107 protein-coding genes, 2 tRNA genes and 1 pseudogene (1 of these 110 only partly in view) are annotated in these 115,343 nt (G+C 44.2%); 93 read left to right on the top strand and 17 right to left on the bottom strand.

Annotation, left to right across the window (positions count from 1 at the left end; genetic code table 11):
* The 11 genes in view from C4K46_RS08415 to tagD are tightly spaced (at most 28 nt apart) and all read left to right on the top strand, a layout consistent with a single transcriptional unit that may run on beyond the window.
* Window positions 1-485, top strand: the end of a protein-coding gene (locus C4K46_RS08415) for a polysaccharide biosynthesis protein (protein WP_209628758.1). It extends 1,318 nt beyond the left edge of the window; 485 of the gene's 1,803 nt are visible here — the last part of the coding sequence; its start codon lies beyond the left edge, outside the window; it ends in the stop codon at window positions 483-485.
* Window positions 486-507: 22 nt separating this feature from the next.
* Window positions 508-1,110 carry a sugar transferase gene (locus tag C4K46_RS08420; RefSeq protein ID WP_209628479.1) on the top strand — a complete coding sequence of 201 codons (603 nt, stop codon included), beginning with the start codon at window positions 508-510 and terminating at the stop codon, window positions 1,108-1,110.
* Between the two features lie 12 nt (window positions 1,111-1,122).
* Entirely contained in the window at window positions 1,123-1,995 is an 873-nt protein-coding gene (locus tag C4K46_RS08425) for an NAD-dependent epimerase/dehydratase family protein (protein ID WP_209628481.1), read from the top strand.
* Window positions 1,992-3,131, top strand: a complete 1,140-nt coding sequence (locus C4K46_RS08430; RefSeq protein WP_209628483.1) for a glycosyltransferase family 4 protein — start codon at window positions 1,992-1,994, stop codon at window positions 3,129-3,131. Before C4K46_RS08425 ends, C4K46_RS08430 begins: the two co-directional genes overlap by 4 nt.
* A 28-nt stretch (window positions 3,132-3,159) precedes the next feature.
* Complete coding sequence (locus C4K46_RS08435; RefSeq protein ID WP_209628485.1) at window positions 3,160-4,203, top strand: glycosyltransferase; 1,044 nt, start codon at window positions 3,160-3,162, stop codon at window positions 4,201-4,203.
* Window positions 4,204-4,217: 14 nt separating this feature from the next.
* Window positions 4,218-5,099: a glycosyltransferase family A protein gene (locus C4K46_RS08440; protein ID WP_209628487.1), complete on the top strand. Its 882-nt coding sequence runs from the start codon at window positions 4,218-4,220 to the stop codon at window positions 5,097-5,099.
* A 17-nt stretch (window positions 5,100-5,116) separates the two neighbouring features.
* On the top strand, window positions 5,117-6,256 hold the full coding sequence (locus tag C4K46_RS08445; protein ID WP_275946381.1) for an EpsG family protein: 1,140 nt from the start codon (window positions 5,117-5,119) through the stop codon (window positions 6,254-6,256).
* Between the two features lie 16 nt (window positions 6,257-6,272).
* Complete coding sequence (locus tag C4K46_RS08450) at window positions 6,273-7,691, top strand: oligosaccharide flippase family protein (protein WP_209628491.1); 1,419 nt, start codon at window positions 6,273-6,275, stop codon at window positions 7,689-7,691.
* Window positions 7,684-8,631 carry a WaaS/CpsH family glycosyltransferase gene (locus C4K46_RS08455; protein WP_209628493.1) on the top strand — a complete coding sequence of 316 codons (948 nt, stop codon included), beginning with the start codon at window positions 7,684-7,686 and terminating at the stop codon, window positions 8,629-8,631. The genes C4K46_RS08450 and C4K46_RS08455 overlap by 8 nt, the downstream gene beginning before the upstream one ends.
* On the top strand, window positions 8,628-9,770 hold the full coding sequence (locus C4K46_RS08460) for a CDP-glycerol glycerophosphotransferase family protein (RefSeq protein WP_209628495.1): 1,143 nt from the start codon (window positions 8,628-8,630) through the stop codon (window positions 9,768-9,770). Before C4K46_RS08455 ends, C4K46_RS08460 begins: the two co-directional genes overlap by 4 nt.
* A 10-nt stretch (window positions 9,771-9,780) precedes the next feature.
* Window positions 9,781-10,179, top strand: a complete 399-nt coding sequence (gene tagD / locus C4K46_RS08465) for a glycerol-3-phosphate cytidylyltransferase (protein ID WP_209628497.1) — start codon at window positions 9,781-9,783, stop codon at window positions 10,177-10,179.
* A 270-nt stretch (window positions 10,180-10,449) separates the two neighbouring features.
* Here the strand turns inward: tagD and C4K46_RS08470 are convergent, their stop codons facing one another.
* Window positions 10,450-11,262 (bottom strand): acyltransferase family protein, encoded by an 813-nt coding sequence (locus C4K46_RS08470; protein ID WP_209628499.1) that lies wholly within the window; start codon window positions 11,260-11,262, stop codon window positions 10,450-10,452.
* Window positions 11,263-11,437: 175 nt separating this feature from the next.
* Entirely contained in the window at window positions 11,438-12,247 is an 810-nt protein-coding gene (locus C4K46_RS08475) for a PrsW family glutamic-type intramembrane protease (protein ID WP_209628501.1), read from the bottom strand.
* Window positions 12,248-12,395: 148 nt separating this feature from the next.
* Between C4K46_RS08475 and C4K46_RS08480 the strand changes: the two genes are divergently transcribed.
* The gene (locus C4K46_RS08480; protein ID WP_209628503.1) at window positions 12,396-15,455 is read left to right on the top strand and encodes an ATP-binding protein; all 3,060 of its coding nucleotides are present in this window, start codon (window positions 12,396-12,398) and stop codon (window positions 15,453-15,455) included.
* Between the two features lie 163 nt (window positions 15,456-15,618).
* Entirely contained in the window at window positions 15,619-16,002 is a 384-nt protein-coding gene (locus C4K46_RS08485) for a DUF1310 family protein (protein ID WP_209628505.1), read from the top strand.
* A gap of 154 nt (window positions 16,003-16,156) precedes the next feature.
* On the opposite strand, the gene hutG is transcribed toward C4K46_RS08485, so the two are convergent.
* From hutG to C4K46_RS08525, 8 genes are all read right to left on the bottom strand, one after another.
* Window positions 16,157-17,143: a formimidoylglutamase gene (gene hutG, locus C4K46_RS08490; RefSeq protein ID WP_209628507.1), complete on the bottom strand. Its 987-nt coding sequence runs from the start codon at window positions 17,141-17,143 to the stop codon at window positions 16,157-16,159.
* Window positions 17,144-17,322: 179 nt separating this feature from the next.
* The gene (gene hutH, locus C4K46_RS08495; RefSeq protein WP_209628509.1) at window positions 17,323-18,864 is read right to left on the bottom strand and encodes a histidine ammonia-lyase; all 1,542 of its coding nucleotides are present in this window, start codon (window positions 18,862-18,864) and stop codon (window positions 17,323-17,325) included.
* A gap of 15 nt (window positions 18,865-18,879) precedes the next feature.
* A complete protein-coding gene (locus C4K46_RS08500) occupies window positions 18,880-20,223 on the bottom strand; it encodes an APC family permease (RefSeq protein ID WP_209628511.1) in 1,344 nt (447 codons plus the stop codon).
* Between the two features lie 33 nt (window positions 20,224-20,256).
* Window positions 20,257-20,853: a HutD/Ves family protein gene (locus C4K46_RS08505; protein ID WP_209628512.1), complete on the bottom strand. Its 597-nt coding sequence runs from the start codon at window positions 20,851-20,853 to the stop codon at window positions 20,257-20,259.
* Window positions 20,854-20,867: 14 nt separating this feature from the next.
* A complete protein-coding gene (locus C4K46_RS08510) occupies window positions 20,868-22,541 on the bottom strand; it encodes a formate--tetrahydrofolate ligase (protein WP_209628514.1) in 1,674 nt (557 codons plus the stop codon).
* 8 nt (window positions 22,542-22,549) lie between these two features.
* Entirely contained in the window at window positions 22,550-23,176 is a 627-nt protein-coding gene (locus C4K46_RS08515; protein WP_209628516.1) for a cyclodeaminase/cyclohydrolase family protein, read from the bottom strand.
* Between the two features lie 9 nt (window positions 23,177-23,185).
* Window positions 23,186-24,085, bottom strand: a complete 900-nt coding sequence (ftcD, locus tag C4K46_RS08520) for a glutamate formimidoyltransferase (protein WP_209628518.1) — start codon at window positions 24,083-24,085, stop codon at window positions 23,186-23,188.
* A gap of 204 nt (window positions 24,086-24,289) precedes the next feature.
* Complete coding sequence (locus tag C4K46_RS08525; RefSeq protein WP_209628519.1) at window positions 24,290-26,320, bottom strand: urocanate hydratase; 2,031 nt, start codon at window positions 26,318-26,320, stop codon at window positions 24,290-24,292.
* A gap of 207 nt (window positions 26,321-26,527) precedes the next feature.
* Here C4K46_RS08525 and hutI point away from each other — a divergent pair, with 207 nt between their 5' ends.
* From hutI to C4K46_RS08570, 9 genes are all read left to right on the top strand, one after another.
* Window positions 26,528-27,796: an imidazolonepropionase gene (gene hutI, locus C4K46_RS08530; RefSeq protein ID WP_209628521.1), complete on the top strand. Its 1,269-nt coding sequence runs from the start codon at window positions 26,528-26,530 to the stop codon at window positions 27,794-27,796.
* A 214-nt stretch (window positions 27,797-28,010) separates the two neighbouring features.
* Window positions 28,011-28,301, top strand: a complete 291-nt coding sequence (rpsF, locus tag C4K46_RS08535) for a 30S ribosomal protein S6 (protein WP_209628523.1) — start codon at window positions 28,011-28,013, stop codon at window positions 28,299-28,301.
* An 11-nt stretch (window positions 28,302-28,312) separates the two neighbouring features.
* Window positions 28,313-28,804, top strand: a complete 492-nt coding sequence (locus tag C4K46_RS08540) for a single-stranded DNA-binding protein (protein ID WP_209628525.1) — start codon at window positions 28,313-28,315, stop codon at window positions 28,802-28,804.
* Window positions 28,805-28,834: 30 nt separating this feature from the next.
* On the top strand, window positions 28,835-29,074 hold the full coding sequence (rpsR, locus tag C4K46_RS08545; protein ID WP_002939250.1) for a 30S ribosomal protein S18: 240 nt from the start codon (window positions 28,835-28,837) through the stop codon (window positions 29,072-29,074).
* Between the two features lie 110 nt (window positions 29,075-29,184).
* Window positions 29,185-29,604: a hypothetical protein gene (locus C4K46_RS08550; RefSeq protein ID WP_209628527.1), complete on the top strand. Its 420-nt coding sequence runs from the start codon at window positions 29,185-29,187 to the stop codon at window positions 29,602-29,604.
* A complete protein-coding gene (locus C4K46_RS08555) occupies window positions 29,604-29,861 on the top strand; it encodes a hypothetical protein (RefSeq protein ID WP_209628529.1) in 258 nt (85 codons plus the stop codon). Before C4K46_RS08550 ends, C4K46_RS08555 begins: the two co-directional genes overlap by 1 nt.
* Before the next feature lie 51 nt (window positions 29,862-29,912).
* Window positions 29,913-30,344, top strand: a complete 432-nt coding sequence (locus tag C4K46_RS08560; RefSeq protein WP_209628531.1) for a hypothetical protein — start codon at window positions 29,913-29,915, stop codon at window positions 30,342-30,344.
* Window positions 30,344-31,633, top strand: coding sequence for a hypothetical protein (locus C4K46_RS08565; protein ID WP_209628533.1), 1,290 nt, complete (start codon window positions 30,344-30,346; stop codon window positions 31,631-31,633). The genes C4K46_RS08560 and C4K46_RS08565 overlap by 1 nt, the downstream gene beginning before the upstream one ends.
* Window positions 31,615-31,875: a hypothetical protein gene (locus C4K46_RS08570; RefSeq protein ID WP_209628535.1), complete on the top strand. Its 261-nt coding sequence runs from the start codon at window positions 31,615-31,617 to the stop codon at window positions 31,873-31,875. Before C4K46_RS08565 ends, C4K46_RS08570 begins: the two co-directional genes overlap by 19 nt.
* 173 nt (window positions 31,876-32,048) lie before the next feature.
* On the opposite strand, the gene C4K46_RS08575 is transcribed toward C4K46_RS08570, so the two are convergent.
* A complete protein-coding gene (locus C4K46_RS08575) occupies window positions 32,049-32,723 on the bottom strand; it encodes a DUF1129 domain-containing protein (protein WP_209628537.1) in 675 nt (224 codons plus the stop codon).
* Window positions 32,724-32,738: 15 nt separating this feature from the next.
* Window positions 32,739-33,683 (bottom strand): magnesium transporter CorA family protein, encoded by a 945-nt coding sequence (locus C4K46_RS08580; protein WP_209628539.1) that lies wholly within the window; start codon window positions 33,681-33,683, stop codon window positions 32,739-32,741.
* A gap of 180 nt (window positions 33,684-33,863) precedes the next feature.
* On the opposite strand from C4K46_RS08580, the gene uvrA reads away from it, so the two are divergent.
* The 9 genes from uvrA to C4K46_RS08625 all read left to right on the top strand — a co-directional run bounded on the left by uvrA (window position 33,864) and on the right by C4K46_RS08625 (window position 44,849).
* The gene (uvrA, locus tag C4K46_RS08585) at window positions 33,864-36,692 is read left to right on the top strand and encodes an excinuclease ABC subunit UvrA (RefSeq protein WP_209628541.1); all 2,829 of its coding nucleotides are present in this window, start codon (window positions 33,864-33,866) and stop codon (window positions 36,690-36,692) included.
* Window positions 36,685-37,752: a M24 family metallopeptidase gene (locus C4K46_RS08590; RefSeq protein ID WP_209628543.1), complete on the top strand. Its 1,068-nt coding sequence runs from the start codon at window positions 36,685-36,687 to the stop codon at window positions 37,750-37,752. The genes uvrA and C4K46_RS08590 overlap by 8 nt, the downstream gene beginning before the upstream one ends.
* A gap of 282 nt (window positions 37,753-38,034) precedes the next feature.
* Window positions 38,035-38,595, top strand: coding sequence for an elongation factor P (efp, locus tag C4K46_RS08595; RefSeq protein ID WP_209628545.1), 561 nt, complete (start codon window positions 38,035-38,037; stop codon window positions 38,593-38,595).
* A 16-nt stretch (window positions 38,596-38,611) separates the two neighbouring features.
* On the top strand, window positions 38,612-39,001 hold the full coding sequence (locus tag C4K46_RS08600; RefSeq protein ID WP_209628547.1) for an Asp23/Gls24 family envelope stress response protein: 390 nt from the start codon (window positions 38,612-38,614) through the stop codon (window positions 38,999-39,001).
* Window positions 38,994-39,419 carry a transcription antitermination factor NusB gene (gene nusB / locus C4K46_RS08605; RefSeq protein WP_209628549.1) on the top strand — a complete coding sequence of 142 codons (426 nt, stop codon included), beginning with the start codon at window positions 38,994-38,996 and terminating at the stop codon, window positions 39,417-39,419. Before C4K46_RS08600 ends, nusB begins: the two co-directional genes overlap by 8 nt.
* Window positions 39,420-39,732: 313 nt before the next feature.
* A complete protein-coding gene (locus C4K46_RS08610) occupies window positions 39,733-40,341 on the top strand; it encodes a DUF6287 domain-containing protein (RefSeq protein ID WP_209628551.1) in 609 nt (202 codons plus the stop codon).
* Window positions 40,342-40,865: 524 nt separating this feature from the next.
* Window positions 40,866-43,361 carry an SEC10/PgrA surface exclusion domain-containing protein gene (locus C4K46_RS08615; RefSeq protein WP_209628552.1) on the top strand — a complete coding sequence of 832 codons (2,496 nt, stop codon included), beginning with the start codon at window positions 40,866-40,868 and terminating at the stop codon, window positions 43,359-43,361.
* Between the two features lie 185 nt (window positions 43,362-43,546).
* On the top strand, window positions 43,547-43,873 hold the full coding sequence (locus C4K46_RS08620; protein WP_209628554.1) for a DUF2834 domain-containing protein: 327 nt from the start codon (window positions 43,547-43,549) through the stop codon (window positions 43,871-43,873).
* Between the two features lie 55 nt (window positions 43,874-43,928).
* The gene (locus C4K46_RS08625; protein WP_209628556.1) at window positions 43,929-44,849 is read left to right on the top strand and encodes an alpha/beta fold hydrolase; all 921 of its coding nucleotides are present in this window, start codon (window positions 43,929-43,931) and stop codon (window positions 44,847-44,849) included.
* Between the two features lie 122 nt (window positions 44,850-44,971).
* Here the strand turns inward: C4K46_RS08625 and C4K46_RS08630 are convergent, their stop codons facing one another.
* Window positions 44,972-45,955, bottom strand: coding sequence for an AraC family transcriptional regulator (locus tag C4K46_RS08630; protein WP_209628558.1), 984 nt, complete (start codon window positions 45,953-45,955; stop codon window positions 44,972-44,974).
* A 163-nt stretch (window positions 45,956-46,118) separates the two neighbouring features.
* Between C4K46_RS08630 and C4K46_RS08635 the strand changes: the two genes are divergently transcribed.
* The 5 genes from C4K46_RS08635 (at window position 46,119) to C4K46_RS08655 (ending at window position 52,466) form a co-directional block, all read left to right on the top strand.
* Entirely contained in the window at window positions 46,119-47,861 is a 1,743-nt protein-coding gene (locus C4K46_RS08635) for an ABC transporter ATP-binding protein (RefSeq protein WP_209628560.1), read from the top strand.
* Window positions 47,858-49,585, top strand: coding sequence for an ABC transporter ATP-binding protein (locus C4K46_RS08640; RefSeq protein ID WP_245335177.1), 1,728 nt, complete (start codon window positions 47,858-47,860; stop codon window positions 49,583-49,585). Before C4K46_RS08635 ends, C4K46_RS08640 begins: the two co-directional genes overlap by 4 nt.
* A gap of 114 nt (window positions 49,586-49,699) precedes the next feature.
* Window positions 49,700-50,281, top strand: a complete 582-nt coding sequence (locus C4K46_RS08645; RefSeq protein WP_209628564.1) for an MptD family putative ECF transporter S component — start codon at window positions 49,700-49,702, stop codon at window positions 50,279-50,281.
* 84 nt (window positions 50,282-50,365) lie between these two features.
* A complete protein-coding gene (locus C4K46_RS08650) occupies window positions 50,366-51,070 on the top strand; it encodes an energy-coupling factor transporter transmembrane component T (protein WP_209628566.1) in 705 nt (234 codons plus the stop codon).
* Window positions 51,057-52,466, top strand: coding sequence for an ABC transporter ATP-binding protein (locus tag C4K46_RS08655; protein WP_209628568.1), 1,410 nt, complete (start codon window positions 51,057-51,059; stop codon window positions 52,464-52,466). Before C4K46_RS08650 ends, C4K46_RS08655 begins: the two co-directional genes overlap by 14 nt.
* A 150-nt stretch (window positions 52,467-52,616) precedes the next feature.
* Here the strand turns inward: C4K46_RS08655 and C4K46_RS08660 are convergent, their stop codons facing one another.
* Window positions 52,617-53,582: a LacI family DNA-binding transcriptional regulator gene (locus tag C4K46_RS08660; protein ID WP_209628570.1), complete on the bottom strand. Its 966-nt coding sequence runs from the start codon at window positions 53,580-53,582 to the stop codon at window positions 52,617-52,619.
* Window positions 53,563-55,017, bottom strand: a complete 1,455-nt coding sequence (locus C4K46_RS08665; RefSeq protein ID WP_209628572.1) for a sucrose-6-phosphate hydrolase — start codon at window positions 55,015-55,017, stop codon at window positions 53,563-53,565. The genes C4K46_RS08660 and C4K46_RS08665 overlap by 20 nt, the downstream gene beginning before the upstream one ends.
* A gap of 195 nt (window positions 55,018-55,212) precedes the next feature.
* Here C4K46_RS08665 and C4K46_RS08670 point away from each other — a divergent pair, with 195 nt between their 5' ends.
* The 19 genes from C4K46_RS08670 (at window position 55,213) to C4K46_RS08760 (ending at window position 77,164) form a co-directional block, all read left to right on the top strand.
* Entirely contained in the window at window positions 55,213-57,141 is a 1,929-nt protein-coding gene (locus tag C4K46_RS08670; RefSeq protein WP_209628574.1) for a sucrose-specific PTS transporter subunit IIBC, read from the top strand.
* A 152-nt stretch (window positions 57,142-57,293) separates the two neighbouring features.
* On the top strand, window positions 57,294-58,193 hold the full coding sequence (gene scrK / locus C4K46_RS08675) for a fructokinase ScrK (RefSeq protein WP_209628576.1): 900 nt from the start codon (window positions 57,294-57,296) through the stop codon (window positions 58,191-58,193).
* Between the two features lie 313 nt (window positions 58,194-58,506).
* Complete coding sequence (locus C4K46_RS08680; RefSeq protein ID WP_209628578.1) at window positions 58,507-58,917, top strand: peptide deformylase; 411 nt, start codon at window positions 58,507-58,509, stop codon at window positions 58,915-58,917.
* 145 nt (window positions 58,918-59,062) lie between these two features.
* Complete coding sequence (locus C4K46_RS08685; RefSeq protein ID WP_209628580.1) at window positions 59,063-59,437, top strand: hypothetical protein; 375 nt, start codon at window positions 59,063-59,065, stop codon at window positions 59,435-59,437.
* A gap of 231 nt (window positions 59,438-59,668) precedes the next feature.
* On the top strand, window positions 59,669-60,166 hold the full coding sequence (locus tag C4K46_RS08690) for a MarR family winged helix-turn-helix transcriptional regulator (RefSeq protein ID WP_209628582.1): 498 nt from the start codon (window positions 59,669-59,671) through the stop codon (window positions 60,164-60,166).
* Window positions 60,135-61,898, top strand: coding sequence for an ABC transporter ATP-binding protein (locus C4K46_RS08695; RefSeq protein WP_209628584.1), 1,764 nt, complete (start codon window positions 60,135-60,137; stop codon window positions 61,896-61,898). Before C4K46_RS08690 ends, C4K46_RS08695 begins: the two co-directional genes overlap by 32 nt.
* Complete coding sequence (locus C4K46_RS08700; RefSeq protein ID WP_209628586.1) at window positions 61,891-63,645, top strand: ABC transporter ATP-binding protein; 1,755 nt, start codon at window positions 61,891-61,893, stop codon at window positions 63,643-63,645. The genes C4K46_RS08695 and C4K46_RS08700 overlap by 8 nt, the downstream gene beginning before the upstream one ends.
* Window positions 63,646-63,709: 64 nt before the next feature.
* The gene (locus C4K46_RS08705; protein WP_209628588.1) at window positions 63,710-64,054 is read left to right on the top strand and encodes an HIRAN domain-containing protein; all 345 of its coding nucleotides are present in this window, start codon (window positions 63,710-63,712) and stop codon (window positions 64,052-64,054) included.
* A 1-nt stretch (window position 64,055) separates the two neighbouring features.
* A complete protein-coding gene (gene manA / locus C4K46_RS08710; RefSeq protein WP_209628589.1) occupies window positions 64,056-65,000 on the top strand; it encodes a mannose-6-phosphate isomerase, class I in 945 nt (314 codons plus the stop codon).
* A gap of 380 nt (window positions 65,001-65,380) precedes the next feature.
* Window positions 65,381-65,665, top strand: coding sequence for a TIGR04197 family type VII secretion effector (locus tag C4K46_RS08715; protein WP_209628591.1), 285 nt, complete (start codon window positions 65,381-65,383; stop codon window positions 65,663-65,665).
* Window positions 65,666-65,678: 13 nt separating this feature from the next.
* Window positions 65,679-66,035, top strand: coding sequence for a DUF3958 family protein (locus tag C4K46_RS08720; protein ID WP_209628593.1), 357 nt, complete (start codon window positions 65,679-65,681; stop codon window positions 66,033-66,035).
* A gap of 28 nt (window positions 66,036-66,063) precedes the next feature.
* The gene (locus C4K46_RS08725; RefSeq protein WP_245335186.1) at window positions 66,064-67,719 is read left to right on the top strand and encodes a T7SS effector LXG polymorphic toxin; all 1,656 of its coding nucleotides are present in this window, start codon (window positions 66,064-66,066) and stop codon (window positions 67,717-67,719) included.
* A 33-nt stretch (window positions 67,720-67,752) separates the two neighbouring features.
* Window positions 67,753-68,112: a hypothetical protein gene (locus C4K46_RS08730; protein ID WP_209628597.1), complete on the top strand. Its 360-nt coding sequence runs from the start codon at window positions 67,753-67,755 to the stop codon at window positions 68,110-68,112.
* A 183-nt stretch (window positions 68,113-68,295) separates the two neighbouring features.
* Window positions 68,296-70,818, top strand: coding sequence for a preprotein translocase subunit SecA (gene secA, locus C4K46_RS08735; protein ID WP_209628599.1), 2,523 nt, complete (start codon window positions 68,296-68,298; stop codon window positions 70,816-70,818).
* A gap of 677 nt (window positions 70,819-71,495) precedes the next feature.
* Window positions 71,496-72,527: a 3-deoxy-7-phosphoheptulonate synthase gene (locus C4K46_RS08740; protein ID WP_209628601.1), complete on the top strand. Its 1,032-nt coding sequence runs from the start codon at window positions 71,496-71,498 to the stop codon at window positions 72,525-72,527.
* 53 nt (window positions 72,528-72,580) lie between these two features.
* Window positions 72,581-72,943 (top strand): holo-ACP synthase, encoded by a 363-nt coding sequence (gene acpS / locus C4K46_RS08745; RefSeq protein ID WP_209628603.1) that lies wholly within the window; start codon window positions 72,581-72,583, stop codon window positions 72,941-72,943.
* A complete protein-coding gene (gene alr, locus C4K46_RS08750; RefSeq protein WP_209628605.1) occupies window positions 72,933-74,051 on the top strand; it encodes an alanine racemase in 1,119 nt (372 codons plus the stop codon). Before acpS ends, alr begins: the two co-directional genes overlap by 11 nt.
* 100 nt (window positions 74,052-74,151) lie before the next feature.
* Window positions 74,152-76,167, top strand: coding sequence for an ATP-dependent DNA helicase RecG (gene recG / locus C4K46_RS08755; RefSeq protein ID WP_209628606.1), 2,016 nt, complete (start codon window positions 74,152-74,154; stop codon window positions 76,165-76,167).
* Window positions 76,168-76,564: 397 nt separating this feature from the next.
* Window positions 76,565-77,164: a class I SAM-dependent methyltransferase gene (locus tag C4K46_RS08760; protein WP_209628607.1), complete on the top strand. Its 600-nt coding sequence runs from the start codon at window positions 76,565-76,567 to the stop codon at window positions 77,162-77,164.
* A 144-nt stretch (window positions 77,165-77,308) separates the two neighbouring features.
* On the opposite strand, the gene C4K46_RS08765 is transcribed toward C4K46_RS08760, so the two are convergent.
* Entirely contained in the window at window positions 77,309-80,464 is a 3,156-nt protein-coding gene (locus C4K46_RS08765; protein ID WP_209628609.1) for a M14 family metallopeptidase, read from the bottom strand.
* A 301-nt stretch (window positions 80,465-80,765) separates the two neighbouring features.
* On the opposite strand from C4K46_RS08765, the gene C4K46_RS08770 reads away from it, so the two are divergent.
* From C4K46_RS08770 to C4K46_RS08940, 35 genes are all read left to right on the top strand, one after another.
* Window positions 80,766-81,032, top strand: a complete 267-nt coding sequence (locus C4K46_RS08770) for an ACT domain-containing protein (RefSeq protein ID WP_209628611.1) — start codon at window positions 80,766-80,768, stop codon at window positions 81,030-81,032.
* Window positions 81,033-81,041: 9 nt separating this feature from the next.
* Window positions 81,042-82,379 (top strand): PFL family protein, encoded by a 1,338-nt coding sequence (locus C4K46_RS08775; RefSeq protein ID WP_209628613.1) that lies wholly within the window; start codon window positions 81,042-81,044, stop codon window positions 82,377-82,379.
* A 361-nt stretch (window positions 82,380-82,740) separates the two neighbouring features.
* A complete protein-coding gene (gene lacD / locus C4K46_RS08780; RefSeq protein ID WP_245335178.1) occupies window positions 82,741-83,709 on the top strand; it encodes a tagatose-bisphosphate aldolase in 969 nt (322 codons plus the stop codon).
* 280 nt (window positions 83,710-83,989) lie between these two features.
* A complete protein-coding gene (locus C4K46_RS08785) occupies window positions 83,990-84,679 on the top strand; it encodes a histidine phosphatase family protein (RefSeq protein ID WP_209628617.1) in 690 nt (229 codons plus the stop codon).
* Window positions 84,663-85,418: a M15 family metallopeptidase gene (locus C4K46_RS08790; RefSeq protein WP_420853782.1), complete on the top strand. Its 756-nt coding sequence runs from the start codon at window positions 84,663-84,665 to the stop codon at window positions 85,416-85,418. Before C4K46_RS08785 ends, C4K46_RS08790 begins: the two co-directional genes overlap by 17 nt.
* A gap of 209 nt (window positions 85,419-85,627) precedes the next feature.
* Window positions 85,628-85,909: a PadR family transcriptional regulator gene (locus tag C4K46_RS08795; protein ID WP_209628760.1), complete on the top strand. Its 282-nt coding sequence runs from the start codon at window positions 85,628-85,630 to the stop codon at window positions 85,907-85,909.
* Entirely contained in the window at window positions 85,906-86,244 is a 339-nt protein-coding gene (locus C4K46_RS10585; RefSeq protein ID WP_245335179.1) for a DUF2812 domain-containing protein, read from the top strand. Before C4K46_RS08795 ends, C4K46_RS10585 begins: the two co-directional genes overlap by 4 nt.
* 215 nt (window positions 86,245-86,459) lie before the next feature.
* Window positions 86,460-87,011, top strand: a complete 552-nt coding sequence (locus C4K46_RS08805) for a DUF2812 domain-containing protein (protein WP_245335180.1) — start codon at window positions 86,460-86,462, stop codon at window positions 87,009-87,011.
* Window positions 87,012-87,216: 205 nt separating this feature from the next.
* Window positions 87,217-88,077, top strand: a complete 861-nt coding sequence (locus tag C4K46_RS08810; RefSeq protein WP_209628621.1) for a DNA adenine methylase — start codon at window positions 87,217-87,219, stop codon at window positions 88,075-88,077.
* Window positions 88,067-88,864: a DNA-methyltransferase gene (locus tag C4K46_RS08815; RefSeq protein ID WP_209628639.1), complete on the top strand. Its 798-nt coding sequence runs from the start codon at window positions 88,067-88,069 to the stop codon at window positions 88,862-88,864. Before C4K46_RS08810 ends, C4K46_RS08815 begins: the two co-directional genes overlap by 11 nt.
* Complete coding sequence (locus C4K46_RS08820; protein ID WP_209628641.1) at window positions 88,861-89,409, top strand: PD-(D/E)XK nuclease superfamily protein; 549 nt, start codon at window positions 88,861-88,863, stop codon at window positions 89,407-89,409. The genes C4K46_RS08815 and C4K46_RS08820 overlap by 4 nt, the downstream gene beginning before the upstream one ends.
* An 11-nt stretch (window positions 89,410-89,420) precedes the next feature.
* Window positions 89,421-90,326 (top strand): type II restriction endonuclease, encoded by a 906-nt coding sequence (locus C4K46_RS08825; protein WP_209628763.1) that lies wholly within the window; start codon window positions 89,421-89,423, stop codon window positions 90,324-90,326.
* A gap of 176 nt (window positions 90,327-90,502) precedes the next feature.
* Entirely contained in the window at window positions 90,503-91,537 is a 1,035-nt protein-coding gene (gene hrcA, locus C4K46_RS08830; RefSeq protein ID WP_209628643.1) for a heat-inducible transcriptional repressor HrcA, read from the top strand.
* Window positions 91,538-91,676: 139 nt separating this feature from the next.
* A complete protein-coding gene (gene grpE, locus C4K46_RS08835; RefSeq protein ID WP_209628645.1) occupies window positions 91,677-92,222 on the top strand; it encodes a nucleotide exchange factor GrpE in 546 nt (181 codons plus the stop codon).
* Between the two features lie 345 nt (window positions 92,223-92,567).
* Entirely contained in the window at window positions 92,568-94,394 is a 1,827-nt protein-coding gene (dnaK, locus tag C4K46_RS08840; protein WP_209628647.1) for a molecular chaperone DnaK, read from the top strand.
* A 275-nt stretch (window positions 94,395-94,669) separates the two neighbouring features.
* Window positions 94,670-95,128 (top strand): 8-oxo-dGTP diphosphatase, encoded by a 459-nt coding sequence (locus C4K46_RS08845; protein ID WP_209628649.1) that lies wholly within the window; start codon window positions 94,670-94,672, stop codon window positions 95,126-95,128.
* Window positions 95,129-95,619: 491 nt separating this feature from the next.
* Window positions 95,620-96,756 carry a molecular chaperone DnaJ gene (gene dnaJ / locus C4K46_RS08850; protein WP_209628651.1) on the top strand — a complete coding sequence of 379 codons (1,137 nt, stop codon included), beginning with the start codon at window positions 95,620-95,622 and terminating at the stop codon, window positions 96,754-96,756.
* A gap of 179 nt (window positions 96,757-96,935) precedes the next feature.
* Window positions 96,936-97,685, top strand: coding sequence for a tRNA pseudouridine(38-40) synthase TruA (gene truA, locus C4K46_RS08855; RefSeq protein WP_209628652.1), 750 nt, complete (start codon window positions 96,936-96,938; stop codon window positions 97,683-97,685).
* Window positions 97,675-98,448 carry a bifunctional hydroxymethylpyrimidine kinase/phosphomethylpyrimidine kinase gene (locus tag C4K46_RS08860; protein ID WP_209628655.1) on the top strand — a complete coding sequence of 258 codons (774 nt, stop codon included), beginning with the start codon at window positions 97,675-97,677 and terminating at the stop codon, window positions 98,446-98,448. The genes truA and C4K46_RS08860 overlap by 11 nt, the downstream gene beginning before the upstream one ends.
* A complete protein-coding gene (locus C4K46_RS08865; RefSeq protein WP_209628657.1) occupies window positions 98,426-98,899 on the top strand; it encodes an ECF transporter S component in 474 nt (157 codons plus the stop codon). Before C4K46_RS08860 ends, C4K46_RS08865 begins: the two co-directional genes overlap by 23 nt.
* A 20-nt stretch (window positions 98,900-98,919) precedes the next feature.
* Window positions 98,920-99,486 carry a TIGR01440 family protein gene (locus tag C4K46_RS08870; RefSeq protein WP_209628659.1) on the top strand — a complete coding sequence of 189 codons (567 nt, stop codon included), beginning with the start codon at window positions 98,920-98,922 and terminating at the stop codon, window positions 99,484-99,486.
* 219 nt (window positions 99,487-99,705) lie between these two features.
* A complete protein-coding gene (gene tig / locus C4K46_RS08875; RefSeq protein ID WP_209628661.1) occupies window positions 99,706-100,989 on the top strand; it encodes a trigger factor in 1,284 nt (427 codons plus the stop codon).
* A 182-nt stretch (window positions 100,990-101,171) separates the two neighbouring features.
* Complete coding sequence (rpoE, locus tag C4K46_RS08880) at window positions 101,172-101,759, top strand: DNA-directed RNA polymerase subunit delta (protein WP_209628663.1); 588 nt, start codon at window positions 101,172-101,174, stop codon at window positions 101,757-101,759.
* 163 nt (window positions 101,760-101,922) lie between these two features.
* Window positions 101,923-103,533, top strand: coding sequence for a CTP synthase (locus tag C4K46_RS08885; RefSeq protein WP_209628665.1), 1,611 nt, complete (start codon window positions 101,923-101,925; stop codon window positions 103,531-103,533).
* A gap of 211 nt (window positions 103,534-103,744) precedes the next feature.
* Window positions 103,745-104,029, top strand: a complete 285-nt coding sequence (locus C4K46_RS08890; RefSeq protein ID WP_209628667.1) for a TIGR04197 family type VII secretion effector — start codon at window positions 103,745-103,747, stop codon at window positions 104,027-104,029.
* A 12-nt stretch (window positions 104,030-104,041) separates the two neighbouring features.
* Window positions 104,042-104,413, top strand: a complete 372-nt coding sequence (locus C4K46_RS08895) for a hypothetical protein (RefSeq protein WP_209628669.1) — start codon at window positions 104,042-104,044, stop codon at window positions 104,411-104,413.
* Window positions 104,403-106,106, top strand: coding sequence for an LXG domain-containing protein (locus C4K46_RS08900; RefSeq protein ID WP_209628671.1), 1,704 nt, complete (start codon window positions 104,403-104,405; stop codon window positions 106,104-106,106). The genes C4K46_RS08895 and C4K46_RS08900 overlap by 11 nt, the downstream gene beginning before the upstream one ends.
* Before the next feature lie 50 nt (window positions 106,107-106,156).
* Window positions 106,157-107,110: a hypothetical protein gene (locus C4K46_RS08905; RefSeq protein WP_209628673.1), complete on the top strand. Its 954-nt coding sequence runs from the start codon at window positions 106,157-106,159 to the stop codon at window positions 107,108-107,110.
* Window positions 107,107-107,544, top strand: a complete 438-nt coding sequence (locus C4K46_RS08910; protein WP_209628675.1) for a hypothetical protein — start codon at window positions 107,107-107,109, stop codon at window positions 107,542-107,544. The genes C4K46_RS08905 and C4K46_RS08910 overlap by 4 nt, the downstream gene beginning before the upstream one ends.
* 2 nt (window positions 107,545-107,546) lie before the next feature.
* A complete protein-coding gene (locus C4K46_RS08915; protein WP_209628676.1) occupies window positions 107,547-107,990 on the top strand; it encodes a DUF5085 family protein in 444 nt (147 codons plus the stop codon).
* A gap of 149 nt (window positions 107,991-108,139) precedes the next feature.
* Window positions 108,140-108,225, top strand: a tRNA-Leu gene (locus tag C4K46_RS08920).
* Window positions 108,226-108,408: 183 nt separating this feature from the next.
* On the top strand, window positions 108,409-109,290 hold the full coding sequence (locus tag C4K46_RS08925) for a class II fructose-bisphosphate aldolase (RefSeq protein WP_209628678.1): 882 nt from the start codon (window positions 108,409-108,411) through the stop codon (window positions 109,288-109,290).
* A gap of 99 nt (window positions 109,291-109,389) precedes the next feature.
* The gene (locus C4K46_RS08930; protein ID WP_209628765.1) at window positions 109,390-109,848 is read left to right on the top strand and encodes a GNAT family N-acetyltransferase; all 459 of its coding nucleotides are present in this window, start codon (window positions 109,390-109,392) and stop codon (window positions 109,846-109,848) included.
* A gap of 55 nt (window positions 109,849-109,903) precedes the next feature.
* Window positions 109,904-109,976: transfer RNA gene (locus C4K46_RS08935), tRNA-Thr, on the top strand.
* 177 nt (window positions 109,977-110,153) lie between these two features.
* Window positions 110,154-111,911 carry a hypothetical protein gene (locus tag C4K46_RS08940; RefSeq protein ID WP_209628680.1) on the top strand — a complete coding sequence of 586 codons (1,758 nt, stop codon included), beginning with the start codon at window positions 110,154-110,156 and terminating at the stop codon, window positions 111,909-111,911.
* 103 nt (window positions 111,912-112,014) lie between these two features.
* Here the strand turns inward: C4K46_RS08940 and C4K46_RS08945 are convergent.
* Window positions 112,015-113,271 (bottom strand): annotated as a pseudogene (locus C4K46_RS08945) (ISL3 family transposase).
* A gap of 238 nt (window positions 113,272-113,509) precedes the next feature.
* Here C4K46_RS08945 and C4K46_RS08950 point away from each other — a divergent pair.
* The 3 genes from C4K46_RS08950 (at window position 113,510) to rpmB (ending at window position 114,945) form a co-directional block, all read left to right on the top strand.
* Window positions 113,510-113,956 carry a LytTR family DNA-binding domain-containing protein gene (locus tag C4K46_RS08950; RefSeq protein ID WP_209628682.1) on the top strand — a complete coding sequence of 149 codons (447 nt, stop codon included), beginning with the start codon at window positions 113,510-113,512 and terminating at the stop codon, window positions 113,954-113,956.
* A 4-nt stretch (window positions 113,957-113,960) separates the two neighbouring features.
* Window positions 113,961-114,626 carry a LiaF transmembrane domain-containing protein gene (locus tag C4K46_RS08955; protein ID WP_209628684.1) on the top strand — a complete coding sequence of 222 codons (666 nt, stop codon included), beginning with the start codon at window positions 113,961-113,963 and terminating at the stop codon, window positions 114,624-114,626.
* Between the two features lie 130 nt (window positions 114,627-114,756).
* A complete protein-coding gene (rpmB, locus tag C4K46_RS08960) occupies window positions 114,757-114,945 on the top strand; it encodes a 50S ribosomal protein L28 (protein ID WP_001140948.1) in 189 nt (62 codons plus the stop codon).
* The last annotated feature ends 398 nt before the right edge of the window (window positions 114,946-115,343 follow it).

Consider the following 115,343-nt stretch of genomic DNA (forward strand, 5'->3'; position numbering starts at 1 on the left):
CTGCGGTACGCTTCGGCAATGTCCTGGGTAGTCGGGGCAGTGTCGTTCCCCTCTTTAAGGAACAGATAGCTAAAGGCGGCCCCCTAACAGTGACCGACTTTCGGATGACCCGCTACTTTATGACCATACCAGAGGCCAGTCGCCTAGTGATTCAGGCAGGGGCCCTGATGCAGGGGGGAGAAGTCTTTGTCCTGGATATGGGGCAACCAGTCAAAATCCTTGATTTAGCCAAGAAAATGATTACCCTGAGCGGCTATACAGAAGAGGATATTGAGGTGGTAGAAAGTGGGATTAGACCAGGGGAGAAATTACATGAGGACTTGCTCTCAGCTACCGAGAAAATCGATGAGCAGGTTTATGAAAAAATCTTTGTAGGCCGGGTCAATCAGCTATCCAAGGCCAGGGTAGATCAATTCATCGCTAGCCTTTCAGCCTGCGATGATGAGAAGTTAAAGCAAAAATTGCTGCAATTTGCCCAACAATAGAAAAGATAAAGGGGAGAATCCTGTGTATAAAATTGTAAAGCGAGTGCTGGACATCATTTTCTCTTTTCTGGGAATGATTTTTTTATCACCGCTACTAATCATCCTAATCCTAGCTATCAAGCTAGACTCGCAAGGGCCCATTCTCTTTAAGCAAAAGCGGGTTGGCCTCCACAAGAAGCATTTTTATATCTTGAAATTTAGGACCATGCGGATAGACACTCCCAAGGATACACCGACCCATCTCCTGGAAAATCCCGATCAGTGGATTACCAGGGTTGGTAAGTTTCTCAGAAAGACTTCCTTGGACGAACTACCGCAAATTTGGAATATCTTTGTCGGTGATATGAGTATCATCGGTCCCAGACCAGCCCTTTGGAATCAATATGATCTGATAGAGGAGCGGGATAAGTATGGGGCCAATGACCTCCTGCCTGGCCTCACCGGCTGGGCCCAGATTAACGGACGTGACGAACTGCCCATTCCCAAAAAGGCAGCCCTAGACGGCTACTATGTCAGCCACATCTCACTGGCTTTGGATATCAAGTGTTTTTTTGGAACCCTAATCAGTGTAGTTAAAAGTGACGGAGTGGTCGAAGGTGGGACAGGCAAGCTAAAAGAAAAATAGGAACTAAAGCGCGTGACTAGAAAATGGAAAGTTTTAATAACAGGGGAAAATAGCTATATCGGTCGTTCTTTTAAGACCTACCTTGAAAATGACCCCGCCTTTGAAATGGAGGAACTGGATGTTAGGGGAACTGCCTGGCAAGACTTTGATTTTTCCCAGGCAGATACGGTCTTTCATGTGGCCGGAATTGCCCATGTGGACAGTCGTAAGGCAGACCAGGACCTCTACTATCAGGTCAATACCCAGCTCACCGAAAAAGTAGCCAAGAAGGCCAAGGAAGCTGGCGTTCAGCAATTTATCTTTATGAGTAGTGCCATCGTCTATGGAGATAGCATGCACCAACTCAAGCAAGGCCGGATTACCAAGAATACCCAGCCTCAGCCCAGCAATCACTATGGAAAAAGTAAACTGCTGGCTGAAGAAAAGCTAAATGCTTTAGCCGCTTCAGACTTCAAAGTGGTCAATCTTAGACCACCCATGATTTATGGACCAGCTTCCAAGGGCAACTATCCGAGACTAGCAAAATTGGCCCAGGAAATACCCGTCTTTCCCAAGGTCAACAATCAAAGAAGCATGCTCTTTATTGATAATTTATGCGAGTTCATTAGGCTGATGATTGTCAACCAGGAGAGTGGAACCTTCCACCCTCAAAATAAGGACTATGTCAATACCTCCCAGCTCGTCGAGGCAATCGCTAAGGCCCACCAGAAGAAAATCTGGCTAGTCGGTGGCTTTGCTGGCCTACTGGCCTATCTTTCCAAACACCAATTTACCCTTAATAAACTATTTGGTGATTTAGTCTATGACCAAGACTTGTCTAGCTATTCGACGGACTATAGTTTGGTGGGGTTTGAGACTTCGATAGAGAGAACAGAGCAAGAATGAAAAAAGCCTTGATACTAGCTTCAGTAGCTTCAATGATTGACCAGTTTAATAGGGAGAATATCAAAATTTTACAGTCATTGGGCTATGATGTTCACGTAATGACTAATTTTACAGATAGTGGAACAATAACAAGTGAAAAAAGCAATTTATTAAAGTCAGACTTAAAAGCCATGGGTGTCACCTACTTTAACATCCCTTTTAAGAGGAGTCCCTTTCAGTTGGAGAATTTGACAGCTTATAGAAAGGTCAAGGACCTGATGAAAAAAGAAGGTTATTCCTTGCTTCATTGCCACTCTCCCATCGGAGGGATTATTGGTCGACTGGCTGCTAGGGAAAATAAGATTCCGACAGTTATCTATACAGCTCATGGTTTTCATTTTTTCAAAGGAGCCAGTAAATTAAATTGGTTGATTTATTATCCGATAGAGAAACTTTTTTCTCGCTTGACTGACATCCTTCTTACCATAAATGAGGAGGATTACCAGTTAGCCTCTAAAAAAATGAAAGCTAAAAAAATCCTTCGCTTGAATGGTGTAGGGATTGATAAAGAACGAATAAGGAGTCGGCTAGCCAGTCGATCAGACTTGAGGGCCAGATGGAACCTATCAGCCCAAGACATCCTGCTTTTGTCTGTGGGTGAGCTTAATGATAATAAAAACCAGCTGACTATCATCAAGGCTCTTGAAAAACTTAATAACCCAAGACTTAAGTATTTTATTGTCGGTAAGGGAGAAGGGCAGACTCCGCTTGAGAGTTATATCAAAGAAAGACCGATAGCTGACCAAGTGAAGCTATTAGGTTACTGTCCAAATATTGAGGACATCTACCCTCTAGCAGACCTTTTTTGTTTTCCCTCAAAAAGAGAAGGAATGCCAGTCTCTTTAATAGAAGCTATGGCCCTGGGTCTACCCTGCCTAGTCTCTGCAATCAGAGGGAATAATGAATTGATTATTGACGGTGAGGGCGGTTACCTACATGCTTATGATGATGTAGAGGCTTTTGCCGCTTCAATCGATAAATTGACAAAAAATCCTGAATTAAGAAAGAAAATGGGGGCCTATAACAGAAAAAGGGCTGACTTGTATAGCCAGGAAGCTGTTAATAAGGAAATGTTAAAAATTTATTCGGAGATTTAGAAAAAAGATTAGTAGAAAGATTGTTAAAATGTCGAAAATAAAGGTTGTACACATTCTCAATACAGGAAAATTTTCAGGTGCAGAAAATGTGGTGCTCACCTTGATGGAAGAAATGCGCCAACAAGTAGATGCCACCTATGTTTCCCTCGATGGTGAAATTGAAGAGATATTGCGTAAGAACAATCTGCCTTACTATGGACTGGAAACACTGAATGTTAAAAAACTAAAAAAAGCGATTAGCAATCTTCAACCGGATATTATTCATGCTCATGATTTTACCGCCGGAGTTATCGCTTCGCTTTCTACTTTTACTATTCCTATTATCAATCATCTGCACAATAATGCCCCTTGGATTAAGTCCTTGGGTCCTCGCTCCCTCCTTTATGCTTTATCTTGCTTAAGGTATAAAAAGATTTTAACCGTATCTCCAGCAGTCCTGCAAGAGTTTATTTTTGGGAATTTTTTTTCTAGTAAGAGTTTAGTTGTGGGCAATCCAATGAACTTAGAAAAAATAAGAAAGTTAACTAGGGAAAAAGTTCTAGATGAGCAGTTTGACCTGGTATTTCTAGGGAGATTAACCCCCCAAAAAAAACCAATTTTGTTTTTGGAAATTGTTCGAGAATTAAAAATGCAATATCCTGACATAAAGGCAGTTATGGTGGGTGATGGTGAATTAAGAAAAGAAGTTGAAGAGAAGATTAAGGACTTACAGCTAGCAGAAAATGTTAGATTAGTAGGCTTTCAAGTAAACCCTTATATTTACTTATCAGCTTCAAAAATGATGTGTATGCCCTCTGCCTGGGAGGGCTTTGGCTTGGCGGCGGTAGAGGCCTTGACTTTAGGAGTGCCGGTTATTGCCAGTCCTGTGGGAGGACTTAAGGATATTGTGAGGCCTGATTGTGGAGCCTTGTGTGAGGATAAAGGAGAATTTGTCGCTGAAATTTCTAATCTACTCTCTTCTGGAGAGAAGCTCGCGCGAAAATCCTTGCAGGCTCACAAGAGAGCTAATGACTTTGATAATCTAGAGGCCTATACCGATAGCATGTTGGCTCTCTACTCCCAACTATTATAATTTAGAGAGAATCTATGAAAAAAGGAATTACTATCTTTACCCCTACTTATAATCGGGCTCATACCTTGGAAAGGTTGTACGACTCCCTTTGTCGGCAGACCTCAAAAGAGTTTGAATGGTTAATTGTGGATGATGGTTCTGATGATGAAACAGCCGTCCTGGTCCAAAAATGGCAGCAAGAAGGTCGGCTAACTATTCGCTATCTCTACCAGGCCAATGCAGGAAAATCCCAAGCTCATAATCTAGGAGTAGAAAATGCAGGTTTTGAATTATTTTCATGTGTAGATTCGGACGACTACTTAGTAGACCAGGCTGTTCAAAGAATTTTGGAAGTCTGGCGGTCTTTGCCAAATGCGATTGGTATCGTTTGTCTGCGAGGAAAAACTTCAACTTCTCCTCTAACACAATGGAGAATGGAACAGGCTTATTCAACTTTAAGAGAGGCCTACCAAAGTAATTTGATACAAGGCGATACAATGCTAGTTTATCAAACATCGATTATAGCTAACTATCAATTTCCTAGTTTTAAAAATGAAAAGTTCGTTCCTGAGACGTACCTATATGACCAACTAGACCAGGTGGGACAACTTTATTTCCTTAAGGAAATACTCTATATCGGAGAATACCAAGCAGACGGCTATACCGCCTCTATGAAAAAAATTATTGCAGAAAATCCCAGAGGCTACGAGGCCTATATCCAACAAAGACTGGATTTAGATACTAGGATAAGAGACCTTATTGCAGATACGATTCGCTACATTGCCATTAAATTGGTAGTGCGAGATAATAGTTTATTTAAGGAAGCCAAGTATCCCGGCTTAACTGGAATATTATACCCCTTGGGTTTCCTATTTTTTAAAAAGTCCTACGCTCCTTATATAAATAGAAAGAGCTAGCACAAGGAAAGTTAATAATGATACCACTTATAATTTTTAGTAGTCTAATTTGCTTATATTATTTTTTATTTGCTAGGATTCACAATGATAGACTACTTGTTTATCCCATCAATTTGGGGATTTTAAACACCCTATTTCTATCAGCAAGTGCAGTTATCTTGATGACTGCTAATAGAATAGGCTATGATGCAGTCAGCTTTACTCGCTTCTTTTACTTCAGTAGAGACCATCATGCCAATTTATTTGACTACACCTATGAAATATTATCCAATATTATCATAGCGGTTACTAAATTTTTCCCGCTGATGACCTATCCAGTATTTCATGCCCTAGTTCTGGTCTTAACAGGCCTTATTTTCATTAGACCCTTATTGAAAACCTATGCTGTTAGCTTGGCTAGTGTTCTGTCTCTCTATATTTTGAGTGGGGTCTATGCTTCGGATGGTATGCAGTTTAAAAACTTTATTTCTGTTTCTATCTTACTTTATGCTTGTTATCAATTATTTAAGGGCGGGAAGTCAAAGCTATTAGCCTATTATGCTTGGCTCCTGTTAGCAGTTCTCTTTCATTTTTCTTTTGCAATCTATGCTTTCTTACCTTTGATTTTATGGAAACGACTCCAGAAGGTCAGCAATCTTTTTCCGATTATCGGCTCCCTTCTCTACCTTTCCTTAATGCTTGGGATTGACGGTTTTAAGGCCCTTATCGTCCTATTTGCCCAAGTCCCCTTTCTGGCCAAACTATCTATCTATGCTAGTCAAACGGCTGGAATCAGAAGTATCGTGCCGGTGGGGATCTATTGTTTGCTTTTATTGCTCTTGGAATATTATCGGAGAAGCAATCATTTTCTGACTGAGGATAAGCAGAGCCTGCTAGTTTCTACCATCTACATCTGGCGTTTATTGGGTATCTTACTACCAGCTCTTTATTTTGCTAATGCTCCCTATCGTCTATTTAGGAATGTGTATCTTATCGTCTTTCTGGTGGCTACAAATATTGTTTTAGCCTCCCCTATCCATACGCTGACTAGGATAAAAAATGCTCTTTTCCTATTAGTAGTGATTTTTTTAATTTATATGTATCCCATTTTGCTCGGACAAAATATTGATATTTATTCTCCAGTCCTAGATAATGGTGTGTTTTTCTGGTTAGAGTAAAAGAAAAGGAAGAAAAATGTCAGAAAAAGCAAGTGTCAAAAGGGCAGGTCTAGGCTATGTCATTGGAAATTACTTTATAAGAGGGATTGGCTTTTTAACGCTTCCTATCTTTTCGAGATTGATGTCTACCGAAGACTTTGGAATCTATAATACCTATCTATCTTACGAAACTATTCTCTTTGTCTTTGTCGGTCTGGCCTTACATACCAGTTATAAAAATGCTTTTGTTAAATTTGAGAACTCTTTTAACGAATATGTATCCAATACAATCTTATTAAGCATCATTAACACCCTCTTTTTTCTAGTATTGGGCCTGCTTGTTTCCTGGATTTACCCCAAGTTAACTCTTATTTATATGGTCCTTTTAGTCATTCATGCCTTTGCAACAGCTATTATTACGGACTATAATTCTTATGTTAGCCTCTATTTTAAATCGGGAAGCTATGTCAAAATGAGTAGTGCCAATGCCATTGGTAATATTCTCCTTTCCCTTATTTTGATTTTGACTGTTTTTAAAGGGGACCGTTCAATGGGAAGAATTGTAGGAACAGTCCTTCCGACTTTGATTATAGCCCTTATCTTAATCTTCCATTTCTTTAAATCAAGAAGACCGACTCTAAAGCGTGAGCATACTAGATTTGCCTTAAATTACAGTATTCCCCTTATTCCCCATGGTATTTCCCAGGTTATCTTGAGTTCGGTAGATCGGATTATGATTGCCAATATGGTCGGAAATGCCGAGGCCGGGATTTACAGTTTTGCCTATACCATCTACTCTTTAGTAGCAGTTACTTTTTCCTCTCTGGACCAGGTCTGGGCCCCTTGGTTTTATAGACAGTATAAGAAGGGAGATAAGACCCTTATCCGCTTAAGAGCCAGCCAGTATGCCTGGGCTATGGGAATTTTTACAGCCCTTATTATTTTAGTTTCTCCTGAAATCATTCTGATAGTGGGCTCGGAGACCTATCGGGAGTCCAGTTATATTGTGATTCCTATTGTAATAGGAGGTTATTTTTCCTTCTTATACACTCTTCCAGCCATTATAGAGTACTATTTTGAAAAAACCAAGTACATTGCAGGTAGTACCTTGCTAGCAGCCCTTGTGAATATTGCTTTGAATTACTTTTGTATTATCAGTTTTGGTTATCAGGCAGCTGCTTATACAACCCTAGTGACCTATGCTTTATACTTTATTCTTCATTACTATATATCTTATAGAATTAGTCAGCGCCAATCCCTGTATGACACCAAGCAACTTCTGTTAATTATTGCTTTTCTAGTCTTGATAGGTCTTTTGGCTCAAATCTTCTTGGAAAATCTACTTGTCAGAATCCTATTATTAGCTGTTCTCACCCTTATCTCCTGCTTCTATCTCTGGAGAAAGTTTAAAGTTCCTATTATGGAAAAAATACATAGAAAGTCAAAGGATGACTAAAGATAAAAAGTTTCTTTTATTATTTTTTAATGACCCCAGAAATAAGAATATTTTTCTAGACCACTTGAATCAAGAGGAGAATGTTCAGGCAGTCTGCGTTTTAAAACCAGTCAATGTGATTTTACGAATCATTCGTAAAATCCATTTACTGAGCGGTTGGCCAGGAATTGAGATTTGGTTTTTGCCATGGAAAAAAGACTTGGCAGCTTACGACTATATTGTAAGTATAGCTAGCCCCTATTCTCCCCGCATTCTAGACTGGATTTCTAAAAAGTTAAATAAAAAAGTAGGACTGATTAACTATTACTGGGACAGCATGGAAGTATCGGCCTATCCTTTTGTAAATTCAGACAAGTTTCAAAACTGGACCTTCTTTAAAGAAGACAGCCTTAAGTACAAGATGCGCTATAATCCACAGTTTTATATCGAAAAGAATCTCCTATCTCAAGAAGAAATCAAATATGATGTGACTTATGTAGGAGCTGATCGACAAGGAAAGTTAAAGAAAAGGACTGCCCTTGTCTTAGAAACTTATGACTTGCTGGGCAAATATAAGATAAGTTCTTATTTTCACTACCTGAGCAAAAACCCTAGCCTCCCTAAAGAGATACAAAAGGATTTTTTACTTACAGAGGAAGAGTATTATCGGATAAGCGCACAAGGACGGGCAGTGCTTGAGTTAATAGAGCCAAATATCCCTTGGGTCACCCTGCGCCCCTTGTTTGCCTTATCTAATCAGAAAAAAGTCATCACCAACAATCCTCGTATTGCTGATGAAAAGTATTATTCCAAAGAAAATATCTTTATTTTAGGGCAAGATAAACCAGAAGATTTGGCAGCTTTTATCAGGAGTGATTTCAGTCCGATTTCAGCCGAAAAATTGTCCTATTACAATGCGACTGCTTGGCTGCAGAGATTTTTAGAGAAAGAAGAAAAATGATAGTAGCTACCTTAAAACTAGTATTTAATATTTGCTTGTCAACCCTATCCTTCTTGATTCCCAAGTCAAATAAGTATATTATTGTTGGTGGCTGGGAAGGCAAGCGCTATTCAGATAATTCAAGAGCTATTTTTGAGTATCTGACAGAGCACCAAGAGACCCTGGGCCTTAAGAGAGTATTTTGGTATACCAATTCCCTCGAAATCTATCAGTCTTTGTCCTCCAAGGGCTACCATGTGCTGATGGGCTTGAATCTTAAGAGCGCTTTTTGGCATCTTAGAAGTAAGGTCCATTTCATTGATCAGAATCCTAGAGACATCTTAGGTTATCTATCAGTTAGGGCTCATAGAATCAACCTATGGCATGGAGTTCCCCTGAAAAAGATAGGGATAGATATTGTTGAAAATTATAAGCCCCAACCTCGCTGGTGGAAAAAATGGACTTCGGCCGGTTTCTGGGTGGACCAGTATCTTGTTGCCACCTCTCCTTTAGCTGCGGAACTATTGACTCATGCTATGGATTTGCCAGCAGAGAAAGCCCTACTCGCTTCTTATCCGAGAAATGCAGTCTTGCTCAAAGAAAAAGGCAAGCAACTGGGCCAGAATAGGCGGGTCTATTACTTACCAACTTTCAGAAATGATGGCCAAAGAAATCCGATATTAAATGAGGATTTATCTAGCCTGAATGAACTCTTGACTGAAAATCGGATTGAATTGAGTATCAAACCGCATTTTGCCTCGCTTGCTGATTGGAAGCTTGCTGATGATTTATCCAATATCCATGTTCTAGAAGCCAAGGAAGATGTTTACGAGGGATTACAGACCACTGATATTTTAATTACTGACTATTCTTCTGTCTTTTTTGACTTTTTATTGACAGGCAGGCCTATCTTATTCTTTCCTTATGATTATGAAAATTATAAAAATGATGAGAGAGGCTTTACCATGCCCTACAATGAAAACACCCCAGGAAAGAAAGTTTATACCTACCAAGATCTACTAAAATCTTTGCTGGAAATTAGTCAAGATCCAGATTCTTACAGGACTAGCTACCAAAGCCAGTATGAGGAAGTTTGTAAAAAAGTCCATCAATTCGTAGAAGAACCTAACTATGACAGTATTTTAAAATTTATAAAATAGGGGATTAAAAATGAAAAGAGTCATCACATACGGAACCTTTGATTTATTGCATTACGGCCATATCAATTTGTTGAGGAGAGCCAAAGAACAAGGAGATTACCTCGTTGTTGTCCTTTCAACAGATGAGTTTAATTGGGAGCAAAAGCAAAAAAAATGTTATTTTTCTTATGAGCAGAGGAAGCATTTACTGGAAGCTATCAGATATGTTGATTTAGTGGTACCTGAGACTTCCTGGGAACAAAAAAGAAAAGATGTTCATATCTACAACATTGATAGCTTTGTTATGGGAGATGATTGGCGAGGCAAGTTTGATTTTCTCAAGGAAGAAGGAGTAGAAGTTATTTATCTACCCCGTACCCCTGAAATCAGCACAAGCCAAATCAAAAAAGATTTAGAAAGCAAAAATTAAGAGCTTATGCAAAAGGACCGTCAAGTTTGACGGCCCTTTGTTTTTACTTATTTTGAAATGGAGTTAGGATTTTAGCAAAAGTTTTACGATAAAAGAAGCTGAATAAAGTCGCAAGTGCTACTACAATAATAAAGTTTATGACTACAATAGGATAGAAGTAAAAATTCTGATAGAATGTATGATTTTTATTGATGAAAAGAGGGTAAATAGTGAAATCAACAATAAATGAAAGTAAGTAGGCTGAAAGTGTATTGTTGGAGATGAAGACAATCAGTCTTTTATATCTATCTGAAATAGTGGGTTTTGAATGAAGAAATAGTAAAAAATGAAAATTCCAGTGAGTATTGTAAAGATATTGGTTAAATGCTCTGTGTGTATATCAAAAATATAATAACAGATAGTGCTGAGAGTAATTACTAGAACTAGTGGCAATCCTATATTCCTAGCATATTTTCTGGAATGTTCTCGTAAATACAGCCCTAAACTGTAATAAAGAATGGGGAGAGTAAATTTCCACCAGCTAGGCAAGGAGTGCAGTAGGAGGGCATCGTTATGCTGGTAAAATATATCCAAAAAGCTAACAGGAAAGGATACAATAGCTAATAATAGAAGGATGAAGATGAGCTTGGCTTTGTGAGACTTTAGCTTTTTATAAATTGTATTAAATACAGGCGCTACTAGCATTAGTCCTAGGTACATTTGAACATACCAGCCATAATAGCCAAAACGAAAGATATTTTTTAGAACAAGGACAGCTGTTGCTATGGATAGGGAAAACTTTTCCGCAACAAGTGTGCAAAATAAGGTTGCCAAGCTATAAATCAAGAAGACATTTAATAAATTAAGAAAATACTTCTTGTTCCAGGTCTTATTGCCAGAGAGATAGCCTGTAATAATTAAAAACAGGGGAACACAGGTAAAACTGATGTTTCTAATAATAATAAAAGGGATAGCTAGTGGTTGAAACTGGACACGATAATATCCGGTATGTAAAAAGAAATGAACAGAAATAACAAAAAATAAGGCTAGAACCTTAAGAATATCAATACCGATATTTCTTTCTCTGTTTACAGATGTTTTCATAATAATCTCCTTAAAAATAACTATCATTATTCTACCATAAACTTCCTATTCAAAAAATAGAAGATAAAAAATAATTTTCTTCAACAGGCCTTTTATTACTGATAAAAAAGAGGCCGAGACAAAAGTCTCCAGCCTGTGGGAAATGAATCCTGCTTGCTTTTTGTTTTTCCTACGATTAAACCCCTTCTTTTTTGACCACTTGTTGGTAAAAGAGGTAAAAGACAAAGAGGTGTAGGGCTGCTGCAAATGGTGTTGTCAGAGGGAAAGGGGTATGAATGGCTGTAAAGGGGGAATTCCAGAGGAAGTGGAGCAGAAAGGCAGCTAGGAAGTAGAAGAGACCCAACTTGGCTTTCTTGGGTTCCTTTTTCTGGTAGAGCCAGTAGACGGCAAGGCCAGTTAGGGCCAGCCCTGTATAGAGCCAATGGGAGGAGATAGAGCCGGTAATGCGATAGAGGGTATCGGAAATGGTGAAGACAAAGCCCTCCTTTAGATCGCTATGGATGTAGGATAGGTCCTCACTGATTTGAAAGCCCAGTCCAGAGCTGATACCGACTAAGAGGATGCTCTTAAGGTTTTTGACTGGTAGGAGGCAAAGGGCCAGGCCTGCTGCTAGGAGCTTGGCTGGTTCCTCTACTAGAGGAGGCGAGATAGCTGGTTCCCAATGGTCCATAAAGGTCTTTCCTAGCCCCAGATGTTGGAAAAATTCTTGGGCAAATTGATTCCCATGGCTAGCCAACCAACCAGAGATAAACATACCCCCGATAAGGGCCAGCCCCATAGTGGCTAAGGGGGTCTGCCATTTCTTGGCCAGACGAGTCAGGATAAGGCCGGCTGGAATGATGTAGATGAGCATCAAGGCCAGGCAAAGCCCCACATGTCCATACTGGCTTCCGGTGATAGCACCCTGGGTATAGGGGCTGAGTTCGTACTCGATACCGATAGCCGCTAGGAAGAGAAAGATAAATAAAAGAATATGTTTTTTCATAAGCAACTTTCTAATTGTGATGATACTAGTAGTATAGCGGTAAATCAAGGATTTGTCTAGTCCCTAAAGGTCTTAAAAGGTAGATGAGACTTGCTATAATTGTTTTTTTCCTTTATATTAATATTAGAATACTTTGGGAGGCGATTTCATGAGGACTGTGCTGACACTGAAATTACTGGGTAATCCAGCCATTTACTTAAATCAAAAGGAAGTCTTTTTCTCCTTTGCCAAAATCAATGCTCTCCTTTATTACCTCTCTATCAATAAGACGGTGAGTCGGGAAGAGATTGCGGGCATTCTCTGGGAAAATAAGGATACCCAGACGGCCAAGAAAAATCTGAGAAACACTATCTATCAGGCCAATAAGGTACTGGGAGCTGACTACATTATTGCTCCTAATCGGACGGTCCTCTCGCTAAATCCGGAGTTAGAGATTGAAAGCGACCTTGATACTTTTAGTGGCCAGCCACTGGAGCATTTGTCGCTCTATCAGGGGGATTTTCTACAAGGTTTTTACCTGAGAGATGGGGAAGCCTTTGATTTGTGGGTAGCCAAGCTTCGGGCCCACTATGAGCAAGTCTACATCAAGGCCTGCTACCAAAAGATTGAGCAGCAGATGGGCCGGGAGGACTTTGCAGAGATTGAGGCCAGTCTTCACCGCTTGATTAGTTTAGACGAATTTGAGGAGAAGAACTATCAACTCCTCATGAAGCTCTATCGGGAGAACAATCGACCGGGTAAGGTTATCGAGACCTATTATAAATTGGTTAATATCCTGGATAGGGAGCTGGGGATTAGTCCTAATGAGGCCATCCAGCAGCTCTACCATGAGGTGGTAGCCAAGGACCGTAATGAGCGAAAAACCAAGCAGTTTCTGCGCAATACCGACCACTTTTTTGGCCGGGTGGAGGAAATTCGGCGCCTAGAGCGATATTTTTCTAAGATTTTAGAGGAGCAGGAGGCGAGAGTCTTGACTCTGGTCGGAGGGACTGGTCTGGGCAAGCGGACGGTTACCAGGCAAGTCCTGGCCAATCAGACCAAGTATTTCCAGATTGTCATGTCGGAGTGTTTCCGAGATGAGGCTGACTCTCCCTTGCAGGCCTGGCGCGGTATTCTAGATGGGCTGGGAGACTTGGTTATCCAGCACCAGATCTTGTCCATCAGTCAGTGGCAGACAATTCTCCAGTATTATTTTCCGGTCCTACCCCAAGAGCTGAATCAGCGTCAGGGAGAGATACTAGAGACGGGTAATTTGGCTCAGTTTATCGTGGATATTCTGCAAAAAATCTCTAAAAAGAAGGCCCTGGTCCTCTTGATTGAGGACTGTCATTGGATGGATCAGGAGAGTTTGCTGCTGCTGAAAAAGGTGCTCAACCACTTGGCTGACTATCCGATTGCCCTGGTCTTGACCAAGCACTTAAATACGACTGCTGGCTTGGAGCACCTGCTCAACCACTTACAGGCCCGGGATTTACTGGAATTTATCCACTTGCAGCCCTTAAGCGAGGAGGAGAGCCGCCTCTATATCCAGCAGGAGCTAGGAGATGAGACCCTGAGCCAGCGGGAGTTGGCAGAGATTTATCGGGTCAGTCAGGGCAATCCCTTCTTTTTATCGGAGTATGCGCGTGTGCTCAAGGAGCAGGGCAAGTTTAGTCCCCTAACTCCAGCCATTGAGGCCCGCCTGGCCTTAAGGTTTGAGGCCCTCAATAGTCGCGAAGAGGAGCTGTTAAACTACCTGGCCTGCTTTCGAGGGGCAGCTCCCTTGGCGATTTTGGCCCAAATCATGGTCCTGCCCTTTGATGAAATGGTCGACTTGGTCGAAGGCCTCTGCCACAAGCAGCTCTTGCAGGAGGACTATCAAAAGGAGGAGTTGGTGACTAGCTTTGCCCAGCGAGTCCTACAAATCTATTGCTATGAAAGCCTGTCTCTAGCTAAGAGGCGAATTTTGCATAATCAGATTGCCCAGGAGATGGAGGTCATGCTGGAGGAGCTCCCCTATAATGCCAATCTCCTTAATGAGATTGCCTACCATTATCGGGAATCCAAGCAGTTACTCAAGGCCCTGGATTATAGCCTGGACTATCTCAATTCGACCTTGCAATTTCACCATGAGCTCTTTCCGATTTACTCTAAAAAATTTGGTTTTATTGAAAAGACCGATGCTGATAATCATTCCTTAGTCAAGGCCCAGCTCAATCGGATTGAAAAGACCATTGGTGACTTGGAGGGCCAGTATGAGAGCCACAAGGACTTCCAGATTTTAAACCTACGTTTCCTCTATTTAAAGGGACGTTTTGCCATTCGTTCTGGTCAATACCAGGAAGGACTAGGCCAGATTAGGCGGGTCATTGCCCTGGCTAGGGAGTTGCACAGCATGGACTATGTCCTAGAGGGCTATCGACAACTGATTCATTATTGCATCCAGTCCGAGAATATCCCGGAAATGCGCTACTATACCGATTTGGCCCTGGATGCTGCTGTCCAGGATAATAATCATGAGGCTATCGGGATCAATCTCAGGCTCAAGGGTCTCTATCATCTGATGATTGGGGACATCAAGGAGGCCGCCCGCTTGATTCGGGAGTCCATTGCCTGCTTTAGCCTGACCCAGTCCCTCAAGTCCAAGTACTCTATTCAGATAGCGGCCGCCCTGGACTATTTGGCTGAAATCGAGCAAATCACTGGTCGTTTTGACCAGGCCATTGCCTACCAGAAAGAGGCCATCGAATTAACAGAAAATAAGACGGCCGAGCCCTCGCTTTTGGTTTTCTACATTGGCCTGGGGCTATCCTACTATTTTACAAATCAAATGGAGAAAGCCGAGCAGATTTTCCGCAAGGCCAAGGAAGACTTACAGACCCTGCGCTTTCCTTGGAAGGAAGCCCAACTAGAGGTTTATCTGGCCTTGATTGATTCTAGCAAGGGAAATTACCAGACCGTTCTAGACTTTCTGTTAAAGAGAGAGAGCCTAATAGAGCGCTACTCCAATCCGCGGGACAAGGGTATGATTTACTACCTCATGGCTGTGCTCAAGTATCGCTTGTTAAGGGGCAGTATCTCCTATCAAGGTTTTGAGGAGCTTCTGGATCAGCCCTTTGAGCGCTACTATGAGATTGCCAAGGGCCACCTCAATCCCTACCGGGATAGCCAAGCCTTGACCGAGCTAGAACAGTTACGGGTCGAGCTCAACCTAGCCAAGCTAGATTAGTTTGGAGAGCAAACTTAAGATGATAGAAACCCCCAGCCTGGCTAGTGACTAGGTTGGGGGTTTAGTTTTAAAGGGCTCTTTAGCCCAGGAAATTTATGCTATACTATAAGTGAATAAGATGTTTATTGATTGATAATGTAACATAAATGAGGAGGTTAGAAAGATGAATAAACCCCTAGTCATTACACTTGGAGTGCTACTTGCTCTCTTCTTACTAGTATTTGGAGGATTAAAATTGAAAGAAATGAATGAACACAATGAAATGGTCAAAATAGTCCGAAGCAAGGAAGCAAAGGACGCGATTGAAGAAGCGCTACATAATTTAGACCCTAATGCTTTGACAGATAAGGGAGTTATCAAGACTTATGAAATTGATGAAAAATCAATTTCTCATAATCCAATGGGTGGGATTGGCTTTCGGATGATTGTAAATAACGATAAACGTTTATACATAAATACAAGTTTAATAAAAAATCATGAGGGTAAAATAGAGGTAGGCGGCTCAATCATTGCTTCTGAATTAGACGATATATTACCTCAAAAGTAGGGGAGAAAGAGTAGTCAAATGATTTCTAATCAATAAAGAGACAGTAGGCACTAGGTCAGTTCCAAGACAAGCCTACTTTATTCAGAGGTTGGAAAGGCCACTCCCAGCCCCCAAAAACAAGACAGACCAGCAGGAGCTAGTCTGTCTTGTTTCTTTATCCAACCTGGGCCAGGACCTGGGTTAGGTAAAAGATGAGGGTGGCAGCCAGATTGGCTGTGTGGTTGTCAATATCGTGGGGCGGTGATACTTCTACGACATCAAAGCCTCGGAGCTTGCCGCTGGCTGCGATGTGTTGTAGGACCAACAAGGCTAGGTTGGGGTCTACTCCCAGAGACTGAATAGCACTGACCCCAGGAGCATTGGCTGCTGAGAAGCAGTCCATATCAATGGTTAGATAGACATGCTCTTGTCCCTCTAGGAACTGGTCAATGACTTGACAAATCTCCTGGTAGCCCATTTTATACATGTCTGTCCCAGTCAAGAACTGAATGGCCTTGGACCTAGCAACAAAGTCAAAAAGAAAGAGATTGTTGTTGTGCTCTTGGATACCTAAAATCAGATAGGGAAAGACCTGCTGGCGCTGGAGACTTTCATCAAACATCTGCCGAAAGCCAGTCCCTGAATTGGGGCCAGTTTGGTCGTAGGGGCGCAGGTCGAAGTGGGCATCAAAGTTGATAACTGCTAGTTGTTGATTGGGCTCCAAAGAGGCCTGGAGCCCCTGATAGTGGCCGTAGGCCGTTCCATGGCCACCGCCTAGGACAATGGGCTGCAAGTTGAGGTCCCGCAAGCGTTTGACCACCTTGGCTAGACTGGCCTGGAGCTGCTCGAGTGAGCGGTTGGGGCCGTCAATGTCTCCTACATCATAGACCTTGACCTGCTCTCCCAGGTGCCAGGGAAGCTTGGCTAGCTGGGCTCGAATGGCGCCGGGTCCTTCCACGGCTCCTACCCGGCCATTATTGATATAGACCCCCTTGTCACTCTTAAAGCCAACCAAGGCAAAATTAGTTCCTTCAAAGGGCTGGAGACTGGGATCGTTTAAATCCAGAAATTGGATCAGCATTCCCCACTTGGCGGTATAGAGGTTGTCATCTATTCCCCGATGGTAGTAACTGCGATCCAGTTGATAATAATCTTCTAACATGCTAACTCCCTTTTATCATCTAGATATGTAATTAGAAAATCTGCCCCTATCCCTAATTTACTGGGCTTGGGGCATTTCAATTCTTCGTTTCTCATTATAAGAGATTGACCTTGGCCTGTCAATCTCTGCTGGAAAAAAAGAAGTCCAAGATAAGATCCTTGGACTTCTTTGTTCAAGCCTTAAAATTGGATAGTCAAGTCCACAGCTTGCTCTACAGCAGCGAGAAACTCTGGGCTTTCAACCACTTGAGAAGCCTTGTTTAGTTCATCGTAGATTTCGATATCCTTATCAAAGTCGATAAAGTTGACATGCTTGCGGAAGAGCTCATAGGCTGGCTTGGTTCCCTTTCCAAGCTCATGATTTTCTGGTTTCAAATCGAGGGCCTGGCAGGCTGCCATGATTTCTGTTGCAACGATTCGGCGAGAGTTCTTGAGGATTTCTCCGGCCTTGCGGGCAGCAGTTGTTCCCATGCTGACAAAGTCCTCTTGGTTTTCACAAGATGGGATAGAGTCTACGCTGGCTGGGTGAGCCAAGATTTTATTTTCTGATGCTAGAGAAGCACAGGCGTATTGGGTAATCATAAAGCCAGAGTTGAGACCTGGATACTTAACCAGGAAGGATGGGAGCTTGCTTAGTTGGCTATTAACCAAGCGTTCTACCCGGCGTTCTGAGACATTTCCGATTTCAGAGATGGCGATTCCCAGGAAATCGAATGGTTGAGCCATAGGTTCACCATGGAAGTTTCCACCAGAGATAACCTTGCCGTCCTTGGTAATGATTGGATTATCAGTTACTGAGTTGATTTCAATTTCCACTTTTTCCTTGACGTAGGCGATGGAGTCCTTGCTAGCTCCATGGATTTGTGGGATACAACGTAGGGTATAAGGATCTTGCACCCTTTGTTGGGTAGCCACAGTGGTATTTTTGCTGCCTTCTAGGAGGTTGCGGATATTGCGGGCAGTTGCTAACTGGCCACTTTGTGGGCGAATGGTGTGAAGGTCTTCATCGAATGGACTGGTGATACCATTGTGAACTTCGAGAGATAGAGCCCCAGCGATGTCGGATAGTTTCAAAAGGTTAATGGCATCGTAGGTAGCAAGAGCACAGATACCAGTTAAGACAGTTGTTCCGTTGATTAGGGCTAGTCCTTCCTTGGCTGCCAGAGCAATCGGCTCAATGCCTGCTTGGGCTAGGGCTTCCTTACCAGCTAGGAGTTGGCCTTGATAGTAGGCCTTACCTAGTCCCAGCATTGGTAGAACCATGTGGGCCAAAGGTGCTAGGTCTCCAGAAGCTCCTAGAGAGCCTTTTTCTGGGATATAAGGAACCACATCCTTATTAAGGAGCTCCAAGAGTTTTTCAACAGTAGAAAGGCGGATACCAGAATAGCCCTTGAGCAGGGAGTTGATCCGGATGAGCATGATGGCCCGAACAGCGTCGGAAGCTAGTGGGTCACCGTAGCCAGATGAGTGGGTCCGAATCAGGTTTTCCTGTAATTGGACCGTATCTTCGGGTGAGATACTTACATTACAGAGGGAACCAAAACCAGTTGTTACCCCATAGACCACCCGTTTTTCGCGGACGATGTCATCGACAATCTTACGGGAGGCTTCGACAGCCTCTTTAGCTTCTTCTTTGATTTGGCATTGATAGCCATGGCGTGCAACGGCAACGACATCTTCAAGTGTCAAACCGTTACCGTCTAGATAAATGACCTTAGACATAGGTTTTTTACCCCCTTAAATACTTGAGCTTTCTTGTTTATGATTATTTTTGCGACCATGCAAGATGAAGTAAACACTACTTGCAATCAGGATTCCAGCCAGTCCATAGACCACGTTCATTGCATTATCCATCCAAATCATCAAGGCACTGATAATAATGGCAATAACTGGAATAACTGGTCCAAATGGAACGCGGAAGACCACTTTTCTGTCTGGGTATTTCTTGCGCAGGGCAATAACGGCTAGAGCGGTTGGGATATATTGGAAGAAACGGAAGACCACACTAAAGGTTGCCAGAGTTTCAAAAGATCCACTTAGAAGTAGGGCAATAGCCAAGACACCAGAGATGATGATAGCTAGGACAGGCGCATTTTTATCATTAGTTTCGGCAATTTTCTTAGGTAGGAGTCCTTCATCAGCGATAGCGGCTCCAAAACGAGGGACCATGATTGATTCACCGATATTGAGACCCAAGATAGAAATCAACATACCGATTGAGATGACCCAGCTCCCTGCAGGTCCGACCATTTCCACAAAGGCGTCTTGCACAGAGCGATCTGTTTGCATGATTCGGCTACCTAGCATGGCAATGGTTCCACCGATAATTAGCATATAAAAGATAGAAACGATAGAGATAGAGCCAAGGAGGGCCCGAGGAACGTTTTTCTTAGGGTTGCGCATTTCCCCAGCGACGATTGACATGGTTTCAAAGCCGATAAAGCCGTAGAAGATATAAACAGCTGTATTAGCAATGGATTTGAACAGGTTTCCTCCAGGTTCTAGTTGGAGGAAGGGTGTAAAGTTGCCCTTGTCAATCCCGCCCTTGATAAAGAAGAGGGCACAGGCAGAAAAGGCGATAATAGGGACCAATTTAGCTACGGTGGCTGTCAGAGTGAAGAATTTTGAGGTCTTAAGACCAGCGATATTCATCAAGCTCAAGAGGACTACCAGCGTGATACTGATTGGTAAATTGTAGCCTTCAAAGCTTGGGAAGGTGATGATAAAGATTTTAGCAAAACCAGCTGCCATGGCAGACCAGGCAATGATAGTTACGGCCCAACCCAGGAAGCCGACATTAAAGCCGACGAAGTCACCAAAGGCTGCTTTAGAGTATTGGAGGGCTCCTCCATTTTTGTCGAAATAACCAGCTGTTTCAGCCAGACAGACAGCTAAGAGGATAACCAGAATAGCTGTTCCTAGCATGACAGCCAGAGAGGCAGGTCCCAGGCCCTTGTAGATGTTTTGTGGTAGCAGGAAGATTCCTGAACCGATAACGGCATTGATACCATAGAGGGTTGCGCCCGACAAGCTGAATTTGGCTTTTTCTTGTTCTTGCGCAGTCATTTTATGTGCTTCCATAAACACGTCTCCTTTATAGCTGCAAGTGCAGCCCTAGCAATTCCTTTTATCCAAACCGATCCAGATAGCCTTAAAGGCTGACGGGCTCTTGGTTTGGATAAAGTGAATGACAAGCTCAGATTGCTGAGCGCCAATATCCACTAGAAGGCTTTCTTCTTTTTTGATTTCAAGGATTTGACCGTCAAGCTCCAAGCGGCAGTCTACCAAAAAGTAGAGCAACTGAACGGAGCACGATGAGGTCAAGCTTGCTTGCTCGCTAGAAATAGCTTGCATGTGACCCTCATAGCGGGGAGAATGGATAAGGTTGAAATCTGTACAGGTTCCCCGACTTTCAATGGGACTGGCCCCAGAAAAAGCATAGGGAGTATAAGGAGTGAGGGAGATGACCTCTTGGCTATCGCTATGGATGAGGTCAATGTTTCCGTCTAGGGTCATGAGAATCCGCTCATAATTTTCTAGAGGGGTGAAGTTTGACCTCTCCAGCTCAACTGTCGCAGTTGAAATGCGATAGTCAAAGTCTCGGTCTCCATAGTGACTGGTTTGGGGGAAAAGATAGACTTGCCTAGTCTTTCCGCCCGACCAGCTTGATTCTTGATAATCTTTGGGGCTGAGATGTCTCATCTTAAGCATCTGGCTCCCCTTTCTTAAAATAGGCCGCTAATATTTCCTTCTGCATCTACATCGATATGCTCACTAGCAGGCGTCTTAGGTAGACCAGGCATGGTCATAATTGCTCCTGTCAGAGCGACGATAAAGCCAGCTCCGGCTGAAACCTTGAGATTACTGATTTTAACGGTAAAGTCTTTAGGTGCTCCCAGTTTTTTAGGATCGTCAGAGAAGGAGTATTGGGTCTTGGCCATACAGATAGGATAGTTGGAGAAGCCCAATTCTTCTAATTCCTTGATTTGACGTTTGGCAGCAGGAGTCAGGCTAATGCCAGAACCACCATAGACCTTGGTGACAATCTTATTCAGCTTTTCTTCAATGCTGTCTTGGTCATCATAGACAAAGGAGAAGTGGTTGTCTTCTTCGGCCAGTTGAATGACCTTTTCAGCTAACTCAACGCCACCTTGACCACCATTGGCCCAAACATCAGAGATAACCACATCGACATTGCGTTTCTTACAAGCCTCGTAGACAGCTGCTAATTCAGCCTCAGTATCTAGAGGGAATTTATTGATAGCAACGACTGCTGGTAGGCCATAGACCTCTTGGATATTTTCCAGGTGCTTATCAAGGTTAGGAAGCCCATCAACCACTGCCTGGACATTTTCAGTCGCTAGGTCAGCCTTGGCTACTCCACCATGCATTTTAAGGGCCCGAATGGTCGCTACTAGGACAACAGCGCTAGGCCGTAGGCCAGACATCCGGCATTTGATGTCGATGAATTTTTCAGCCCCCAGGTCTGCTCCAAATCCAGCCTCGGTCACCACATAGTCTCCGTATTTCAGGGCCAGTTTGGTTGCTAGTACACTGTTACAGCCGTGAGCGATGTTGGCAAAAGGTCCTCCATGAATCAGGGCAGGTGTATGTTCCAGAGTTTGGACCAGGTTGGGATGGATAGCGTCCTTCAAGACAGCAGCCATGGCTCCACCAGCCTTGAGGTCACGCGCTGTTACAGGTTGACCTTGGAAGTTGTAACCGATGATAATCTTGTTCAGTCTTTCCTTCAGGTCTGTTATATTTTCGGACAAGCAGAGAATGGCCATGATTTCAGAGGCCACAGTGATGTCAAAGCCGTCTTCTCTCGGCACCCCATTGGTCTTGCCTTGCAGGCCATTTACGATGTGGCGCAGCTGCCGGTCGTTCATATCCACCGCCCGTTTCCAGGTGATGCGACGAGAGTCGATACCTAGGGCGTTTCCATGGTGAATATGATTGTCAATCAGGGCAGCTAGGAGGTTGTTGGCAACTCCAATAGCGTGGAAGTCTCCAGTAAAGTGGAGGTTGATATCCTCCATGGGAACCACCTGCGCGTGGCCTCCACCAGCAGCCCCTCCCTTGATTCCAAAGACTGGACCTAGAGAAGGCTCCCGCAGGGCGATGACTGCCTTCTTACCCAGAGTGGCTAAGGCATCTACCAGACCAACAGAGGTGGTTGTTTTCCCTTCGCCGGCAGGAGTTGGAGAAATGGCAGTTACCAGAATTAGTTTCCCGTCTTGCTTGTCTTTTAAGACTTCTAGTTGACGGGCGTCAATTTTTGCCTTGTATTTTCCGTAGAGAGAGAGGGCTTCAGGATCGATTTCAAGCCTGTCAGCAACCTTGCTAATCGGCTCCATCTCAACGGAATTGGCAATTTCAATATCAGATAAGACCATGTTTCACCTCACAAACTTTTTTCAATATCTTGGTAAATTTCGTCAGCTAGCTTGCTACCTTGGGCTAGTAGGACTTGCCCATTTTTGTGATAGTCCGCTACAAAGGCCTCATCCTTGATACCAGCTAGGTTAATCAGGACATTGAGCCAGGCTCCTTGGAGGCCAGCCTTGAGATTGAGGGCAGCCACTCCCAAGTCGCTGGCCGCATTGGTATTGGACCGGCCGACTGCACGTTTGGTTACCTCTAGGGCTTCATAGATGTCTTCCATCATAGCGAATGGAGACTTGGTTGCCGCCTTAAGGGCTTCCTGCATGGCTTCACGCCGCGCAGCCTTGTCCTCATCGGTCTCCTTAGGCATATCAAAGACTGCTGAAACCAGATTGAAGGCCTCGGTATCCTTGTCAATAGCCTCAAGGAGACTGGCTTGCAAGCGACTACTATCAGCGTGAACACCCTTTATTTCTTCTTCTACATCGGCATATTTTTTCTTGCCCAAGGTTAATTCACAAACCATCTTGGTTAGGGAAATCCCGTTAGCTGCCGATAGGGCTGCTGCAGAGCCTCCGCCAGGTGCTGGAGCATCAGACCCTAGGACCCGCGCAAATTCTTTTAAGTTTAAATCAACTAATTTCATCTCGCCCCCCTAGCCTAATAAGTGGTTTTCCAAGACTTGCTTACCGTAGTCAAAGTCTTCGATTTGGAGGTAGTATTCAGCGGTATCAATCAAGGCCTTGGCTGGTGCTAGCCCGATCAATTCAGAGCCAGTAATCCGCACTCCCCAGCGTTGAGCTTCAAATCTAACGGTTTCAAAGACACGATAGAGAGGGAATTTTTCCAGGTTGACCATATTGATAGAAACTTGAGCGATATTGCGGTCTTCAAGCATGACCCCGATTGCCTTACAATAGGTGTAACCACCTGATGATCCACGAATCACCTTGGCAATAGCATTGGCAATATCCAGATTATCGGTGTCCAAGTTGATATTGTAAGCCACCAGAGGCATCCGAGCTCCGACAGCAGTGACCCCAGCAGTTGGGTGAATTTTTCTTTCACCATAATCAGGTGCCCAGTCTTCTTCCAAGAGCTTTTCAGGCATGCCTTCAAATTGTCCCTTGCGGACCCGCGCTAGGTTCTTGCGCTCAGGACGGCTAGCCGCATCTTCATAGAGGAAGATTGGAATATTGAGTTCACGATTGATACGTTCAGCAACGGTTTTAGCGATTTCCACACATTCCTCTGCTGTAATATCCTTGATTGGAACGAAAGGAAGAACGTCGGTTGCTCCCATACGAGGGTGCTCACCCTGGTGTTTGGTCAAATCGATATGTTCAGAAGCGTATTTAACCAAGCGAAAGGCTGCTTCTTGAATATTCACTTCATCACCGACCAAGGTAAAGACACTGCGGTTGTGGCTGGCGTCTGACGAATGGTCTAGTAGGGTAACGCCAGGGACACTGCGGGCAGTTTCAACCAAGCCATTGATGACTTCTTGATTTTGCCCCTCTGAAAAGTTAGGGATACACTCAACAATTTTTGCCATTGTAAATTTCCTCCTGGAAAATAATTTTTAGATTTAAGAATAGTTGCCAAATCAGGAGTCTAGCCTGATTTGTTCTTATTAAAAGGCGGGGCCAATCACACTTAGCCCCACCCACTGACAGGCTAAGTAGTTTTTTTACTTGTCGATTCCTAGCATCAGCTTTTAAGCTCATTTGACAGAAGAGCCGGCAAGTTTTTTATCAATTTAGTCAAAGAGTTTAGCGACAGCTTCCTTGATTTGATCTTCATCGGTCAGGTAAGGAATGGTGATGTGGTCGCTGCCTTGGTTCATGCGGTTGTACTCGATAGCTGTTTCGATAGCATGTTCGTTGCGGGCCCAGTTTCTCCGAGCTACACCGCCCATGGTGTCCCAAGCGATAGCAGACTTGATAATTTCATCCACCCGCTTGCTACCGTCAAGGACCAGACCAAAGCCACCATTGATAGACTTACCGATACCAGTACCACCACCATTATGGAGGGCTACTAAGCTCATCCCCCTTGCGGCATTACCAGCATAACATTGGACCGCCATATCGCAGGTTACATTTGAGCCGTCCTTGATATTGGAAGTTTCCCGGAATGGAGAGTCGGTACCAGATACATCATGGTGGTCACGTCCCAGCATGACTGGTCCAATCTTACCTTGACGAATCATCTCGTTGAACTTGAGGGCGATGTTTACCCGACCCATGCAGTCTTGGTAGAGAATCCGACATTCGGTTCCCACGACCAGCTTGTTCTTTTCAGCGTCGCGAATCCAGTTGTAGTTGTCCCGGTCTTGGTAACGACGATTAGGGTCAATCACGTCCATGGCTGCCTTGTCGGTTGCAACCAAGTCCTCATGCTTACCGCTCAAGCAGCACCAGCGGAATGGTCCATAACCGTAGTCAAAGAGCATAGGTCCCATGATGTCCTCGACATAAGAAGGCCAGATAAAGCCGTCCTTGTCATCGACCCCATTCTTAGAAATTTCCTTGACCCCAGTATCATAGATGGCCTTCATAAAGGCATTACCATAGTCGAAGAAGTAGGTGCCTTTTTCAGTGAGGGCCTTGACTACGCGGAAGTGTCTTTGCAAGGTTTCATCAACCAGCTTGACAAAGGTTGCCTTGTCTTCAGCCAAGAGGCGGGTCCGCTCAGCAAAGCTGATACCGACTGGGCAGTAGCCTCCATCGTAGACATTGTGGCAGGAAGTTTGGTCAGACAAGAGGTCCACATGGATATTGTGAGCATCTACATATTCCAGCAAATCAACGATATTACCATGGAAGGCAATAGAGGTTGACTCATTTTTGCTAAGGGCATCTTGGGCCAGTTGCAGGGCTTCTTCAGGACTTTGAGCCACTTGCTTAATCCAGCCTTGAGAATGGCGGGTTTCGATACGGGACTCATCCACTTCGGCGATGATAGAGACCGCCTTGGCAATGTCTGCCGCCTTACCTTGAGCTCCACTCATTCCTCCCAGACCAGAAGAAATGAAGAATTTACCCCGCAAATCGCCGTCATCGGCCACACCTAGTTTGAGCCGGCCAGCATTTAAGAGGGTATTGAAGGTACCATGGACAATCCCTTGAGGACCGATATACATCCAGCCACCAGCAGTCATTTGACCATAGTTGGTAACCCCCATTTCCTCAGCGATTTCCCAGTCTTCCATATTGTCGTATTCACCGATTAAGAGACCATTGGTGATGATAACCCGAGGAGCTTCTGGTTTAGATTTGAAGAGACCTAGAGGGTGGCCAGACTCAACGACCAAGGTTTGGTCTTCGGTCATCACTTCCAAGTATTTCTTGATGAGTTGGTACTGCATCCAGTTGGAGCAGACTTGACCAGTTTCCCCATAGGTGACCAATTCATAAGGGTAAAGGGCGATTTCAAAGGATAGGTTATTGTCAATCATGACCTGCATAGCCTTGGCCGCTGTACATTTTCCTTTATACTCATCAATTGGTTTTCCGTAGATTCTTTCTTTTGGCCGCCAACGATAGCCATAAATCCGACCACGAGTTTTTAATTCTTCCAAAAATTCAGGAATCACTTCTTGGTGGAATTGCTTAGGAACATAGCGCAGAGCATTTTTTAGGGCAATTTCAGTCTGGGCTTGACTCAGACGAAAACCCCGGTCAGGAGCTCGGCGAATACCTTCTTGAAAGACCGTTTTTTCTGGTAGCACATCGTCTAACTTAACGGTCATTGCAGCTGCAATTTCATTTTCGCTATAATATGACATATAAGGTTCCTCCTATCTGAAATGAAATAAAGCTTCAAAATTGTTTCCGTTCTCATTTTATGAAATGGCCGTCCATAAAGAGTCAAGAAAAGGGAAAAATGCTAAAAAAAGAAGGAGGCATTTTTTAGAAGGGACTTTTGACCATAATTTGACGGTTTTTGACTAAGATAAGGGAAGAAAATAAAATGATTGTGAGGATATGCTTCTATGGTCGCTGATTTATTATTGGTTCATTTTAATCAAGTCTTTTGTCCCAAGGACCCAGGCCATCCCTTGTTTGGTCAAGAAATGAAGGAAGCTCAAGTCCTGGAGGACGGCTACATCGCTGTCAAAGACGGCAAGATTTTGACGGTCGGAAGTGGCGAGCCTGATCCAAGCCTGATTGGACCAGAGACCCAAGTCCGCTCCTATGAGGGCAAGATTGCTAGCCCTGGCTTTGTCGACTGTCACACCCACCTGGTTTATGGTGGTAGCCGGGAGCATGAGTTTGCTAAAAAGCTGGCTGGTGTTTCTTATCTGGATATTCTGGCCCAAGGAGGAGGAATACTCAGTACCGTTAGGGCAACCAGGGAGGCCTCCTTTGAAAACCTCTATAGCAAGTCTAAAAAACTCCTGGACTATATGCTCCTACATGGGGTGACGACCGTCGAGGCCAAGAGTGGTTACGGTCTGGACTGGGAGACAGAAAAACGGCAATTAGATGTTGTGGCTGCTCTCGATAAAGATCACCAGCTAGACCTAGTTTCCACCTTTATGGCTGCCCATGCCACCCCACCAGAGTACAAGGGTCGCAATCAGGACTATCTAGATTTGATTGTCGAGGAAATGTTGCCTAAGGTTAAGGAAGAAAAGCTAGCAGAATTCTGTGACATCTTCTGCGAACAGGGAGTCTTTAGCCCAGAGGAATCTCGCTACCTACTCAGCAAGGCCAAGGAACTAGGCTTTAAACTGCGGATTCATGCTGATGAGATTGTCTCCCTAGGTGGGGTAGATGTAGCGGCTGAGCTGGGAGCAACCAGTGCCGAGCACCTGATGATGGCGACCGATTCAGGGATTGCCAAGATGGCTCAAGCCCAGGTGATTGGAAATCTCCTACCTGCTACTACCTTTAGCCTGATGGAGGATACCTATGCTCCAGCCCGCAAGATGATTGAGTCTGGTATGGCCATTACCCTGGCCACCGACAGCAATCCAGGGAGCTGTCCGACAGCCAATCTCCAATTTGTCATGCAGTTGGGCTGCTTTATGATGGGTCTGACCCCGGTAGAGGTCCTCAATGCAGTCACCATCAATGCAGCCTATTCAGTCGATCGTGCCGATAAAATCGGTAGCTTTGACCCAGGCAAGGTCGCTGACATCACCATTTTAGACGCTAAAAATATCGACTATCCCCTCTACTTCTTTGCAACCAACCTGACCCACCAGGTCTATAAGGCAGGAAAATTGGTCGTAGACCAAGGAAGAATCCTGGCTTAGTCTCAGCGAATAACCAGCCCCTGAAAGATGGAGCTGGTTTTTAGTAGGTCTAGTCCCCAGGCTTGCCTTCCATGATTCCAACTTTGCAAGAGAAAGTTTTTCTGCTTTTTCTTGCTATTTTTCTTGGAATCTTGTATAATATATGTTTGTGAGCAAACCTCACTTACTCGTGGCAAGAGACCACGAGTCATTAGACCAAAAGGAGGAAAAATCAATGGCTAAATACGAAATTCTTTATATTATTCGTCCAAACATTGAGGAAGAAACAAAAACTGCTTTGGTAACACGTTTTGACTCTATCTTGACTGACAACGGTGCAACTATCGTTGAATCAAAAGACTGGGAAAAACGCCGTCTTGCCTACGAAATCCAAGATTTCCGTGAAGGACTTTACCGTATCGTTACCCTTGAAGCAGCTGACGATGCAGCTCTTAAAGAGTTTGACCGTCTTTCTAAAATCAATGCTGACATTCTTCGTCACATGATCGTCAAAATTGACGCATAAGAAGGTATACTATGATTAATAATGTTGTACTTGTAGGTCGGATGACCCGGGATGCCGAATTGCGCTATACCCCGCAAAATCAAGCGGTAGCAACCTTTACTCTGGCTGTTAACCGCAATTTCAAAAATCAGAATGGCGAACGCGAGGCTGATTTTATCAACGTGGTTATGTGGCGCCAGCAGGCAGAAAACCTAGCCAACTGGGCTAAAAAAGGTGCCTTGATTGGGATTACAGGCCGGATTCAAACCCGTAACTACGAGAATCAGCAAGGTCAGCGAGTCTATGTGACCGAAGTGGTGGCGGACAATTTCCAAATGTTGGAAAGTCGCTCCAGCCGTGAGGGTCAGTCTGGCGCTTACAATCCAGGTGGATTTTCAGGCAACGGCAACTCAGGCTTTGGTCAGTCAGAATCGTCTAATCAAGTACCAAACTTTTCTCGTGATGAGAGTCCTTTTGGTAATACCAATCCCATGGACATCTCAGATGACGACCTACCATTCTAATGGACCAATAAAAATATAAGGAGAATAAACATGGCTCAACAACGTCGTGGCGGATTTAAACGCCGTAAAAAAGTTGATTATATCGCAGCAAATAAGATTGAATACGTTGATTACAAAGATACAGAATTGCTTAGCCGTTTTATTTCAGAACGTGGGAAAATCCTTCCTCGTCGTGTAACTGGAACTTCAGCTAAGAACCAACGTAAAGTAACAACAGCTATCAAACGCGCTCGCGTAATGGCTTTGCTGCCTTTCGTAAACGAAGACTAAAAAAGAGACCGCGAGGTCTCTTTTTGGTGTTATAAATTGTCAGAAAAATCAGACTTTTATGTCGTTTATCCCCGCAAAAATGATATAATGATAGAAAAGGAGTTGGTCAGATGAAATCTAAAAAAATTTGGTTGATTATAGTTCCCCTTGTTTTAATAGCCCTTATCATAGGAGGATTGCTTATGTGGCAGAATAAAGTCAAAGAAGATAAAGAGCAAGCTTTAAAGCGCAATCGTAAGTATGAGGTCAGCCTTGTCAAAGCGCTGAAAAATTCCTATGCAGGGATTGAGGAAATAAGAATAACAAAACCGAACTATACTTATCCGCCGGGTTCATGGTCTTGTGATGTGGAGATGTTATTTACAGACAACAAAAAAATAAAATATAGAATAGGACATAGTCTAGATGAAAAACAAAACTATAATGGTTCAAAAACATATGAACAAGATGATTTTTTAAGTAGTCGAAAGGGTAAGACTACTAATAGTATAGCTATTCATTATTCAGATAAGAAAAAAGGAGCACAGTGATGACTTATATCTATACAGATAAACAATTAAATCATCTTAATCGCTACAAGAATGTTTACAGTGTTGATCCAGATTATGCGAAACGAAACGGTTATGAAATAGTAACAGAAAATCCAAATAGAAACCACTCATCTCAAGACATGAAAGAAACAAATATTGTTACTTCTGGAAATCAAAAATTTGAGGTTATAGCAACGAAAAATGACAAAAACACAGGTTTTCAAGGCTTAGCAGTCGCGCCCTTGTTGCTCTTCTAGTGTGATTTTGGTTCAAAATCATAGTATAATAGCAAAAAAGGAGTTAGTCAGATGAAATCTAAGAAAATTTGGTTGATTATCGTTCCCCTTGTTTTAATAGCCCTTATCATAGGAGGGTTTGTTATGTGGCAGAATAAAGTCAAAGAAGATGAAAAACAAGCTTTAAAGCGTAATCGTAAATACGAAGTCAGCCTTGTCAAAGCGCTGAAAAATTCCTATTCGGGGATTGAGGAGATAAGAATAAGTTACCCAGTATATTCTTCAAAACCATCAGATAGTTGGGGAGCAGACGTAAAAATTATATTTTCTAATAATGAAAGTGTACAACATGAAATGGCTTATGATTTAAAAAGCAAGGAAATTAGAATAGGTGTTTATAATGAACAAGATGAAAAAGTTGAAGCTTTCCTGAATGCCAGAAAAGGAGTTACTACAAAATATGTGGTAGTTATTTATTCAAGCGGTAAAAAAGGAGAACAATAATGACTTATGTTTACACAGACAAGCAACTAAACGAGCTAAATCAAAAAGAAAATGTATATAGTGTGAACCCTAATTTTGCAACAAGAAAAGAAAATAGAACAAGTATTGTTGTAGCGAAGCCTGACAGTAAATTAAAGAAAGGCGAAACCAACACCTTAACGATTGACGGCCAAGATTTTCGTGTCGTCGCTACCAAAACAGACAAGGCAACAGGTTTTGATGGACTAGCAGTCGCGCCCATTGTTAATGGTAAGCCTGACTATAAGAGTGTGGCAGTCATTGCTGCGGGGACAGACCCCGATAGCAAAGAAAATGCTGCTCTCTCAACTCCTTGGGGGACAGTATCGCGAGACTTTTGGACGGCTATGACATCAGGGATGACCAATGGCTCTGTTCAATACGCACCAGCCGATGCCTTTGTCCAGGAGCTTATGGAGAATAAAAAGTATAGGGTTGTCCAGCTGAGTGGCTATTCCCAAGGAGCTTTCATGCTGAAAGTGGGAGCAAAGTACCATATTCCAACAACTACCTTTAACTCTTGGTTTGCTTATAATAGTTTAAATGCGGAGGAGAGAGCCTTTGTTAAAAAGCACCCAGAACTCTTTATTGATTACCGTAAGACAAATGATGATGTGGTGCTCTATAATGATTTGAATCGCCCAGAGCTAACAATGGGAGTGACAGGTATTCCTAGTCTTGGTTATGGGACGATTTATTGGGTTGAAGGCAAGAGTCACAAGGTAGAAGATTGGAAATTTGATAAAAAAACCGGTCAGGTCCTTGATAAAAAAGGCGGTCAGGTCTTAGCGACAGGCGTCTTTAAGCCTTATGCTTATACACTCAAGGAAATGGAAGCCTATAAGGACTTAAAAAAGAAGTGGGCGTCAAAAGGTATCAGTCAATCGGAACAAATCTTTCTAGATGCGGCGCAAGGTGGTATTTTAAGTTCAAATATGGTCAGTACAGCACGGCTTGGAGCAACTGAGATGGCCAGTCTAGCTGATAAGTATAATCAGGAAGTTGAGGCGATTTGGTCGAAGATTGATTTTAGCTCCTATCAGGAGTTCTCAGCTGAGGAGGTTGAGGCGCTATTTGCAGCCCAAGGAGTGACTTACGATAAGATTGTTTCAGATTTTCAGACTTATAGCAAGACTGCTACCACTAAGATGGAAGATTTAGCAAGCTCTTTTGAGACCCTAGATGGTCAGGTTCAGGCAGGAATTGAAGAGCTAATGTCAACCGATAAGAAATTAGCAGGAGAATTTAAAGAATGGAAAAAAGACTTGTAACGAAAGAAGCCATCAAAGCCAAGGAGAGAGGCTTATTTGAATTTGAAGAGGATTGTCGTTGGCAAGAGAAGGATTTTTTAAACCAAGCTGAAGAATTGCAGGCTCGTCGAAGTCTATTAAAAAGAGTGCTAGCAGACGAAAGAGATAAAATTATTGATTTAATCAGTCACTTCTCAACAGACTACTATTCCGCTTCTTATGATGAACTAGTAGAACCACTCGATCAACAGTTTGTTAAATAGAGCAAGCCTTATTAGGAGAGAAAGAGGAATTGCCCGACCTCTCTTTAACAGCTAGTCTCTGGCTAGTAGGCTTCTGTCTGCTTGTGGTTTTGGTCTTTATCTATCGACAATTTTCAAAAATTCGCTTTTTAGAATAATAAAAAGAAGCTCCGAGGCTTCTTTTTTGCTTATTCTTACCGTCTTGGTGCGGACTGCATGGTGCTCTTGATATTGTACTTTTTCTTGAGATAGAAATGCAGGGCCAGCGCGATTAGACCGATGATAAGTACGACTAGGTTTGGTAGGCGGAGGTTGAGGACTGGTGGTAGGAACATGGTCAGGCTAAAGGAGGCCGCCCAAAGGAGGGTTGCTGCTCCGATAACCAGGAAGGACTTAAGCAGGGGCGGACGCTTGCTGCTTTTTTGGTCTGCTCCATAGAAGCGATAGACATAGTGGTACATGGCATAGAAGGCCAGGCCCCCGGTCAGGCTGGCAACAATGAGAGTAGTCAAACCATAGACCGCAGGAGCATTGGAGGAAAAGCCAGTCGCCCCGTTGATAGCCGCAAAAAATCCTAGGACGAAGAGAGAGGCATCTGCCCACATAACCAGGGGCTTGTCATTTTCCTTGGGGTGTTTGGCTGCTTCTTCCTGGCTCTTGGTCAGATTGCTGGCCCAGCTGCTAGGTGCTCCATAAAGGCTACGGGCGGTGATTCCCTTGGGTTGGTTTTCCAAGATTTCGGGAATGATGTCTTCCAAAAGGGCCTTGACCTCCTCGTCGGTCTTACCGTCCTTGATGAGTTGGTGGGTGGCGATGCGGATAAATTCTTGATTTTTCTTACTTAATTGATCTAAAGAAAGGTGTGACATAGCTGCTCCTTGGGTTTAAAACCATTTTTTGTGAATGAGATAGATGATGAGCGATAGGCTCATGGCAAAGGCGATAAAGATAATCAACCAGAAGGCATGAGGCTCGCCATTGAGGGGCAAGTCATTATTTTTAAAGTTCATACCATAGGCCGAGAAAATCATGGTCGGAATGGACATGACAATAGTTACCAGGGCCAGGGTTTTCATGATGTTGTTCTGGTTGTTGGAAATGATTGAGGCGAAGGTATCGGTCATGCCCCGCAGGACGTTGCCGTAAATGTCGGCCATCTCGATAGCCTGCTGGGTTTCAATTAGGGTATCTTCTAGCAGGTCCTCATCTTCCAAGTATTTCTTGATATTACTGGTTGAGCTGGTTAGTTTTTTAATCACACGCTCATTAGTCTTGAGCGAAGCCTTGAAGTAGACAATGGTCTTTTCCAACTCCATGAGTTCAATCAATTCTTCGTTACGGGTCGCTTGGTGCAGGCGGATTTCAATCTGCTCACTCTTGCGGTCAATCGAGCGAAGCGCGGTCAGATAGAGCTCGGCATTGCGATAGAGGATTTGAAAGATAAAGCGTGATTTCATAAAGGTATAGAAATTACGTAGCCGCCGGTTGATGAAGGTATCTAGCAGAGGCAGCTTTTCCAGACAGGTGGTAATAATGGCGTCCTCAGTCAGGATAATCCCCAAGGGAATGGTGACATAGTAAATCTTGTTATTTCTCTCCTCGGTGATGGGCACGTCCACGATGATGAGGGTGTATTCGTCCTCAATGGTCACCCGCGACATCTCCTCGGCATCGAGCGGGGCCCGCAAATCGCTGATGTCGATATTGTAGGCATTGGCGATTTCTAAGGATTCACTCTGGGAGGGGTTGACGAGATTGATCCAGGTACCCGACTCGAGATTCTCAATTTCTTTAAATTCTGTCGTAGTAGATAGAAATACCTGCTTCATGCTTTCCTCCTTCTGAGTAGTAATTTTGCTTAAACTAGGGCGGGTCTGGCTACTGCCAAGACTCGGCTTCTAGCTTTTTAGGCACTTACCCATTATACTATAAAATTCTAAGTTTTTGGGCAAAAGAATGCAGAAATTTTTGTTATAATGGAAAGAAGTATATAGATAAAGTGTGGTAGTATGCAAGATAAAATCGTTATTCATGGGGCTAGAGCCCATAATTTAAAAAATATTGATGTCACTATTCCCCGCGACAAGCTGGTAGTAGTGACGGGCCTATCTGGCTCGGGCAAGTCCAGCCTAGCCTTTGACACCCTCTATGCCGAAGGGCAACGGCGCTATGTGGAGAGCCTATCCGCCTATGCTCGGCAATTTTTAGGAAATATGGAAAAGCCGGATGTGGACTCTATTGACGGGCTCAGTCCAGCCATTTCCATTGACCAAAAGACGACCAGTAAAAATCCCCGCTCAACAGTGGGGACGGCCACAGAAATCAATGACTACCTGAGGCTCCTCTATGCTCGAGTCGGGACGCCCTACTGTATCAATGGCCACGGGGCGATTACGGCCTCTTCTGTCGAGCAAATCGTGGACAAGGTCTTAGAGTTGCCAGAGCGCCAACGTTTGCAGATACTCGCCCCCATTGTGCGCAAGAAAAAAGGCCAGCACAAGACCATTTTTGAGAAGATTCAAAAGGACGGTTATGTCCGAGTCCGAGTGGATGGGGACATCCATGATGTCAGCGAGGTGCCGGAGCTCTCCAAGAGCAAGAAGCATGATATTGAGGTGGTTGTGGACCGAATCATTATCAAGGAGGGGGTCAGGAGCCGGCTCTTTGACTCTATTGAGGCTGCCCTAAGGCTGGCTGAAGGTTATGTGGTCATTGATACCATGGACGACAAGGAACTGCTCTTTTCAGAACACTATGCCTGCCCGGTCTGTGGTTTCACAGTGCCTGAACTAGAGCCCCGCCTCTTCTCCTTCAATGCTCCCTTTGGTTCTTGTCCAGACTGTGACGGCCTGGGAATCAAGCTGGAGGTGGACCTGGACCTAGTGGTGCCAGATGCCAGCAAGACCTTAAGAGAAGGAGCCCTAGCTCCCTGGAATCCTATCTCTTCCAACTACTATCCGCAGATGCTAGAGCAGGCCATGCAGGAGTTTGGCCTGGATATGGACCAGCCTTTTGAGGATTTGAGCCCAGAAGAAAAAGATTTGATTTTCTTTGGCTCGCAAGGGCGAGAGTTCCATTTTCACTATGAAAATGAATTTGGCGGGGTCAGAGATATTGATATTCCCTTTGAGGGGGTCGCAAGCAACATCAACCGTCGCTTCCATGAGACCAATAGTGACTTTACGCGGACGCAAATGCGCTCTTATATGAATGAGCTGACCTGTGCTTCCTGTCATGGCTACCGTCTCAATCCCCAAGCCTTGTCTGTTCGAGTAGGGGGAGAAGGCGGCCTACATATCGGCCAGCTATCTGATCTGTCTATTGCTGATCACTTGAGTCAGATTGACCAGCTCAGTCTGTCTGCCAATGAAAGTCAAATTGCCCGTCCCATCATCAAGGAAATCAGAGACCGCTTGACCTTTCTCAATAATGTCGGCCTCAACTACCTGACCCTGTCACGTTCAGCCGGGACCTTGTCAGGCGGGGAGAGCCAGCGGATTCGCCTAGCGACCCAGATTGGATCCAACCTTTCCGGGGTCCTCTATATTCTGGATGAGCCCTCGATTGGGCTCCACCAGCGGGACAATGACCGCCTGATTGCCAGCCTTAAGAAGATGCGAGATTTGGGTAATACCTTGATAGTGGTGGAGCACGATGAGGACACCATGCGCGAGGCTGACTGGCTGATTGATGTCGGGCCCGGCGCTGGGGTCTTTGGCGGCGAAATTGTCGCTAGTGGCACCCCCAAGCAGGTTGCTAAAAATAGAAAGTCCATCACCGGCCAGTATCTAGCTGGTAAGCGCAAGATTGAAGTTCCCCTAGAACGCCGCTTGGGTAATGGGCGTTTTATCGAGATTAAGGGGGCCAGTGAGCACAATCTAAAAGATCTGACCGTCCGCTTTCCCCTAGGCAAGTTCCTTGCTGTGACCGGGGTTTCCGGCTCGGGCAAGTCTACTTTGGTCAACTCCATTTTGAAAAAAGCCCTGGCCCAAAAACTCAATCGCAACAGTGACAAGCCAGGTAAGTACAAGAGCATTTCAGGGATTGAGCATGTGGACCGTCTGATTGATATTGACCAGAGTCCGATTGGTCGGACCCCTCGCTCCAATCCTGCCACCTATACCGGGGTCTTTGATGATATAAGAGACCTCTTTGCCAAGACCAATGAGGCCAAGATTCGCGGTTACAAAAAAGGGCGCTTTAGCTTTAATGTCAAGGGAGGCCGTTGTGAGGCCTGCTCGGGTGACGGAATTATCAAGATTGAGATGCACTTCCTACCCGATGTTTATGTGGCCTGCGAGGTCTGTCATGGCACCCGCTATAATAGCGAAACCCTAGAGGTCCACTATAAGGAAAAAAATATTTCTCAGGTCCTGGATATGACGGTCAATGATGCAGTGGACTTCTTCCAGCATATTCCCAAAATCCAGCGCAAACTCCAAACCATCAAGGATGTTGGTCTGGGCTATGTGACCCTAGGCCAGCCAGCCACGACCCTCTCAGGAGGAGAGGCCCAGCGGATGAAGCTAGCTAGTGAGCTCCATAAGCGCTCGACTGGTAAAAGTTTCTATATTTTAGATGAACCAACGACGGGCCTTCATAGCGAGGATATTGCCAAGCTCCTCAAGGTTTTGGAACGTTTTGTTGATGATGGTAATACTGTCCTAGTCATCGAGCACAATCTCGATGTTATCAAGACTGCCGACCATATCATTGACTTGGGGCCAGAAGGGGGAGTTGGCGGAGGAACCATTATCGCCACTGGGAGCCCAGAAGAAGTAGCCGCCAATCCAGCCAGCTATACTGGCCACTATTTGAAAGGAAAATTAGATGAATAAACGCCTAGAAAAATTTTTAAGTAAGCTAACCGCAGCCCAGTTAGACGGAGTTTTGATTAACAATCTAAAAAATGTCTATTATTTGACCGGTTTTTGGGGTTCAAATGCTACCGTCTTTATCAGCCACAAGCGCCTCATCCTCTTTACCGATGCCCGCTATCAGGTCCACGCCCATGAGACGGTCAAGGACTTTGAAATTATTATCACCCGAGATGAGCTAGGCGAAGCAGCCAAAATCATCAAGGAAGAACAGCTCCAAAAAATTGGTTTTGAAAGTGAGATTTCCTTTGCCTACTATAAACGCCTCAGCCAGGCCTTTGCTGGGGCAGAGTTGACTCCTTTGACCAACTTTGTCGAGGAACTTCGCTGGATTAAGGATGAAGAAGAAGTAGCGACCATTAAGCAGGCTTGCCAGATTTCCGACCAGGCCTTCCTGGATGTTCTAGACTTTATCAAGCCAGGTAAGACAGAGCTTGAGATTGCGACTTTCCTGGACTTTCGGATGCGGGAGCTAGGAGCTTCTGGAGTCTCCTTTGACATCATTGCAGCCAGTGGAGATAGGACCTCCATGCCCCATGCTGTCCCTAGTCAAAAGCAGCTTGAGCTTGGAGATACCCTGACCCTCGATTTTGGCTGTCTTTACCAGCACTATGTCAGCGATATGACTCGGACGGTCTATATCGGTAGTGTCAATGACCAGCAAGAGGAAATTTACCAGACAGTCCTTAAGGCCAATCAGGCCTTGATTGAGGCGGCGCGTGCAGGTCTTTCCTTCCGTGACTTTGACAAAATTCCGCGCGACATCATCGAGGCAGCAGGCTATGGTCCCTACTTTAGTCATGGAATTGGTCATGGAATCGGTCTTGACATTCATGAGGAGCCTTACTTTAGCCAGACTTCTAAGGAAGTTATCCAGGCTGGTATGGTCCTGACGGATGAGCCAGGTATCTATATTGAGGGACAAAATTCAGGCGTCCGCATTGAGGACGACCTCCTCATCACAGAGACCGGCTGCCAAGTCCTGACCCTGGCCCCCAAAGAATTGATTGTTGTTAAATAAAATAGGGGGGGACAATCACTCCCAGACGAAAAAAAGCTTGAAATCAACCTTGATTTCAAGCCTTTTCTTATGCTCGCAGACGAGAGAAAGGAGCTAAAGCTGACGGTTTTCGAGCCTCTATTTTATTTTATCTACTTTTTCATTATAGTGTTTGAAGATATCATTGTTTTGGTAGACTGATTTCAGGCTTTTCCTCCTGCTTTTTCCCCTGAAAAATTTGAGAAAATCCTTGATTTGTGATACAATTAAACGAAAACTATTTTTAAAAGAGGTAAGAAAAGCATGGTAGATGCAAGTAAATTAAAAGCTGGTATGACTTTTGAAACACCAGATGGAAAACTGCTCCGCGTATTGGAGGCCAACCACCACAAGCCAGGAAAGGGAAATACAGTCATGCGGATGAAATTGCGTGACGTACGGACTGGTTCAACCTTTGATACAACCTATCGTCCAGAAGAAAAGTTTGACCAAGCTATTATCGAGAGTCGGGTGGCTACTTATCTTTACCAAATGGATGACACAGCCTACTTTATGGATACAGAATCCTTTGACCAGTATGAGATTCCAACTGCAAATGTAGCAGAAGAGTTGAAGTTTATCCTGGAAAATTCGGAAGTAAAAATCCAATTCTACGGAGACGAAGTGATTGGGGTAACTGTTCCAACTACGGTTGAACTGACTGTTACAGATACCCAACCATCTATCAAGGGAGCGACTGTTACCGGCTCTGGTAAGCCAGCTACCTTGGAAACTGGCCTGGTAGTGAACGTTCCAGACTTTATCGAAATCGGCCAAAAATTAGTTATCAATACACAAGAGGGAACTTACGTTTCTCGCGCTTAGTCAGAAAGGAAAATCTATGGCAACTGAACAATTAGGTGAAATCGTCATTGCACCGCGCGTTTTAGAAAAAATTATTGCGATTGCGACTGCAAAGGTTGACGGTGTCCATTCTTTAGCTAATAAAAGTGTATCAGATAGTCTGGCCAAGCGTTCGCTAAGCCGAGGTGTCTACCTTCATAGTGATAATGATAGCGACCTTTTAGTGGACATCTATCTCTACTTGGAGTATGGCGTGGCCGTGCCAAGCGTAGCGGTAGCCATTCAAAAGGCGGTCAAGAGCGCTGTTAATGATATGGCAGACGTCCTCCTATCAGCAGTCAATGTCCATGTTGTCGGCATTGTCCCTGAAAAAACACCAAAACCAGATTTGAAGGACCTATTTGACGAGGATTTCCTCAATGAGTAAGGTATTTGTAGATTCCAGACGTGACCTGCGCGAGCGGGCCTTTCAGGCCTTGATGAGCCTGGAATATGACGGGGATTTAGTAGAAGCTTGTCGTTTTGCCTATCTCCACGACCGAGAAGAGCAGGAACTAGAGGAACTCCCTCTCTTTCTCCTGGAGCTCGTTCAGGGGGTCCGCCAATCCAAGGCTGAACTGGACCAAAAGATAGGCCAGCACCTCAAGACTGGCTGGACCTTGGAGCGTTTGACCCTGGTGGAAAAAAACATCCTTCGTCTGGGCCTCTATGAACTCCTGGACTACGAGGGAACCCCTCAGATTGTCGCAGTCAATGAAGCGATTGAGCTGACTAAAAAGTTCTCTGATGACAAGTCTGCCAGATTTGTCAACGGGATTTTAAGCCAGTTCGTAACAGAAGAATAAAAGAAAAAAAAGTCGGTTCTTGTTGCCGACTTTTTTGTTTTTTATCCGATATTTTTGCATATTCTAAATCAGAATTTCTTGTTATCGTTTTGTAACCTTTTCTTGTTTTTTTGAAATAAATATTAAGTAAAAAATGGAATATTAGGTAAAGCAAATATAAAAAAATTGATAAAGTTTGAATTATAAAGCTATTAGACCTTTTGATTGTAAAAATAAAAAAGTTACAAAAATATTACAAATGTTACAGAAATGTGTTGACAAAGTTTCAACGATAGGCTATAATAACCATAAAATAAATAAAAATGAGGTAATCATGATGAAATTATACAAACTTCTTTCTTTGACCGTCCTCTGTTCCTGCTTGTTTTTAGGAGCATGCGGTAAAAAGGAAAAGACTGAAACAAGCTCTAGTTCTTCCAAGACTAGTCAGACCAGTCAGTCCACTAGCCAAGCTAGCAGTCAGAAGAATAATGCTAGTGCCAGCAGTCAGGCTGGGTCAAGTCAGCCTGAGGCCAGCTCATCAGCCTCAACAGCGCCAACTGAAAGCAAGGGGACAGAGACTAGCCAACAGGCCGGTAGCGCTCAAGGAAAGATGAATCTTACAGCCATCATCAATGGGGACTTCTCTAGTGTAGCTGGGACTTGGCGGAATGACCGAGGTGAAACACTTGTTTTTGATTCTAGTGGTTTTGTATCAAATGGGACGACTTCTAATTACGAGCTTCGCGATATTGCATTATATGAGGGAGATAAGTTGTCTGCAGGTCTGGTTCCGACAGAAGCCACTATTGGAGGGGCGCCGATATATATGATTCCTGCAGGAACTATTTATTATTCTGAGCAGAGTACAGAAAAAGATAGAATTTATGTAGGTTCGAGTTTGGCAGATAATGTTGCCCACCCTTATTATAAGGTAGACTAACAGTTCGTTATTAAAACAGCCGAGGTAATCACGATGAAATTATACAAGCTTCTTTCTTTGACCGCCCTCTGTTCCAGCTAATGTTAAATTCCTATCAGATGAGGATAGGGGACAAGACCGTATCTATATCGGGGAGGATACCAATAGTGCGGTTCAGCACCCTCTTTATAGGGTAAGTTAAAGTTTACTGTTCTGCTCTTATCTTGCAAAAGTCACTTGGACTCTGTCCAAGTGACTTTTGCTTACTTCTCCATGTTTCATAAATGTTAGCTAACTGCAACAGTTGCAAACTATCCTTTTGAAAATATGTTTAATCCAGCTCTACCGCTCTTTCTGGCCCCTCCAATGTAACAAATGGATAACAAATGCAGATTTTTTTAGACAGGAGGAGCCATTCTGTCAATTCAGATATTTTCTAATTAGTAAAAAAATGGTAAGGTATAATAGTCAGCTTTTTTGCGGTGGCAACATAAAAAAACAGGATTTAAGAACAATTTTTGTTTCTTAAAAAGGAGAAAGAAATTATGTATAAGAAAAAATTGATTAGTGCTCTGACTTTTGGGGCGCTTACTTTGTCGCTCTTTGCTGGGAAAGTCAGCCAGGCCGATGAGCTTGTAGAGGAAGTGGCTGGAGACCAGGCCAGCCAACAAGAGGCGACGACTCAAGCGAGTCCAGTGAGTCAAGAGCAAGTAGCCCAGGCTAAGAGCCAGCTGGATCAGGCCAATGCAACAGTCGCTCAAGACCAGGCAGCTGTTCAAGCAGCCCAATCCCAAGCTGAAACAGCTAAGGGACAATTAGATCAAGCCCAGGCCAAGCAAGCAGAAGCCCAAGCGGCAGTTCAAGAGGCCAATCCAGCTAGCATTCAAGCAGCCAAGGATGAAGTCAAGGCCCAAGAAGCGGCTCAAAATGACAAGAAGGCCCAAGTAGAGCAAAAAGACAAGGAAGTGGCTCAGGTCCAAGAAAAGGTTACCGCCCAGGAAGAGCTTGTTAAGCAAGAAAAAGAAAAAGTAGCAAGCGAAGATAAGAAAGTAGCAGATGCTAAGGCAGTAGTTCAGACTGCCCAAGACAATCTGACTGCCAATGGTCAAGCTAAGGCAGCTCAAGAAGTAAGCAAGGCCCAAGACAAGGTAACAGCAGATCGTGCGGCAGTCAAAGAAGCTGAGAGCAATCTGGCTGATGCCCAAAAATCAGCTGCAGAACGTCAAGCCAAGGCCCAAGAAACTCAAAAGGCCAAGACTGAGGCTGAAACTGAAGCAAATGCCAAAAAGACTGAACTAGACCAGGCTAGCCAAGCGGCTAATGACAAGCAAGCCTTGCTCAATCAAGCCCAAGCAGCCCTGACAGCAGCTCAAAAAGGCAGCAACAATGCGGCGGATATTTTGGCCGGCAACAGCATTACCCTATCAGGTGAGTATATCGCAGCCCTCAAACAAATTGCGACCAATAAGGCAGCGGCTGAAGCTACTCTTAAACAAATCAACAACCATGACAAGGCCCTCAATGTTTATAAGGCCAATCCTCAAGACGGCACAACCCTGATGGATACCAACAGCCTGTCTGAAGAAGTCCGGACAGAACTTTCGCTCTTTGCGGCAGGTTTGATTAACCAAATCAGACAGCAAGTGGGAACATCTGGCGTGGAAGTAGTCAAGTCTGGTCTTGACTTTGCGGACAAGATGGCCCAAGGCTATAATGCCGATAACTGGACCTGGAATCAGATTAAAACTCAAGGCCACGATGCGCGAGCAGTCAATGCAGCAGCCCGCACTTACAATCTGCCAACAACAGATGCCGCAGCAGAAGCGCGTGGTCAACAGTACTATGAAAATGCCATGATTTGGACACCTAAAGAGCAAAATCTCAGCATGGCCAGTCTCAAGGCCAAGGTTTACGAGTCTATCATTGCCTTTATGTTCAATGGCGAGGAGTGGGACCATGCGGTTTCTATCTCTGGTGTCAATGACGGTGGTGGCAAGGACTACTTTGGTTTGGACTTCTCTTCTGAATCAGACATTACTATGGCCCACTTTGCCTTGATTGGGGAAAACTTGGCTAAGAATGCTAGCAACTTTAGCACCAGTCCAGCAACCCTGGCTAGCTATGATCCGCAACTGGTAGCTCAGGCTCAAGCAACTTATAATCAGGCTAAGGCAGAAAATGATCAGGCTCAAGCAACCAAGCAAGCGGCCCAAGCTCAATACGACCAGGCCCAAACCAAGCTCAATCAAGCAACCAATGCTTATAATCAAGCTCAAGCAGCCTTGACCAATGATGTGGCAGCTCAAGCTCAACTCAAGGAAGCCAATGACCGCTTGAATGCAGACTTGGTAGCTCTAGCCCAAGCTCAGGCAGCCTATGAGCAAAGCAAGGCTGATGAAGCTAGCAAGCAGGCTAGTCTGACTGCGGCTCAAAAGGCTCTTGAAGCAGCAGAGGCTAGTCAAAAGGCAGCCCAAACAAGCTTGAATGAGGCGGAAACCAGGCTCCAAAACCTCAACCAAGATTTGAGTAGTCAAAAGCAAGCCCTGGCTCAATTACAGGCTGAATTGACTAAGTTAGGCCAAGCCCTGGCTCAAGCTCAAGACCGTCTATCTAAGCTAGAAAACGCTGATGCCAACCTAGCTAGTGCCCAAGCAGCCCTGGCTCAAGCTCAAGCGGACTACGACGCCAAGCAAGCAGTCTTGAACGCTAGTCTCTTGAAATTAGAAGCTTCTCAAGCAGTCCAAGCAGCTCGTCAGGCAGACTATGATCGCTTGGCGGCCCAATACCAGGCTCAAAATAGCCTTGAAGAAGCTCAACAAGTCTTTGATCGGGCGGCTCAAGCCCGGCAAGGGGGTCGTCCGACCTTCACTGCTAATCAAGATCCAGCAGCTCGTCAGAAGAAGGCTCTCGAGCAAGGCCGCCTACCTCAAACAGGTAGCCAAGAGGCCCAAGCAACTTCAGCAACTGGTCTTTTAGCCCTCTTCCTTGGCCTCGGTTTTCTCCTTGGCAAACGGAAAAAAGAAGAGCAAGACTTAAACTAGTTAAAAAATAAAATCACCCCAGATTGAGGGTGATTTTTTGCCTTCTTTCCGGCTTTTATATTTTATCCAACTGATTTTCCTTGAAAAGAGTTAGTAAAAAAATACAAAAAACACTCTTTATGTTATACTGTAATCAGAAGTTTTTAGTGTTAGAACTGTTGACAAGTCTTTGAAGTGGAGGAGAAATGATTAAGGTATACCTTCTGTTGAGTTTTATTGGTGCTGTGCTTCCTTTAGCCCCCTTTAGCCTTTTTCTTTTGGAAAATGGGCTTAATCTGGGCTTGTTTTTCCATGAATTATTTGCTAGCTACATCAGCTCCTTTTTTGCCCTTGATGTGATAATATCCGCCCTGGTTTTTATTGCCTTTGTGGTGTCAGAATCCTTAAGAAAGGATAAAAAATGGATGATGTGGTCTATTTTAGGCTTGGTAATTGGTGTCTCTTTTTCTCTCCCGCTGTTTTTACTTTTTCGTGAGATAGCAGCCAAGAATAGCGACAGGACCTCATGCTGAGACCTAAAGAGCCACAAGTAGCCTGAAAATTTGAAAGCGTTAAAAAGGAAAAAACATGCATAGCCAAGGTACTCCCGAATATATCCTCCTACCTGATAATCGTCGCCTATATACGCAAGTCTTGCAGCCTGTGACAAAGAGCGATGTAACCGTCGTATTTGAAAGCGGTAGCGCAAGCACCCGTTCCATTTGGGCAAGGGTACAGCCGAAAATTGCTACTTTTGCTCCTGCCATCGTGTATGATCGTGCCGGGCTGGGCCTATCTGACCCCGACCCGCAGGGGCGCAGTCTCACCCGTATGGCTGCCGACCTCAACTGCCTACTTGACTATTTTGCTGCGCCCCGCTACATCCTCGTAGGTCACAGCGCGGGCGGTGCGATAGTGCGCCTTGCTGCCGCACAATGTCCCGAGCGCATCGTTGGGCTGGTTTTGGCAGACCCTGCTGACGAAGCCGATGACACGCTATTTTCTCCCGCCTACCGTCACGCCGAACGTATTGTCCTAGCCGTCCATCGTATCCTGGCGCAACTGCACCTTCTCCCCTTGTTCTACCGCAACCTACTTGCGGCTTTGCCCTCTGATGCCGCTGCTGACTTACGCCACGACGGTATGAGCGCAGCGGTATTTAGTACCTGCATTGAGCAGTCGCGCACTTTTTTGGACCAACTCTATACCTGGCGCAATACCCCGCCTGATACCGGGAATATTCCCATCAGCATTATTTCTGGGGCCCTACCCGGTAACGGTATCAGCCGCAATGCTCGCACCCGCTTAAATGTGCTGCATAGACAACGCGCCATCCAATCGCCGTATGGACGGCATGTTGTCGCTCCTCGGTCGGGGCATTATGTACCGCTTGACGGCGCGGAAGAGCTTACCGATGAAATTATAGGGATGATTCAGCGCAAAACCGCAAAGATTGAATCCAGAGGCCTCGCTAGCTCTAGGCAAAAAGAAGAGCATGACTTAAACTAGTTAAAAACCATAAAATCACCCTCAATCCAGGGTGATTTTTTGCTTGTTCAGAACAGATATTTAGTCCGGGTCCAGGAGGTGATAGAGCCGAGGCGGGGTGGAACTTTGGCGGTTAAGAGGACTTACTTGGCCTTTCTCTGACTCTTGCTTCGGGTCTCCTCGGCTTGCTTGCGGACCTGTCGAGGGTAGAGGCCGGTGTATTTTTTAAAGAGGCTGGAAAAGCGGCTATGGGACTGGTAGCCGACAGACAAGGCTACTTCCTTGATATTGAGGGGGGTGGTGATTAGGAGCTGCTTGGCCATGCTGATTCGCCGCCTTTGGATAAACTCGGTCAGGGTCATGTGGTACTTGCTTTTGAAGGCGGTTTTGAGCTTGGTCTTACTCATCATGGCAATCTGGGCCAGCAGGTCCTGGGAGATGTCCTTGGCAAAATGCTCCTTGATGTAGGTGCTAACACTACTTAAGGCCAAGTCGTCCGCCTCGGTCAGGGGAGGCTGGCTCTTTTGCTGGTAGTAGTCATTGATAAGGAGGCTTAGCCATTCCCTAGCCTTAATCTCGTAGAAGAGCTCGCTCCCCAGGGAGGTCAACTTATAGTGGCTGATTTCTTCGGCGATTTTCTCCAGTTTACTAATGGTCAGCTGCTGGGAGTTTTGAAAGATTTTCTGGATTTCCTGCTGGCTCAAGTGGAGGTTGTCGGTCAGATATTCGTCAATCATACTTTCTTTAAAGGCCAGGCTGATGGCTTGAAAGTTGGAGTGGGCGTGCAGGAGCAAACGCAGGTCCTGCTGGTCCTTGAAACTGCTCAGGCTACTCTGGCTGTTGAGGCTTTGGTAGGGCAGGAGGTTTTCGCCACTGACCGCCTTGAGGTAGCTGGATAGGGCTAGGCAGTTTGAATCTTCTTCAAAGTTGAGACTGGCCAAGAAATCTTCCTTAACCTGCAAGTCGTGGATATGAATGGAGAAGTAGAGGGTTTCATAAATCCAGTGAAAACCAGCTAGCTTGTCCTGGTCGATAAAGTAGGTTTGACCATGGCTAGAAAAATGGAGGCAGTCTTGGAGGAGGCTACTTTGGTCGGCTAGGGTCAAAAGGTTGAGGCTGGCTTTCATAAAAACTCCTTTAAATACTATGATTAGCCAAATACTACAATTCGTCAGAAAATCTAATCTTTCTTGTAGGGGTTGGGATGGAGTGTTAAAATAATCTTAGAACTATTATACCAATTTAGGCTTATTTTACAAGTTAACCCCCAAGCTGACAAGGAGTTTCTCAATGTTTACGCTTTATAAGAGACTATTTTCCTATATTCCCAACTACCAATATCTGGCTTATCTTGCTATTTTACTCTCAAGCCTCTCCTCGGCCTTGATGGTCATGAGCCTTTACTTTATCTATGTTTTCTTGACGGACTTAATCAGTTTAGGCCAGCAGGGGCAGGCTTTTTCCCAGGCCCTACTTATTGTCTTTTTGATGATTATGGCCTCCTTTCTTTATGTCGGTTCGGGCCTCATTTCTCATCTGGTGGCCTTTCGGCTTGAAACCAACTTGCGCAAGAAGGGGATTGACGGGCTCTTACAGTCTAATTTTTCCTTTTTTAGTCAGTCTTCCTCAGGGAAGATTAGAAAGATTATTGATGACAATGCAGCTGAAACCCATGGTCTGGTGGCCCATCTGATTCCAGATATTGCTGGGGTTATCACCACTCCGCTCTTGATTTTGCTGCTAAGTCTATTCATCAACCCCTACCTGACTCTCTTGCTCTTTTTACTAGTTTTTATCGGTTCTTGGCTGGTCAAGGATATGACCGGTCAGGTGGAGCTGATGGAGCGCTATAGCCAGGCCCTGGAAAATTTGAATAGTGCAACGGTTGAGTATGTCAGGGGTATCCAGGTTATCAAGATTTTCAAGACCTCGGTGGACTCTTTTCGGGCCCTGTCCAAGGCTATCGACTCTTACTCCAGAGATGCCCTTAACTATAGTTTTAGTTGTCGCAGGGCCTATGTTCTCTTTCAGGTGCTTTTTGTAGTCTATATTCTTTTTGTCTTGACGGGGCTTCTTCTATTTGTCCCACTGGCAGGCCAGCTAGTCCTTCTGCCTCAAATCCTCTTTCTTTTCTCGGTATTGGGTCTGCTCTTTACCTGTTTTATGAAGGTTATGTATGTCAGCATGTACCAGTATAAGAGTGCCCAGGTTCTGGATAAGATTGAGAACCTCTATGCAGATATGACCAAGGACCGGGTCTATCAGGGAGAGGAAGAGGATTTGGCGGAAGCTAGTATCGAATTTCGGAAGGTCTCTTTTGCCTATCCAGATAGTCCGGCGGTCATCAAAGACCTGTCCTTTTCCCTGGCGGCTAAGAAGGTCTACGCCCTAGTAGGCTCTAGCGGTAGTGGGAAATCCACCCTGGCTCGTTTGCTAGCAGGCTTTTATCAGCCTAGTTCAGGGCAAATCCTGCTGGGAGGCAAGCCTCTTGAGTCTTACCGGCAAGAGGCCTTGATGGAGCAGGTTTCCTTTGTCTTTCAGGAGGCCAGACTTTTTAAAATGTCAATTTTTGATAATGTCCAAATTGGCAAGCCCAGTGCCAGTCGAGACCAGGTTTTGAAGGCCTTGGAAGAGGCTGGTTGCCAGGATATTCTGGCTAAGTTTCCCCAAAGGGAGGAGACCCTTATTGGCTCTAAGGGAGTTCATCTATCGGGTGGGGAAAAGCAGCGGATTGCCCTGGCTCGGGCTATCTTGAAGGATCCCAAACTGCTTATCTTAGATGAGGCCTCAGCTTCGACGGACCTAAATAATGAATACAAGATTCAGCAGGCCTTTGCCCGCCTTATCAAGGATAAGACGGTCTTGATTATTGCCCACCGCCTACCTTCTATCAAGGGGGTTGATGAAATCTTGCTGATGGAACAGGGGCAGATTGTCGAGCGGGGTAGCCATGACTTCTTGATGGAAAAGGCTGGTCGCTACTGTATCTTGCAAGAGCTCTATGCCCAAGCTAGTGAATGGAGGGTCTTATGATAAATCGTATTCAAGTTATATTTGGCCTGACCAGGGTCGGAGCTAAAAACCTTTGTCGCTCTTGCTTGGTTTCCTTTTTGGCTTTTTGTGGTCAGCTTTTGCCCATGTTTGTGTTTATGTTTTACTTACAGGGGCTCTTAAGTGCCAAGTTACCTGCTTTTTGGCTCTTTCTTCTCTTGGTCTTGGGGGCTGTTCTTCTCCTTTATGGGGTCATCTACTGGGACTACAACTCGACCTATACCCTGACCTACCAGGAGAGCGGTAACATCAGAAGGGATATTGCCCAGACCTTGCAGGACCTCCCCCTGTCTTATTTTTCAAATCATGACTTATCGGATCTCTCCCAGACTCTGATGAGCGATGTGGAGCGTTTGGAGCATGCCATGAGCCATGCCCTGGCAAAAACTTTGGGTTTTCTCCTCTTCTTTGTCTTGATGGCAATTTTTCTGCTCCTGGGCCAACCCCTTTTGGGTCTAGCGATTCTGCTTCCTATCCTGCTAAGTGCTGGTCTGCTCTTGCTGTCCAAGGGCTTACAAAAGCGGGAGACAGCCCGTTATTGGCGTCAACTGAGGGAAAATTCCGAGAGTTTTCAAGAGGCCATTGACCTGCAGGAGGAGATTAAGGCCTACAATCTCAGCCAGCATCTAGCCCAGTCTCTCTATCAGCAGATGGATAAAAGTGAGAAGATTCATCTGCGCTCGGAAATCATGCAGGGACTGCCGGTCATGTTATCGGGTATTATCCTGCGCTTCTCCCTGGCTCTCTTGGTAATGGTGGGCTCCCTCCTTTTGGCTAGGGGGCAGGTCAGTCTGCTCTATTTTATCGGCTACCTGCTGGCTAATATCAAAATCATTGATGGGGTTGAGGGGATTTATCTCAATATTGCTGAAATCCTCTACACAGACTCTGCCATTAAGCGGATTCGGGACTTGCGTGCCCAGGTTGCACCCAAGGGGCGGGACTTTGACTTGACCAGCTTTGATATTGAGGTCCGCGACCTGCATTTTTCCTATAAGAAGGACCAGGAAGTTATCAAGGGTCTTAGCTTTGTGGCTAGGCAAAATGAGGTAACAGCCCTGGTCGGCCCATCTGGCTGTGGTAAGACCACCCTGCTCCGTCTCATCTCTCGTCTCTATGATTATCAAAAGGGTCAGATTTTGATCGGAGGGCAGGAGCTAGGGGATTTGAATCCTGGGAGACTCTTTGATTATATCTCGATTGTCTTTCAAGAGGTCAGTCTCTTCAATAGCTCGGTTCTGGAAAATATCCGTCTGGGTCGGCCGACCGCCTCTGACCAAGAGGTTATGGAGGCGGCAAAAAAGGCCAATTGTCAGGACTTTATCGAGCGTCTGCCCCAGGGCTATCATACCTTGATTGGTGAGAATGGTGCCAAGTTATCGGGTGGGGAGCGCCAGCGAATTTCCATAGCGCGGGCAATCCTTAAACAGGCCCCGATTGTCATTTTGGATGAGATTACCTCTTCCCTCGATATTGAAAATGAAAAGGCCATTCAAGACAGCCTCAGTCACCTCTTGCGGGATAGGACGGTTTTGATTATTTCCCACCGTCTCAAGTCTATCGAAAACGCTGACCAGATTGTCGTCTTGGCTGACGGCCAATTAGATGGCGCCGGCAAACACCAAGAGCTCTTAGCAAGCTCGCCGGTCTATCAAGAATTAGTTGAAACAGCCCAGCTGATTGAAGATTTCAAATACCATTCCTAAAAGCTACTTGAGTTGGCTGGCTGAGAAGAAGGACTAGCCCACTCGTCTAGCCTAGTCGCTCAACTAATAGTCAGGACCAAGGGCCCAAGCCCAAGGCCTAGAAAAGGAGAAAAAATGAAAACAAAATTTACAGTCAAAGATCTAATCAATGCCGGTCTTTACACCCTCTTGATTTTTGTAGCTACCTTTGTCGGGGGAATGATTGGCTTTATCCCCTATACCATGCCCCTGGTCCCCTTTATCGGGGGTCTAGTCGGTGGGCCAATCTTTATGCTTTATAGCACTAAAATTCACCATTTCGGTCTGGTCCTGATTATGGGAACCTTGATTGGTCTCTTTTTCATGGCGACTGGTCATGGAGTTTATATCCTACCAGAAACCATGTTTTTATCCTTGCTGGCTGAATGGGTCCTCCATCAAGGAAACTACCAGAGTATCAAGCATGCTCGTTGGGCCTTTACGGTCTATTCTCTAGCCTCTATCTTTAACTTTATCCCCATCTTCTTGAACCGGGATGCCTATATCGCCAAGGTTGTTGAGCAGGGTTATGGGCAAGAATTTGCGGACAAGATGATGAGTGTCCTGCCCAATTGGTCCTTGCTTCCCATTGTATTATTGGGAGCAGTTGGTGGCTATCTAGGTGCGACCATCGGGATTAAGATGCTCCACAAGCATTTCAACAAGGTCAGTCTCTAGTTTACTCCTCCCTTTAGATGACTAGGAACTAGGAAGGTTCTAGTCGCCATCTTTATTTAGAAGAAAGGTTCTTGAAAGAAGGCTATGAAATTAGATTTTAGGACCAAACTTTTGATGACCATTGTCATCTCCTTTATCCTCTTGCTGGGCAATCTCCACAAGCACTATTTTTTCCTAATCCTTCTCCTCTCCAGTCTGCCCTATCTCTTGCTCTTGCTGGATAGGAAATATCTGGCTGTTTTCAAGGGGCTCTTATTTATCGGTCTAGCCAGTCTCTTGCAGGACTGGCTCTTGACCCATTCTAAGGCCTCGATTTTTGAGTCGGTTTTGGTTCTTATCACCATGACCAGCCTCAAAATGGCGCCAGGTCTGGTGATGGGGCGTTACAGCATTCTCACCACTAGCATGAGCGACTTGGTGGCCTCCCTGCAGAAAATGAAGTTGCCGGATTTGCTGATTGTCCCGATTTCGGTTATGTTTCGCTTTTTCTATACGGTCAAGGAGGACTACCAGCAGATTAAGGAGGCCATGTATTTACGGGGGCTGACCGGCCGCCAGTTCTTTCGCCAGCCCCTGCGAATGCTCGAGTACCGCTATGTCCCCCTCTTGATGTGCCTCTCAAGGACGGCCGACGATGTGGCCATTTCGGCCATGACTAGGGGCCTGATTGTGGGTGGACCAAGGACGACCATTTCTACCACTAGGCTGGGTTTTTGGGACTATCTTCTAATTAGTCTGATGATTTTGGTCCTCCTTTTAGATGTTTGGAGTCGCTATGTTAGAGTTTAAGAATTTCACGATTGCCTATGAGCAAGAGATTTTAACAAATCTCAACCTTAGTTTTGAGCCTGGGCAAATAACGGTTGTAACCGGAGCTTCGGGTACGGGCAAGAGCAGTTTTCTCAAGGTAATCAATGGCATCATCCCGCACTTTCAAGCGGCTAGGCTAGCAGGGGACTTGACCTATCAGGGTCAGAATCTCTTGGAGCTGGATATGGCCCAGCGCAGTCGTTTTATTTCGACGGTTTTTCAAAATCCCAAGACCCAGTTTTATGCTGTCAATTCTACCGATGAAATGGCCTTTGCTCTAGAAAATCGTAACCTGCCCAGGGAGGAAATCTTAGAGCGGATTCGCAGCTATACCCAGCTTTTGGGCATGGAGGACCTGCTGGACCGTCCTATTTTTACCCTGTCTGGTGGAGAAAAGCAGCTCCTGGCCATCACCAGCGTGGCCTGTATGGACAATGATATCTATATGTTTGATGAACCTTCCTCTTCACTAGATAGGCAAGCGATTGCCCGTTTTAAGGAGGTTCTGGTCAAGCTCAAGGCTATGGGCAAGACCATTATTATTGCCGAACACCGCCTCTACTATTTCAGGGATTTGCTGGATAAGTTGGTTCTTTTTGAAGAGGGGGAGGCTAAGGTCTATCCAGCAGCTAAGGTCAATCAGAGTCTAGCAGACCAGCATGGTCTCCGCAGTCTGACAGAGATTAAGAAGACTGATTTGATAGTGGAAAACTTTAGTCGCAAGAGTCTCTTTGACCAAGGTCCTCAAGAGTCGGGCAGGCTCCTTTGTCAAAACTACTCTTATAGTTATGGAGCTAAGCCGGTTTTGGCTAGCCATTTTTCCTTTGACCAGGGACTTTACTTTATTATCGGCTCCAATGGAGTGGGTAAAAGTACCTTTCTTCGTTGTCTCTTGGGCCTCAATAAGAAATTTAAAGGCCAAACCTTCTATCAGGGCCAGCCTTTAAAGCCAAGTTACCAGTGGCTAACTGCCGTCATGCAGGATGTCAACTATCAACTCTTTACCGAGTCGGTCTGGTCGGAGATTTCCATTGTGAGCCAGGATGATGAGGCTAAAAAGGCCGCCCTAGCCCAGCTCAATCTTCTGGATAAGGTGGACCGGCATCCCCAGAGCCTATCGGGCGGGGAAAAACAGCGCCTGCTTTTGGCCATGGCCCGGGTAGCTGACAAGCCCCTTTTGGTCTTTGATGAGCCAACCAGTGGCCTTTGTCGGGGCCAGATGGAGCAGTTGATTGACAACCTGCACCAATTTGTGGACCAGGGTAAGACTATTATCCTAGTTACTCACGACTATGAGCTGATTCAAAAGGCTGGCGGCCAGATTATCGAGTTTATAGGCCACACTCAGCCTGACCAAGATTCCCAGAGAGATTAACTTGTCTTTGCTCATTAGACGAAAGTCTATCTTGCAAGCCCACAAAAACACTACCCTTATACTTATGGGCAGTGTTTTTTCTAGTTTATTTTAGTTAAAATTCCCGTCTTTTTAAACTCAAGTGAAGTCTTATGGAGTCTTGAAAGGATTTTACAGGCTTTTTCCTGGAAGGAGACTGACGGGGAGGAAGTAACCTCCGCTAGTCACCTCTTGACCGTCAATTTTCTTTAAAAGTAAATCAACCAAGAGGCTAGCGATTTCCTTAATCGGCTGCTTAATAGTAGCGAGTTGCGGATAGTAATTCTCGACAAAGTAGGTCCCGTCATAGCCGACAATTTTCAGGTCTGCCGGAATGTTGAAGCCCAAATCTTCGGCCACCTTCATGGCTAAAATAGCAGTCAAATCGTCTGAGGCAAAGATACCGTCAGGCTTATTTTTTTGTAAAATTTGCTTGATTTCCATTTCCTTGCGCAGAGGTGAAAAATCGCTAGAGACATTGATGATGGGGGCCTGGGGCAGGACCGAGGCAAAGCCTGCATGGCGGAGGCCCGTTGGCGAGTTGGAGTTGTCATTTCCAGTCAACATAATAATCTTTTTAGCCCCAGTCTTGAGCAGGCTCTCGGCTGCCAAGACACCGCCAGCATAGTTATCGGAGGAAACGACTGGAATGCTGGGCGAGAGGTTGCGGTCAAAGGAAATAATCGGGGCGGTCACCCGGTCATAATCAGAAATTCCCAGATTGTGGCTGCCCGAGATGATGCCGTCCACCTGGTTGGCATCTAGCATCTCCAAGTATTCCCGCTCCTTGGTTGAGTCGTGCTCGCTATTACAGATGATGGTCTTATAGCCTTGTTTAAAGAGCTCATGCTCTAGTTTGTCAATCAATTCGGCATAAAAAACATTACTGATATTGGGAAAGATTAGGCCGACCAAGTGGGCAGACTTGCCCTGGAGACTTCTGGCCAGATTATTGGGCTTGTAGCCTAATTCCCTCATGGCCTCGCTTACTTTTTTGATTGTTTTTTTGGATAGGTAGCCCTTTTTATTGATAACCCGCGAGACCGTTGTCGGGCTGACTCCGGCTAGTTTTGCGACATCAGTTAGCTTTGCGACCATAGTCTAGTTCATAGTATTTTCCTTGGACAGCTCCTTGTTTAATCAAGATACCAGTTTGGTCTTCTCTAGGAAAGACGCGACCAGAAAATACTTTTTCTCCTTTATTGATGAAAATTTCAAAGACGGACTTGTCGATAAAGATGGAAAGGTTAGTAGCCTCATTGGCCAGCTGGGCCGTCCGAATAGTGCCATGCTCGAGGTCGAAGGCCTGGCCTGCTTGACTGCGGTCTAGCTGGATGTTTCCTGCCTTGAGGTCCACAGTCAGTTTGAGACCGGCCCCTGCTTGATCAGCAAATAAAACTAGCTCTAGCTGGGAGTCGGCTGCTAGGTCAAGCTCCAGCTCATAACTATTGTTGGTCTGCGGGCGGTCAGTCAAGTCAAATTCCTGGCTCCTTAGATTTTTAATAGCTGGTACAGGGTACTGGTAGAGCTTGCCATCCTTGATGCTGAGTTCCTTGACTAGGGAGAAGACCCCTTGGTGATCAAAGGCATCAGAAGGATAGGCGACATCAGGCAGGCCCAGCCAGCTCACAGCTAGCGCTCTGCCGTCAGGGGCATTAAAGGCCTGGGTGGCGTAGCATTCAAACCCATAGTCCAGATTTTGGATCGGACTAGGGTTGACCATGCGCCCAGTCTTTGTGTCAAACGATTGACCTATTTTATAGGTGTTTGGATAGATATTGTCATAGGCCAAAACTTCCTTGTCCAAGCCCTGTGGGCAATAGAGAAGGACAGGCTGTTCATTGATAAAGACCAGGTTGGGACATTCCATCATATAGGCTGTTTGATCGTTGGCGAAGTCCAAATCACCGACAGCCTGCCAGTTGGTATAGTCGTTATCAAGGGCTCGATAGAGCTTGACATAGCCCTTTTTATCCAGGTTTTGTCCGCCAACAATGGCGTAAAATTGTCCTTGATAGTTGAAAATTTGGGGATCCCGGAAGTGGTCAGTTGCTTCCTGGGGCTGGTCAATCAAGACCTTGTCTAGCTTTTTGACTTCCCCTGCTTGATTGATTAGGGCTCCGATTTGATAAGGGTGGCGCTGCCAATTTTCATCGCGATGGTTTCCAGTATAAAAGAGGAAAAGCTCATCTCCGAATTGCATGGCCGAGCCTGAATAGGCTCCATGACTGTCCAGCTGGGTATCTGGTAGGAGGCGGAGGCCTGTTTCTTCAAAATGGACCAGGTCATCACTTTCTAGTTGGACCCAGGACTTGAGACCATGGGCTGCACCGAAGGGAAAGTTCTGGTAAAAGACAACCCATTTCCCATTAAAGTAGGAAAAACCATTGGGGTCATTGAGTAAGCCAGTTTTTGGCTCCACATGATAGCTAGCCCGCCATGGGGATTGGGCGATATTTTCCTTGATTTGCTTTAGTTCTTCTTGAGTCCAGTCCTCATAGCGACGGTAACGTTTTTCAGTAGTCCAAGTCAAATTTCTTTCCTCCAATATAGAATAGTCTTCTTCTATAGTAAACGTTTTCGAGATAAAAATCAACATAAAACTGACAAAAAAATAAAATTTCTGCAAAACGCTTGACATATTTTGAAATCGTGTTAAAATAATATTCGTAGAAGCGCTTAAATCGCTTTCATAAAAATTTCAATTTTATTTATAAGGAGATTTTCCATGGAAAATAAGGACATCGCAAAAGCGGTCATCGAAGCCATCGGTGGTCGTGAGAATGTCAATAGCGTTGCCCACTGTGCGACCCGCCTGCGAGTGATGGTTAAGGACGAGGGCAAGATTGATAAGGACAAGGTTGAAAACCTTGAAAAGGTACAGGGTGCCTTCTTCAACTCTGGCCAATACCAAATCATCTTTGGTACCGGAACGGTCAACAAGATTTATGACGAAGTAGTCAGCCTAGGTCTTCCAACTTCTTCAAAAGAGGATATGAAGGCTGCCGCTGCCCAACAAGGGAACTGGTTCCAACGGTCTATCCGGACCTTCGGTGACGTCTTTGTCCCAATTATCCCTGCCATTGTAGCGACCGGTCTCTTTATGGGTCTGCGTGGTCTACTAGGAGCCCTAGGAATTACCCTGCCAGAAGACTTGAATGTCTACTCACAAATTTTGACAGATACAGCCTTTATCGCCCTGCCAGCCTTGGTTGTTTGGTCCACCTTCCGTGTCTTTGGTGGAAATCCAGTAATCGGGATTGTGCTAGGTCTGATGTTGATTTCAGGCTCTTTGCCAAATGCTTGGGAAGTGGCTTCAGGTGGAGATGTCACTCCTAAGATTTTCTTTGGCTTTATTCCAGTTGTTGGTTTGCAAGGTTCAGTCCTTCCTGCCTTTATTATCGGTATTTTAGGAGCTAAGTTTGAAAAGGCCCTTCGCAAGGTCGTGCCTGATGTTTTGGATCTTTTGCTCACTCCTTTCGTAACCCTTTTTGTCATGTCTATTTTGGGCCTCTTTGTTATCGGTCCAGTCTTCCACGTAGTTGAAAACTACATTTTGGCAGCGACTAAAGCGCTCCTAGCTCTTCCGTTTGGTCTGCCAGGTTTCTTGATTGGTGGAGTTCATCAAATCATCGTGGTTTCAGGTGTTCATCATATCTTTAACCTACTAGAATCTCAGTTGATTTCTCAAACTCATGCAAACCCATTTAATGCCATCATCACAGCAGCGATGACTGCCCAAGGTGCAGCGACTGTTGCGGTTGCGGTTAAAACAAAGAACCCTAAATTAAAAGCCCTAGCCTTTCCAGCAGCCCTCTCTGCCTTCTTGGGGATTACTGAGCCTGCTATCTTCGGGGTCAACCTTCGTTTCCGTAAGCCTTTCTTCCTTTCTCTGATTGCTGGAGCAATTGGTGGTGGTTTGGCATCTATCCTTGGCCTAGCTGGTACAGGTTTCGGTATCACCATTATCCCAGGTAGTCTCCTCTACCTCAATGGCCAACTCTTACAATACTTCTTAATGGTTGCTGTTTCCTTTGCTCTTGGTTTCGGTTTGACCTATGCCTTTGGTTACGAAGATGAACCAGACGAGTGGCAAGAAGAGATGACAGATACATTATTAAAAACAACTGTTGTAGGAGCAACTGCAAAACATGTTATCGAGAAAAACGAACAAAAGTCTGAAGAAGCTCCTCTTGTTCGTCAAGATGAGGTGATTAAGACTCCTGTTGCTGGTGAGGTTGTAGCTCTTTCAGAAGTTCATGATCCTGTTTTCTCTAGTGGTGCTATGGGTCAAGGTTTGGCTATTAAACCAAGCCAAGGAGTGGTCTATGCTCCGGCAGATGCTGAGGTCACTATTGCCTTTGAAACCGGTCATGCTTACGGTCTGAAAACAGCTAACGGTGCAGAACTTCTAATCCACGTGGGTATTGATACAGTGTCCATGCAGGGTGATGGTTTTGAACTGGCAGTTGCCCAAGGCGATAAGGTCAAGGCTGGTGACAAGCTAGGAAGCTTTGATTCAGAAAAAATTGCCCAAGCAGGTTTAGACGACACTACTATGGTCATTGTGACCAATACTGCTGACTATGCAGAAGTTGAAGTTCTAGCTCAAGGAGCTGTAGCTCAAAGCGATGCTGTCCTTGCAGTAAAAGCCTAAGTTAAGGCTGATAAGACGGACAAATGAGGATTTGTTCGTCTTCTTTTTAGGATAAATCTAAGATTCCCTTCCCAATCCTTTTTATAAGAATAGGAAGTCGTCCAGAGATATGCTATAATAAATAGAAGAACAAAATAAAAAGAGGTTCAGATATGACAAAATTATATGGTAGCTTAGAGGCTGGTGGGACAAAGTTTGTCTGTGCAGTAGGAGATGAAAATTTAACTCTAGTAGAAAAGACACAATTTCCTACCACCACCCCCTATGAAACCTTGGACAAGGTGATTGAATTTTTCTCTCGTTTTGACCAGCTGGCTGGTCTGGCAGTAGGTTCTTTCGGACCGATCGATATTGACAAAAATTCACCAACCTATGGCTATATTACTAATACTCCCAAGGAACATTGGTCCAATGTAGATGTGGTGGGGATTTTACGCAAGGCCCTCAATCTACCTATCTACTTTACAACGGATGTCAATAGTTCCGCCTATGGTGAGGTCGTGGCTCGCAAGCAAAGAGGAGACCGCTTGGAAAATCTAGTCTACTATACAATCGGGACTGGGATTGGAGCCGGGGTCATCCAGAGAGACCAATTTATTGGTGGAGTGGGGCACCCTGAAATGGGTCATTACTATGTGGCCAAGCACCCTATGGATGTTGAAAAAGAATTTAATGGGGTCTGCCCCTTCCACAATGGCTGTTTAGAGGGTCTAGCAGCCGGTCCAAGTCTTGAGGCTCGTACAGGGACAAGAGGAGAGCTGATTGAGCACCATAGCAATGTCTGGGACATCCAGGCCTACTATATCGCCCAGGCAGCCGTTCAGGCGACTGTTACCTTCCGACCAGATGTGATTGTCTTTGGTGGAGGGGTTATGGCCCAGGAACACATGCTCAAGCGGGTCCGAGAAAAGTTTGCCTCCCTGCTCAAGGGCTATCTACCTGTGCCTGATTTGGAGGACTACATTGTCACCCCAGCCGTTGCAGGCAATGGTTCTGCGACTTTGGGAAATTTTGTTTTGGCAAAAAATGTTAGCCAACCTGCTACAAGATAAAAAAGAGCGAATTTTGCTGGTTTGCTTTGAGCAGCAGAGCTATAATAATCAAGTTCTGATAAAGTAAAAGAGACTGGGGTAACCCAGTCTCTTTTTGCTAGAAAAATTTCCGAGTTTCAGAGTTGACTAGGAAAAGCAATCTGTTATATCGATTGTTGAAACTAAAATAGCTAGGAGGAAAAGAAAAAGGATAAATTGAAAATTCTAAAATGAAGTTAGTCAACTCTGAGACTAGCAAATAAGATCTCAGACGCTCTTGTTTGAGATGTTTTTTCGTGGTAAAATAAGGCAGTTTATCAAATAAGGAGTAAATATGATTAAACCGATTGTGAAAGATGTCTTATTTTTGCAGCAAAAATCTCAGGAAGCGAGCCCGGCGGACTTGTCTGTGGGCCAGGATTTGCTGGATACCTTGCGGGCTCATCAGGATGACTGTGTGGGCTTAGCTGCTAATATGATTGGGGTCAAAAAGCGGATTATCATTATCAGCTTAGGCGGTTTACCTCTGGTCATGTACAATCCGCGCCTGAAAAAGAAAGCCCAGCCTTATCAGGCTGAGGAGAGTTGCCTATCGCTGACAGGAAGTCGTAAGACCACTCGCTACACGGAAATCGAAGTAGACTATCTCGATGCTAGTTGGCAAAAGCGGACGCTGACTCTCAAGGATTTTCCAGCCCAGATTTGCCAACACGAATTGGACCATTTGGAAGGGATACTGATTTAAGAAAATTGAACAGAAATAAAAAAACTGTCTAAAAATAGAATGATAAGTAAATTTTCAGGCCTTGAGCAAGCAATTTTTCAGAAAAAGTTGACAAAACAGCAAAAAGTGTCTAAAATAATAATGTTAGTAAAATTTCTAAGGAGGAATGAAAGTGAACGTTCAAGCAAGAAAATTGGTACTTGCAAGTGGTTGGGTTGGTCTCATTGGTGGACTTTTTCTTCTACTCTTTGTCCCTTTGACAGTAATAGTTACTGTTCTCACTCTGGGAATAGGCGCTGTCTTGTCTGTCTTTATCGCTTTTGCAATCAAGATTGCAAGCATTGTTCTGGGGATTGTCAGCCTAACCTATTACAAGTCTGATGCGCGGATTAGTTTTGCTGGGGGAGTCCTCTTGATTGTTGGTGGGGGCATTGCCCTTATTGATTTTCTAGGTTGGTTTGGGGGTATTATCCTAATTGTTGCTGGGATTATGTTTCTTAATAGTCTTAGCAAGTTTAATCCAAATCAAGTGAATTATTAAAAAGAAGCATTAGGTAAGAAAAGATTGGAATTTGATTTCCAGTCTTTTCTTGTTTTTATCGGCTCGATTTTTGACACCGATCATTTTTACTCTCCGAAGAGCTAGAATTTAAAATAGTTCTCTAGAGAACCTTTTTCTTGCTTTTCTCTTTTCTTCCTGCTAGAATAGATTTCATGCTTTAATAGTTCTCTAGAGAACTATTAGCCAAGAGACTAAAGAAGGAGGAGCCCAATGACAAGGCAAGAGATAACCGCTAGGCCCTTGTATGAGCTCAAACGCCTGGGAAACCGGGTGCGTCTGGCTGTCGAGGACCTCTGTCAAAGGAGAGGTATCGAATTTATGGGGGGCCCCCAGGGCCAGGTGGTCCATTACCTGGATGAGCATGCGGGTGAGGAGTGTACCATCAAGGATATTGAGCAGGAATTAGATATTTCTAAATCGGTAGCCAGCAACCTAGTCCGGCGGATGGAGAAAAATGGCTTTGTGGAGGTTGAGCCCTCCAAGAAGGATAAAAGAAGTAAGCTGGTCCGCTTGAGCGAACATTCGCTGGATAAGATGACCATTATTCACGACTTTTTTAGGGAATTGGATGACCGGCTAGTGGCTGGGATTTCTAGCCAGGAGCTTGCTGTCTTTGGTAAGGTCCTCAAGCAGTTTGAGAAAAACATTGAAGAAATGAAAGAAGGAGAAGGATCAAATGAAGAAATTGATCAAAAGACTGACCGCTAAGGAGCTGGGTTTAATCTTGCTAAGTGTCCTCTTGACCTGTCTGACGGTCGGGTTGGAATTACAGGTGCCCAACTATATTTCCGAAATCACTAACCTCTTGCAGACCAAGGGGGTGGAGACATCGGCCCTTATGGGGCCAGGTCTCAAGATGTTGGGCCTGTCCTTTGCCAGTCTTCTGGCTTCCGTAGGTGTCGGCTTTGTGGCAGCTCGGATAGCAGCTAGCTTTACTAGTAGCCTGCGGGCAGACATCTACAACCGGGTTCTGGACTTTTCGGAGGCAGAAATCAAGAGTTTTTCTATCCCTTCGCTTTTGACCCGGACCACCAATGATATTACCCAGGTTCAGATGCTGATTACCATGGGCTTACAGGTGGTGACTCGTGGACCGATTATGGCTTTTTGGGCCATTTCCAAAATCATCGGAAAATCAGACCAATGGCTTATGGCTGTGGTAGTGGCGGTTATCGTTAATGTCTTGATGACTCTGGTCCTGATGACCCTGGCCTTTCCTAAGCAGTCTTTGGTTCAAAAATTAACCGACAAGCTAAATAGCGTAACCCGCGAGAGTCTGATTGGGATTCGGGTTGTAAGAGCTTATAATGCCGAGGACTATCAGGATGAGAAGTTTAATGTAGCCAACGATGAGCTGACCCGTCTCAATCTCTATGTCACCCGGCTGATGGCCATGATGAACCCGATTATGACAGCTATTTCCAGCGGTCTTAGTCTGGCCATTTACTGGATTGGGGCCTATTTGATTAATGATGCAGCTGTGACTGCTCGCCAACCTATCTTTTCTGATATGGTGGTCTTTATGTCCTATGCCATGCAGGTTGTTATGGGCTTCTTGCTCATGGGGGCCCTCTTTATCGTTTTGCCTAGGACCCTAGTTTCTGCTGGTCGGATTAACCAGGTTTTGGACTTGACTTCTACTATTTCAGACCCTAGTTCGCCCCGTTCTAGTCAAGCACTTAAAGGGGCGGTTGAGTACGATCATGTCACCTTTCGTTATGCTCCAACCTCTGAAGCGGTTGTTGAAGATGTCTCCTTTAAGGCAGAGCCTGGCCAAACGGTTGCCTTTATCGGCTCAACCGGGTCTGGAAAGTCTACCCTGGTCAATCTGCTTCCGCGTTTCTACGATGTGACCCAAGGAAGTATCAAGCTAGATGGTATTGACATTCGTGAACTGGCCCAGGAGGACTTGCATAAGAAGGTGGGCTATATTCCGCAAAAGGCTGTTCTCTTTTCAGGAGATATCGCTTCTAACTTAAATCTGGGTGAGTCCGGTCAATCACCCTTATCTGAAGAGGATATGTGGCAGGCTTTGGACTTGGCCCAGGCGCGTGACTTTGTTGAGGCCAAGGAAGGAGGGCTCAAGGAGCCTGTAGCTCAGGGAGGAACCAACTTCTCTGGAGGGCAACGCCAACGTTTGGCTATCGCCCGTGCCCTAGCTCGTAAACCAGAAATCCTGATTTTTGACGACTCCTTCTCAGCCCTGGACTATAAGACGGATCGCATCCTGCGTGATGAGCTTAAGAAAAGGACTGAGCACATGACCAAGCTCATTGTGGCCCAAAGGATTTCAACCATCATGGACGCGGATCTAATCTTGGTTCTTGACAAGGGGAAGGTCGTTGGTCAAGGGACTCACCAGGAACTTTTGGCCAGCAATGCCGTTTATCAGGAAATTGCCTACTCACAACTTTCAAAGGAGGAACTAGCTAATGCCTAAAGAAAAACAATCTTTATTAAAGCAAGCGCGCCCGTATATTAAAGGCTTTCGACTTCCCTTCCTCTTGGCAGTTGCGGGCTCAGTTCTTGCAGGCTATATTACCGTTTGGGGACCAAGACAGCTCAAGCGAATCACCGATATTATTACAGAAGGAATTTTAAGCCAGGTTGATTTGGATGCGGTCAATCAAATTGCCCTCTTTCTGGCCCTTCTCTACGGAGCAGGATCCTTGATTAACTACTTGCAAGCCTATACCATGACCACCATCATTCAGCGTTTTTCAGAGCGTCTGCGGACAGCCATCGCTGAAAAGATAAACCGTCTCCCCTTGCGCTACTTTGACAGTCATTCGCAGGGAGACACCCTCTCAAGGGTAACCAATGACGTAGATACCGGGGCGCAAGCCCTTAGCCAGAGCCTGCAAACGGTGATTTCATCTGCCATTCTCTTGCTTTTGACCCTCTTTTCTATGTTTATGATGAATGTGACCCTGTCAATTGTGTCTATTTTATCGGTCCTAGTTGGTTTCATTTTCCTACCCCTCATTATGGGCAAGGCCCAAACCTTCTTTGGAGAACAACAAAAGAACCTAGCCGCAATCAATGGTTATATTGAGGAATCTTACTCTGGTCACAATGTGGTTACTAGCTACAATGCGACGACCCAGGCCAAGGAAGAGTTCACCCGTCTCAATAAGGAGCTTCATGGTTCTATCTGGAAATCCCAATTTATCTCTGGGATTATGATGCCCCTGATGATTTTTACTGGGAACTTTGGCTATGTGGTGGTTATCATTGCCGGGGCCATGCTGGCTATCAATGGCCATGCGACTATCGGGACCATCGTTGCCTTTATGATATTTGTTCGTACCTTCTCCCAGCCCCTGTCACAGATGGCCCAAGGTTTGACAACTCTCCAATCAGCCCAAGCTGCTATGGGGCGGGTCTTTGAGTTTTTAGCAGAGCCAGAAATGGAAGATGACAGTCATAAGGAGCAGGCCTTTAGCACCATCAAGGGTCAGGTCGACTTCCAAGATGTCTTCTTTGGCTACTCAAAGGATCGGACCATTATCCATGACTTTTCAGCCCAGGCCCAAGCGGGTCAAAAGATTGCCATTGTTGGACCGACCGGAGCAGGTAAGACAACCATTGTCAACCTTTTGATGAAGTTCTATGAAATTGATAGGGGAGCTATCAAGATTGATGGTGTCAATATCAAGGATATGAAGCGCTCAGAAGTGCATGATGCCTTCTCCATGGTCCTGCAAGATACCTGGCTCTTTGAGGGAAGCATTCGTGACAACCTCATCTACAACCAAAAAAATATCAGCGATGAAGAAGTAGTCGCTGCTGCCAAGGCTGTCGGGGTCCACCATTTCATCATGACCCTGCCTCAAGCTTATGATACCGTCTTAGATGATCGGGTCAGCCTATCAGTCGGACAAAAGCAACTCTTGACCATTGCCCGAGCCCTGCTCAAGGATGCCCCTCTTCTTATCTTAGATGAGGCTACCTCTTCGGTAGATACACGGACAGAGGAGCTCATTCAAAAGGCCATGGATCGCCTGATGCAAGGTCGGACCTCCTTTGTCATTGCCCATAGACTTTCAACCATTAAGAATGCCGACTTGATTCTGGTTATGCGTGATGGAAATATTATCGAGCAGGGCAATCATGAAGAGCTGATGGCGAGAGATGGCTTCTATGCCGACCTTTACAATAGCCAGTTTGTTGAAGAGGCCGAATAAAAAAACAAGAAGAGTTTCACTAGGAAACTCTTTTTTGGTATAATGAGGGGAGGAGGACTTTATTATGAAACATACATTTATACCAAGCCGTCATTTTCTTGATTTTCACATCAGTGGTTTTGCTTATCATGACGGTTTAGAGGTTATTGAGGAATTAAAATTAGGGCAGCCTGTTCAACTAGTTGTTGAGCCAGATAATCCTTATGATCCGAAAGCGGTAGCTATTTATTATAGTGAGCACAAAATTGGCTATGTGCCTAACTATAAAAACCAAGATTTGTTTACCCTGCTGTATTTCGGACATGATGACATTTTTGATGCCCGGATACAATCGGTACAAATTGATAATCATCCAGAAAGGCAATTTCGAGTAGTTGTCAAGGTGAGGGACAAGAGAAAAGAGGTTTAATATGGCAGAACCATTATTTTTACAAGCGGTCATGCAGGAGAAAATCTGGGGTGGAACCAGACTAAAAGAGGAGTTTGCCTATGAATTGCCAAGCGACAAAGTCGGCGAGTGCTGGGCCATTTCAGCCCACCCCAACGGCGTTTCCAAGATTAAAAATGGCCGCTTTAAGGGTTGGGGATTAGATGAGCTTTATGCCCAAAAGCGGGAGCTTTTCGGCAATCGTCCAGAGCCGGTCTTTCCCCTCTTGACCAAGATTTTAGATGCCAACGATTGGCTAAGTGTCCAGGTCCATCCCGATGACAGCTATGCCTTGGAACATGAGGGAGAATTAGGTAAGACCGAGTGCTGGTATGTGCTAGCAGCCGAAGAGGGGGCTGAGATTATTTACGGCCACACGGCCCAGTCCAAGGAGGAGTTGAGCCAGCTGATTGACCAGCAGAATTGGGACCAACTGCTAACAAAGGTACCTGTCCAAGCAGGCGATTTCTTCTATGTTCCTAGTGGCACCATTCACGCTATTGGAGCAGGGATTTTAATCTTGGAGACCCAGCAATCGAGCGACACCACCTATCGGGTCTACGATTTCGATCGCAAGGATCAGGCGGGTCAAGAGCGGGAGCTCCACTTGCAGCAGTCCATTGACGTAACCAAGCTCGGTCAGGTAGCCAATAGCCGGCCAGTTAGTCTGGAGCTAGATGACCTACGCTCGACCCTCTTGGTCGCCAGTGACTTTTTTGCCGTCTACCGCTGGGAATTGACGGGGCAGGCCCAGTTCACTAGGACAGCCGACTACTTGTTGGTCAGTGTTTTAGGCGGTCAAGGGAACTTAAAAGTCCAGGACCAAGACTACCCATTGAGTAAGGGACAGCATTTCATCCTACCTAGAGATGTTGAAAAATGGACCCTACTAGGCTCAAACCTAGAGCTACTAGTTAGTCACCCTTAAAGAGGCCGTAGTCTTTTAATCTTAGGTATATAGACTTGTAGGTAAGACAGGCCTGAAATCAAAAGGTTAACCTATCTTTAAACTCTTTCCACTCCCCTTTAGGGACTGAAGACTCTGGTCTCAGTCCTTTTTGCTTGCGGTCAGTCAATTTCTAGTCTGACTGAAAAGGAAATAGAATCCTTTAGTTAGCTAAGAGAGACTAGCAATTACTGAATTTAGTTATTTCTATAAGTGTCAAAGCTTGTTAAAAAATGGACAAAGGTTAATAAACAATTTTAAACAAAATGTAAAAAAGATGACAGAGCTTTAACCTTTTTGTCATCTTTTTTACACATTAAAAATGATAATATAAGGCTAGATAAAATATCTAGGAGGAAAATATGGCTGAACAATTTAAGTTAAATTCAGAGATAACCCAAAATGAGTCGCAACAGTTAAATGCTGTGTCGGAGGATTTTGATACAGGTAGTGGTTTTGTACGAGATCATATCAGTCGTTTTGATGGGAATGATAAGGCCCACGAAAGTCTGACTTTATTTACAGAAAATTCCGAATCCTCAGCAAGACTCCTTCGCAAGGTGGCTAGAAATATGGATAGCATGACCAAAAGCTTTACAGAAATGGACCGAGAGATAGCTAAGGCTAAGGCTGCTAACAATCAATAAGGAGATAGAAGAGATGAAAGAATGGGAGCGGTTGGATAGGGAAGAAAAAGGATTGCGCCAGGAGGCGGAAAAAGTAGAAGATAGTCGCAAATCCTTAGAAAACCTACTAGAGCTCTATCGGGAACAAGAGCTGACTCATCAAAGAGGCAACCATGAATTTTTAGAGCTTTTTTTAGGCAGTCAGCAGTTTCACACAGCCCAAGGCTTGGTAGCAGAGGGTGAGTCTGCCTTTCGTGACCTCACTTTTTCTTTGGAAGAAGAGATTGAGAAACTGAGAAAATGCCAAGGACAATTTGAAGATAGGGCAGATAAGCTCTATCAGCAAAAGAAAAAAGCCTTATTAGAAGAGGAGAAACAGACAAATGGGTAATATAAAAATGGATTTGCACTATTCGGATATGCAAACGAACTATGCCAAACAAGTTTGTAAGGAACAAACCAAGGATTTTCAAAGCTTTCAAAAAAGAATCGATGACTTCAAATCAAAGACAGATAAGTTAAAAGGTCAATCTTTTGATAATAGCCGCCTTTATTATGAGCGGGTTTTATCTCCTATTGCCAGTGGAGGAAAGGAAGTTTTAGCGGAGGTCACAAAGGCCTTTGAAAAGATTGGGATAGAGTATCGCTCGCAGGTATCCGAACAAAGTCTGGAAGAAACAAAGTTAGAAGAGCAGATAGCAAGTGAACAAGCAAATATAGATAGGCTGTCCGGTCTGCTAGATGAGTTGAAAAAGAAGGAAAAAGACCTCTCCAAAGAGAGCTATAGCAATCAACAGCAAAGCTTAACCAATTCTTTGAATAGCTATAAGGGACGCAAGGAAGAACTGGAAAAACTGTTGGAAAAGTTGAGGAACTTCAATCGTGACTCTGGTAAATATTTTGATACAGCACTTGAAATGCAAAAGGCTCTTAAAGGAAGTATTCAAGAAGCGGTCGAATCTTGGAGCAATGTCAATAGGCCTCCTACTGTACCTAGAAGTAGTTTAACTGATAAGTTAGAATTGATAAAGAAAAAGGAGTCCTTAAGTGATGGCGATAAACAATTGATGCAAAATTTTCGGGACCAATATGGTTTTGATGAAAAAACTGCTTACCAGATGTTGAAAGTTAAACAAAAAATTGATCAAAGATATCCCGATAAATCACAGCAGGAAAGAGACTATATGTTTTTACGCCTTGTAGGAGGGGTTGTTTATGGTCAGGTAGATGGGTACGATGGAACTAAAGGGAAGAAGATGTGGGAGGAGACAGCTGGGAAATTAAAAGAATCTTTCGGTACAGATAATGTCTTGGAAATTTTTAAGAATTCGGGTTTATCAGAAACAGAAGCTAAATCTCTTTTTTATGAAATAAAGCGACAGAATGCTTTTTCGGGGACTAGTGAGATAATGAAACCCTATGAGAAAGGAAATAAGCAAGGAGAGGATATTTACCAAGAAAGGTTGAAAGAATATAAGGAATACCATAATACTAGTGGAATGTCTGAAAATCAAATACAAGCTCAATTTGACAAGGAATGGGAAAGACAAAACAAAGACTATAATGGAAAAGCTGATTTTGCCCATCAATCAATTACAGTGGCAACACATTTGAGTTCTAAACGAGGCGTCACTCACTGGGGGCTTTATGGGGACAAGAAAGTTAAAGACCTATCTGGCTGGGAGGGGGATGCTACCACAGAAGCATTTACTGATCCTAGTATGAAAAATGATGATTATAAGGCAGATTTGGATGCTGCTAATATTAGTAGACGAATAGAGACAACTGGTCAAAGCTATCAAGAGGCTAGCAATGCCTACTATCAGGAATTAAAAGAAGGTAAGACAAATCGGGCTAGAGAGTTTAAAAGTCATAAAAATTATGATGAGGTTGAACGTATAGTTCTTGACGATCTGACACCACAAAATTATGCGCGGGGACCTATACCACAAGTTAGGAGAGTATCAACAGAGGAAAGAAAAGAAGAGATTAAGAAGAAACACCCCGACTCTTACAACTTTATCAAGAGTTTAGAGGAGGAGAAGAATGAAATGGAGGATTACAGCAATCGCTAATAATCTCTCAATACTAGTAAGGAGAAGAGTTGAATGACAGTAAGCAGTAAACAAGCAGAACTAGCGGAAATTGAGGAAAAGGAAACCTTTATTGTCTTTGAGTTAAAGCGGGTCGATGCCTATGAAAAGATGTTAGACGACACTAGGGACATCTATGCTAAATACCAAAAATTGCAAAAGGTCTTTGAACGCTTCCAAGAGGCCTTTCCAGAAGATGAAAAATTCCGCCAGAATGCCGAGCAAAACTTGGTTGCGATGAAAAAAATGGCTGAGACCATTGATTATGGGACCCAGACTGCCCAGAAGCATCGCTATCACCTAGAAGAGTTTAGGGGCTATCTGCAACATCGTAAGGCAGAGCTTTTAGGGGGAGATGAGGCAGATTTATCCTAAGTATTCTGCCAGATTTAGAAAGAAAAAGTAGCAGGAAAAGAGCCAAAGACAAGGGGGTAAGGACTTCTTGTCTTTCTTTTGTCCCTAGTGATTTCTCCTTGTTTGTTTCTTGAAAACAGGGATAAATCGTGTTATAATGAAAAGAACACTTTAAACAAGTAGAAAGTATTGAAAAAGGAAAAAATGGCAAATATTTTAAGAACAGTAATTGAAAATGATAAAGGTGAGTTAAGACGTTTAGAAAAAATGGCTGACAAGGTCATTGCCTATGCGGACCAAATGGCAGCCCTGTCTGATGAGGACTTGCAGGCCAAAACAGAAGAATTTAAGGAGCGTTACCAAAAGGGGGAAACGCTTGATGATTTGTTATACGAGGCTTTCGCTGTTGTGCGTGAAGGAGCCAAGCGGGTCCTGGGGCTCTACCCTTATCCTGTTCAGATTATGGGAGGAATTGTCCTCCATCATGGGGATGTCCCAGAGATGCGGACTGGGGAAGGAAAGACCCTGACTGCGACCATGCCGGTCTACCTCAATGCTCTTTCAGGCAAGGGAGTTCATGTAGTTACAGTTAATGAATACCTGACAGAGCGTGATGCGACTGAGATGGGAGAGCTCTACTCTTGGTTGGGGCTTTCTGTGGGGATTAACTTGGCTGCCAAGTCACCTGCCGAGAAGAAGGAGGCCTATGCTTGCGATATTACCTACTCAACCAATGCCGAAATTGGTTTTGACTATCTGCGGGACAATATGGTTGTCCGGGCTGAAAACATGGTTCAACGCCCGCTTAATTATGCCTTGGTCGATGAGGTAGACTCTATCTTAATCGATGAGGCCAGAACACCTCTGATTGTTTCTGGTCCGACCTCCTCTGACACTAGCCAGCTCTATCACATGTCTGATAATTTTGTAAAATCCCTGAAAAAGGATGACTATATTATCGATGTTCAGTCCAAGACTATCGGTCTATCAGATTCTGGTATTGATAAGGCTGAAAGCTACTTTAAACTAGACAATCTCTACGATATTGAGAATGTTGCCCTCACTCACTTTATCGACAATGCCTTGAGAGCTAACTACATTATGCTCCTGGACATTGATTATGTGGTGAGTGAAGATCAGGAAATCTTGATTGTCGACCAATTTACCGGTCGGACCATGGAAGGACGCCGTTATTCAGATGGACTCCATCAGGCCATTGAGGCCAAGGAAGGCGTGCCAATTCAAGATGAAACCAAGACTTCTGCCTCTATCACCTACCAAAACCTCTTCCGCATGTATAAGAAATTAGCCGGAATGACAGGGACAGGTAAGACTGAGGAAGAGGAATTTCGGGAAATTTACAATATCCGTGTCATTCCTATTCCGACCAACCGGCCAGTGGCGCGGATTGACCACTCCGACCTACTCTATCCAAGTCTGGCTTCTAAGTTCAAGGCTGTGGTTGAGGATGTCAAGGAACGCTATGAAAAGGGTCAGCCAGTTCTTGTTGGTACGGTTGCAGTTGAAACCAGTGACTTTATCTCTAAGAAACTAGTGGAAGCGGGAGTGCCTCACGAGGTCCTCAATGCCAAGAACCACTATAAAGAAGCGCAAATCATTATGAATGCCGGCCAGCGTGGAGCGGTGACAATCGCAACCAATATGGCGGGACGTGGTACCGATATTAAGTTGGGTGAAGGCGTGCGCGAGTTGGGTGGTCTCTGTGTTATCGGAACCGAACGTCATGAAAGCCGCCGGATTGATAATCAGCTCCGCGGTCGTTCAGGACGGCAAGGGGACCCAGGTGAGTCGCAATTTTACCTATCGCTAGAAGATGAGCTCATGCGCCGCTTTGGTTCTGAGCGGATTAAGGCCCTACTTGACCGAATGAATCTGAGCGATGAAGACTCTGTTATCAAGTCCAGAATGTTTACCCGTCAGGTTGAAGGAGCTCAAAAGCGGGTTGAAGGAAATAACTACGATATGCGTAAGCAAGTCCTGCAATATGACGATGTCATGCGGGAACAGCGGGAAATCATCTATGCTGAACGCTACGATGTCATCACTGCAGATCGTGACCTTGGCCCAGAAATTAGGGCTATGATTAAGCGGACTATTTCTCGCTTTGTGGATGGCAATAGTCGGGCAGAGGAAAATGAGAAGTTAGAGGCTATCCTCAACTTTGCCAAGTATAATCTGGTTGATGAAGACTCTATTCGACTGAAAGATCTTAAGGGACTATCAGATAGTCAAATTAAGGAAGAACTTTATGAGCGGGCCTTGGCTGTCTATGACCGTCAAATTGCTAAGCTTCGTGATGAGGAGTCCGTTCGTGAATTCCAAAAAGTCTTGATTTTACGGGTTGTAGATAGCAAGTGGACTGACCATATCGATGCCTTGGACCAACTCCGTAATGCGGTTGGCTTGCGGGGTTACGCTCAAAACAATCCAGTCGTTGAATACCAGTCTGAAAGCTTCCGGATGTTTAACGATATGATTGGCTCTATTGAGTTTGATGTGACCCGCCTGATGATGAAGGCGCAGATTCATGAGCAAGAGCGGCCAAGGGCAGAGCACAATATTAGCACGACCGCTACACGCAATATCTCTGCTCAAAAATCAGACTTACCAAGAAATATTGACTTATCAACAGTCAGTCGCAATGCTCCTTGTCCATGTGGATCAGGCAAGAAGTTTAAGAACTGCCACGGTCGGAACAAAAAGTAAAAAATTTTTAGAAAGAAAAGGGTGAGACAAGGATAGTAGATGGCTATAAAAGAATGTTAATATCTATCCGTCTTGCCCTTTTTCTTACCTAAACAGCCTATTTAAAGAAGCATAAAAATAAGGAATAGAGAACTAGAACAAGGGTCCCTTTTATAGCCTTGCGTTCAGGAATAGCGATGAAGCAGTCTGCGAACGGGCTTTGTATCTTGTAATTGAACACGCCCTAAAAACTTTGAAAAAAAGATAAATATTCCTAGGAGCTGGGGCTCCGTCGTCGTATTTCCTATTTTTTCTTCGTTTTCTTAACGGGCTTTGTATCTTATGTAATTGAACTCGGGCTAAAATCCTAGTAAAAAAGACTCGCTTGCCTTGCTTCATCGAAGCGGCGTCGCGCTCCCTATTTTTATACGGATTTCTTAACGCCCTCTGTATCTTGTGTAATTGAACTCGGGCTAAAAGCTCGGAAAATAGATAACTCTTCCTAGAAGCTGGGGCTTCTTCGTCAGATTTCCTAATTTTCGGTCGCTTTTTTAACGCCCTCTGTATCTTGTGTAATTGAACACGCCCTAAAATCTCGGAATTTAGATGAAATTTCCTAGGTTCATGGAACCTTCGTCAATTTCCCTAAAATTCTTTCGATTTTTTAACGGGCTTTGTATCTTGTTTAAGGAGAGAGAATGACATTTAAAGCAGCTAGTCAAGCAATTGATGTGGAAGAAATGCGCCAGCTATACAAGTTGGAAGGTGATATTTTGGCGCGTAAGAATAAGCGTGACCGGGCCTTGGAGGCGATTATTCGTGGTGAGGATGAACGAATTTTACTAGTCATCGGTCCTTGTTCTTCCGATAATGAAGAGGCAGTTTTGGAGTACGCTAAGCGCCTAGCCCAGCTGCAAGAAGAGGTTAAGGACCGGATTTTCATGGTCATGCGGGTTTATACGGCCAAACCTAGGACCAATGGTGATGGTTATAAGGGCTTGATTCACCAGCCCAATGCTAGTGCAGCTCCTAGTCTCATCAATGGAATTAAGGCGGTCCGTAACTTGCACTATCGGGTCATTACCGAGACTGGCTTGACGACAGCTGATGAAATGCTCTATCCAGAAAATCTCCCCCTAGTGGATGACTTGGTTAGCTACATTGCTGTTGGAGCTCGTTCGGTTGAAAACCAACAACACCGCTTTGTGGCCTCAGGGATTGATGTACCAGTAGGGCTGAAAAATCCAACCTCTGGTAATTTGCAGGTTATGTTTAATGGGATGTATGCGGCCCAAAACAAGCAAAGTTTCCTTTTCAGCAATAAGGAAGTGGAAACCTCGGGCAATCCTTATGCCCATGCTATTTTGCGTGGGGCGCTTAATGAGTATGGGAAAAATATTCCCAACTACTACTATGACAATCTGATAGATACGATTGAGCTCTACGAAAAAATGGGCTTGGAAAATCCTTTTATCGTCATTGATACCAACCATGACAATTCTGGTAAGCAGCATCTGGATCAGGTGCGGATTGTACGCCAAACCCTGATTAACCGGGATTGGAATGCTAAGATTAAAAAGGTAGTGCGCGGTTTCATGATTGAGTCCTATCTAGAAGATGGTCGCCAAAATGAACCAGAGGTCTTTGGTAAGTCTATTACGGACCCTTGTCTAGGTTGGGACAATACCGAGCAGTTAGTGCGTGAAATTTATCAAACGCTAGGACAATAAGAGATGGGCTGGGACGGAAGTTTCAGCCTCTTACTAATAATTAAAGGGAAAAGATGATTAAAGGACATGGAATCGATATAGAAGAATTATCTTCTATCCAAAGGGCTTATGAAAAGAATCCCCGCTTTGCGGCTAAGGTTCTAACCTCAGCGGAGTTAGAGCGCTTTGAGAGTCTCAAGGGGCAGAGGAAAATCGAGTATCTGGCTGGTCGTTGGTCGGCCAAGGAGGCCTTTGCCAAGGCCTGGGGAACTGGAATTGGGAAGTTACGATTTCAGGATTTGGAAATTTTGACCAATCAGGCTGGAGCTCCTGTTTTTACTCGTTCGCCCCACGAGGGGCCCTTACATGTTTCCTTGAGCCATACGGGAGATCTAGTTATGGCCAGTGTTATTTTGGAGGAAAAGTATGAAAGCTAGTCCACATAGACCGACTAGGGCAGTCGTTGATTTGACGGCAATTGCCTTTAATATCAAACAAATCGCAGCTCACTTGCCCCAGGAAACCAAAAAATGGGCCGTAGTCAAGGCCGATGCCTATGGCCATGGAGCAGTAGCTGTTTCTAGCTACTTGGAAACAGAGGAAGTGGTCGATGGTTTTTGTGTTTCTAATATCGACGAGGCCTTGGAATTAAGAGCAGCTGGTTTAAAAAAGAAAATTTTGGTCTTGGGTGTTTCGGATTTGACAGCGTTAGATTTAGCTCGGACCCATCAGGTTTGCTTGACGGTGGCTAGCTTGGACTGGTTGGATTTACTAGAAGAAGCCGGTCTTGATGTGACTGGTCTGGTCTGTCACATCAAGGTGGATTCGGGCATGGGGAGGATTGGTTTTCGCGATAGCAAGAGTGTCCAAAGGGCCATAGAACGCCTAGAAGCGGCGGGAGCCCAAGTGGAAGGAATTTTTACCCATTTTGCGACTGCTGATGAGCCAGACCAAGAAAAATTTGAGGAGCAACTTGCCAACTTCCAGGCTCTTTTGGCAGCCCTCCCTCAAAAGCCAGCCCTGATTCATGCTAGCAATTCAGCAACCAGTCTCTGGCATGCAGAAACAGTCATGCAGGCTGTTCGTTTGGGCGATATTATCTACGGGCTCAATCCGAGCGGGGATGTCTTGGACTTGCCTTATGAAATCAAGCCAGCCTTGTCGCTTGAGAGTCAACTAGTTCATGTGAAAAAATTGCCTGAAAATTCTAGCGTAGGCTACGGGGCTAGTTATGTGACTAGTCAGGAAGAGTATATCGGAACCCTACCAATCGGCTATGCGGACGGTTGGACGCGGGACATGCAAGGCTTTTCAGTCTTGGTAGATGGCCAATTTTGTCCCATTGTCGGCCGAGTTTCCATGGATCAAACGACCATTCGTTTGCCCAAGGCCTATCCCTTGGGAACGCCGGTTATCTTGATTGGTTCTAGTGGCCAGGCTGAGATTACAGCAAGCCAGGTGGCCCAACAAAGGGCAACCATCAACTATGAAGTGGTCTGCCTACTTAGTGATCGAGTACCGCGAGTTTACCGGTCGGATGACTAGTTTTGCCCTTACATTTAGCCTAATCTGAATTTGGGTTAGATGAGCTATCTGGCTGTCGCCCCTACTCGGTCTTACTAGCTAGAACTGGAAAGAGGAATTTATGAATTTACACCAAGCCTTGACGGTTCTGCCGGGTGTGGGACCCAAGTCAGCTGAAAAATTTAGGAAATTAGGAATTGAGACCTTGGAAGATTTGCTCCTTTATTTTCCTTTTCGCTATGAGGACTTTAAAGTCAAGAATGTCCTCGACTTAGAGGATGGAGAAAAGGCTGTTATTTCTGGCCAGGTAGTCAGTCCAGCCAATGTCCAATACTATGGCTATAAGCGCAATCGTCTGCGCTTCACCATCAAGCAGGGTGAGGTCGCCCTTGCTGTTAATTTTTTTAATCAACCCTATCTGGCTGATAAGGTGGAGCTAGGTGGGACCCTGGCTATTTTTGGCAAGTGGGATAAGACCAAGGCTAGCTTGACCGGTATGAAAATACTAGCCCAGGTGGAGGAAGATTTACAACCAATCTATCACTTGACGCAGGGTGTTAGCCAGGCTAGCCTAGTCAAGCTGATTAAGCTAGCCTTTGATCAGGGGCTAGATTTGCTTTTAGAGGAAAATTTGCCCCAAGTTTTACGGGAGCGTTATCAGCTCATGCCTCGGAGTCAAGCGGCTAGAGCCATGCACTTCCCCCAGGATTTGGCTCAATACCGTCAGGCCTTAAGACGACTTAAGTTTGAAGAATTGCTCTATTTCCAACTGCAATTACAGCTTTTGAAGGCAGAAAATCGGGATTTCAAAAAGGGGCTAGCCCTCGATTGGCAAGAGGAAGCCTTAGAAGCCAGAAAGGCAGCTCTCCCCTTTAAGCTGACTTCTGCCCAGGAGCGCAGTCTGGGAGAGATTTTGCAGGATATGAAATCTGGCCTACACATGAATCGGCTCTTGCAAGGAGATGTGGGGAGTGGTAAGACAGTGGTAGCGGGTCTGGCCATGTATGCGGTCCATACAGCAGGTTACCAAGCGGCCCTCATGGTGCCAACCGAAATCTTGGCTGAACAACATTTTGAAAGTTTGAGTCAGCTTTTTCCTGACTTGCGCCTGGGCCTATTAAGAGGCAGTATGAAGGCGGCAGAGAAAAAGGACTTGTTGTCGAGGGTTGAGTCGGGGCAGGTCGATTTTATCATCGGGACCCATGCCCTGATTCAAGAGGGGGTTAATTACCACCGTTTAGGTCTGGTGATTATTGATGAACAACACCGTTTCGGGGTAGAGCAGCGGCGAATTTTGCGCCAAAAGGGGGAAAATCCAGATGTGCTCATGATGACTGCGACTCCAATCCCTCGGACCTTGGCTATTACAGCCTTTGGTGATATGGATGTTTCAATCATTGATCAGCTTCCTGCTGGCAGAAAGCCGATTGTCACCCGTTGGATTAAGCATGAACAACTTCCCCTGGTCTTGGACTGGCTGGACCAGCAGTTACAAGTGGGAGCCCAGGTCTACTTTATCTCTCCCTTGATTGAGGAATCTGAAGCCCTTGATTTGAGAAATGCAGTGGCCTTGGAGCAGGAGTTGGCGGCCCATTTTGGAGTTAGAGCACAGGTGGCTCTGCTACATGGAAAAATGAAGGCAGAAGAAAAAGATAAGATTATGCAGGATTTTAAGGATAAAAAGGTCCAAATTCTGGTTTCCACAACTGTTATTGAGGTAGGGGTCAATGTGCCCAATGCCAGGGTTATGGTGATTATGGATGCCGATCGCTTCGGTCTCAGCCAACTGCACCAACTACGGGGACGTGTCGGCCGGGGAGACCAGCAATCCTATGCTGTCCTAGTCGCCAATCCCAAGACCGAATCGGGGCAAAAGCGGATGAAAATCATGACGGAAACGACGGATGGTTTTCTGCTAGCTGAAGAGGACTTGAAGATGCGGGGGTCAGGAGAAATCTTTGGCACTCGTCAGTCCGGCCTACCGGAATTTCAGGTAGCTGATATTGTTGAGGACTATCCCATTGTTGAAGAAGCCAGAAAGGTGGCCAGTCAGATTGTCGCAGACCCTTCTTGGCGGCAGGATTCTAATTGGTCCTTGCTGGCAGAGCATTTGACTGAAAAAGACTATTTGGACTAATCTACTGCCCTTAAATAGGGTTCGAACTTAAGTTTTCTGCAAGATTTCTATAAGTCAGCTTTAAGTTTGGGAGACTATACTGTAGTCAATCAAAAAGAAACGAGGTATAGCCTATGAAGATGTTTATCAAAGTGCACTATGATACCAAATACCAAGAGTCAGTGCAAGACTCTTCTACCTACGGCAAGTAGGTAGATTCTCTAATTGTTTTTTCATCTAAACCTCCTTAATAGATTAAAATAACAAGAAAGGCCCCAATCGGGGCTTTTTGTTTTTATGAGCAAGAAGTGTATAATAGGAGCCATAGGTTTGGCTGGTCTAAGGAGTTCTGGTGATTAGGATTAGCTTTTTCTCATCCAGGTCTAAAAGTAAAATATATAAAAGTAGGAAGAAAACAATGGCAAATGATTGGCAACAATTTGGAAAACCCAGTGGGCTGATGGGCCGCATGCTAGCGCGAGGCATGAACCGAGGGCATGCTCCTTTCACTCGCTGGTGTCTGTCTTACTTAGATGGCCCCGTTTCTGCGGCCTTGGATATTGGTTGTGGTGGCGGAGGTGCTATCCGGCACCTGCTGAAAACCTATCCTCAAGCTCAGGTTGATGGTTTGGATTATTCGGAGGACTGTGTAGCAGTTGCCCGTAAGACCAATTATAAAGAAAGGAAACGCTGTGACATCAAGCAAGGGACTGCCGAGGCCAATCCTTATCCTGATGCGAGTCTTGATTTGGTTACGGCTTTTGAAACGGTCTATTTTTGGTCTGATTTACCCCGGGCCTTTGGGGAAATCCACCGCGTTTTACAAGAGCAAGGCCGCTTCCTGCTAGGCTGTGAGCTGCTTCCTAGTCCCACTAGCCTCAAATATCAAGAAAAAATTCCGGGTATGAAAATCTATGATCCTCAAGAATTAGTAACCTATCTCGAAAAGGCTGGCTTTACAAAGGTTGACCTCTTCCAGGGCAAGAAGGAAAGTTTTTGTTTGCTGGCCACAAAATGACTAGGAGTCCTAAAAAGATAAAAAGGATTTGGTCCATTAAAGAAACCAAATCCTTTTTTCTTGCGACAGAATAGCTACTTGCTCTAGTAATTAAAATCTTTGCTGTCACTTACTTAACCTAGTGAGGTTAGAGTGAAACTAGTCTCAGCCTTGAGCCTTTTCCTCCTTTTTCTTCAAGAGAATAAGGCCGCTGCTGGTTGCAAGAACTAGTCCAGCTAGGAGAAAGGCAGTTGCATCTTCCTTGCTTCCCGTTTGCGGAAGCTGCACACCTGCTCGCATGACTTGCGGCTGTGCTTGGTAGGTTGCTCCTTGAGATGTGGTCTGGCTTAGCGGCCTTGCTTGTGGTCTTGCGGTCAAGACTTCCACTTGCTCAACACCAGGATCTTGCGCCAAATCTTGCAAGGTGGCTAGTTGGCTACCGAAGATAGCATTGGAGAGCCAGCGGTAGAAGTGGACAGGGTGGAGGCGGTTACTTGGATTGCCGGCATAGATAAACATGGTTTGGCCTTGGTAGCTACCGGCAATAGCCACTGTTTTATTGGCCAAGAGTTCATTTTGGGGCCACCAACCTGCGATATAATAGTTGCTATCGGCAATCTTCATCAAGGTCCTAAAGTTTGCTGGGACTTTTTCAATCCAGTTACCGGAGTTAGAGTAGAAGAGGTCATTTTTGGCATAGCCACTAGCCAGAGGATCCAGGTCATCTACGATAGCCCGCATAAGCCCTTCATAGTCGCTGCCGCCTTTGAAACGTTCCGCATCAAAGCCTTCTAGGACTCCTAGTTTTTCCAAACGTTGCATGGCTGAACCACCGACAACAATGGTCGGTTTTAGGCCCAGGATAGAGGCGTCAAAACGGCTATTTTCTAGGAGAATGACATCGGCCTCTTGAGGGGTATTAACAATATTAAAACCTAGGCTTTTAAGGACCAGGGCAGAGTGGGTAGGAGATTCTACACCAGCCCAGGCCGCATAATTGTTAGGGGAATAGACCTTGACTGGCTTTAGTCTAGTTCCGAGAGGTTGCTTGTAGAGGGGCTGGCCATAGAGAGGATAGTCCTTGAGCAGTTGGTCAAAGCTAGCTGTATCTAGAATGTAACCATCTTCAGTTAGATAGACCTCCTTGCCTTGGGCTAGTGCTTGGTTGACCGCCTTGACTGCACTTTCAGAGTTATTGCTCAGAATGTAGTAAGGAGCCTTGTAATCAAGCTTACTAGTCCGCTGGGCCTGGTTGCTAGTGACTTCCCCTAATTTTCCAGCAAAGTATTGGTCTTCAAAGACTTGATAGGCTTTAAAGCCCTTCATATCAGGGAAATTAACTACCAACTCAGCATACATGGCTCCCCATTTAGATTCATTGGAGCCTGAATAAAGGATATGGTTGGCATAGCCACGCTTGGCTTGAGCCATATCCACCACTAGGTCTCCCTTCTTGAAAGGACCTGTATCCTCTTTTAATTCTTGGACAATGACCCCGTTACGCTTGAAGTAGTCAATCATTTTAAAGGCTTGATCGAGAGCATTATTCTTATCCAGGCTCATGGGAATGACATAGTAATCTGGGAAGAACTTGTCCCGACCATTTTTAATCCGACCGACGATTTCTCCATTTGGGCCGACCAATTCCTTTTCAGCCTCTGGGGCTTCAATCTTATTGATTCCCCGAGAGTAGAATTTAAGGCGCATTTCCATCAGCTGGTCAGGCTTACTTCTCAAAAAGTCAATCCCGCCCAAAACAGCGTGGTAGCCGGCATCAAAGGAGGCTTGATTGCCTTCGGGGATTTCAATTGTATGTCCCAAGATTCCATGATAGAGGGCATAAACTCCCGTGTAACCAGAGAAGGAGTCGTCCCAGCCTTCGCCCCAATCTAGTTTGGGAATGATGTAGCTATCGTATTTGGAGTTGGCGACACCAGCCCGTCCCATGGAATGGGCGTTTTCTAATAAGAGGTCGGCCATTAAATCGTATTCAAAGTTTGGATCGTGAGGAGGAGTGGCTGGCTCGATGAGAAATTCCTTGACAAAACCATGAATATCATAGAGGGCCATAGGATTCCACTTGTTAATTAAACCAGCAATAATTCGGGTTTCAGGATTGGCCTGATAGCCAGCATCGCGGTTGGGGTCCAGTCCATTAGCTAGGGCCCGAGTATTGGCTACATCTCCGTCAGGGTTTTCCGTAAAGTTAAAGAGGAAGATAAATCGCTCTAATAGTTCTGAGATACTAAAGGTGAGCTTGGTTTCCTGACCTTGGGCGTCCTTGCTTGGAAATTGGAAGCTATCTTTGGTGGCGAAATCATGGAAGAGGCGGGTGATAATATCAATCGCCGGTTGCTCATCTGCATGAGTATTGTTGATTAAAACGGGGAGTTTATAGTTGAGCTGGCCCTTTTTCAGCTCTTCTAGGACTTGGTCAGGACTAGTCAACATTCGAGGACTAGTTTCTCGGAGATAGTGGTCGATGCTGGCCTGGTCCTTGCTGATAATTCCCAGTTTGACCTCCCGATTTTCGGCACTGCGACCGATTGTCTCAATTTGAACGAGGCGATCCTTTTTGGCCTCCTTACGGCTCTGCTCAATGGCCGCCAACATCTCCTCATGAGTATGAAAGCTTTCATAGGGCCTAAAGATAAGGTTTTTTCGGATAATCAAGCTCTGATCGCTAGTTCTTCCAACCAATTGATGTTGGCCCATATAAGCGCGATAGCTGCGGCGGATATTGCTGGGTTCACGAAGGCTTAGGTCCTGGCCAAAGAGTTCCTGGGTCTCAATCGTCAGATCCAGATCTTGTCCATTTTTTCTGGCCTTAACCTTGATAAAGTCTGGACCGCTGAAATCCCCCTGGTCTAAATTCCAGCTTTTCCATTCATTCAGAGGCTTATTATCCAGGGTCCAGGTCAAATCATTAGCCTTGTCTCCCGCTCCTTGGACCTGGTCCTTGATTTCATTTTTTTCCGACATGTAAAGGGGGCTGTCTGCTAGCTCGGTGCTATCTGCCTGAGCCTGGTTGGCTAGGACGGCCTTCTTAGCTGCTAGGTCCTCCTCCTGATGGTCAGCCTTCCCTAGGGGAGCTTGCTCTTGATCCTTGGTAAGAGAATTATCAGGGAGCTTGTCCTGGGCTTTTTCTTCTTGTAGCTTCTCGTTGGCTTGATTGGTCTCTAGCGAGGCCTCCTGGGGTGAGTCGCTACTTACTTCAAGGCTATCTGCGGCAACCTGACCTTGGACTAGGACGGCCAGTAGACAGGCGGTTGACAAGCTTAAGACTTGAGAGAACAAACGTTTTTTGTAAGAATCTTTCATCTTAGCCTCCTTATATTAAGATATGTTACTTCCAGTATAGCAAAAAATGTAAGCCTTTTCAAAAATAAATAGAAAGATAATAGACGAAAATTGGAGAAAGAATAGCTAAAAAAATAAAATTTTCTGTATTTTAAGAAAGTTTTAAGCCAGCCAGTCTATACTATACTTATCCTAAAACTTTTCTTTTTCATAAATCTCCCTAAACACTAGCTTTCCCGGCTAGTGTTTTTTTGTCTTGGATAAGAGTCTGCAGACTCAGGAAAAATATGCTACAATGTTAAGAAAAGGATTGGAGTAGAAGATGAAAGCAATTATAACAGTCGTTGGTAAGGATAAGACAGGGATTGTCGCAGGGGTTTCTAGTAAGATTGCTGAGCTAGGTCTCAATATTGATGATATTTCCCAGACCGTCTTAGACGAATTTTTCACCATGATGGCAGTCGTGTCCAGCAACCAAAAGCAGGATTTCACCCATCTGCGCAGTCAACTAGAGGACTTTGGGCAAGATCTCAATGTCAAAATTAATATTCAGAGTGCAGCTATTTTTGATGCCATGCACAATCTTTAAGGGGGAATCATGGATATAAAGCAAGTTACTGAAACCATCGCCATGATTGAGGAGCAGAATTTTGATATTCGGACCATCACCATGGGGATTTCTCTACTGGATTGTATCGACAGCGATATTGACCGGGCTGCTGATAAGGTCTATCAGAAGATTACAAAGAAGGCCAAAAATCTGGTTGCAGTTGGTGATGAGATTGCAGCTGAGCTGGGAATACCCATTGTTAATAAAAGGGTCTCGGTTACACCGATTTCTCTGATTGGGGCAGCAACAGATAGCGAGGACTACTTGCCCTTGGCTCGGGCCTTAGATAGGGCGGCCAAGGAGATTGGGGTTGACTTTATCGGTGGCTTTTCGGCCTTGGTCCAAAAGGGTTACCAAAAGGGAGATGAAATTCTCATCCGTTCCATTCCCCAAGCCCTAGCTGAAACGGACAAGGTCTGCGCCTCTGTCAATGTGGGCTCTACCAAGACTGGTATCAATATGACAGCCGTTCGAGATATGGGGCAGATTATTAAGGATACGGCCAGCCTTTCTGATATGGGAGCCGCCAAGCTAGTTGTTTTTGCCAATGCGGTTGAAGACAATCCCTTTATGGCTGGGGCTTTCCATGGGGTAGGAGAAGCTGATGTGGTCATCAATGTCGGTGTTTCTGGTCCCGGGGTTGTTAAGCGGGCCCTAGAAAAGGTCAGGGGGGCTAGCTTTGATGTCTTGGCCGAAACCGTTAAAAAGACCGCCTTTAAAATCACGCGGATTGGTCAACTGGTCGGTAGCTTAGCTAGTGAGCGCCTGGGCGTCAAGTTTGGTATCGTAGACTTGAGCCTTGCTCCGACTCCGGCAGTGGGAGACTCTGTGGCGCGTGTACTAGAAGAAATGGGCTTGGAGATGGTCGGAACCCATGGAACTACGGCAGCCCTGGCCCTTCTTAATGACCAGGTGAAAAAAGGAGGCGTCATGGCCTGCAATCAAGTCGGCGGTCTCTCTGGTGCCTTTATCCCCGTCTCAGAAGATGAGGGCATGATAGCCGCTGTCCAGGCTGGATCGCTCAATCTAGAAAAGCTCGAAGCCATGACAGCTATTTGTTCGGTGGGCTTGGATATGATTGCCATTCCGGAAGATACCCCAGCCGAAACCATTGCTGCCATGATTGCAGATGAGGCTGCTATCGGGGTCATCAATCAAAAAACGACCGCTGTTCGCCTGATTCCTAAAGGAAAAGAAGGAGATATGATTGAGTTTGGCGGTCTCTTGGGCACAGCCCCAGTCATGCCTGTCAACCAACATTCCTCAGCAGACTTTATCAGGCGAGGGGGACAAATTCCCGCCCCGATTCACTCTTTCAAAAACTAAAAGAAAATCAACTCCGTTGCTAGCCAACGGAGCTTTTTTGTTTGTAAATATAAAGCAGACTCTGATTAAGATGATTGCGATAGAAAAAATTATTATATTATTTCAAGAAATCCGTTGACAGAAAAATAATAATATAATATAATAACATTATAAAAGTTCCTTTATATAAAGGGAGTAGGCTGATGAAAGATATGGCTGGGCCCTCCCTTCAGGCAAGTGATAGGTTCAGACCAGTAAAGGCAATTCTAATTGCTTATATTGTCGCTTTTACGGCGGCTAAATAAATCAACCACAAGCCAAGTTTTTCAAGAATATTGGGAAAAGGTTGGCGGTAAATACCATGATTAAGAGGTGACCTGTGATGACGAAAAGTGGAAAAATCAAGCACATGGAAAAATTAGCGAGTGAGACAGGGATTATTTCAGCCCTGGCCTTTGACCAGAGGGGGGCTCTTAAGCGTCTGATGGCCCAGTACCAAGAGGCAGAGCCTAGCCGGGCCCAAATGGAGGAGCTCAAAGTATTGGTGGCCCAAGAATTGAGCCAGTATGCCTCGTCTATGTTGCTGGACCCCGAATACGGCCTAGCAGCTAGCAAGGTCTTGAGTCAAGAAACAGGCCTCCTTTTGGCCTATGAAAAGACTGGCTATGATACGACCTCGACCAAGCGCCTACCAGACTGCCTCGGAGACTGGTCAGCTAGACGTATCAAGGAGGCAGGTGCAGATGCGGTCAAATTCCTCCTTTACTATGATATCGATTCTAGCCGAGAGGTCAATCGGCAAAAAGAAGCCTATATTGAGCGGATTGGATCCGAATGTCTGGCTGAGGACCTTCCTTTTTACTTGGAAATCTTGGCCTATGATGAAAAGATTCCAGATACCAAGAGCGCGGCCTATGCCAAGGTCAAGCCTGCAAAAGTCCTGGGAGCCATGAAAGAATTTTCTAAAGAAGGCTACCATGTCGATGTTCTAAAGGTCGAAGTGCCCCTCAATATGGACTATGTAGAAGGCTTTGCCAAGGGGGAAGTTCTTTATAGCAAAAAAGAGGCTGCTGCCCTCTTCAAGGAACAAGGTCAGATTTCAAGCCTTCCCTTTATCTACCTAAGCGCCGGTGTATCTGCCAAGCTCTTCCAGGAAACCTTGCTATTTGCGGCGGAGGCTGGGGCCAACTTTAACGGGGTCCTTTGTGGCCGGGCTACTTGGGCAGGAAGTGTCAAGGCCTATATCAAGCAAGGTCCAGAAGCTGCGCGAGAATGGCTGCGGACCACTGGCTTTGAAAATATCAATGAGCTAAACAAGGTCTTGGAAAAAACAGCCAAGCCTTGGCGCTAAAAGAGGACCTTGAAACTCATCAATTTCCTTTGATTTCTGCTGATTTATTTACGATTTGTAAGGGATTGGAGTGATGAACCTTTTCTTTCTAGGAGGAGGTTTGTCGCTTCAGCCCTTCTTTTTCATTTTACAAGAGTTTTCTTTACAAAAATGTTATAATAGTCTAGTGATGCTCAAAGAAAATTGGATTAGTGCTAGGCTTAGCAGGAGTTCCTTCTTGCTTCAAATAGGCTAGGGTTCTAGTTTTTGATTTTTAGAGTATAAAATCGGAGGAATAAAAATGGCAAAAACAAGACTGTACATTGTTCGTCATGGCAAGACCATGTTCAATACGATTGGCCGGGCTCAAGGTTGGAGTGATACTCCCTTGACAGCAGAGGGGGAAAAAGGTATTCACCATTTGGGAATCGGTTTACGCCAGGCAGGTATAGAGTTTAAACGGGCCTTTTCCAGCGATAGTGGTCGGACCATTCAAACTATGGGGATTCTTTTGGACGAGCTCGGCTTAAGAGATCAGATTACTTATACCTATGATAAGCGGATCCGGGAGTGGTGTTTTGGAAGTTTTGATGGTTCTTTTGATGTAGACCTCTTTACGGGCCTCTTGCCTAGGATTTTCAATGTGGACCATGTCCACCAGCTGAGTTATCCAGAATTGGCCGAAGGCTTGGTAGAGGTAGACACAGCTAACTGGGCAGAGTCCTGGGGTGTTTTAAGCGGTCGTATTGTAGATGGTTTTACAGCCATGGCCAAGGAGCTAGAGGAGTCTGGTGGCGGAAATGCTCTGATTGTCAGTCATGGAATGACTATCGGGACCTTTATGTATTTGATTGATCAAAGGCGCCCACATGGGATTCAAAATGGTTCTGTGACGGTAGTTGAATTTGAAAATGGTCAATTTAAAATTGAGGTTGTGGGGGACACCTCTTATCGAGAAGCGGGAGCAAAGTTAGTTGAGACGAATGATTAAAAATAAAAAACGTCTCTGGACTAATATCCTCTTTGTCATTTTGAGCCTATTGGTCTTGATTCTTTTGACAGTTTTCTTGCTTGAGCCTAACAGTCTATCTTTTTTGAAAAATAAGCCTGGAGGGACCAGTTCCAGCTCGGAGATGACGAGTTCCCAGGCAACTGAACTTCCCCTACCCCAAGTTTCCAGCAAGGATTGGGAGCTAATCTTGGTCAATCGGGACCACCCGACAGACTTGGTTCCCCCTAGTTTAACAAAGTTGGAGACGGTTGAGGTAGATAGTCGGATTGCCCAAGCTGCCAAAGAGTTTCTAGAGGCTGTTCGTCAGATTGAGCCAGCAGAAGAATTGATCTCAGGTTATCGGAGTAAGGAGAGTCAAGCGGAGCTCTACAATGAAGCTATCGCAGCTGGTGAGGCCGAGGGCTTATCTCACGAGGAGGCTGAAGCCGAGGTCCGCAAGCAAATCCAAGTTCCCGGAGCCAGTGAACATCAGACAGGCTTAGCCCTAGATATTAGTCCAGCTGCAGGACAAAGTGATGAGCTAGCTGCTAAGATTAGTCTTTTGGCTCCCGACTATGGCTTTGTTCTGCGCTATCCCAAGGATAAGTCAGAGATTACAGGGGTAGATTTTGAAAATTGGCACTATCGCTATGTTGGCAAGGAGTCAGCCCGTTACATGCAGGCCCATAATTTAGTCTTAGAGGAGTATTTAGCCCGCCTACAGGCGGCAGGTCGCTAGCCTTTTAAAGGGGCTATGGTCATGATAATTTTTTCAAATCACAGGAGAGCTTGGAAATAAGTTGGCTTTCCTGTGATTTTTGTTTGTTTTTATTTTTTTTGGATTTTTTCTTGACAAATACATCGAACTGCGATATATTTTTTATATCAAAGTTCGATATATCGAGGTGAGAAGTAGTGGATAAAAAATTAAAAAGAATTTATGTGCCCATGACCGAGACTGGCTTTTATATTCTCTTTTGTCTGAGAGAAGCCATGCACGGCTACAGCATTACCCAAAAGGTCAAGGAAATGACTGAGGGACAGGTGACGATTAGCCCCGGCACTATGTACGGGACCTTGTCCAAGATGGAAAAGGACGGTTTGATTGTCTTTGCGCGTGAGGAAAATAAACGGCGGATTTACCACATTACCGATGTTGGACGGGAAATTCTGGACTTGGAGCTCAAGCGGATTGAACGCCTCTACCGCAATATTCAGGAGGAGCAATGATGAAAAAGAAAAAAGTGTTTGTAAATCTGGCTGGCCATGCCTTAGCAAATAGTGACCGGCTGGAGGAACGTCTGCAAAAAGAACACGCTCAGGGTTGGGAGTTGGTTAATTATAGTTGGTGGGGCTTTTTCACCTTTGAAGAATGCCAACCAGCCCATGTCGTCTATCGTTTTGATTTTACTCAAGAGGTTTGGACGCCTGGTATGGTTCGAATTTATCAAGACGCTGGTTGGACCAAGGTTTTGGATAAAGGCGGCATTTTGCTGTTGAAAAGAAAGCTAGCAGAAGGAGAGCTTGCTTCTGACGCCCTCCTCTATGAAGACCGTCATACCTAGCTGGAGGCAAGATTACCTATGTTGAAAAAGCTTGTCTGGGGTGAAGTGTTTATTTTTCTTTTCATCCTTTATCTCTTGTACACCATTTTTACAGATAATCATATTGGGACAAAGATTTATTGGTTATCGCTAACGGCCTTCTTATCTTACCAATCACTATCAAGGCTAAATGTTTTTCGAGCCTATTATCGCGCAAAAAAGGAGTTGACTGAATCATGAAAACTAAAACAAAATGGCGGATTTTTACAATCGCGGATTACGAAAAAGAAGAAAAATGGCTGCGCAGCATGCACGCTCAGGGTTGGAAATTTGTTGGTTTCAACGGTCTCTTTCATTTTGAGGAATGCCAGCCAGAAGATGTGGTCTATAAACTAGACTATTGCCAGATTGCCAGCGAAGAAAGGGACTCTTATATTCAGCTGTTTACAGATTATGGTTGGGAATACATCGATACTTGCGTCAATTTTTCTTACTTCAGAAAGCCAGCCAAGGATATCCAAGAGGAGGAAGAAGGGGACTTGTACAATCCCCAAAGTAAGACCATGATGATGCAGCGGCTTGCCAGACAGCTTGTTTTCATTTTACTGTCTATGATTGTTTCAGGCTACTTATTTTGGGAGCGTCTGCTGGGTCATTCGTTTGGCAAAGAGTTGATGTATGATGCCTTTTATATTTTATTTACAGCTCTCTATCTTTATATTGCCTGGATTGCTGTGCGCTTTGCTTATCATTATTGGAAATTGCGTAGAGATAGCTCTCATTCTTAGTGTTATAGGGCTCCAAAAGTTGCCTTTCTTTTGCCTGTTTTAGATTGTTTTACTTGTGGGGCTGAGTCAATCTGTTTTACTTGGTTCCCGCTTTTTTATTTTTAGAGCGAAGCACCTTCTTCTATTTTTATATAGGGATTCGGAAGTAGGATAAGAGGCATTATATCGCTATCGAATAGCTGAGTTTTGTGCTATAATAGCTATTATGAAAATAGCAAAGTTAGAGCAAGAGAAGGTTATTCTCCAGCCATTTACTAAATGGACGGGTGGGAAACGTAAGTTGTTAGCAAATTTAAATGCATTAATGCCAGAAGTTTATGATCGATATTACGAACCCTTTATAGGCGGGGGAGCTCTTTTTTTTGATAGAGCTCCTGAATCAGCGCTTATAAATGATTTTAATAGTGAATTAATTAATTGCTATCGGCAGATTAAAGATAATCCTCTCCAATTAATCGCCTTGTTAAAAGAACATCAAGCTCATAATTCCAAGGAGTATTACTTAGAACTTAGAGCCGCAGATCGTGATGGCCGTATAGATAAAATGACCGATGTTGAACGTGCTGCCAGAATTATGTATATGTTGCGCGTGAATTTTAATGGTTTGTACCGGGTGAACTCAAAGAACCAATTTAATGTTCCTTATGGCCGTTATAAAAACCCTAAGATAGTTGACCCGGAAATGATCCAGATGATTTCAAGTTACTTAAACAAATATGATATCCAGATAATATCTGGGGATTTTGAAAAGGCAGTAGAGGAGGTTGGGAAAGGAGATTTTGTTTATTTCGATCCCCCTTACATCCCTCTTTCTGAAACCAGTGATTTTACATCCTATACTCATGAGGGTTTTTCGTACCAAGATCAAGTTCGACTGAGAGATACCTTCAAACGTTTAAGTGATCGAGGAGCATATGTCATGTTATCCAATTCGTCCAGTCCGCTAGCTGAAGAACTCTATAAAGATTTTAAGATTCATTATGTTGAAGCAATACGAACTAATGGTGCAAGCTCGAAAAGTAGAGGAAGAATTTCAGAAATTATAGTAACCAATTATGTCAAATAACGAATTTAAGTATGGAGGTGTTTTAATGACCAAACCATACTATCATAAAAATAAGACCATTCTTGTTCATGCGGATACCTTTGACTTTTTAGCAAAAATGAAACCAGCAAGTATGGATATGATTTTTGCAGATCCTCCATATTTTTTAAGTAATGGTGGGATTTCTAATTCTGGTGGTCAAGTTGTTTCAGTTGATAAAGGAGACTGGGACAAGGTCTCTTCCTTAGAGGAAAAACATGAGTTTAATCGTCGGTGGATTCGTTTAGCAAAGACAGTCTTGAAACCAAATGGAACCATTTGGATATCCGGTAGTTTTCATAATATTTATTCTGTAGGTATGGCTTTAGAGCAGGAAGGTTTTAAGATTTTGAACAATATCACTTGGCAGAAAACCAATCCTGCCCCTAACTTATCTTGCCGTTACTTCACTCACTCTACAGAGACGATTTTATGGGCTAGAAAAGCGGATAAAAAGGCTCGTCATTACTATAATTACGATTTAATGAAAGAGTTAAATGATGGGAAACAAATGAAGGATGTTTGGGCTGGCGCCCTTACTAAGAAAGCTGAAAAGTGGGCGGGCAAACATCCAACTCAAAAGCCAGAATATCTTTTGGAACGTATTATTTTGGCTAGTACTCGCGAAGGAGACTATATTTTAGACCCTTTTGTGGGAAGCGGTACGACCGGTGTTGTAGCAAAACGTTTAGGAAGGCGTTTTATCGGAATTGATGCAGAAAAAGAGTATTTGAAGATAGCCAAAACAAGATTGGAGAAGGAAGTATGATAAAAGGTGGTGTTGGTGGAGCCAATACGAGTCGTAATGGTTTGAAGTTTGAAAAAGATACAGACTTTTCGGAGCTTGTAGATAAATTGCCTAATTATAAGGTTGAGGAGATAAACTTTAATGACAAGAAGATTACTCGAGATTTTGAAGTATATCGAGATGATGTCTTAGTCGGAAAAATTATGTCACAGTATCGATTTTATGATTTTTTATCAGATATTGGACTGGATAATTTCAACTCAAAACAATGGAAGCCGGACGAAGTTTTTGTGAATTTTGAGACTAAAACTGTTTATATTGTTGAAAAGAAGTGGCAAGAGACAGAAGGGAGTGTTGATGAAAAATTACTGGGATTTGGAAATAAGAGAAGATTGTACCAACGTTTGTTAGATAAGGCTGAAGAGCCTTATGCTGTACAATTTGTTTTCGTTGGTAATGATTTTTTTAAAAGACCAAATTATCGTGACTCTTTTGAAATGTTACGCGGCGACGGTGTGAAAATTATGCTAGAAGAATATGATATGACATTCTTTGGTCTTTATTGAGGTGGCACATGATGAAACTACAAGAATATATCAACTTAGATTCCGACCAACGTCTAAAAGAATTTCTAGCAACCCTCTCAATCACTAACCGCACACCAGACTATTATGTAAATTGGGAAAAGGTTTCTAGGGAGACAAAGAAATTTGAACTGGAACTAAATACCATGAATTATCTGATCGGCAAAGAGGATATGTACCAGGAAGCCCTAGGATTGTTTACAAAACAACCTGATTTATTGAAAGTTGTTCCCAGTCTAATTGCTAGTAGAGAAAAGATCTTGGATGTTCTAATTATTGACGAAGAAGATAATATGGCTTTTGACCAGTTGAACTTTTCTAAAATTGACTTAGATAGAATCAAAGAATATGTTGATTTCATGGACCATTCAGGATTATTGTCTTTTCTGCAAAAAGAGGCTAATCGTTCTCTGGTTGATTATGTTTATGGTGTAGAGGCTGGTTTGGATAGTAATGCTCGTAAAAATCGCAGTGGGACGACAATGGAGGGGATTATTGAGAGAAGTGTTGCTAAAGTTAGTCGAGTCTATAATCTAGATTTTAAGGCTCAAGCAACAGCTGCTTTTATCAAAGAAAGATGGAATATTGAGGTTCCTGTAGATAAATCAGAACGGCGATTTGATCTTGCTGTTTACTGTCCAAAAAAGCACAAGGTTTGGTTGATTGAAACCAATTATTACGGTGGTGGTGGCAGCAAATTAAAGGCTGTGGCAGGTGAATTTACAGAACTAAATCAGTTTATTAGGACTTCGGCGGATGATGTTGACTTTGTTTGGATTACTGATGGACAAGGATGGAAAACAGCTCATTTGCCGCTTGCGGAAGCATTTGGACATATTCCATACATCTTTAATTTAGAGATGTTAAAACAAGACTATTTGTTTAGTCTCTTTCAATAGTTTTTCTAAGTCCTAAGACCTATTTTTAGCACTCTTGCAAAAAGAGTGCTAATTTTTTGAGTTTTTGGCTTGACTTTAGTCTAAATGCGTGTATAATAGAATCATGAGTTAGCACTCGGAGATAAAGAGTGCTAACTACTAGAAAGTCTTTCTTGGTTGGGAGGTGGAGCGATGCAATGGTAACCAAACGGCAAAATGAGATTTTAAATTTAATTGTTGAAATTTTTACTAAGACCCAGGAGCCTGTTGGTTCAAAGGCCTTGCAGGATTCGATAAAATCAAGTAGTGCCACGATTCGTAATGATATGGCTGCCTTGGAAAAGCAGGGACTTTTGGAAAAGGCCCATACCTCAAGTGGTCGTAAGCCCAGTATCGCTGGTTTCCAATACTTTGTCAAGCATTCTCTGACCTTTGATAGTTTGGCTGAAAATGAGGTTTATGAAGTCATCAAGGCTTTTGACCAAGAATTTTTCAAACTTGAGGATATCCTCCAAAGGGCGGCTGATGTCCTAGCTCGTTTGACGGCTTGTACGGCCCTGGCTCTAGATGTGGAGCCTAGTCGGCAGCGACTGACTGCCTTTGACATCGTCGTTCTCAGCCAGCATACGGCTTTAGCGGTCTTTACTCTCGATGAGTCTTCTACGATAACCAGTCAGTTTATGATTCCCAAAAATTTTCTCCAAGATGATTTGATTTGTCTGCGCAATTTGATTCAGGAGAGATTTTTAGGCCAGACCGTTCTGGATATTCACTACAAGATTCGGACAGAGATACCTCAAATTATTCAGCGTTATTTTACAACGACAGATAATGTCTTGGACCTTTTTGAACATATCTTTGAAGAGATGTTTGCAGAGAAGGTCCAGCTGGCAGGTAAGGTTCAGCTCTTGAACTTTGCTGATTTGAGGGCCTATCAGTTTCTGGAAAATCGGCAAAAGATTGCCTTTGAGCTAAGAGAGAGCCTCCAAGATGAGGAAATGCAGACAGTGAGGGTGGCCGAGAGCAAGGAGGCTAGCCTGGCCGACTTGACGATTATCACCAGCAAGTTTCTCATTCCCTATCGGGGTTTTGGCTTACTGGCTCTGATTGGCCCGGTCAATGTGGACTACCAACACCTGGTTGGCCTAGTCAATGTGGTCAATCGTGTCTTAACCATGAAGTTGACGGACTTCTATCGCTATCTGAGTAGCAATCATTATGAAGTGCATTAAGATTTGAGGCCTGAAGAAATGAGAAGGAGAGACAGAGTCAATGATTTGAGAGTCTCCAACTTTTTCCCGAACTTCTAACCCAAACCCGATTAGAAAATGTAATTTTGCAAACCTATTATTATATAAAGGAGGTCACTCGGTGGCAAAAAAAGAAAAAGAAGAAAAAAATGAACAGGTCCAGAACTTGAAAGAGGAAAAAGTAGAAGAAGTCCTTGAAAATGCGGAAGCCGCTCCTGAAAAATCAGAGCTGGATTTAGCAAATGAACGGGCTGATGACTTTGAAAACAAGTACCTGCGCGCTGTTGCAGAAATGCAGAACATTCAGCGCCGCAGCAATGAAGAACGTCAGAACTTGCAGAAGTATCGCAGTCAAGATTTGGCCAAGGCCATCTTACCTTCGTTAGACAATCTTGAACGGGCTTTGGCCGTTGAAGGCTTGACTGATGATGTCAAAAAAGGCCTTGAAATGGTCCAGGAAAGTCTGATTCATGCCCTTAAAGAAGAAGGGATTGAAGAAATTCCAGCTGAAGTTGGCGGCGACTTTGACCACAACTTCCACATGGCAATCCAGACCATGCCGGCTGATGACGATCATGCCGCAGACAGCATTGCCCAGATCTTCCAAAAGGGCTATAAGCTCCATGAGCGGGTTTTGCGCCCTGCTATGGTAGTGGTCTACAACTAAGAGGCTGATTTCTTCTGACTCGTCGTTAAGTCGCCTCGGCATACTTTAGTATAGCCTTCAGCGACTTGCCTAGATTCAGAAAAAAATCATCACTCTTAGCGATTTGACCGAAAAGTCGGTAAACTACTACACTAAATATGTTGTCATAAAATGCAAGTCGAAGACTTGTTTACGCGATGTTTTTCGCTGTGGCGATAGCAAGGTAACAGGATGTTACCTTGTAGGGGAACTTTGAGACTTTAGGCTCAAAGTTAAGGAATGAGACACCGTAGGTGGCTGCTTCCGTCCCCCATCACTTAAGAAAAACATCAAATAGAAATATAAAATATATAAGAGGTAAAACATATGTCTAAAATTATCGGTATTGACTTAGGAACTACAAACTCTGCTGTTGCTGTTTTGGAAGGAACAGAGAGCAAAATTATTGCAAACCCAGAGGGAAATCGCACAACACCGTCTGTTGTTTCCTTCAAAAATGGGGAAATCATAGTTGGTGATGCGGCTAAGCGCCAAGCAGTAACCAACCCTGATACCATTATCTCTATCAAGTCTAAAATGGGTGAAAGCAGCAAGGTTGCTGCTAACGGTAAAGAGTACACTCCTCAAGAAATCTCAGCTATGATTCTTCAATACTTGAAAGGCTATGCTGAAGAATACCTTGGTGAAAAGGTAACCAAGGCAGTTATCACTGTACCAGCCTACTTTAACGATGCACAACGTCAAGCGACTAAAGACGCTGGTAAAATTGCTGGTCTTGAAGTAGAACGGATTGTTAACGAACCAACTGCAGCAGCCCTAGCTTATGGTTTGGACAAGACTGATAAAGAAGAAAAAATCCTGGTCTTTGACCTTGGTGGAGGAACCTTTGACGTTTCAATCCTTGAACTTGGGGACGGAGTCTTTGATGTTCTGGCTACTGCTGGCGACAACAAGCTCGGTGGTGACGACTTTGACCAAAAGATTATCGACCACATGGTAGCCGAATTTAAGAAGGAAAACGGCATTGACCTATCAAGCGACAAAATGGCTGTTCAACGTTTGAAAGATGCTGCTGAAAAGGCTAAGAAAGACCTTTCAGGTGTGACATCTACTCAAATCAGCCTGCCATTTATCACAGCTGGTGAAGCTGGACCACTCCACTTAGAAATGACCCTGACTCGTGCTAAGTTTGACGATTTGACTCGTGACCTGGTAGAACGCACAAAAGAACCTGTTCGTCGTGCCTTGTCTGACGCGGGTCTAAGCCTATCTGAAATCGATGAAGTTATCTTGGTTGGTGGTTCAACCCGTATCCCTGCGGTCGTGGAAGCTGTTAAGGCTGAAACAGGTAAAGAACCAAACAAATCAGTTAACCCTGACGAAGTGGTTGCCATGGGTGCGGCTATCCAAGGTGGTGTTATCACTGGTGATGTCAAAGACGTTGTCCTCTTGGATGTTACTCCACTTTCACTTGGTATCGAAACCATGGGTGGTGTCTTCACTAAGCTCATTGACCGTAATACAACCATTCCAACTTCTAAGTCTCAAGTATTCTCAACTGCAGCAGACAATCAACCAGCTGTTGATATCCACGTTCTCCAAGGAGAGCGCCCAATGGCTGCGGATAACAAGACTCTTGGACGTTTCCAATTGACTGATATTCCAGCAGCACCTCGCGGTATTCCACAAATCGAAGTTACCTTTGACATCGACAAGAACGGTATCGTATCTGTTAAGGCTAAAGACCTCGGTACTCAAAAAGAACAAACCATTGTTATCCAATCTAACAGCGGTTTGACTGATGAAGAAATTGACCGCATGATGAAGGATGCTGAAGCAAACGCAGAAGCTGATAAGAAGCGCAAGGAAGAAGTGGACCTTCGTAACGAAGTAGACCAAGCTATCTTTGCAACTGAAAAGACCCTTAAAGAAACAGAAGGTCAATTTGAGGACGAACGTGCTCAAGCTCAAACAGCCCTAGATGACTTGAAGAAAGCCCAAGAAGACAACAACTTGGACGAAATGAAAGCGAAACTTGAAGCTCTCAATGAAAAAGCGCAAGCTCTAGCAGTCAAGCTCTATGAGCAAGCGGCAGCAGCCCAACAAGCTCAAGCAGGAGCTGAAGGCGCAGCAGGCCAAGCAGACGGCAACAAGGACGACGATGTCGTAGACGGAGAGTTTACGGAGAAGTAAGATGTGAGAGCGTTAAAAAATCGAAAGAAAAATAGGAAGTCATCGCCTTGTGCGATGCACAAAAGATGACTTATCTTTTTTCCGAGATTTTAGCTCAAACTCAGTTGCTTACTAACTTGCCAACAGATGGTGTCGCTTTTCTCATCGTACATCATAACTGTCCACCGGACTATTTTATCCACTTACTTAAAAATTAGCGGGCGAGTGATTATACTAGATTAACTACATGTTAGTTTGAATTGCCTTGTTAGGGTACTTGAAAGAAAGGGCTATCTATGGAACGCGCTGAGCGAGTAGTTCTGTGCAATATGTGCATGATTGAGAATGAGTTGACCAATCAAGTGGTGCTCCAGCACCGGACAAAAAAGGACTGGCAGGGCTGGGCCTTCCCAGGTGGTCATTTAGAGTCTGGAGAATCGCTCCAAGAGTCGGTTATCCGTGAGGTCTTGGAAGAAACAGGACTTGAGATTAGTAACCCTCAGCTGACTGGGATTAAGCACTGGGAAAAAGATGGTATTCACTACCTAGTATTTCACTATAAGGCAGGAGAGTTTCAAGGCCAATTGCGTTCTTCGTCTGAAGGAGAGGTGCGCTGGTTTGCCAAAAATCAGCTAGCAGAGCTAGATTTGGCCTATGACATGTTACGTAGTCTGGAAATGATGGACAATCCAGCTATTTCAGAACTTTTCTATCGCGAAAAGATAGATGGCGACTGGACCAAGGAATTTTTCTAAAGTTCGATAAAATAGTAAGTAGAGGCGGAGCTCTGGTTTCCGCCTTACTTTGCTAATCAGAGCTTGAAGTCGTTTAAAGGAAATGGGCAGAGGCTCTGTGAAAAAAGATAAATCTTCCTAGAAAGCTAGGATTGACTGTTAATTTTTAACCCCAGATACGAAATGGGTGTGATTTAGAAAGAAAGGAAATGAACCCGCCCTAAAAGCTGAGAAATGAGATAAATCGCTTTGCTTTCATCGAAAGCCTCATCGATTTCCTAAATTTCAGTCGTGAATAAGGGGCAGCTCTTTCTTAGAAATTTATAGAAAGGATTACAAGTGTTCTCTGAAATGAACACAGGCTGTTTGAGTTTGTATCCAGCTTAGTTTATGAGCTTAACTGAATACGCCTACGACTCTGTGAAAAAAGATAAATCTTCCTAGATACTTTTGTATCTTCGTCAGATTTCCTATTTTTCTTTGAGTCGCTTAACGGCTAAATATCTTATATTATGAACAATACTGAATTTTACGATCGTCTGGGTGTTTCTAAAAATGCTTCCCAAGACGAGATTAAAAAGGCTTATCGCAAGCTTTCCAAAAAATATCATCCAGATATTAACAAGGAGGCTGGCGCCGAAGAGAAATATAAGGAAGTGCAGGAAGCCTATGAGACCTTGAGCGATGAGCAAAAGCGGGCGTCCTATGATCAGTACGGTGCGGCTGGAGCCCAGGGTGGCTTTGGCGGTGGTGCTGGAGGTTTTGGTGGCTTTGGCGACTCTGGCTTCGGTGGCTTTGAAGATATTTTCTCTAGCATTTTTGGCGGCGGCGGTGCTAGTCGTAATCCTAATGCTCCTCGTCAAGGTGATGATTTACAATACCGAGTCCAGCTCAAGTTTGAAGAGGCGATTTTCGGAGTTGATAAGGAAATCAAATATAATCGTGAAGCGACCTGTCATACCTGTGATGGTTCAGGAGCCAAACCGGGAACCAGTCCCGTAACTTGTAGTCGCTGTCATGGCGCGGGGGTAGTCAATGTTGACACTCAAACACCCCTTGGAATGATGCGCCGTCAGGTGACCTGTGATGTCTGTCATGGCCGCGGTAAGGAAATCAAGGACCCATGTATGACCTGTCATGGTACTGGTCATGAAAAGCAGGCCCACAGTGTCCATGTTAAAATTCCAGCAGGTGTCGAAACTGGCCAGCAAGTTCGATTGACTGGTCAAGGAGAGGCTGGTTTTAATGGTGGACCTTACGGTGACTTGTATGTAGTCGTTCAAGTCGAGCCTAGCAAGGAATTTGAACGTGACGGCTCAACCATTTACTATAAACTCAATCTCAACTTTGTCCAAGCTGCCCTAGGCGACAGTGTAGAAGTACCGACCGTACATGGTAAGGTTGAGTTAACGATTCCTGAAGGAACTCAAACCGGCAAACGTTTCCGTTTGCGGGGTAAGGGGGCACCAACCCTAAGAGGAACAGGCCAAGGGGATCAGTTTGTTACGGTTAATGTGGTGACGCCAACCGGTCTCAATGACAAGCAAAAGGCAGCCTTGCAGGACTTTGCGGCCGCAGGCAATATTAAGGTAAAGCCGCAGAAAAAAGGTTTCTTTGACCATATCAAGGATGCCTTTGAAGGAGAATAAGCTCAAAGAGGGGCAGGCCAGGACCAGTTCTTAGCAGGAAAGGTTTCTAGTCTGGCCCTTTTTTGGCTCTTTGTCAACTGTAGTGGGTGAAAAGCTAGATCGTCCTTGTCCTTTCTGTCCCCATACAGTTATTTTTTCTCTGCCTTGCAGCCCTCTTTTTTTCTTGCTAAAATAAAAACATGATACGGTATAAAGCGATTATTTCCTATGATGGCTATCGGTTTGCGGGCTTTCAGCGCCAACCTCATGCCAGAAGTGTCCAGGAGGAATTTGAAAACACCCTGACAAAAATCAATCGAGGCCAGGCTGTAACCATTCAAGGAGCTGGACGCACTGATAGCGGTGTCCATGCCCTGGGCCAGGTTTTGCATTTTGATTTGCCTCAGCTATACGATGAAGAGAAATTACGATTTGCTCTGGACACCCAGACGCCTGAGGATATTGCTGTTCGCTCCATTGAGTTAGTGGATAAAGACTTCCATGCTCGCTATAGCAAGCACAGCAAGACCTATGAATTTCTAGTAGATATTGGTCGTCCTAAAAATCCGCTAATGCGCCACTACGCCACTCCCTTTCCCTATCCCTTGGATATAGCCTTGCTAGAAAAAGCCCTTACTAAGCTGGAAGGAACCCATGACTTTACGGGGTTTACCGCTTCTGGAACGGCTGTAAAGGATAAGGTTAGGACGATTACAGAGGCTAGTTTGGAGTTTGACCAGGAGCGCCATTTGTTGATTTTTACCTTTTCTGGGAACGGTTTTCTTTATAAGCAAATCCGTAATATGGTCGGAACCCTCTTGAAAATCGGCAATGGCCGGATGCCTCTGGAACAGATTGATAAAATTTTAGCCGAGAAAAATCGCCAGCTGGCTGGCCCGACAGCGGCTCCTAATGGTCTTTACTTAAAGGAGGTAAGATATGAGAGATGAGATGATTCTAGCAATTTCTGGTAATGATATTTTTAGTGGTGGAGGCCTTTATGCCGACTTGACTACCTATACCAGTATGGGACAAAGAGGCTTTGTGGCAGTGACCTGCTTGACAGCTATGACCCAGGACGGTTTTGAGGTGAAAGCTGTTGCTGCTCCTACCTTTGCCCAAGAATTAGCCAGTCTAGAGGAAGTTCCTTTTTCGGTTATCAAGATTGGTCTCTTGCCCAATCCTGAGATTGCCGATTTAGCTCTGGACTTTGTGCGGGAGCGTGCAGAGCTTCCCCTGGTCTTAGATCCGGTTTTAGTTTGTAAGGAGAGTCATGATGTTGAGGTTAGCGCACTCAGACGCGAGCTTATCAAATTCTTTCCTTACGCTAGCATCATCACTCCCAACCTAGCCGAGGCTCAAATCTTAGCTGATAGGGAGATTAAAAATTTGGCTGATATGAAAGAGGCGGCTCAAGAACTTCATGCCCTGGGAGCTCAGGCAGTTGTCATCAAGGGAGGGAGTCGTTTTGACCCAGAAAAGGCCATCGATGTCTTTTATGATGGCCAGACCCTAGAAGTCTTAGAGTCGCCTCTTCTTGACTCAAATAATGTCGGCGCGGGCTGTACTTTTGCCTCCAGCATTGCCAGCCACCTGGCCAAGGGAGAGAACTTGCTGCTTGCAGTAAAGGCAGCCAAGGCCTTTGTCTATCGCGCGATTCAAGATTCAGATGAATATGGAGTTGTCCAATATGAGAGAAAAAACAACCAATAAAATCAGCCAACTTTCCCTCCTTATTGCCCTGACAATGATTCTGGGCTACTACCTAAAAGTTCCGACTCCTACTGGGATTTTGCCCCTCTTAGATGTCGGCGTTTTCCTAACAGCCTTTCTTTATGGTTCTAAGGAGGGGGCTCTAGTCGGGGGCCTGTCTGCTTTCTTGCTTGATTTGCTTTCAGGCTATCCCCAGTGGATGTTCTTTAGTCTATTTTTTCATGGTCTACAAGGTTACTTTGCCGGCTTTAAGGGGAAATCTCGACTGGTGGGGCTCTGTTTAGCCAGCCTAGTCATGGTGGCGGGTTATGCCCTAGCAGGTAGCTTGTTACATGGCTGGGGTGCTGCCCTAGCAGAGGTCCTTCCTAACTTCCTGCAAAACCTCCTTGGTATCTTGCTGGCTTTGGGTCTAAAGAAAATCTTAGTTAGGCAAGTAGGCTGGACTAGTTAAGAAAGGATTTCAAGCAGAAAATGGTAGATTTAAAATTGATAAAGGACCAGACTCAGACCATCCTCCTAGATGTCCTAGAAAAGGCCCAGCTCCGACCAGGACAAATCTTTGTTCTTGGCCTATCCTCAAGTGAAGTTCAGGGCAATCGCATCGGTCAAGCCTCCAGCCGAGAAATCGGCCAGGTCATAGTTAAGACTATCCTGGATATTTTGGACCAAAGACAACTATATCTAGCCGTTCAAGGCTGCGAACACCTTAATCGAGCCCTAGTAGTGGAGCGGGCCTTGGCCGAGCAGAAGGATTTAGAAATTGTCAATGTCCTTCCTAGCCTGCATGCGGGTGGAAGCGGTCAATTAGCGGCCTTTGACTATATGCAGGATCCCGTTGAGGTAGAATTTATCCAAGCCCAGGCTGGTCTAGACATCGGAGATACAGCGATTGGTATGCATGTTAAACATGTCCAAGTTCCAGTTAGACCGAGCCTAAGTCAGCTAGGAGCTGCCCATGTCACAGCTCTGGCCAGCCGGCCCAAGTTGATTGGCGGAGCTAGAGCCAACTATCACAGGGACCAGATTCGTAAGGCCTAGAGCCATAATGTCCTGCCTCTATTCTAGAAATTTTTAATGAGACTAGAGACTGTTGTCCTAGCCTCATTTTTTAACCAGGCAAGGTCTTTGGTCCCTCTCCTGTCTCGTCTGGGTCGAAACTTTTGTTTTGGCCCAAAAATTTTTCTCTAACATTTTGAAAAAAGCGCTATTTATGCTATAATGGATTGTAATTTAATAAATTTAAGGAGAAATGACAGAATGTCTGTATCATTTGAGAATAAAGAAACAAACCGCGGTGTTTTGACCTTTACCATCGGTCAAGATGTAATCAAACCAGAATTGGACAAGGTTTTCAAGTCCGTTAAGAAAGATATTGCTGTACCGGGCTTCCGTAAAGGACATATCCCACGTGCGGTCTTTAACCAAAAATTTGGCGAAGAAGCTCTTTATCAAGATACCCTCAACAATCTTCTGCCAGCAGCTTATGAAGCAGCTGTTAAAGAAGCAGGAATCGAAGTGGTTGCTCAACCTCAATTTGATGTTACCTCTATGGAAAAGGGTCAAGACTGGACCGTTACTGCCAATGTGATTACCAAGCCAGAAGTAAAATTAGGTGACTACAAGGACCTGACAGTTAGCGTAGAACTTTCAAAAGAAGTAGCTGATGAAGAAGTAGATGCCAAGGTAGAGAGCGCACGCAATAACTTGGCTGAATTGGTCCTGAAAGAAGATGCAGCGGCTGAAGGCGATACCGTAGTTATCGACTTTGTCGGCTCTGTTGACGGTGTAGAATTTGACGGTGGTAAGGGTGACAACTACTCCCTTGAGCTGGGTAGCGGTCAATTTATCCCAGGCTTTGAAGATCAATTAGTCGGTCACAAGGCTGGTGAAACAGTTGATGTGGTGGTAACCTTCCCAGAAGACTACCAAGCAACTGATCTTGCAGGTAAAGAAGCAAAATTTGTAACAACTGTTCATGAAGTAAAAGCTAAGGAAGTTCCTGCCTTGGATGACGAATTAGCTAAGGATATCGATGAAGAAGTTGAAACACTGGCTGAATTGAAAGAAAAATACCGTCAGGAATTGACAGAAGAAAAAGCAACTGCCTACCAAGATGCTCTTGAAGCAGCAGCCATTGATTCAGCCGTTGAAAATGCAGAAATCGTAGAATTACCAGCAGAAATGATTGACGAAGAAGTACACCGCTCAATCAATGAGTTCCTGGGCAATATGCAACGCCAAGGTATCTCACCTGAAATGTACTTCCAAATCACTGGTACCAGTCAAGATGACCTCCACAAGCAATATGAGGCAGATGCTGAAAAGCGGACCAAGACTAACCTAGTGATTGAAGCTGTTGCTAAGGCTGAAGGTTTTGAAGCAAGTCAAGACGAAATCAACACTGAAGTGGAAACCCTAGCCAACGACTACAATATGGAAGTAGAGCGCGTGCGTGAACTCCTTTCAGAGGAAATGCTGAAACATGATATTGCAATCAAAAAAGCAGTAGAGTTAATTACTAGCACAGCTAAGGTGAAATAATTTAAAAAATCTAGATAAATTCTAGAGGTTGAGGAATCTTCCCAACCTCTTTTACTATCTGATTTTTAGCTTGAAAAGAGAAAATTCCCTTTGACGAAAGGGAAAATTTATCGTACAATAGAAAGAGCGAAAAAATTACAAGTAAAATCGAATTTTACCCTATTTTATGAAGGAGACCAATTTTGGAATTAGAAGTATTTGCTGGACAAGAAAAAAGTGAATTATCCATGATTGAAGTGGCGCGGGCCATTTTAGAATTACGGGGTCGTGACAATGAAATGTACTTTAACGACCTGGTAAATGAGATTCAAAACTATCTGGGAAAATCAAATAGCGATATTCGTGAAGCCCTACCCTTGTTCTATACAGAGTTAAATGTCGACGGTAGCTTCATTCCTTTAGGGGATAACAAGTGGGGCCTGCGTTCTTGGTATGCTATTGACGAGGTAGACGAGGAAATCATTGCCCTAGAAGAAAACGATGATGAGGTGCTACCTAAGAAGCGTAAGAAGAAAAGGGTCAATGCCTTTATGGATGGCGATGAAGACGCAATCGACTATAGCGATGATGATCCAGAAGACGAAGACTCTTATGAGGCAGACCCAACTCTCAACTATGACGATGAAAATCCTGATGATGAGGAAAACGAGGCTGAAGCCTACGATGCCGAAATCAATGAAATCGCTCCTGACGACTTGGACGAAGAGGTTGACTTGAACGAGGAAGATGACGAGTTTGTGGACGAGGACGTCGAGGTAGAAGAAGAGTAATTTCGTTGACAAAAGCCCGAAATTAGGTTACTATATTATCGGGCACCTCTTTTTGAGGTCGGAAGGCTCCCTGTTAGGGGAGCTATTTTTGTTTTTTGTCCTGATTAGCTTAGGACAAAGGGCGCTCTCAAATGATGATTTGCGTATGATGAAAGGAAAAAGTATGACAACAAAATATATTTTTGTTACAGGTGGTGTGGTTTCTTCGATTGGAAAGGGGATTGTCGCAGCTAGCTTGGGCCGTTTGTTGAAAAATCGTGGTCTTAAGGTAACTATTCAGAAGTTTGACCCCTATATCAATATTGATCCGGGAACCATGAGTCCTTATCAGCATGGTGAAGTTTTTGTGACAGATGATGGAGCAGAGACAGATCTGGACTTGGGCCACTATGAGCGTTTTATTGACATCAACCTCAATAAGTATTCCAATGTTACCACAGGTAAGATTTACAGTGAGGTCCTACGCAAGGAGCGCCGCGGAGAATATCTGGGGGCAACGGTTCAGGTGATTCCTCATATCACAGATGCCCTCAAAGAGAAGATTAAGCGGGCAGCCTCAACCACCGATTCAGATGTCATTATTACTGAAGTTGGTGGAACGGTTGGAGATATTGAGAGTCTGCCTTTCCTTGAAGCCCTGCGGCAAATGAAGGCCGATGTCGGTTCTGACAATGTTATGTACATCCATACAACCCTCCTGCCATATCTCAAGGCAGCTGGGGAAATGAAAACCAAGCCAACCCAACATTCAGTCAAGGAATTGCGGGGACTGGGGATTCAACCAAATATGCTGGTTATCCGGACGGAAGAACCAGCCAGCCAAGGGATTAAGAATAAGCTGGCCCAATTCTGTGATGTGGCTCCAGAAGCGGTCATCGAATCGCTCGATGTGGAGCACCTCTATCAAATTCCGCTCAATCTACAGGCTCAAAACATGGACCAAATTGTCTGTGACCACTTGAAATTGGATGCTCCAATCGCTGATATGACCGAGTGGTCAGCCATGGTAGACAAGGTGATGAGCCTTAAGAAGCAGGTCAAGATTTCCTTGGTCGGTAAGTATGTCGAACTGCAAGATGCCTATATTTCAGTGGTTGAAGCCCTCAAGCATTCTGGCTATGCCAACGATACAGAAATCAAGCTAGACTGGGTCAATGCCAATGATGTGACCGCTGATAATGTGGCAGAGCTCTTGAGTGGGGCTGACGGAATTATCGTTCCTGGTGGCTTTGGCCAGAGGGGAACAGAAGGGAAGATTCAGGCCATTAAGTATGCCCGCGAACAGGATGTACCTATGCTGGGAATCTGCCTGGGTATGCAGTTGACCTGTGTTGAGTTTGCCCGTCATGTCCTTAAGTTAGAAGATGCTAACTCTGCCGAATTGAATCCCGAGACCAATTATCCAGTCATTGACATTATGCGAGACCAGATTGATGTGGAGGATATGGGAGGAACCCTACGTTTGGGTCTTTATCCTTCCAAACTCAAACGGGGTAGCAAGGCTGCGGCAGCCTATGACAATCAAGAAGTGGTCCAACGCCGCCACCGCCACCGTTATGAATTTAACAATGCCTACCGTCAGCAATTTGAAGACGCTGGCTTTGTCTTTTCAGGGGTTTCACCAGATAACCGTCTAGTGGAAATCGTAGAAATCCCAGAAAACCAGTTCTTCGTGGCTTGTCAGTATCACCCAGAACTATCTAGCCGCCCAAATCGCCCCGAAGGCCTCTACACCGCCTTTGTCACAGCAGCGATTGAGAATCAAGAAAAGTAATCATTTAAAGGAAGTGCCAATTGTTTGGTGGCTTTCTTTTTTTGCTTGACAATTTGTTTTTTGAAAATTATAATGGAAGTGTAAAGTTAATAATATTATTCTATGAAAAAGGGGTAATAAATAAAAGAAAGGAGCAAGTTTGTTACGAACTTGTTACCAGTTCTTTTGTTTATGCCCTTTTTTGTGATTTTGTGACATGGAGGGACCGAAAATGCCAGATGGAATTCAAAGTGATGCAAGTATAGCATCCAAGCATGCAACAGCTATTGCTAAAAGTTTAGCAGCGCTCAGTTCTGATTTGCCTACTAAAGATACAAGTAGTCACTTACAAGGAAATGAAAGTGCTAAAACAACGATTGATAAGCAAGCCTCCTTTTCTGGTGAGCTTTCAAGCAAGTTAGGAACCTTTGTTGGCTTGATTAAAGGAGTTCATAGTGATTTTCAAGTCATGGATGAAGAGATTAGCCAAGATGTACAAGCAAGTGGTGAGAAGTAAGCGAGGGATTAGATGGGAAAAAGCCTACAGGATATTGAGGAAGAAAGAAGACAGGCCTTTCGCTCTTTAGACGAATTGGATCGACAAAAAAAGGAAATCAATCGTTTAGAGTTCCAGACAGAAGATTTATATGCTGAAAGTATCTTTGCTTTAAAGCAGCTGGACTATCTCCCCCTTGGTAGTCGCGATACCATGAATCTATATGATGTCTTATCTGCAAGCGAGAGGAATCAGACCTTGATTTTTCTAGATATAGATGATGCGAGAAATAAATTGAAAAAACAGGAAAGGCAAGTGGAAGATCGAATCGATGAACTTGGAAGAGACTACCGTTTAACCTTGGAGAATCAAACAAATAGGAAGGAAAGAAGCTATGGGAATTAAAATGGATTTGGGCTCATCGCAAGGACAGGCAGGAACAGTATCTAGTTTGTCTGCCGTTCGTATTGCAGCTTATGAAGCTGCTATCAAAGCCTTGACAGATTTCGCCAATGAAAGTGAATTAAAAGGTACGGCCTATGATAGTGCTAAAAATTACGCTCTGAAATTTTGTGTACCTCTTTTTCAAGCAGCTGTTTTGTATGAGGAAGGGGCAGAAGTGGCAATTGGAAAGATTCCCTCTGGCTATACGTCAGAGGTTGGTGGTGAAAGTTTAGACCAAGATGTCTTGGAGACACAGATTAAGGCCTACGAATCGTCCATTGCAAGCGACCAGAAGAGTCTTGACATAAAAATTTTAAATGAATCTACAATCTCTAGTTTGCAGGACTCCATAGCCAATACTCAGGCCCTTAAAAATGAATTGCAAGAGAAACTCAATAAACTAATTGCCTTTGACGCAACTTCGGCGACTTATTTTACCGAATTGCCAAGCCTAGAAAGTGCTGTCAGTCAAGGCTTGTCTCAAATGACAAATGAGTTTACCGATTTTGACGGCAGTTTTGATGTCCCCCCAGTAGAGCAAATAGCCTGGACAGAGCAGATTGCAAAAAATTGGGAGCAAAGGGAACAACAGAAGAAGAAAGAATCTAAAAAACTTGAGGACGCAGCGACTGCATTGGGGATTTCCGTAGGAGATCTTCTTAAGATCTTGTCTGAGGTTCAGGATGGTTCAGGTAAAATGATTCAGCTAGCAGATCTTGCTGTTGATGCTCGTAATATGAATGTGACTCTAAATGGAAAAGAGCTTAGGATAGATGGTGATAGAGTTCTTTGGGGTAGAAAACCACTCTATAATATAAAAACAGGAGAATTATATCATCAAGGAGAACTGCTTAGAGATGCTGACGTTAAACACCGCGACCGCACCCGTTATGAGAGGAATATCCTAAAATCTCGATTTGATGATGGTAAAATTACCCCTCCTGATATGACCGATTATCATTACTCTGCCGACCTTAGAAGGGCGATTTCGGGGCTAGGAGATGATTATAAAGCTCTGAAGGACATGGCTAAGTTGAGTTATGAAAGATTTGTACTGGGAGCCCAGGTCTTTGGCTGGGATGGTGTGAATAAGGCTGCTAAATTAAATTATAAGGATTTAAAGGACCTTGCAAAGGCAAGTATGGACAGGTTGAAAGATGCAGCTCAATTTAATCCTCATGAACTAGGCAAGGCCGCCGCAACGAGCTTTAAAGATGCCATCAATCCAATCAATGATTTTAAAGGCTGGGGCGATGCTACTAAACTCGGTAAATTTGCTAAAGGCTTAGGGATTGTAGGAACTGCCCTGACCGTTGGGACTAACGCATCTAAGATAGATTTTTCTGACGGTATACAATATCGTGAAGGACGAGATTTTGTTTTGGATACTAGTGTGGATCTTGCAGCAGGAGCGGCCGCAGCAGGGGCCGGAGCAGCAGTCGGTTCTATGTTCTTACCACCACTAGGAACAGTTGTTGGAGCTGGCGTTGGTCTCGGGCTCAGTGTAGCAGCGAATAGTTGGAAATTTAACATAAATGGTAAGGAAAAGAGTCTGGTTGATATTGGAAAAGATGGTGTAAAGGAACTGGCTAATGTTGTGGAGGGTATCGGATCTAATATTGCGAACGGTATTCAGTCCCTTTTTGGCGGCTAATGATGTCGAGCGTTTCGTAAATAGAATTCAGTCTATATTTGAGGTAGTATATGAATAAAAACAAGCAAGACATAGTACAGCTGAATGAAGCCTATTTTAAATCTTTAGCAAACAGTCGGGCTTCCATTAGTATGTTAAATCTTTCTTTCGTCGGTTTGCTGATTTCTTTAATCAATCTCTATCCTCCCTATGCTCTACTGACTTTAGTTCAAGGCATCAATCCTATGGAGAATGGATTTTATCTATTTTTATTAGTTATCAGTGTTTTGCTACTCTTTTGTAGCTTCTTGTCTAGGCTGAATGGCTTGATTTATAAACATCAAGTTTTTAGCACATCGGTGCTTTTGCTTATGATGACGCTGTTGCTCCTGTCTTTCATCATCATGGGGCATGGATTTGCAGTTTATTCATCAACAGACTTAAATCTGGGCAGTCCTCTGTCAAACCTATATTTTGTTTTGACATTCAGTTTTTTTCTGATTTGTATGGTTTACAATGTTTCTTGGTTGAAAAAACAGCTAAGTCTAGGCTTTTCAAATAAACGAGCAGCAGCTAATTTTTTGGCAAGCAAGGGCGTTTATCAATCTGCTTCTTTGTGGTTCATTTTTGGTTTTAGTCTGATTGGTAGCCTGCTAACTGGCTTTGTCAAACAATTTCTAGGCTTTGCGCTTAGCATCTTATTATTAGCTAGTTTTTCTCGATTGCTTATAGAGGTCTCCTACCTGATTTTTCTTAAGACTAAAAATAAGGTTTATTGGGAAAAATTTACCCAGCAAGAAAAGCAAAGAACCTTTCTAAAAAAACTCTCTTTGAAATCAACCAGCCTTCGATTGGTGATAGAAGGTGCTGTTTGCTTGTCTGCCCTTTGGGCAGTTGGCACACATCAGCTAAAAGAGGGAGCATATACTCTGATAAGAGTAGTTGTGATACTTTTTGTCTTAGATTGTTTGATCAGTTTTATCAGGTGGTTCATTGCAAAAAGTAAGAAAGAGGGAATAAAATGAAATTTAAAACAAGAGAATTAAGTCTAAAAAATGTTATCGGTTTTCATTTGGCAGTAGATTTTAAAAAAGATGTATTTAAGCAGGTTGTAGATGGGGCAACTGCCTTTAAAAAAGAAATGCTCCAGAATGGCTACTATACTGATGGTCCGGCTTATTTTACTTATTTGCCAGGTCAAGAGACAATCTCCGTTTTTACAACGATAGGCAACAAAGTGAATTTGGTAGGGGAAACTCCGTCTAATGTCTTTTTCCAAGAACAGCTTGCTTTCACAACAGCTTATTATTACCGACACTATGATCAGGAAGAGCCCATTCCTTATGAGGCTATCCAAGAAGAAATAGAGAAGGCAGGTTTAGACTTGAAAAATATTTACCATGTCGTCCTGAACCTCTATGGCGATAGTATTATTGATTTGTATTGTGAGGTTGAATAGCTATGAAATTATTACCTAATGTAGAAGTTGTCGACCGATTGGCTTATCAGAATGTGGTTAGAAAGCGCTCCTCTTTTCATTATAGTGAAATGGAGGAGCATATGCAGCAGTTTATTTCAGGGGTTTTGAACGCAGGTTATCGTTTAAAAGGACCTTTCTTCTACAGTTTGAATAATCTTCCTATGGATGAGATAGTAGACATCGAAATGTTCCTTCCTATTTTTGACTCGGTTTTTCAACTGGAAGGGTATGACTTTTCCTCCTACTTTCTAATAGAAAATTTATTTAAAACAGTGGTGCTCCATGATTTTGAGAATCTCACTGAATTGGCCTATGCCGAATTGGTCGCAACGATTAAAGAAAATCATTTAGAAATCAATACGCCCTTCTATCATATTTTACCTAAGACAGACTTGAAATATGTAGAAGTGCTAGTGGGTTTTTAAAAGCCAAGAAAGGTGGGAAAAGCCGAGTGGATAAGTGAAGAGAAGTGGGAGATTAGCTCTTACTTCTTTTTCTTTCTTCTCACAAAAAAGAGAGAAAAAAGTATTGACAGTGGGGTCCTTAGATGTTATACTATTCAAGTACCCAATTTGCGGGGGTGGCGGAATTGGCAGACGCGCAGGATTAAGGATCCTGTGACCGCTTTAGGTCGTGAGGGTTCAAGTCCCTCTCTCCGCAGAGCAAGACTAGCTTAGGCTAGTCTTTTTTCTTTTTGCTGAATAAATCCTCTTGCTAAAATCAGACAGGTAAACCATGTAAACGATTTCAGCTTGTGTCGGAGCTAGCTTTTTATCATAAAAAGTGATAAAATAAACAATGTAAAGGGTGAAAATCCTAAAAAATATATAGGAGGCCTAACAAATGGCAATCGTTTCAGCAGAAAAATTTGTCCAAGCAGCTCGTGACAATGGTTATGCGGTTGGTGGATTTAACACAAACAACCTTGAGTGGACTCAAGCTATCTTGCGTGCAGCAGAAGCTAAGAAAGCTCCGGTACTTATCCAAACTTCTATGGGTGCTGCTAAGTACATGGGTGGTTACAAACTTGCTAAAAACTTGATTGAAAACCTTGTTGAATCAATGGGTATCACTGTACCAGTTGCAATTCACTTGGACCACGGTCACTATGAAGATGCACTTGAGTGTATCGAAGTTGGCTACACTTCAATCATGTTTGACGGCTCCCACCTTCCAGTAGAAGAAAACCTTAAATTGGCTAAGGAAGTTGTTGAAAAAGCTCATGCTAAAGGTATCTCAGTAGAAGCTGAAGTTGGTACTATCGGTGGTGAAGAAGACGGTATCGTTGGTAAGGGTGAATTGGCACCAATAGAAGATGCTAAAGCAATGGTTGCAACTGGTATTGACTTCTTGGCAGCAGGTATCGGTAATATCCACGGTCCTTACCCAGCAAACTGGGAAGGTCTTGACCTTGACCACTTGAAGAAATTGACAGAAGCTGTTCCAGGTTTCCCAATCGTCTTGCACGGTGGTTCAGGTATTCCTGATGAGCAAATCAAAGAAGCAATCAAACTTGGTGTCGCTAAGGTTAACGTAAATACCGAATGTCAAATCGCTTTTGCTAACGCAACTCGTGAATTTGCTCGCGCTTATGACGCTAACGAAGCAGAATACGACAAGAAGAAACTCTTCGACCCACGTAAATTCTTGGCTGACGGTGTCAAAGCTATCCAAGCATCAGTTGAAGAACGTATCGACGTATTCGGTTCAGAAGGTAAAGCTTAATTAGGCTATATGTAGAAAATCTCGCTTCGGCGGGATTTTTTGCAATATAAAGTAGCTTATGTACAAAATTTTAATGATAAGAAACAGTGGAGGGCTATGATGATTAGGATCAAAGAGATTGAGGAGGAGAATCAAAAGTCTGCTCTTGCAGCTGATATTCTGGCTGATTTACCAGAATGGTTTGGAATATCTGAAAGCACACAAGCTTACATTGAAGGAGCCGTGGATTTGCAAGTTTGGGCTGCCTATCAGGAGAGTGATTTTGCTGGATTTGTAAGCTTATCATACTCTAGTGAAGATTGTGCTGAGATTGACTGCTTGGCTGTTAAGAAATGCTATCATAGAGCGGGAATTGGTAGTCAACTTTTAGGAGTTTTAGAAAAATCTGCTCGTCAAAAGGCATCCTATCTGCAAGTAAAAACGGTAGCACCAGGTCATTATCCTACTTACGACAGGACTAATGCTTTCTATCAGGCTCAGGGCTTTAAAAAGTTAGAAATCTTTCCTGAACTTTGGGATAAAAGCAACCCTTGTTTGATTTGGGTTAAAAAGTTGTGAAATTTTCCCTTGACAAAAAAACTCAAGATGCTAAAATAAAAAAGGGGGGGGAGGCGCCGATTTAGCTCAGTTGGTAGAGCAACGCACTCGTAACGCGTAGGTCACAGGTTCGATCCCTGCAATCGGCATAAATAGGTCTTAGAAATCTTGTAAAAGCAAGGTTTCTTTTTACTGGACAAGTTGTCAATTATATATGACATAATATTTCAAAGACTTTAAAATATCTTTACATGGTGGAAAAATCAAGAAAATCAAAGAGAAATATGATACAGTGAATTAGTATAAAAAGAAAGGAGCAGGTGTTTATGAAAAAACGATTGCTATTTTTTTTAATTTTATTAATTTCCATATTTATTGGTATAGGACAAGTTCGTGCTGATAGCAGTGACTCTGATAGTTTTTCAGATTCTAGTAGTTTCAGATCGTCTAATGATTCAGATTCTGACGATGATTCTTCCTCTGATTTAGGCAGCGGCCTGTCTGCTGATGCAGACGATTTAGGTCACTTCTCTTCGGATTCTGACGATGGCACATCTGACGATGATTCTTCCTCTGATTTAGGTGACCTTTCTACAGATTCTGCTGGAGATAATCTAGCTGCCTCGGATTCTTCTACTGACTTGGGCAGCGGTTTGACCGTTAATCCGGATAGTTTAGGTGACTTCGCTTCAGATATTCCAACTATTGATTCTTTGGATGCGTCAGCAAATGATGGTGATAATTTGACTAATCTGGGGAATATTTCTGCCCCAGTTTCTACAGAATCAACCAATCCAACAACGAGCACAGATGAGATAATGGCGGGCACACCAGATGCAGCAGTAGCGACCGCTCCCACACCCCTTACGGATGCAACTAATTCTGTCACTACTACAGATGAAACGACTCCTATAGATTCAGCTAATCAAACAACTGAGTCAGTAGACTCGGCAAGCTCTGATAAGCCTAATTTGGCAGACTCGGCAACTGAATCAAGCCCTGCGGCTTCCGCAGGCAATGGTTTGACAGCTAATCCAGACAGCTTAGGTAGTTTCGTTTCGGATAAACCAGCCGATAGAACTGGATCCGAATCTTCTGCTGACCTTGGCAGTGGCTTGACTGCAGATGCAGATAGTCTAGGTAGTTTTATCTCAGAATCAGATTCTACAACTGAGTCAATAGACTCGGCAAGCTCTGACAAGCCTAATTTGGCAGACTCGGCAACTGAATCAAGCCCTGCGGCTTCCGCAGGTAATGGTTTGACAGCTAATCCAGACAGCTTAGGTAGTTTCGTTTCGGATAAACCAGCCGATAGAACTGGATCCGAATCTTCTGCTGACCTTGGCAGTGGCTTGACAGTTGATTCAAATGAAACTTTCAACATTTTGGGAAACAATGCTTGGGGTAATTACTCTCCCTTGGAGGCTGATTACACTGTCTCTGCAACCAATACAACAAATGCAGGAGAAAGAAGAAATCCTAATATGTGGGGGACAGATACTGGGAAACCTTTTTCTAAACCAACGACTTTTTTAGGTAAGGTTGGAGAAGAAGTTTATGATGTATTTGATGGCATGTTAGGAAAATTGGCTGGAGTGACGTTTACTGAGTTGGGAACATACGTGACTCCTGATCCTCAGCCAGTGCCTGAAGAAGTTCTAACCCCTATCGGATCTTTAAATTATAATATAGCACAAGGAACTGCTCCGGTTCTTGGAACAGGGGTGGTTAGAACAAGCGAAACGGGTGCGCGATACACGGGTATAATTGCTGATAATTTAACCCATAATGTAGCAAATAATGTCTCCATTGGACTTACTGGAGAGACTTTAACAGGAACAGATGCTGTTCCGGATAGTTCTCCTCTGCCTGAATCTGTTGGTCGAATTGCTATTGTTGCAAATAATATTGTTGGATCTAAAACAGGTGTGGAGCCTTTGGATGTTGTTATCGGTGTGACAAGTTATAATCCGATTACTGGAGAAAATGAAGATCGCATTCCCTCACTATTTGGGATAATTCAAGGAATGAGAGGAGGACAAAAAGGGGACTCCGAAGGAGCTAGTAATAGTCAAGAAAAATAATCTTCTTTGACATCTTATCGAAAGACTAGGTTTCTGTACTAAGATTTCAAAGCTGAACCAATAAAATTATGGCTCATTGTCAACTGTAGTGGGTGACGAAAAGCTATAACCTGGACAAGACCAGATTGGTCTTGTCTTTTTTGATGTTCAAGGCAATGAGTATTTTCGTTTTAAAGTTCTTGTCTTGCGGAAACCAAAAGCTTGTCTTTTGATGTCCTTGATGAGTTTGTTGGTGGCCTCCAATGTGGCGTTGGAGTAGGGAAATATCAAGGCGTTTGTAATGTAGGTCTTGTATTTAAGAAAGGTGCGAAAAACTCTGGAAAAATGAGAGTTGACTCGGTTACGGTTATCTTGAATCAATCCGAAAAAATTCAGCGACTCGCTTCTCTTGAAAGTGGAAAAGCAGGAGTTGATAAAGGTCGTAGTAAAAGCGAAGCTCAGGAGAGAGGTCGAGGGTTTTCTGAACAACCTCTCTCGGAGTCAGTGTTTGTCTAAAGGTTCGTGAGTAGAAAGACTTTTTGGAGAGCTTTCTGCTGTCTTTCTGTAGAATTTTCCAGTGGTTTTTCATGGCTCTGTAAGGCAAGGACTTCTGGTCAAATTCTTTCATAATGGCAATACGAGTGGTCATCATAGCCCTCGCTAGGTGTTGGACAATGTGGAAGCGGTCCAGAACGATTTGAGCATTTGGGAATAGTTTCCTAATCAGTGGAATGTAGGCTCCCGACATATCGACTGTCACCATTTTGACTTTCTCTCTCGTTCTCCTAGAATACTTGTAGAAATGATTCTTAATAGTTATTTGGCGGTTGTTTTCCAGAAGTGCAATGATCTTCTTCGTCTCCATATCTTGAGCAATGAAGGCCAGCTTTCCCTTATTACGAGCGAACTCGTCCCAAGAAAGAAGGCAAGGTAGCTGGTCCCAACTCTCCTTAAACTCAAATTGATTTAGCTTCCTTTGGACAGCAGAGACAGAGATATGGAGACGTCTAGCGATAGCGGTATTGGTCAACTTTTCAGTGTGATATTGCGTGATTTTCTTCCAGATAGGTTGGGAGATTTGGCAATTCTTTTTAACAAGGCTGGTTTGAGCAACCGATACTTTGCGACAAGTCTTGCATTGAAAACGACGTTTCTTTAATCTCAGCAAAGTAGGCATGCCTTGAATGTCAAGGATAGGGATTTTGGAGGGTCGCTGGAAGTCGTATTTTATCATTCTTCCTTGGCAATGCGGGCAGGGCGGAGCTGTATAATCGAGCTTAGCTTGAATCTCCATATGAGACTGGTGCTTGAGAACCAGTAAGATTTTGATATTTGGGTCTTTTATTCCGATTAAATTTGTGGTATTCTTAATGTGTTCCATATGATTCTCCTAATGAGTTGTTTTGTCGCTTTTCATTATAGATCATATGGGACTTTTTTTCTACAATTAAAAAGCCCTATCATCTCTGTGCCGGATTTACCCACTACAGATATTATAGAGCTGATTCTTGTCAATGTTAGCAGCAAACCACTTACCGGTCAAAATTGACCACTTACTGAAAATCCCTTGTTTCTTTTTCTGAAACTGTTATAATGAGTGTAGTTAGAGAGGAGAGCTTATGAAGATACGACTAGAGCTAGATCAAAGCTTAACAGAGGTAGAAGTTGTAATCAAGACGGCTCGGCTGGATAGCCAGATTGAGCAAATTCAAAGGGCCTTGGAACAGGCGACGGCGCCCCCCTTAATCTTTTACAAGGGAAGTAGTGAGTTTTTTATTGATTTAGATAAGATTCTCTTTTTTGAAACGGACGGAACTAAAATTTATGGGCATACTCTGGATAATGCTTATGAGGTCCGACTCAAACTCTATGAATTAGAGGAGCGCCTACCCTATTATTTTTGTCGAATTTCCAAGTCAACAATCGCCAATAGCAAGGCGATTTATTCTCTGGAGAAGTCCTTTTCAGGGACCAGTAGTATTCGCTTTTACGAAACCCATAAGGAAGTGCATGTCTCCAGACACTATTATCAATTTTTAAAAGAAAAGTTAAATGAAACGAGGTAAAATTATGAAAAAAACACTATTCGGTCTTATTTGCTTGCTTCTAGCAGCTTGGGTGCTTTTGCAAGGGAATTTTGGTATCCCGCTTATTCAAATCAATATCTGGCCTCTCTTAGTAATATTAGGCTTTGTCTACTTTGCGGTAGAGAATTTTTTTGAGGGGCATTGGGGGACAGGTCTGGTTTCGGGCTTTATTGCTTTCTTGATTGCTAATAATGTTTATAGACTCTTTCCCCATCTATCATCTGGGACAGTGTTCTTGGCTGGTATTCTAGCCTACGTCGGTGTTCGTATCTTATTTAAACCTAGGACCAGTTGGAAAAGTCGTCATCGGATAGATGTTAGTTCCGGCTCAGAAGAGGGGATTACTTTTGGTTCTGGCACCCGCTATGTTAATTCGGACAATTTTACTTATGATGAGTTGGCTTGCTCTTTTGGCAATGCTAAGGTCTATTTTGATAATGCCCAGATAGTAGGGGATTCAGCGACTTTTAAAGTAGAAGTAGCTTTTGGAAATGCCACCCTCTTTGTGCCAAGCTCTTGGCAAGTAATCAGCAAGGCTGCCTGCTCTTTTGGTAGTGTTTCTCAGATTCGCAATGTCAATGAAAAAGAGAAAACCCTCTATCTTGAGGGAAGCGTTGCCTTTGGTCATTTGAAAATTATCTATATCTAGGCTCTTGTGCAGGAGCTAGGAGGGACTTGAAAAAACTTCTTTCTTAGCTCTTGCCAAAGTCGGCAAAGTATGGTAGACTTTATAGGTATGTGGTAAAACACCTTAAACTAACCAGGAGGAAATGATAAGAATGGCTAAAGTATGTTACTTTACAGGACGTAAGACTGTTTCAGGAAACAACCGCTCACACGCGATGAACCAAACAAAACGCGCTGTTAAACCAAATCTTCAAAAAGTGACTGTTTTAATCGACGGAAAACCTAAAAAAGTTTGGGCTTCAGCTCGCGCCCTTAAATCAGGGAAAGTTGAACGCGTTTAATAAAAAAGAGAAGAATCTACGGATTCTTTTTTTCTTTACCAAAGCGAGTTGCAAAATATTGGTTGAAAAATCAGTTGACTTGTAGTGCTTATCTGACTGATAATTTTTACTGGCCTTTATATACTGGTAGGGATGCCACTTTTTTATTTAGGAACTGCTTTTTTCTTCGTCAAAAAATTCCCAGCTTTACTAGGGCCTTCATTGGCTCTTTTTCTTCATTTGATAAATCGACAATCATCCAATCGCCCCATAAACGTTTGACATGTTTTGGGTTTTGCGTTAGAATTAAGACATAAATGAACAAAATGTCCATTTTTATTTGTTCTTTTACTAACAATTAGTAAATAGATATGGTGATTTATTTTGGCGACAAAGCTTGGCAAAAGGCTTTGCACTTT

This window comes from Streptococcus oricebi (genome assembly GCF_017883985.1).
Lineage (GTDB): Bacteria > Bacillota > Bacilli > Lactobacillales > Streptococcaceae > Streptococcus > Streptococcus oricebi.

Bases quoted from the DNA above. Each gene is read 5' to 3' on its own strand.
- manA (WP_209628589.1), top strand. From the start codon at position 64,056: ATGGCAGAACCATTATTTTTACAAGCGGTCATGCAGGAGAAAATCTGG.
- C4K46_RS08430 (WP_209628483.1), top strand. From the start codon at position 1,992: ATGAAAAAAGCCTTGATACTAGCTTCAGTAGCTTCAATGATTGACCAG.
- C4K46_RS08630 (WP_209628558.1), bottom strand. From the start codon at position 45,955: ATGAAAGCCAGCCTCAACCTTTTGACCCTAGCCGACCAAAGTAGCCTC.
- C4K46_RS08680 (WP_209628578.1), top strand. From the start codon at position 58,507: ATGATTAAACCGATTGTGAAAGATGTCTTATTTTTGCAGCAAAAATCT.
- C4K46_RS08550 (WP_209628527.1), top strand. From the start codon at position 29,185: ATGAAATCTAAAAAAATTTGGTTGATTATAGTTCCCCTTGTTTTAATA.
- C4K46_RS08435 (WP_209628485.1), top strand. From the start codon at position 3,160: ATGTCGAAAATAAAGGTTGTACACATTCTCAATACAGGAAAATTTTCA.
- C4K46_RS08440 (WP_209628487.1), top strand. From the start codon at position 4,218: ATGAAAAAAGGAATTACTATCTTTACCCCTACTTATAATCGGGCTCAT.
- hrcA (WP_209628643.1), top strand. From the start codon at position 90,503: ATGGTAACCAAACGGCAAAATGAGATTTTAAATTTAATTGTTGAAATT.
- C4K46_RS10585 (WP_245335179.1), top strand. From the start codon at position 85,906: ATGATGAAAAAGAAAAAAGTGTTTGTAAATCTGGCTGGCCATGCCTTA.
- C4K46_RS08740 (WP_209628601.1), top strand. From the start codon at position 71,496: ATGACATTTAAAGCAGCTAGTCAAGCAATTGATGTGGAAGAAATGCGC.
- hutG (WP_209628507.1), bottom strand. From the start codon at position 17,143: ATGTTAGAAGATTATTATCAACTGGATCGCAGTTACTACCATCGGGGA.
- C4K46_RS08575 (WP_209628537.1), bottom strand. From the start codon at position 32,723: ATGTCACACCTTTCTTTAGATCAATTAAGTAAGAAAAATCAAGAATTT.
- rpmB (WP_001140948.1), top strand. From the start codon at position 114,757: ATGGCTAAAGTATGTTACTTTACAGGACGTAAGACTGTTTCAGGAAAC.
- acpS (WP_209628603.1), top strand. From the start codon at position 72,581: ATGATTAAAGGACATGGAATCGATATAGAAGAATTATCTTCTATCCAA.
- efp (WP_209628545.1), top strand. From the start codon at position 38,035: ATGGTAGATGCAAGTAAATTAAAAGCTGGTATGACTTTTGAAACACCA.
- C4K46_RS08725 (WP_245335186.1), top strand. From the start codon at position 66,064: ATGCAAACGAACTATGCCAAACAAGTTTGTAAGGAACAAACCAAGGAT.
- C4K46_RS08775 (WP_209628613.1), top strand. From the start codon at position 81,042: ATGGATATAAAGCAAGTTACTGAAACCATCGCCATGATTGAGGAGCAG.
- nusB (WP_209628549.1), top strand. From the start codon at position 38,994: ATGAGTAAGGTATTTGTAGATTCCAGACGTGACCTGCGCGAGCGGGCC.
- C4K46_RS08805 (WP_245335180.1), top strand. From the start codon at position 86,460: ATGAAAACTAAAACAAAATGGCGGATTTTTACAATCGCGGATTACGAA.
- hutH (WP_209628509.1), bottom strand. From the start codon at position 18,864: ATGTCTAAGGTCATTTATCTAGACGGTAACGGTTTGACACTTGAAGAT.
- C4K46_RS08940 (WP_209628680.1), top strand. From the start codon at position 110,154: ATGAAAAAACGATTGCTATTTTTTTTAATTTTATTAATTTCCATATTT.
- C4K46_RS08950 (WP_209628682.1), top strand. From the start codon at position 113,510: ATGAAGATACGACTAGAGCTAGATCAAAGCTTAACAGAGGTAGAAGTT.
- C4K46_RS08540 (WP_209628525.1), top strand. From the start codon at position 28,313: ATGATTAATAATGTTGTACTTGTAGGTCGGATGACCCGGGATGCCGAA.
- scrK (WP_209628576.1), top strand. From the start codon at position 57,294: ATGACAAAATTATATGGTAGCTTAGAGGCTGGTGGGACAAAGTTTGTC.
- C4K46_RS08555 (WP_209628529.1), top strand. From the start codon at position 29,604: ATGACTTATATCTATACAGATAAACAATTAAATCATCTTAATCGCTAC.
- C4K46_RS08930 (WP_209628765.1), top strand. From the start codon at position 109,390: ATGATTAGGATCAAAGAGATTGAGGAGGAGAATCAAAAGTCTGCTCTT.
- C4K46_RS08955 (WP_209628684.1), top strand. From the start codon at position 113,961: ATGAAAAAAACACTATTCGGTCTTATTTGCTTGCTTCTAGCAGCTTGG.
- C4K46_RS08560 (WP_209628531.1), top strand. From the start codon at position 29,913: ATGAAATCTAAGAAAATTTGGTTGATTATCGTTCCCCTTGTTTTAATA.
- secA (WP_209628599.1), top strand. From the start codon at position 68,296: ATGGCAAATATTTTAAGAACAGTAATTGAAAATGATAAAGGTGAGTTA.
- dnaK (WP_209628647.1), top strand. From the start codon at position 92,568: ATGTCTAAAATTATCGGTATTGACTTAGGAACTACAAACTCTGCTGTT.
- C4K46_RS08810 (WP_209628621.1), top strand. From the start codon at position 87,217: ATGAAAATAGCAAAGTTAGAGCAAGAGAAGGTTATTCTCCAGCCATTT.
- C4K46_RS08650 (WP_209628566.1), top strand. From the start codon at position 50,366: ATGAAATTAGATTTTAGGACCAAACTTTTGATGACCATTGTCATCTCC.
- C4K46_RS08705 (WP_209628588.1), top strand. From the start codon at position 63,710: ATGAAACATACATTTATACCAAGCCGTCATTTTCTTGATTTTCACATC.
- C4K46_RS08770 (WP_209628611.1), top strand. From the start codon at position 80,766: ATGAAAGCAATTATAACAGTCGTTGGTAAGGATAAGACAGGGATTGTC.
- hutI (WP_209628521.1), top strand. From the start codon at position 26,528: ATGGTCGCTGATTTATTATTGGTTCATTTTAATCAAGTCTTTTGTCCC.
- C4K46_RS08640 (WP_245335177.1), top strand. From the start codon at position 47,858: ATGATAAATCGTATTCAAGTTATATTTGGCCTGACCAGGGTCGGAGCT.
- C4K46_RS08860 (WP_209628655.1), top strand. From the start codon at position 97,675: ATGAGAGATGAGATGATTCTAGCAATTTCTGGTAATGATATTTTTAGT.
- C4K46_RS08765 (WP_209628609.1), bottom strand. From the start codon at position 80,464: ATGAAAGATTCTTACAAAAAACGTTTGTTCTCTCAAGTCTTAAGCTTG.
- C4K46_RS08845 (WP_209628649.1), top strand. From the start codon at position 94,670: ATGGAACGCGCTGAGCGAGTAGTTCTGTGCAATATGTGCATGATTGAG.
- C4K46_RS08690 (WP_209628582.1), top strand. From the start codon at position 59,669: ATGACAAGGCAAGAGATAACCGCTAGGCCCTTGTATGAGCTCAAACGC.
- C4K46_RS08635 (WP_209628560.1), top strand. From the start codon at position 46,119: ATGTTTACGCTTTATAAGAGACTATTTTCCTATATTCCCAACTACCAA.
- C4K46_RS08515 (WP_209628516.1), bottom strand. From the start codon at position 23,176: ATGAAATTAGTTGATTTAAACTTAAAAGAATTTGCGCGGGTCCTAGGG.
- dnaJ (WP_209628651.1), top strand. From the start codon at position 95,620: ATGAACAATACTGAATTTTACGATCGTCTGGGTGTTTCTAAAAATGCT.
- C4K46_RS08730 (WP_209628597.1), top strand. From the start codon at position 67,753: ATGACAGTAAGCAGTAAACAAGCAGAACTAGCGGAAATTGAGGAAAAG.
- C4K46_RS08785 (WP_209628617.1), top strand. From the start codon at position 83,990: ATGGCAAAAACAAGACTGTACATTGTTCGTCATGGCAAGACCATGTTC.
- ftcD (WP_209628518.1), bottom strand. From the start codon at position 24,085: ATGGCAAAAATTGTTGAGTGTATCCCTAACTTTTCAGAGGGGCAAAAT.
- C4K46_RS08900 (WP_209628671.1), top strand. From the start codon at position 104,403: ATGGGAATTAAAATGGATTTGGGCTCATCGCAAGGACAGGCAGGAACA.
- C4K46_RS08870 (WP_209628659.1), top strand. From the start codon at position 98,920: ATGGTAGATTTAAAATTGATAAAGGACCAGACTCAGACCATCCTCCTA.
- C4K46_RS08510 (WP_209628514.1), bottom strand. From the start codon at position 22,541: ATGGTCTTATCTGATATTGAAATTGCCAATTCCGTTGAGATGGAGCCG.
- C4K46_RS08910 (WP_209628675.1), top strand. From the start codon at position 107,107: ATGAAATTTAAAACAAGAGAATTAAGTCTAAAAAATGTTATCGGTTTT.
- C4K46_RS08470 (WP_209628499.1), bottom strand. From the start codon at position 11,262: ATGAAAACATCTGTAAACAGAGAAAGAAATATCGGTATTGATATTCTT.
- C4K46_RS08615 (WP_209628552.1), top strand. From the start codon at position 40,866: ATGTATAAGAAAAAATTGATTAGTGCTCTGACTTTTGGGGCGCTTACT.
- C4K46_RS08925 (WP_209628678.1), top strand. From the start codon at position 108,409: ATGGCAATCGTTTCAGCAGAAAAATTTGTCCAAGCAGCTCGTGACAAT.
- C4K46_RS08795 (WP_209628760.1), top strand. From the start codon at position 85,628: ATGACCGAGACTGGCTTTTATATTCTCTTTTGTCTGAGAGAAGCCATG.
- C4K46_RS08825 (WP_209628763.1), top strand. From the start codon at position 89,421: ATGAAACTACAAGAATATATCAACTTAGATTCCGACCAACGTCTAAAA.
- C4K46_RS08525 (WP_209628519.1), bottom strand. From the start codon at position 26,320: ATGTCATATTATAGCGAAAATGAAATTGCAGCTGCAATGACCGTTAAG.
- C4K46_RS08500 (WP_209628511.1), bottom strand. From the start codon at position 20,223: ATGGAAGCACATAAAATGACTGCGCAAGAACAAGAAAAAGCCAAATTC.
- C4K46_RS08445 (WP_275946381.1), top strand. From the start codon at position 5,117: ATGATACCACTTATAATTTTTAGTAGTCTAATTTGCTTATATTATTTT.
- C4K46_RS08655 (WP_209628568.1), top strand. From the start codon at position 51,057: ATGTTAGAGTTTAAGAATTTCACGATTGCCTATGAGCAAGAGATTTTA.
- C4K46_RS08815 (WP_209628639.1), top strand. From the start codon at position 88,067: ATGTCAAATAACGAATTTAAGTATGGAGGTGTTTTAATGACCAAACCA.
- C4K46_RS08760 (WP_209628607.1), top strand. From the start codon at position 76,565: ATGGCAAATGATTGGCAACAATTTGGAAAACCCAGTGGGCTGATGGGC.
- C4K46_RS08820 (WP_209628641.1), top strand. From the start codon at position 88,861: ATGATAAAAGGTGGTGTTGGTGGAGCCAATACGAGTCGTAATGGTTTG.
- C4K46_RS08685 (WP_209628580.1), top strand. From the start codon at position 59,063: ATGAAAGTGAACGTTCAAGCAAGAAAATTGGTACTTGCAAGTGGTTGG.
- C4K46_RS08895 (WP_209628669.1), top strand. From the start codon at position 104,042: ATGGGAAAAAGCCTACAGGATATTGAGGAAGAAAGAAGACAGGCCTTT.
- C4K46_RS08600 (WP_209628547.1), top strand. From the start codon at position 38,612: ATGGCAACTGAACAATTAGGTGAAATCGTCATTGCACCGCGCGTTTTA.
- C4K46_RS08670 (WP_209628574.1), top strand. From the start codon at position 55,213: ATGGAAAATAAGGACATCGCAAAAGCGGTCATCGAAGCCATCGGTGGT.
- C4K46_RS08455 (WP_209628493.1), top strand. From the start codon at position 7,684: ATGACTAAAGATAAAAAGTTTCTTTTATTATTTTTTAATGACCCCAGA.
- tagD (WP_209628497.1), top strand. From the start codon at position 9,781: ATGAAAAGAGTCATCACATACGGAACCTTTGATTTATTGCATTACGGC.
- C4K46_RS08480 (WP_209628503.1), top strand. From the start codon at position 12,396: ATGAGGACTGTGCTGACACTGAAATTACTGGGTAATCCAGCCATTTAC.
- C4K46_RS08700 (WP_209628586.1), top strand. From the start codon at position 61,891: ATGCCTAAAGAAAAACAATCTTTATTAAAGCAAGCGCGCCCGTATATT.
- C4K46_RS08715 (WP_209628591.1), top strand. From the start codon at position 65,381: ATGGCTGAACAATTTAAGTTAAATTCAGAGATAACCCAAAATGAGTCG.
- C4K46_RS08915 (WP_209628676.1), top strand. From the start codon at position 107,547: ATGAAATTATTACCTAATGTAGAAGTTGTCGACCGATTGGCTTATCAG.
- C4K46_RS08570 (WP_209628535.1), top strand. From the start codon at position 31,615: ATGGAAAAAAGACTTGTAACGAAAGAAGCCATCAAAGCCAAGGAGAGA.
- C4K46_RS08505 (WP_209628512.1), bottom strand. From the start codon at position 20,853: ATGCTTAAGATGAGACATCTCAGCCCCAAAGATTATCAAGAATCAAGC.
- lacD (WP_245335178.1), top strand. From the start codon at position 82,741: ATGACGAAAAGTGGAAAAATCAAGCACATGGAAAAATTAGCGAGTGAG.
- truA (WP_209628652.1), top strand. From the start codon at position 96,936: ATGATACGGTATAAAGCGATTATTTCCTATGATGGCTATCGGTTTGCG.
- C4K46_RS08460 (WP_209628495.1), top strand. From the start codon at position 8,628: ATGATAGTAGCTACCTTAAAACTAGTATTTAATATTTGCTTGTCAACC.
- C4K46_RS08580 (WP_209628539.1), bottom strand. From the start codon at position 33,683: ATGAAGCAGGTATTTCTATCTACTACGACAGAATTTAAAGAAATTGAG.
- C4K46_RS08610 (WP_209628551.1), top strand. From the start codon at position 39,733: ATGATGAAATTATACAAACTTCTTTCTTTGACCGTCCTCTGTTCCTGC.
- C4K46_RS08905 (WP_209628673.1), top strand. From the start codon at position 106,157: ATGAATAAAAACAAGCAAGACATAGTACAGCTGAATGAAGCCTATTTT.
- C4K46_RS08645 (WP_209628564.1), top strand. From the start codon at position 49,700: ATGAAAACAAAATTTACAGTCAAAGATCTAATCAATGCCGGTCTTTAC.
- C4K46_RS08620 (WP_209628554.1), top strand. From the start codon at position 43,547: ATGATTAAGGTATACCTTCTGTTGAGTTTTATTGGTGCTGTGCTTCCT.
- C4K46_RS08565 (WP_209628533.1), top strand. From the start codon at position 30,344: ATGACTTATGTTTACACAGACAAGCAACTAAACGAGCTAAATCAAAAA.
- C4K46_RS08660 (WP_209628570.1), bottom strand. From the start codon at position 53,582: ATGGTCGCAAAGCTAACTGATGTCGCAAAACTAGCCGGAGTCAGCCCG.
- rpsR (WP_002939250.1), top strand. From the start codon at position 28,835: ATGGCTCAACAACGTCGTGGCGGATTTAAACGCCGTAAAAAAGTTGAT.
- C4K46_RS08890 (WP_209628667.1), top strand. From the start codon at position 103,745: ATGCCAGATGGAATTCAAAGTGATGCAAGTATAGCATCCAAGCATGCA.
- uvrA (WP_209628541.1), top strand. From the start codon at position 33,864: ATGCAAGATAAAATCGTTATTCATGGGGCTAGAGCCCATAATTTAAAA.
- C4K46_RS08450 (WP_209628491.1), top strand. From the start codon at position 6,273: ATGTCAGAAAAAGCAAGTGTCAAAAGGGCAGGTCTAGGCTATGTCATT.
- tig (WP_209628661.1), top strand. From the start codon at position 99,706: ATGTCTGTATCATTTGAGAATAAAGAAACAAACCGCGGTGTTTTGACC.
- C4K46_RS08720 (WP_209628593.1), top strand. From the start codon at position 65,679: ATGAAAGAATGGGAGCGGTTGGATAGGGAAGAAAAAGGATTGCGCCAG.
- C4K46_RS08475 (WP_209628501.1), bottom strand. From the start codon at position 12,247: ATGAAAAAACATATTCTTTTATTTATCTTTCTCTTCCTAGCGGCTATC.
- recG (WP_209628606.1), top strand. From the start codon at position 74,152: ATGAATTTACACCAAGCCTTGACGGTTCTGCCGGGTGTGGGACCCAAG.
- C4K46_RS08885 (WP_209628665.1), top strand. From the start codon at position 101,923: ATGACAACAAAATATATTTTTGTTACAGGTGGTGTGGTTTCTTCGATT.
- C4K46_RS08625 (WP_209628556.1), top strand. From the start codon at position 43,929: ATGCATAGCCAAGGTACTCCCGAATATATCCTCCTACCTGATAATCGT.
- C4K46_RS08590 (WP_209628543.1), top strand. From the start codon at position 36,685: ATGAATAAACGCCTAGAAAAATTTTTAAGTAAGCTAACCGCAGCCCAG.
- alr (WP_209628605.1), top strand. From the start codon at position 72,933: ATGAAAGCTAGTCCACATAGACCGACTAGGGCAGTCGTTGATTTGACG.
- rpsF (WP_209628523.1), top strand. From the start codon at position 28,011: ATGGCTAAATACGAAATTCTTTATATTATTCGTCCAAACATTGAGGAA.
- C4K46_RS08485 (WP_209628505.1), top strand. From the start codon at position 15,619: ATGAATAAACCCCTAGTCATTACACTTGGAGTGCTACTTGCTCTCTTC.
- C4K46_RS08865 (WP_209628657.1), top strand. From the start codon at position 98,426: ATGAGAGAAAAAACAACCAATAAAATCAGCCAACTTTCCCTCCTTATT.
- C4K46_RS08695 (WP_209628584.1), top strand. From the start codon at position 60,135: ATGAAGAAATTGATCAAAAGACTGACCGCTAAGGAGCTGGGTTTAATC.